The following is a 115,343-nucleotide window of genomic DNA, read 5'->3' on the forward strand; positions in this document are numbered from 1 at the left end:
CATCATTTGCTTCATATCTGGTCGAACCAGGCACAAGTCGCGGCGTGAGCCTGCCCGTGATTGTCGGTGCACCCTCGTAGTCTAAATACACCAAGTTGAGGGGGTACGCCGTGCACGTTCCGTTCTGTTCGATAGTTCCGCCATACCTGCTGAGGCGCCTGGCCAAACAGGGTGCACCGGAGTTTTCTTCGGCGGCCAGGGCAGCCCGGGAAGCTTTAGGCCACGTTGAGTCTTTCCATTCGGCACGGTCCAAACCAGCACCGGAAGCTCCAGCCGGAATCCGCCAGGCTAAACCAGGACCAGCGAACCGGAGCATCTTCGATGCCGGCGGCGCCGAAATCCTTCCGGGCAAGCTGGTACGCAAGGAAGGCGACGCTGCTACGGGCGATCCCGCCGCTGATGAGGCGTACGAAGGACTTGGCCACACGCACAGCCTCTACGCCGACGTGTTTGGACGCAACTCCATTGACGGTGCTGGCTTGCCGCTGAACGCTACGGTGCACTTCGGCAAGCTCTACGACAACGCGTTTTGGGACGGAAAGCAGATGGTCTTCGGGGACGGGGACGGCGAGGTGTTCCAGCGGTTCACCAAGTCCCTCAGCGTCATTGGCCACGAACTCGCGCATGGCGTCACCCAGTATTCTGCTGCCCTGGCATACCGTAACCAGGCCGGAGCGCTCAACGAATCAATGTCCGATGTTTTTGGCGCTCTCGTTGAGCAATATGTCAGGAATCAGTCCGCCGCTGACGCGAGCTGGCTGATCGGCGAAGGACTCTTCACCCCCGAGGTGCAGGGCAGCGCCTTGCGCTCCATGAAGGCACCCGGAACGGCATACGACGACGACGTGCTGGGTAAGGATCCCCAGCCGGACTCGATGGATACGTACGTGAAGACCAGCGCTGACAATGGTGGGGTCCACATCAACTCAGGCATCCCGAACCGCGCCTTTTACCTGGTTGCGGAATCCCTGGGCGGCAACGCCTGGGACTCTCCCGGGCGTATTTGGTATGAGACCCTCACGGGCGGCTCGTTGCCGGCCGCAGCCACCTTCCGTGTTTTCGCGCGCGCCACGGCTGCCTCCGCCGTGGAGCTCTTCGGTTCCGGGTCGCTGGAGCATGACGCAGTCCTGCAGGCGTGGGAAACTGTGAAGGTCAAGCTCTAACGGACGCCCTGCCGCCTGCTCCGTGCGGCCGGGCGGTGGAGGAAGCCCAAGGACCAGGCCATGAAGATCAGTGTTGAGCGGACCGGGGGAATCGCCGGGTTGTCGCGGGTGTGGACGGTAGAGGCCCGGACAGAAAGCGCCCTTGACCGGTGGCAGCCGATTATTGAAGCATGCCCGTGGGACTCCGTACCGAGGACACCCCGTGCAGCCGCACAGGAATTTAGGGGAAGCCAGCCAGACCGATTCATTTATTCCATTCGCGCAGGCGAGCACCGCGCCGCACTGCCGGAACAGGCAGTCACCGGGCCGTGGCGGGTTCTGGTCGACAGCACCCGGGCAGCCGCGGAGAAAAGACCGCCCGGCGGCTCCTAGCCCCAACCACAGGACGGCCGGACCGACGGACCTCCGGATCAGAACTAAACCGCTTCAGCCAGATGCCCGCGGAAGGCCCGCCGGTATGACTGGGGGCTGGTGTCCAGCACTTTGGCAAAGTGGTGCCTCAGGAGCACAGGGTGTCCAAAACCGGACTCCCTCGCGATCTCTTCGATGTTCAGGTCGGTAGATTCAAGGAGTTCCTGGGCACGTAGTACCCGCTGCGAGTTGAGCCAGGCGGCGGGGGTTGCACCTGTTTCTGACCTGAACCTTCTCGCAAAGGTCCTGGGCGACATGTGCACCCGAGCCGCCAGTTCGTTGACCGAGTGCTCACGGTCCAGGTTCTTGACCATCCAGCGCAGCAGTTCCTCCATGGGCGCGGAACCACAGGTGGGCATGGGCCGGTCAATGAACTGTGCCTGGCCGCCGTCCCGGTGGGGCGGAACCACCATGTCCCTGGCGATTGCGGCAGCAACATGCGCCCCCAGCTCCACCCGCACCAAGTGGAGGCATGCGTCGATGCCTGCCGCGGTGCCGGCCGAAGAGATGATGTTGCCGTCCTGCACGTAGAGGACGTTCTCATCCACCTGCACACCCGGGTACTCGGCAGCCAGCTGCCCCGAATAGTGCCAATGCGTGGTGCAGCGCCGGCCATCCAGCAAACCGGCACGGGCCAAAGCAAAAACACCGGAACAGATGGACATCACCCAGGCGCCCCTGGCATCGGCGGCGTGCAGAGCCTCAAGGACGGACTCCGGCAACCCGTCATCATGGCCGTACGGCGCCATGATCACCAGGTCCGCATCCAGAGTTGCTTCAAGCCCCAGGCTGACGTGCATCGACAGGCCCGACTTCAGCCGGACGTTTCCGGGTGAAGGCGTGCAGACGCGGAAGTCAAAGGCCGGGACACCGCTCCCCCGGCCGGACCTGTCGATGCCGAACACCTCGCACGCAGTACCGAACTCGAAGATCGAGAAGTTGGGAACCACGATCACAGCCACTGATTTCAGCATGATTCCATTGTGGCAGGAATTTTCGCTTTTTGGGCATTTCTGCCACTTTTTCTTGTCCCACAGCAGGAGAAGCATGGAGGCATGGAAATCCTCACAACCATCCTCATCGTCCTGCTCCTCCTTGTTGTCGCGGCCACCGTTTCTGCGCTCCTGCGCGACGGCCGCGGGCACACCCCTCCCATCGAGTCACACGAGGCCTGGTCCGCCCTGGACCTCCCCAGCACCAACTACACGCTCCGTATCTTCTAACCCGGCAAACAGAGGAGAGTGAACAGCTGCAGACAGTCGAAGCGGGAAGCCCGGGCTCCCGCAGTAGACTGTCAGCAGACATGACACTTCACATCTCCTATCCCGCCGAGCTGCCGGTATCCGAGCGCCGCGAAGACCTGATGGCAGCCATTGCGGCGAACCAGGTCACCATCATCGCCGGCGAGACCGGCTCCGGTAAGACCACCCAGATCCCCAAGATGTGCCTCGAGCTGGGCTTGGGCGAAGACGGCCTGATCGGGCACACACAGCCGCGAAGGCTTGCGGCACGCACGGTCGCAGAGCGCATCGCCGAGGAACTGGGCGTGGACATCGGCCAGGAAGTCGGCTTCCAGGTCCGGTTCACGGGCGAGGTCAGTAAATCCACCAAGGTGAAGCTGATGACGGACGGCATCCTGCTGGCCGAAATCCAGCGCGACAAGCTGCTGCGCAGGTACAACGCCATCATCATCGACGAGGCCCACGAGCGCAGCCTCAACATCGACTTCATCCTCGGTTACCTGAAGCGGATCCTGCCCCAGCGCCCGGACCTGAAGGTCATCATCACCTCGGCAACCATCGATCCCGAGCGCTTCGCCAACCACTTCGGCACCCCGGAAAACCCTGCGCCCATTATTGAAGTTTCCGGCCGTACCTATCCGGTGGAAATCCGCTACCGCCCGCTGACTCAACCGCGCGAGGACGACGAAGTCCCCTCGGACGACGAGCTCGAGGAGGACCGTGACCCGCTGGACGCGGTGTGCGACGCCGTCGACGAACTGGCCAACGAGGCTCCCGGCGACATCCTGGTCTTCTTCTCCGGCGAGCGCGAGATCCGTGATGCAGCAGATGCGCTGCAGGCCCGCATCCAGGCCAACCGCAGGCTTGCCGGCACGGAAGTGCTCCCCCTGTTCGCGCGCCTAAGCCTCCAGGAACAGCACAAAGTCTTCCACCCGGGCAACAAGCGGCGGATCGTGCTCGCCACCAACGTGGCCGAAACGTCCCTCACGGTACCTGGCATCAAGTACGTCATCGACACCGGTACCGCCCGGATCTCACGGTATTCGCACCGTACCAAGGTCCAGCGCCTGCCCATCGAGCGGGTCTCCCAGGCATCCGCCAACCAGCGCTCCGGGCGCTGCGGCCGCGTGTCCGACGGTATCGCCATCCGCCTCTACTCCGAGGAGGACTTCGAGTCCCGGCCCCGGTTCACCGACCCGGAAATTCTGCGGACCAATCTCGCTGCGGTCATCCTGCAGATGACCGCGATGGGTGTTGCCCGCGGCCCCAAGGACGTGGAAGATTTCCCGTTCGTGGAGCCGCCGGAAACGCGCGCCATCAACGACGGCGTCACGCTGCTCCGCGAACTTGGCGCCCTGGCTGCCCCCAAGTCCCAGGACGGCGAAGGCAACCGGCGAAACGGCGGCGGGCTCACCGCCGTCGGACAAAAACTCGCCCAGCTCCCCGTGGACCCCCGCCTGGGCAGGATGATCGTAGAGGCCGGCAAGCGGGGCTGCGTCCGTGAGGTAATGATCCTCGCGGCGGCCCTCACCATCCAGGATCCCCGCGAACGCCCGACAGACAAGCAGCAACTTGCGGCCGAAAAGCACAACCGGTTCAAGGACGAAAACTCGGATTTCACCGGCTTCCTTAACCTGTGGAACTACCTGCAGGAAAAGCAGCAGGAACTCTCGTCGTCGGCCTTCCGCCGCTTGTGCCGCGCCGAATTCATCAACTACCTGCGGGTGCGCGAGTGGCAGGACCTTTTTGCGCAGCTGCGGCAACTGGCCAGGCCCTTGGGCATCAGCCTGGACAACAAGCGCCTTGCCGACCCCGTGGGCAACCACGACGGCATCCACATCAGCCTTTTGTCCGGGCTCCTGAGCCACATCGGCATCCTGGACGAACGTAAGCGCGAGTACGCAGGAGCCCGCGGCAGCCGTTTCGCGATCTTCCCCGGCTCAGCCCTGTTCAAGAAGTCGCCCACGTTCGTCATGGCCGCCGAACTTGTGGAAACCAGCAGGCTGTGGGCCAGGGTTGCGGCAAAGTTCGATCCAATCTGGGCCGAGCAGGTGGCGCCTCACCTCGTCAAGCACAGCTACAGCGAGCCGCACTGGTCCACCCGGCAGGGCGCCGTGATGGCGTACGAGAAGGTCACCCTCTACGGCGTGCCCATCATCGCGCAGCGCAGGATCAACTACGGCAGGGTAGACCCGGTGGTCGCCAGGGAACTCTTCATCCGGCATGCCCTGGTGGAAGGTGACTGGAAAACGCACCACAAGTTCTTCCACCGCAACCGCGCCCTCCTGAGCGAGGTGGAGGAACTGGAAGCCAGGATGCGCCGCCGCGATCTGCTGGTTGACGACGAGACGCTGTTCGAGTTCTACGACGCCCGGATTGGACCGGACGTTGTCAGCGAAAGGCACTTCGACAAGTGGTGGAAGGACGCCCGGCAGAAGAACCCGGACCTCCTGGACTACGACAAATCGCTCCTCCTCAACGACGACGCGGACGGCCTGGACGAATCCGCCTACCCCAAAACCTGGTCGCACAAGGGCTTCGAACTCCCGCTGACCTACGAGTTCCATCCGGTGGCGCCCGGTTCGCCACCCGATCCCTCCGACGGCGTAACGGCGGAAGTGCCGGTCCTGTTCCTTAATCAGCTGGATGACAAGGCCTTCCGCTGGCTAATTCCGGGCCAGCGCGTGGAACTGGTGACGGCGCTGATCAAGTCACTGCCCAAGCAGGTCCGAAAGAACTTCGTTCCCGCACCCGATGTTGCACGGCAGGCAGTAGCCGTGCTGGAAGCAGACTTTGACCCGGCAACCGACGAGCTGGAGGCGTCCCTCGAGCTGGCTCTCCGGCGCATCCGCGGGCACATCATTCCCCCCGGTTCCTGGAACTGGAACACTGTACCCCCGCACCTGCGGGTGAGTTTCAAGGTGGTGGACAGCAAGGGCAAGGTCCTGGGCGAAGGCAAGGACCTTGCCGCCCTCCAGGAGGAGCTGGCCCCGGCAACCCGGCGCGCCATCGCGGAGTCCCTGGGTGCCACGCCCGCTACCACCGCGCCGGCTTCCGGCAACGGCAAAAAGGCTTCCAAGGCGCGGGCGGGAACGGACGACGGCGGATCCTCCGCCGTCCGCCAGGCCGCCCATGTGCCAAACGCCGCAGCCATTGCCGGCTTCAGGGAGCAGGACGGGCTGACTGAGTGGAACTTCGGGACCCTTCCGCGGCAGGTCAGCAACATGGTCAAGGGCCACACTGTTACCGGTTATCCGGCGCTGGTGGATCAGGGTAAGTCGGTCTCCCTCCGGGTTTTCCAGACCCAGGCAGAACAGCTGGAAGCAATGCGGAGTGGTGTGATCCGCCTGCTGGCCCTGCGCGTGCCGGCCCCGGACCGCTACGTCCTGGAGCACCTGAGCAATACCGAGAAACTCACGTTCAGCCAGAACCCGCATGGCTCCGTATCCGCCTTGATTGCTGATTGCGCCCTGGCGGCCATCGACAAGCTCACGCCTGCGGAACTGCCTTGGGACCGGGAATCCTTTGACCGCCTGTACGAGGTAGTCCGGGCCGAACTCATCGATACCGTCTTCAGCGTGACGGCGGTGGTGGAGCGGATCCTGGCCAGCACGCGGCGGATCGAGAAGGAGCTCAAGGGGACCACAAGCCTCGCCCTCATCAGCGCCCTCAATGACATCAAAAGCCAGCTCGGGCAGCTGGTGTATCCGGGTTTTGTGGCCCGAACGGGCTACGCCCAGCTCATCCAGCTCCCCCGGTACTTGGCCGGGATCGAGAAACGGCTGGAGCGGCTGCCTGGCAACGTCCAGCGCGACGCCCTGAACATGGCCGTGGTGCAGCGGCTGGAGGACGACTATGACGACGCAGTGGCGACACTGCTGCCCGGCCGCACGGCAGGCCCTGAATTAACCCAGGTGCGCTGGATGCTGGAGGAGCTCCGGGTGAGCCTCTTCGCCGTCGAACTCGGCACGGCGTATTCGGTGTCCGAGAAGCGGATCAGGGCCGTGCTGAACAAGGCGCTGGCGCCGGCCTAGCGGTACGGGCGCCTGGCCGTCCCGGCCCTCGCCGGGACGGCCGCCGTCGTCAGCTTGCCGGAACGAACTGCCCGTACCCGGCGGCACGCAGGCCCTGGCGGAGCTTCTCCGCGTTGGCATCCAGGACCTTCGGGTCGGGGTTCTGGTCCGCGGAGGCGAAGTTGAAGTCCGCCATGCTCCTTGAGGGCCAGACGTGCACGTGGAGGTGGTTGATTTCATAGCCGGCCACAATCAGCCCGGCGCGTGGCGCGTCATAGATGTCCACCTGCACGGCGCCAATCCGCCGCGCCACTTCCATGACCTTTGCCAGCGTTTCCGGCGAAGCGTCGGTCCAGCGGTCCACTTCCTCGGTGGGAACCACCAGGGTGTGGCCATCGGCCAGCGGACCGGTGGTGAGGAACGCGGAGACGTCCGGTTCGCGCCACACAAAGCGGCCGGGAATCTCGCCGTTCAGGATCCTGGTGAAGAGCGTACTCATGCGTCTGCCTCCTTGGCGGGTGCCTGCAGGGTGCTGGTATCCAGCACGAACCGGTATTTCACATCCCCTGCGACCATGCGGTCGTAGGCATCATTGAGCTGGTGTGCGGCCACCCTTTCGACGTCCGCAGTGACGCCCTGCTCCGCGCAAAAGTCCAGCATCTCCTGGGTTTCGGCAATGCCGCCAATGAGCGAGCCCAAGTAGGCGATCCGGCGCCTGATAAGGGCACCGGGATTCACCGGCGGCATGTCCTCCGAGGGAAGGCCCAGCTGGAAGAGTGCGCCATCAACACGCAAGGTCCGGAACAGCGGGTTGAGGTCGTGAGGGGCGGCAACGGTGTCGATGATGAGGTCAATGGTCCGGTTCGCCGCTGCCATCGCCTCTTCATCCGTGGACAGGATTACCTCGTCAGCACCCAGTTCCAGGGCTGCCGCTACTTTGGGCGCGGACGTGGTAAAAACCACCACTGCAGCCCCCATTGCCTTGGCCAGCTTGACCGCCATATGTCCCAGTCCACCGAGTCCCACGACGCCCACCACGTCGCCTTCGCCGGCCCCGAAGTGGCGCAGCGGCGAGTACGTGGTGACGCCTGCGCAGAGCAGCGGCGCGACTGCGGCCGGGTCCAGGGCGTCCGGCACGCGAAGAACGTAGCGGCGGTCCACCACGACCGAGGACGAGTAGCCGCCCTGCGTGATGACGTCACCGTTCCGGCGGTCCTTCGCGCCGTAAGTTCCGGTCATGCCTTTTTCGCAGTACTGCTCCAGGCCGTCCTGGCAGCTCTCGCATTCCCGGCACGAGTCCACGATGCAGCCTACGCCCACCCGGTCCCCCACGCTGAAGTCCGTCACTGCGGAGCCGAGGCGGCTGACGGTCCCCACGATTTCGTGGCCGGGCACCAGGGGCCAGGCCCGGCCGCCCCACTCGCCGCGGCTGGCGCGCACGTCCGAATGGCACAGTCCGCAGAATTCTATGGAAATTTCGACGTCGTCAGCCTGGGGAGTGCGCCGGGCAAGGGTCAGCGGCACCAGCCCGCTCGCAGGTGAGGTGGCGCCGTAGGCGGCAGCAAGGACGCCGCCGGAAGCGGAAGATCCGGCAGGAAGCCGTTCAGCGGCAGTTGCTTCAGCTGCAGACCCTGCCGGGGCGACCGATCGGGCAAGGGGCGGGGGTACGGGGCGTCCTGGCGTCATAGTGCGACGCTACCCTCGCCCGCAGCACTGTTTCCACCCGGCAGGCCGCCTGGCCGGCCTGGTTCTTCACCCGTGGCAACGGGCAGCTCCCGGTTGTTGGACCACTCCGAAAACGAGCCCGGATACAGTGCAGCCCGGAAACCGGCAAGCTCAAGTGCTGCCACCTCATGCGCCGCTGTTACGCCGGACCCGCAGTAGACGGCCACCGGCACTCCCTCCCGAACGCCCAGCGACCCGAAGCGCCGGCGCAGCATGTCCGGCTGCAGGAACAGCCCGCTGCCGTCCAGGTTGTCCGGCGTCGGCGCACTCACTGCACCAGGAATGTGCCCGGCCCGCGGGTCCACAGGCTCAACCTCACCCCGGTACCTCTCCCCCGCCCGCGCGTCCAGCAGGAGGCCCTGCTCCGGCAAGGCGGCGGCAGCTGCGGCGTCGATCACGGGCATGTTGCCCTCCGCAAGGCTCACGTTCCCTTCTTCCGGGACAACCGATCCGGACTCGACAGGAAGGCCTGCCGCACGCCAGGCGCCCAGGCCGCCGTCGAGCAGATAAACCTCCTCCACACCGGCATTCCGCAGCATCCACCACGCACGGGCTGCTGCCATGTTGCCGCTGTCGTCGTAGGCAACCACGGTGTCGCCGTCGTTGATGCCCCAGCGCCGTGCGCTCTCCTGGAAGTCGCCAGGTGCCGGAAGGGGATGCCGGCCCCGGGCCGGCACGGCCGGAGCGGCAAGCTCCGTGGCGAGGTCCACGAAAACGGCTCCAGGCAAATGCCCCTGCAGGTAGTGCCGGTAGCCGTGCGGGTCGCCCAGGGCCCAGCGAACATCCAGCAGTACAGTGCGGCGGTCTTCCGCCAGGCGGGCGTGCAGCGCGGCCACGTCCACGAGGGGATTCATAGCACTCCTTCAGCGGTGGTACGGCCAACGGCTCCACTCTAACCGCAGCCCTTCCTGCCGCGGGTAGGCTGGTGCGGTGAAGATCGAGCGCAGCGCAGGCCGGTTCAACGGGAACCGGGACTGGGCGGACCAGGCAATCCGCAGGATCAGGGCAGAAAACAACCGCTCCGCCGACACCCACCTCTATTCCGTCCCCCTTCCTGAACACTGGGGCGTGCACCTCTACCTCAAGGACGAGTCAACCCACCGTTCGGGCAGCCTGAAGCACCGGCTGGCCCGCTCCCTGTTCCTCTTCGGGCTGGTGAACGGCTGGATTCGGGAGGACACCACCATTGTTGAGGCCTCCAGCGGGAGTACCGCCGTTTCCGAGGCGTACTTCGCGCAACTCCTTGGCCTGCCGTTCATTGCAGTGATGGCCCGAACTACCAGCCCGGAGAAGATCGCCCTGATCGAACAGTTCGGCGGGTCCTGCCTGCTCGTGGAGCACGCGTCGGAGGTGTATGCCACGGCCCAGGAGGTGGCCGCCACCTGCAAGGGCCATTACATGGACCAATTCACGTACGCCGAGCGCGCAACGGACTGGCGCGGAAACAACAACATTGCCGAATCCATCTTTGGCCAGCTGGAACTGGAGGAGTACTGTGTCCCGGACTGGATCGTGGTGGGTGCAGGCACCGGCGGAACCAGCGCAACTATTGGCCGGTATCTCCGCTACCACAGCCATCCGACCCAGCTGCTGGTGGTGGATCCGGAAAATTCGGCGTTCTACCCCGGCTGGCTTGCAGGCTCCGAAGCTCCGACGGGCCTTCCCTCCCGCATCGAGGGCATCGGCAGGCCTCGGATGGAGCCCAGCTTCGTGCCTTCCGTGATCGACCGCATGCTCCAGATCCCCGACGCCGCGTCCGTGGCCGCAATGCGGCACCTTCACAGCCTGGCCGGGCTCCACGCCGGGCCTTCCACCGGCACCAACCTATGGGGTGTATGGCAGCTGGTTGCGGAGATGGTTGCCAGCGGCCGCAAGGGCAGTGTGGTTTCCCTGATGTGCGACGGCGGTGAGCGCTATCCGGGCAGCTACTACAACCAGGAGTGGCTTGCTGCGCAGGGGCTGGCACCGGAGCCATACGAAGCGGTCATCGCGGCGTTCTTCGACACGGGCCGATGGGAAACCGGCACCGTTTAGACTTCTACGGACTCCCGGGGAGACAGGTGGGTGTACTGCGTGCCGTACCTGGCCCCGATTCTCTGGACATGGCCCTCCACAATCTTCAGGCCATTGTCGTTAAGCAGCCCGTCATGAATCTGGAACGCCCGCGGAGCCCGGACGCCGATCACGAAGTCCACCACTTCCGCAGACTTGCTCCATGGTGCGTGCAGGGGAACCAGCAGGGTGCCCACGTTGATGCCGTCCGGTATCACGAACGAGTCCCCCGGGTGGTAGACGTTGTCGTCGATAAGGTAGCCGATGTTCGCCACCACCGGAATCTGCGGATGGATCAGGGCGTGCTGGCCGCCGAAGCTGCGGACAGTGAAGCCTGCAGCCTCGAAGTTTGAGCCTGGGCTCACTGCGTGGATCCTCGCCCCGGCCCCGTCAGCCATTTCCTGCAGCTGGGCGGCCACCCCTGCCGGCGCATAAACCGCCAGATCCGTGTTTTCCTGCAGCGCTTTGACCACCGCCGGGACGTCGATGTGGTCGGCGTGCTCATGCGTGACCAGTACGCTTTCAGCACCGCGCAGGGCCTCCTCCGATTCGGAGAAGTTCCCAGGATCAAGAACCAGGACCCGGCCCTCCTTTTCAAGGCGGATGCAGGCGTGGGTGTATTTGGTCAGTTTCATGGCGCCAGCCTAGGGTCCGCCTCCGGACCATGTCCACGAAGCCCCGACTGGTAATCTGTATCTTTGCCACCATCTGAGGAAGCGAGTCCATCCATGCCCTTCGGCGCCAAGGCTGATTCCACCACCCCGTCGCCGGTAACCGGCGGCGGCAGGGAACAGCGCGTCACGAAGCAGCGCCGGGCAGTCAGCGCAGCCCTTGATGACCTCGACGACTTTGTCAGCACCCAGGAGCTGTACCGGATCCTGCAGAACCAGGGCGCCCCGGTGTCCCTTGCCACGGCCTACCGGATCCTCCAGTCACTCGCCGACGAAGGGCTGGTGGATGTGCTGCGCAACGGCGACGGCGAGGCTGTCTACCGCCGTTGCGCCGTCACGGGGCACCACCACCACCTCTTGTGCCGGAACTGCGGAAAAGCAGTGGAGGTTGAAGCGCCTGCCGTTGAAACCTGGGCGGCGCGCACAGCTGCGGAACACGGCTACACCGAGGTGGCCCATACCGTGGAAATTTTCGGACTATGCCCGGACTGCACAGCACGAAAGGCTGCCGGCGGCGTTTAGGCCGTTCCTGGCGCCACCCGCCCGTTGATGCCGCGGCCCTTCCGGACCGAGCCTATGGCCCTGCACACCACATAGATCAGGAATGACAGGGTTGTGACGTAGGGGCTGATGGGAATGCGGCCTCCCAGGGCCAGCAGGATGCCGCCCACCGTGGCCGTGAGCGCGAACGCCACACTCAGCGCCACCACTGCGGCCGGGGATGATGTCACGCGCAGTGCTGCTGCCGCCGGGGTGATCAGCAGGGCGAGCACCAGGAGGGCTCCCACCACCTGGATGGAAAGTGCCACGCTGACCCCGAGCAGGACCATGAACACGATGGCCAGCGTCCGCACGGGAACACCCCGGGCCTCAGCCAACTCCGGATCAACGCTGGCGAAATTCAGCGGACGCCAGATGGCGATCAGGGCAACCATCACCACCACGGCTGTCCCGGCGAGAGCCTGCAGCTGGACAGTATCCACGGAAACAATCTGCCCGGTCAGCAGGCCGAATTTGTTCGCCGCACGTCCCTCGTAAAGGGACAGGAACAAAATGCCCAGCCCCAGGCCAAAGGGCATGATCACGCCAATAATGGAGTTCTTGTCCCTGGCCCGCACACCCATCACGCCAAGAAGCAGTGCGGCGGCAACGGATCCGATCAGCGAGCCGAAAACGATGTCCGCGCCAATCAGCAGTGCGAAGGCAGCACCGGCAAAAGAGAGTTCGGAAATGCCGTGGACCGCGAAGGCCAGGTCCCGCTTCATGACAAAGGTCCCCACCAGACCGCCTAGGAGGCCCAGCACGGCGCCCGCCCAGATGGAGTTCTGGACCAGGACCAGCAGCTCTCCATAATTCTCGAAGCTGAAGATGGCCTCGAGGATACTGTCCGCGTCCATCAGGCAGCCTCTCCCGCCAGTGCATGCGTTTCTGCATGGTGGTGGGTGGTGGCATCGGGCAGGCCCACCACCACGATCCGGCCGTTGGCATGGATGACTTCCACATGACTGCCGTAGAGGTCTGAAAGTACCTCCGTGGTCATGACTTCTTCGGGAGTGCCGACCTTGAAGCGTCCTCCGGCAAGGTAAAGCACGCGGTCCACATAGTCGATGATGGGGTTGATCTCGTGCGTCACAAACACCACGGCGCTGTTCTTCCCGTGGCACTGCTCGTTAATGAGCGCGCTCACAGCCTGCTGGTGATGCAGGTCAAGTGACAGCAGCGGTTCGTCGCAGAGGAGGACCTGGGGATCCGTGGCCAGGGCCTGGGCAACCCGAAGCCGCTGCTGTTCGCCGCCGGAGAGCTGGCCCACCGGAACTTTGGCGTACTCAGTGGCGCCCACGAGGTCCAGGAGTTCATCGATCCGGCGGTTTGCCTTGGCGGAGGACAGGCGCAGGCCCCACCGGTGGCCGTCCACGCCCAGGCCTACCAGGTCCCTCGCACGCATGGGGGTGTCCGGAGCGAAAGACTTCTGCTGAGGAATGTAGCCAATCAGGCTGCTGCCGCGCTCCACGGGGCGGCCGCCCAGGGTGGCCTTGCCCCGGTGCAGTTCCTGAAGCCCCAGCAGCACCTTCAGGAAGCTGGTCTTGCCACTTCCGTTGGGACCCAGCACGGCGAAAAACTCGCCTGGCTTGATGTCCAGGTCAAGGTCCTCCCACAGCGCCCGCTTGCCGAACTTCAGGGACGCTCCACTGAGGCTGACCACAGGTTTCAACTATTTGTCTCCAGAACTTTGCTGATGTTGTCCACATTGTCCTTCATCCACTCCAGGTAGGTCTTGCCCTCCGGCAGTGTCTCGTTGAAGTCAACCACGGGAACCCCTGCAGTTTCGGCGGCGGCCTTCAGCGACTCCGTCTGCGGACCTTCGGTCTGGCTGTTGTAGGCGAGCAGGCGCACCGACTTTGAAGCCACAAGATCGGTGGCCGCCTTGAGGACTGCAGGCGGCACGTCCGAGCCTTCTTCAATCGCAGCAGTGTAGTCCTCGGGGGTGGCGTTCACCAGCCCGGCATCCTCGAGGAGGTAGAGCGGAACGGGTTCCGTCACGGCCACCTGGGCGCCCGCCGAAGTTTGTTTCAGGGCTTCCAGCTTCCCGTGCAGTTCTTCGAGGCTGGACTTGAACGTGGAGGCGTTCGAATCGAAAGTCGAAGCCGAGGCAGGGTCCAACTCCCCCAGCCTGGCAGCAATGTCATCGGCCAGCCGCTCCATGGCGGGCAGGCTATACCAGACGTGCTCGTTCAGGTCGCCATGGTCGTGCGCTTCCCCGCCGGCGGATTCGCTGGCTGTGGCTTCGGCGCCCGTGGCTTCGGCGGTGTGCTCTTCCTCTTCCGGGTGCGCCAGGCCGGAAACTTCGACGGCGTTCAGCACCTTACCGTTTTCGAGGCCGCTGTCCTTTGCCAACGTGTGGATGAAGTCGTCGTAGCCGCCGCCGTTTTCCAGGACCAAGTCAGCCTTGGACACGGCCAGCCGGTCCTGGGCAGTCGCTTCGTAGGAGTGGGGATCCTGGCTGGTCTTGCTGATGATGGCGGTTACGCTGACTTCGTCCCCGCCGATTGTCCTGACGATGTCCCCATAGACATTCGTGGAGGCGACCACGTTGATCCCCTCGGCGGCGGCTTCCGGCGGCGCTTCCGCCTGCGGGGTGCAGGCGGAGAGCAGGAGGCCCAACCCGGCAAGGGCGGCAACTGAAGATCGGGCAGCGGTGGAACGGCGCACGGAAACCTCGTTCTTAAAGGAGGGGAAAGACAACGCCACCACTTTATACCTAAATGGGAATGATTCCTATTTAGAACTCGAAAGCGTTGTGCCCTTCCCGTCCCCGGGAAGGGCACAAGCCGCTTATCCCCCGTTCGGCTGCCCGAGCCGGCGGATGCCGGTAGCCTGCGTGGCGTCCCGGATCTCACCCACCAACTGCTCGATGACGTCTTCGAGGAACAGGACACCCTGGGTCCTGCCATCCGGGCCGATCACCCGCGCCAGGTGGGAACCCGTGCGCTGCATGACGAACATCGCCTTTTCAATCTCGTCGCCCAGCGCCAAATTGGCGAGGGACCGGATGCGGCTTTCGGCGATGGGCCGTTCGTAGGCCTGCTCGGGGATCGAAAGCACGTCCTTGACGTGGAGGTAGCCGTACAGCATGTCCTCGTCGTCAAGCATGGGGAACCGGGAAAATCCTGTCCGGCTCACCGCCTTCTCGAACTCCACCGGGGTGGTGGCCGATTTCAGCATGACCAGCTTGTCGAGCGGAACCATGATGTCCGCCGCCGTGTATTCGGAGAACTCCAGCGCGCCGGTAATGAGCCCGGCGTCGTCATCCACCAGGCCGTGGCGCGTGGATTCCTGGACGATGGACTGGACCTCCTCCAGGGTGAAGGAGGAGTTCACCTCGTCCTTGGGCTCAATGCGCAGGAGCTTGAGGATGTGGTTGGCAGACCAGTTCAGGACCGAAATGACAGGATGAACCAGCCGGGCAACGAACATCAGCGGCGGCGCCAGCAGGAGGGCCGCCTTGTCCGCCACGGACACCGAAATGTTTTTCGGCACCATCTCGCCAAAGGTCACGTGGAGGAAGGTCACCAGCATCAGGGCCACGGCGAAGGCCGCCACATCGGCGATCTCCATCGGCAGGCCCAGCGTCTCCAGGGGGACCGCTAGCAGGTGGTGGATTGCCGGCTCGGCCACCAGCAGGATCAGCAGCGAACAGACAGTAATGCCGAGCTGCGCACACGCCAGCATCAGCGACACGTTCTCCATGGCACGGAGGGTGGTCTGCGCCCGTTTGGAGCCCGCCTCGGCCAACGGCTCGACCTGGCTGCGCCGGGCCGACATGACGGCGAATTCAGCCCCGACAAAAAAGGCGTTGCCCAGCAGCAGGACGGCAAGCCAGAAGATTCCTGCCCAGTCGCTCATCGTCTTGTCCTGTCATCGCGTTCCATGGCGGCCTCGACGTCCTCATGCCCTGAATCGGACTCCGGGCGGAAACAGATCCGGTCGATGCGGCGGCCGTCCATCCTGGTGACGCTCAGACTGCCGCCGCCCACGGGGACGGTGTCCCCTACGGCGGCGATGCGCCCCAGCTTGCTCATGACGTATCCGCCCACTGTTTCGTACGCGGCCTCGTCGGGGACGGTCAGCCGCGGGATCTGCTCGGACAGCTCGTCAGGGCGGAGCAGGCCGGGGAAGTACCAGTCGCCGGAAGCGCTTTGCAGCAATCCCGGACGGACCTTGTCGTGCTCATCCGATACCTCCCCCACGATCTCCTCCACCAGGTCCTCGAGGGTGGCTATGCCCGCAGTTCCGCCGTACTCGTCAAGCACGACGGCCAGTTGGAGATTTCCCTCCCGGAGTTCCGCCAGCAGGGCATCGAGGTGGATGGTCTCAGGGACCCTCAGCACTTCGGTCATGATCGCACCGGCTTCCAGGTTCTGCCGGCGGTCCCAAGGCACGGCCACAGCCTTCTTCACGTGGACCAGGCCACGGATGTCGTCGGGGGAATCACCGATCACAGGGAACCGCGAATAGCCTGTCCTGCGGGCGGCGTCGAGCACGTCGGAGACAGGCTGGTCGGCGTCGATCGTTTCCACCCGGATGCGTGGCGTCATGACATCCGCTGCCGTCCTGGTGGAAAAGTTCAGGGTGCGGGCAACGAAGTTTGCCGTACCGGCGTCGAGCGTTCCCATCGCCGCAGAGCGGCGCACCAGTGAGGCAAGCTCGGCAGGCGTGCGCGCCCCGGAGATTTCCTCTTTGGCTTCCAACCCGAAAACGTGCAGGACCTTGTTGGAGAAACCGTTGAGCAGGATGATGGCCGGCTTGAAGACCGCGGTGAACATCAGCTGGGGCCGCGCCAGGGCACGGCCTACCGGGAAGGACAGGGCAATGGCCATGTTCTTGGGCACGAGTTCGCCCAGGAGCATCGACAGGAGGGTAGCGATCACCATGGCCAGGACCAGTGAGATGGAGGCCACGGCAACGTCAGGAAGTCCGACGGCGGCCAGCGGGGCTTCCAGGAGCCGGCCCACCGAGGGTTCCATGACATAACCGGTCAGGAGGGTGGTCAGTGTGATGCCCAGCTGGCAGCTGGAGAGCTGTGTCGACAGCGATTTCAGGCACTTCAGCAAGGGAACGGCGCCGGTGTCGCCGTCGTCGATGGCCCGCTGAACCGTTGGCTGGTCCAGGGCGATGAGGGAGAACTCGACGGCAACGAAGAAGCCGGTGCCGGCGATGAGCAGCAGGCCTGCTGCGAGGAGAAGCCATTCCATTCAGCATCCCGCCTGCACGGCGGACGCCGGAACAACGGCGCGGAGGAAAATGGCGGTGGGACTGAAAGATCTTCCCGGCGGAGGATGGTCGGCAGATGCCGACGCTCTTTCCTTGGGGGCTACGGCCGGCTGTGCTGCCAGCGGGTGATGGGCTCGTGGTCGGGGTTTGCCGGCTCTTCGGGTGGACTGCGCGGAACTGCTCTTCATGCCCCGCTGACAGCCCCCAGGCCGGCACCTAGATTTACTGTCCATAAGAGTTTCAGTCTACAGGAGCAGATGTTCCCGGCCGCGAACTGCGCCGCGGCGCCTAAATGGCAACCAAAGCAGGCAAACCGGGCAGCAAAAACGCGGATTTTCGATGTGTCCGGCCGCCATATTTCGCACCTTCCGCTTCACTTCATGATTTGGGTCACCCTTATTGGCAGTTAACACGAGATGCTCACTAGACTTGCAAAGGTCTGGGTTCAGAGGACGCAGAGATCGGTTCGAACCGAGTGCTGAAGCACCGTGGGGCCGGAGAGAAATCAAACTCATGGAAGAGGCGTATTTCAAGTGCCAGAGCAGCCTAGCCACCGTCTACCAGAGGAATTTGGCGGAAACGAGTGGCTCGTTGACGAACTGTACGAGCAGTACCAGCAGGACAAGAACGCCGTGGATGCCAAATGGTGGCCGCTGTTTGAATCGTTCGAGTCGGGCAACAGTTCTTCTTCCAATGGAAATGCGGCCCGTGCCGCAGCCCACCCTCCCACCAGGGAGATGCCCATCGTGAATGCAGCTCCCGCCGCACCGGCACCGTCGCCGGCCCGGGCTCCTGCTGCTCCCCCGGCACCGCCCGCCACCCCGGCCGCGGCCCCGGCGCCCGCGCCGGCAAAGAAGGCTCCCGCCACCGTGGCCCGCGACGGGGGAAAGAAGACCGGAGCGGAGACGGGATCCCAGCCCATCCCGGCACAGCTGCCCAAGAACGTCAAGGCACCCACTGCTCCTGAAGAGGATGTTGTCTCCGTCCTCCGCGGACCCGCCAAGGCGATTGCCACCAACATGGTCACCAGCCTCGAGGTGCCCACCGCCACCAGCGTCCGCGCCATCCCGGCCAAGCTGCTGATCGACAACCGCGTGGTCATCAACTCGAACCTGGCCCGCGCCCGCGGCGGCAAGGTCTCCTTCACGCACCTCATCGGCTACGCCGTCATCCGGGCCCTTTCGCAGTTCCCGTCGATGAACGTGTACTACGACGAAGTGGACGGCAAGCCCGTTGCAGTCCAGCCCGCGCACGTCAACTTCGGCATCGCCATCGACATGCCCAAGCCGGACGGCACCCGCCTGCTGATGGTGCCGAACATCAAGAAGGCCGAAACCCTCAACTTCTCCGAGTTCTGGCACACCTACGAGGACCTCATCAAGCGCGCCCGCAACGGCAAGCTGACGGCCGAGGACCACCAGGGCACCACCGTGTCCCTGACGAACCCCGGCGGCATCGGCACCGTGCACTCAGTGCCGCGCCTGTCCAAGGGCCAGGCTGCCATCATCGGCGTGGGCGCGCTTGACTACCCGGCGGAATTCCAGGGTGCCAGCGAGAAGATCATCGCCCAGAACGCGATCAGCAAGGTCCTCACCCTGACCTCCACTTACGACCACCGTGTGATCCAGGGCGCCGGCAGCGGTGAGTTCCTGAAGCTCGTGCACTCGCTGCTGCTGGGTGCGCAAAACTTCTACGACGAGATCTTCGAAGCACTGCGGATCCCCTATGAGCCTGTCCGCTGGAGCGCGGACAAGCAGGTGGACCCGGCTGATGAGATCAACAAGGTGGCCCGGATCCAGCAGCTGATCCACTCCTACCGTGTCCGTGGACACCTGATGGCGGACACCGATCCGCTGGAGTACGTGCAGCGCAAGCACCCGGACCTGGACGTCCTCACCTATGGCCTGACCCTGTGGGACCTGGACCGCGAATGGCCCACGGGTGGCTTCGGCGGCAAGCCCATGTTAAAGTTCCGCGACATCCTGGGAGTCCTTCGCGACGCCTACTGCCGCACCACCGGCATTGAGTACATGCACATCCAGGAGCCGGCCGAGCGCAAGTGGTTCCAGGACCAGCTGGAACACCCGTACTCGAAGCCCAGCCGTGAAGAGCAGCTGCGTATCGTCTCCAAGCTGAACGCCGCCGAGGCATTCGAAACGTTCCTGCAGACCAAGTTCGTGGGCCAGAAGCGCTTCTCACTGGAGGGCGGCGAATCCCTGATTCCGCTGCTCGATGCCATCATGTCCGACGCCGCCGACGACGGCCTGGACGAGGTTGCCATCGGCATGGCACACCGCGGCCGCCTCAACGTACTCACCAACATCGCCGGCAAGACCTACGCCCAGGTCTTCCGCGAGTTCGAAGGAACCCAGGACCCCCGCTCCGTGCAGGGTTCCGGTGACGTGAAGTACCACCTGGGAACCGAGGGAACCTTCACCTCGGACACCGGCAAGGAAACCAAGGTCTACCTCGCCGCCAACCCCTCCCACCTCGAGGCCGTGGACCCTGTGCTTGAGGGCATCGTCCGGGCCAAGCAGGACCGGCTGGACCAGGGCGAATCCTTCCCGGTCCTGCCCATCGTGGTCCACGGTGACGCAGCTTTCGCCGGCCAGGGCGTCGTTGCCGAAACCCTCAACCTGTCCCAGCTGCGCGGCTACCGTACGGGCGGCACCATCCATATCGTGGTCAACAACCAGGTTGGCTTCACCACTGCTCCCTCATCCTCCCGCTCGTCCACCTACTCGACGGACGTTGCCAAAATGATCCAGGCACCGGTGTTCCACGTGAACGGCGACGATCCCGAGGCTGTGGTCCGCATTGGCCAGCTCGCCTACGAGTTCCGCCAGCGGTTCCACAAGGACGTTGTCATCGATATGGTCTGCTACCGCCGCCGCGGGCACAACGAGGGCGACGACCCCTCGATGACCCAGCCGCTGATGTACAACCTCATCGAGGCCAAGCGCTCGGTCCGCAAGCTGTACACCGAGTCACTGATCGGCCGCGGCGACATCACCGAGGAAGAAGCCGAGCAGCTGCTCCGCGACTACCAGGAGCGCCTGGAGCGGGTCTTCGCCGAAACCCATGCTGCCCAGACCTCCCCGATTCCGATCGTTACGGCTGACACCGCCGCCGTGTCGGACATCGAACGGCCCATGGCGCAGCAGTCGGACTCCGGCAACAGCGCTCCCGTTTCCACCGCCATCTCCGCAGAGACCCTGGCCCGAATCGGCAAGGCCCACGTGGAGATTCCTGAGGGCTTCACCGTGCACGCCAAGCTCAAGCAGCTGCTTGAGAAGCGTGAACATATGTCCCGTGAAGGCGGCATCGACTGGGGCTTTGGCGAGATCGCAGCTTTCGGTTCCCTCATCATGGAGGGCGTACCCGTACGTCTCGCCGGGCAGGACTCCCGCCGCGGCACCTTCGTACAGCGCCACGCCGTGTTCCACGACCGCGCCAACGGGCAGGAGTGGCTGCCGCTGGGCAACCTCTCCGATGACCAGGCGAAGCTGTGGATCTACGACTCCCTGCTCTCCGAATACGCGGCCATGGGCTTCGAGTACGGCTACTCCGTGGAGCGGCCGGACGCACTGGTGCTGTGGGAAGCCCAGTTCGGCGACTTCGTCAACGGTGCGCAGACGATCATCGATGAGTTCATTTCCTCCGCAGAGCAGAAGTGGGGCCAGCGTTCCTCGCTGGTTCTGATGCTGCCCCACGGCTATGAAGGCCAGGGCCCGGACCACTCCTCCGCAAGGATCGAGCGGTTCCTGCAGCTGTGTGCCGAAGAGAACATGATCGTGGCCAACCCGACCACGGCGGCTTCGCACTTCCACCTGCTGCGCCGCCAGGCGTACAGCCGGCCGCGGAAGCCGCTCATCATCTTCACGCCGAAGCAGCTGCTCCGCCTGAAGGCCGCAGCATCGTCGGTAGAGGACTTCACCAGCGGCTCGTTCCGCCCCGTGATCGGCGAGCACGAGCAGCTGGACGCCAACGCCGTCGAACGCGTGCTGCTGGTCTCCGGCCGCCTGTACTACGACCTCCTGTCCACGCGGCAGAAAACGGGTGACAAGACCACGGCAATCATCCGCGTGGAGCAGCTCTACCCGCTGCCGCACGAGGAGATCGCAAGGGAACTGGCAAAGTACCCGAACGCCGAGGTTGTCTGGGCACAGGACGAGCCCGCGAACCAGGGTCCGTGGCCGTTCATTGGTCTGAACCTGCCGGATGCCCTGGACCGCCGGATCCGGCTGGTCTCCCGCCCTGCTTCGGCTTCCACCGCTGCCGGGTCCATGAAGCGGCATGCTGCTGAGCAGGATGTTCTCCTGAAGCAGGCGTTTGCCCGCAAGTAAGTGCTGAGGCTGCCCGGCCGGATGTCGAAATCCCAGACTCCGGCCGGGCAGTTCTGTTTAATGGAATGCACAGCCCGGATTGGCCGGCACCGCCCGCCGGAAACGGTCCGGAGATGTCAGCCGGCAGCGTTGACAGGACAGATCACAGCGAACGCACAGCGCCGCTGCGTGGCGAGCACATGCAACCACGGGGCGGCGACAAGGCATCGACGTAAAGAGGAACGTGTGGAAGACAGGAAACTGCGGATTGCAGCCGTAGGAGATGAACTGCTGGCCGGACTGGGCGATCCCCGGGCCCTCGGCTGGCTGGGACGCGTCCTGGCCCGCACCCCCAGAGACAGCATGTCCCTGGAAAGCTATGCCCTTCCCTGCCCGCAGGAAGGCACGGAGGGCCTGGCCGCGCGATGGCTGGACGAGGCCGGCCGGCGCTTCAGCGACCAGGCCGAAAACCGGCTGGTCATTGGGCTCTCGGGACGGGACGTGGAGTTTGGACTCTCCACCGCCCGCAGCCGGCTGAACCTGGCCAATATCCTGGACTCTGCCTCACAGAACCGCATTGAAGTCTTCGTCGTGGGTCCGCCGCCCACGCTCGACCCCGCCCAAAACCGGCGCCTCGATGAACTCAACACGGCATTCGCCGATGTCACCACCCGCCGCAAGCACCTTTACGTGGACACCTTCTCCCCGTTGCTGCACCACGAACAGTGGCGCCAGGACCTGGCAGCCAACGGTGGCACGCCGGGGCAGGCCGGCTACGGCCTCATGGCATGGCTGGTGCTCCACCGCGGCTGGTTCCAGTGGTTGGGCATGGACGTACCCGAATAACCGCTATCGCGATATATCTTGACCGCTCATGAGAGCGCAGGTAGCTTGGGAGAACCAACACGATATATCGCTTTTGGAGGATTCCATGCCCGACCAGGAGTGGGCCGTCAGCAGCCCCCAGACCATCGATGTCGACGGCGTGACGCACCTAAAGCTGGGCATGGTGCAGGGCCGGTTCGACGTCGTAACGCATCAGGAGCCTGTTGTCCGGATAGAAATATCGGATGTCCACGGGGACCCCGTGGCCGTGTCCCTGAGTGGCGGAAGGCTGGAGATCCGCCATCAGTTGCACGGGCCGCAGGGCTGGTTCAAGAACCTCATGGGTACGGTCAACCACAACAGTGAAAACACGGCGGTTATCAGGCTCGCCGTTCCGGCCTCCATGGATGTGGAGGCGGGAACGGTCAATGGAGATGGACTCGTTTCCGGCGTCACCGGCGACATCCATCTGAACACCGTCTCCGGCTCGGTCAGGGCGGACAGCACGGCGGGTGAACTCCACATCAACACGGTCAGCGGGGAAGTCTCGGCCCGGAACCATACCGGCCTCCTGACAGCCAAGAGCGTTTCGGGCGAAGTCACGGCATCCGGCCGGCTGAGCAATATCAGGGCCAACACGGTCAGCGGGGATATGAGCTTCGACCTCCTGGGTTTCACCCGGGATTTCGGCGCGAATTCCATCTCAGGCGACCTCACCATTCGGCTGCCCCATGACGTCGGCGTTGACATCGTTGCTAAATCCGCCAGTGGTGCTGTTGTCATCGGGGATCAGCGGTACGCCTTGGCCAACGGGAAAGTGGAAACCATTGCGGGCCCTGACGGGCAGCTTATGCTCGTCCGGACCAACTCGGTTTCCGGCAAGACCTCCATCTTCCACAGGGCGGTGGCAGGAAACGCAGAAGCAGGATCCTGATGGCACCGGTTTTCGCCCACGGAGCGCTTCGCCTGTACCTGCTGGCGCTGCTGGAGTCGGGGCCGAAACACGGCTACGAACTTATCAAGGCGCTCAAGGAGCGGTTCGGCGGTACATACTCCCCCAGCGCAGGAACCATTTACCCCCGGCTCGGAAAACTTGAGGAGGAAGGGCTGGTGGCCACGCAGTCCGCCGGCCGCCGCACCAACTACTACATCACTGCATCAGGTCTTGCAGAGCTGAACCGCCGCCGTGATGAACTGGCGGGCGTCGAGAGCGAGATTTCGGCTTCCGTCCGGCGCCTGGCGGACACCGTGAGGGAGGATATCCGCAGCAATATGAGGGGGCTGCGGGCAAACCTTGCAGCCACTGCAGAAGCGGCGAGGGCTACAGCCCGGTCCACGGACCTGACAGTTTCCGGCCAAATGCCGGCACAAAACCAGCGCTCCCTTAAGGAAGCCGAAATGATGCTCCAGTCTTTCCGGGACGGTCTAAGGGCTGAACTAAGGCGGCACGCCGGCAAGGAGCCGCTCAGCCCCCTGGCTTTGGAGACAGTCCGGACGGTGCTGGAACAGGCTGGTATTTCCATCCGCAATTCCCTCAAATCCTAGGGCCGCGCTTGCCCCTTCCGGGTCCAGGCGCAGGTCATGCAGCTGTTCCTGGTTCGCGGGCCGCCAGTTGATGTGGGAGACTTGAGGGCAGCTCTTTTGAGTACCAACAGTAAGGAGGCCAGCTATGAGCAAGCGTGCACGCAAGCGTCGTGACCGTAAGCGTGGCGGCGCGAACCACGGGAAGCGCCCCAACACCTAGGCAAATGCCAGGGACTACGGTTCAAAGGAAGGACCCCGGAAGCCACACGGCTTCCGGGGTCCTTCCTTATTGTCATACTCAGCTGCGGCCGGCTGGTGCTGCCTTGCCTACGCCTCAACGGGGCGGATCGAATGGATCCGGTCAAGAATGGCGTTCTTCAGGTTCTCCGGAGCCGCCTCCGTGCAGGAGCGCTTAACCAGGTTGCGGATCACGCACTCAAGGTCGTACTGCTCCGTGCATTCCGGGCAGTCATCAAGGTGGTTCTTGATTTCCGTGATGTCCTCGCGGGTCAAGGCGCCGTCGAGGTACTCGTAGATGCGTTGCATCCGGGTGTCATCGCAATCGCCCAATCCCTGGCAGTCGCTCATTTCCTGCTCTCCTGTTGTGTGCTTCCTGCCGCCTCCGGTGAATCGACGGCCGTTTTGAAACCGCGTTCCGCGGCGTATTCCCCCAGCATGTCCCGCAACAATCTCCGGCCGCGGTGGAGCCGGGACATCACTGTGCCGATGGGCGTGTTCATGATGTCTGAGATTTCCTTGTAGGCGAATCCCTCAACATCCGCGAAGTACACCGCAAGGCGGAATTCCTCGGGTATGTCCTGGAGTGCCCTTTTGACGTCGGAGTCCGGAAGGTGGTCCAACGCCTCCGCCTCAGCGGAGCGGAGTCCGCTGGACGTGTGTGACTCGGCCCTGGCCAACTGCCAGTCCTCAATGGTGTCCGAGTTGGACTGCAGCGGCTCGCGCTGACGCTTTCGGTACAGGTTGATGTATGTATTAGTCAGGATGCGGTACAGCCACGCCTTGAGGTTGGTCCCGGGCTTGTACTGATGGAACGCAGAGAAAGCCTTGGTGTAGGCCTCCTGGACGAGGTCCTCGGCATCCGAGGGGTTCCTGGCCATCCGCATCGCCGCCGAGTACAGCTGGTCAACATACTGCATGGCATCCCGTTCGAACCTCAGGCGGCGCTCTTCCACCGATTCAGTGGAAACGTCCACCAATTCCCCGCCGACTTCTTCAGCAGGGGCGGATGCCGGCGCAGCGGCCGAATCCGCGGCCTCCCGACCGGAGACGGCGGTACTGTCCGCTGCTTCGGCACTGTCAGTTGCTTCATCGCGGGAAGCCTCATACATGGCCGACACGGCCGGATCCAAGGTGCTCATTGCCTTCAAGTCTACTGTGAGGCCCCGCGCGGGCGGCGTGTCATAACCCGGAGGTACCGGCCCCAATGAATCCAGTGCCACCGGGCCTGCTGCTTCAAGTCCGTCCAATACCCGCGCCAAAGGCCCACTCCGCTCTGTATGTCTGCTGACGTGTCCGCGCTTCTGCTGTTGTAGTCGCGGTTCGACCCGCAATTTCCCTGCGTCCGGCCATTCCGGTATCCGACATCCATAACTGGATGCCTTCGGCAAATATTCCCCAAAAGTGCAAGACTAGAACGGACTCCGCCGCATCAGACGCGGTTCGTCCACCCAGGAGGAAATTCATGTCCTTGATCCGCACCCTCGCCCGCCCCATGCTGGCCTCGAGTTTTGTTCTCGCCGGCATGGACAAGCTCAAGAACGCTGACGACACCGCCCAGCAGCTCTCGCCGCTGCTGCGCAAGGCGGCCGCATCGCTGCCGTTCAAGTCAGACGAGAAAACCCTGGCCCGTGTGATCGGCGGAACCCAGGTGGGCGCCGGTGTGCTTTTCGGACTGGGCAAGTTCTCAAGGCTGTCAGCCACGCTGCTCACCGTCATTTCCCTGCTCAATACCTTTGTCGAATGGCGCAGCGCAGACATCAGCAGCAAGGAGGGCCGGGTAAACCGGCGGAACCAGCTCCTTAAGAACCTGTCCCTGAGCGGCGGCGCACTGCTGGCCTCGGTGGACACTGCCGGCAAGCCCGGGATGGCATGGCGTGCGGAACACCTGGCAGCCGATGCGCGCAGGGGCGCCACCCACCTCGCCGCCGACGTCAGGAAGACCACCAACAAAAAGCTCCACAAGGCGGACAAGGCCGTACGCCGTGCGGTGGAGCAGGCCACGGGGGCCTAGCAGCGAATGACCGCACCAGCCCACCTCCAGGACGAATCCGGAAGCACCGCCCACTGGCCTGCGCCGTTCGCGTCCCGGCCCGTCAACGCCACGGTTACGGTGCCGGGTTCGAAGTCGCTGACCAACCGCTACCTGGCCCTTGCCGCCCTGGCTGACGGCCCATCCCGGCTGCGCGCACCCTTGCACTCCCGGGACTCGGTGCTGATGATCCAGGCGCTGCGGGAGCTGGGGGCCACCATTACGGAGGTACCCGGGGACGGTGCTTTCGGGCCCGATCTGGAGGTTATTCCGCTGGCCGCGGATACTGCCGCGTCCAGCACCGCGATCGACTGCGGACTCGCCGGGACAGTGATGCGGTTCGTTCCGCCGCTGGCGGCGCTGCGCAGGGGTGCCAGCGTGTTTGACGGCGATCCCCACGCCCGGAAGCGGCCGATGGGGACCATCATCGAGGCCCTGAAGGCGCTGGGAGTCTCCGTTGCGGCCGAAGATGGCAGCGCGCCGTCGTCGTTGCCGTTCATCGTGGAAGGTACCGGCGAAGTGCGCGGCGGGCACCTGGTGATCGACGCCAGTGCATCGTCCCAGTTCGTGTCTGCACTACTGCTGGTAGGGGCGAGGTTCACGGAGGGGCTGCATCTGGAACACGTCGGCAAAACGGTACCCAGCCTCGACCACATCAACATGACCGTGGCAGTCCTGCGCGGCGCCGGAGTGGCTGTTGATGATTCCGTTCCCAACCACTGGGTGGTAAGCCCCGGCCCGATACGCGCGTTTGACCAGCGGATCGAGCAGGACCTTTCGAACGCCGGACCGTTCCTCGCGGCGGCACTGGCGTCCGGCGGAACAGTGCGCATTCCCAACTGGCCCGAGGAAACCCAGCAGGTGGGCGACCTGTGGCGCAGCATCCTTGCCAGGATGGGAGCTGAAGTCACACTGCGCGACGGCGTCCTGACGGTTACCGGCGGCCCTGCCATTCACGGCGGAGACTTCGCCGACACCAGCGAGCTTGCTCCCACGGTTGCCGCGTTATGTGCACTGGCCACAGGTCCCTCGCGGCTGAGCGGTATCGCCCACCTGCGCGGACACGAGACGGACCGGCTTGCTGCCCTGGTCACGGAGATTAACCGCCTTGGTGGCGACGCCGAAGAAACGGCCGACGGCCTGGTAATCCGCCCTGCCAGGCTGCACGGCGGCGTCGTCCACAGTTACGCCGACCACCGCATGGCCACCGCCGGCGCGATCCTCGGCCTGGCCGTCGAAGGCGTCCAGGTGGAGGACATTGCCACCACGGCGAAGACCATGCCCGACTTTCCCCGTTTGTGGGAGGAGATGCTCAGCCAAAACGGCCTGGCGGGGGCGGAAGGTTCCGGCAGTGCCTCGCAGGACTGACTCCTGGGACGAATCGGATGTCCGGGTACGCCCCAACAAGAAGGGCTCGCGGCCCCGCACCAAGGACCGTCCCAGCCACGATGACGCCGTGACGGGGCGCATCATCACCGTGGACCGGGGCCGGTACACCGCTGTGGTCGGAGAGGATTCGGGAAACGAGCGGCTGGTCGTCGCCGCCAGGGCACGGGAACTCCGGCGAAACCCGGTGGTTGCCGGGGATTTCGTCTCGCTCGTGGGAGACGTTTCAGGGGATCCGCACACCCTGGCGCGCCTCGTGAAGATTCAGGACCGCAAGACGCTCCTGCGCCGCAGCGCTGACGACACAGATCCGGTTGAACGGGCCGTGGTGGCCAACGCCGACCAACTGGTCATTGTGGTTGCCGCAGCCAACCCTGAACCGCGCACGGGCTTCATTGACCGGGCGCTGGTGGCCGCCTACGACGCTGGAATCGACCCCATCCTGCTGGTCACCAAGGCAGACGTCAAGGATCCCGCGGAGCTGCTCTCCAACTACACGCACCTGGACTTCCCGGTGATCATCAGCCGCACCGCGGATACCCAGGCGTCCGGCATCGACGCCCGCTCCGACGACGGCCTGTCCGCACGCCTGGACAGCACAGCGGTCGGAGAACTGCGGACCCACCTCGACGGGAAAGTCACCGTCATGCTGGGCCATTCCGGCGTCGGCAAGTCAACCATGGTGAATGCGCTGACTGGAGCTGAACGCGCCACCGGCGGGGTGAACGCCGTGACCGGCCGGGGGCGGCATACCTCCTCGTCTGCGCTCGCGCTGCGCCTCGCGGGCGCACCTCCCGGCAGCTGGATCATCGACACCCCTGGCATCCGCTCCTTCGGACTGGCCCACGTCGATCCCGACAGGATCCTTCGGTCCTTCCCCGATCTCTCTCCCGGCACCGACGACTGCGAGCGCGGCTGCAAGCACACCGCCACTGCCGTGGACTGCGGACTGGACGCGTGGGTTGCCGCAGGCCACGCGGGCCCCACCGGTGAAGCACGGCTGGCCTCGCTGCGGCGCCTCCTCGGCACGGATCCGAGGATGGAAGCCCAGGAGGCGAAGGAACTGGGCAGCATCAACTGACGGCCGGGTTCCCGGCAGAAACGCATGCAGACGGTAGTTTGGAAGCATGATCCAACCCGCTTCGAGCTATAACGATGACCTGCGCCTGGCCCACGTCCTGGCCGATTCCGTGGATGACCAGACCATGAGCCGCTTCAAGGCCCTGGACCTCCATGTTGAAACCAAGCCGGACCTGACGCCTGTCACCGATGCGGACAAGGCTGCGGAAGAAGCCATCCGCGGCCAGCTCTCCCGTTCCCGTCCCCGTGACGCCGTCCTCGGCGAGGAGTTCGGCAGCACGGGCCACGGATCGCGCCGGTGGATCATCGACCCCATTGACGGCACCAAGAACTTTGTCCGGGGGGTGCCCGTCTGGGCAACCCTGATCGCACTTGTGGACGAGGGCGAGCCCGTGGTGGGCGTGGTCAGCGCTCCCGCACTCGGCAAGCGCTGGTGGGCAGCTAAAGGCATGGGCGCCTACATGGGACGCTCCCTTGCGGCCGCCACACGTCTCCGGGTATCCAATGTGTCCCGCCTGTCCGACGCTTCCCTTTCCTACTCCAGCCTGGGCGGCTGGAAGGAGCGCGGAAACCTTGATGAGTTCCTGGGCCTCACCGAGGATGTGTGGCGTACCCGTGCCTTCGGTGATTTCTGGTCCTACTGCATGGTGGCCGAGGGTTCGGTGGACATCGCCTGCGAGCCGGAACTGAACCTGTACGACATGGCTGCCCTGGTGCCTATCGTTGTTGAAGCGGGTGGCCGCTTCACCTCCCTCGAAGGCGAGGACGGCCCGTTCGGCGGCAACGCCCTGGCCACGAATTCCATCCTGCATTCAGAGGTGCTGCGCCGCCTTAACCCGGACCTGGATGACCTGCTCTGAACCCTCCCTTTTTCGAAGATGCGACGGCGGGCACCTCCCCAAGGAGGCGCCCGCCGTAGTCTTCTTCGGTGAAAGCCTGTTTTTTCAACCCGGCGTAACAAAGCCCTTAACATTGCCGCCGGCTTTTAGCCGTCCCGGTCCATGTCCTACGCTCTTAACCAGGTCACGAGTGCCAGCGCTAAACCCCGGTTTGCTGGCCGGCAACCCTCCATTCGCGGTGGGGTGCCCCGGGTGACGACCAGGCCGGTCCGGAACGGATGCGGCAAGCGCGGATTCCCGGAGCGGAGTCCTATTTCGAAGTGAGGTCTCTGTGACAACTGCCACCGTCTCCCCCAACGCCGCCGACGTTATTTTCGATCAGCGCAACGCTGCCGCCGCCCAGCCCTTGGCAGCAGTCACCGGCGCTGAAATCCAGGCTCCGCTGATCCATGGCGGCCAGGTCCGCTACGCCAACCTCGACTATGGAGCGTCCGCCCCGGCACTCTCTGTAGTGTCCGCATACCTCAACGAGATCCTGCCTTACTACGCCAGCGTCCACCGCGGTGCAGGCTATGCCTCCCAGATCAGCACGTCGGTATACGAGAATGCCCGCGCCATCGTTCGGGATTTCGTGGGCGGCCGCCCGGACGACTCGGTCATCTTCACCAGGAACACCACGGACTCGCTGAACCTCCTGGCCGGCTGCCTGCCCGCCACGGACGGACGGCCGGCCGGCGACGTCCTGTACCTCGACATTGAACACCACGCCAACCTGCTGCCGTGGCAGGGCGTCCCGCACCGCAGCATCGTGGCAGCGGACACGATCGCAGGAACCATAGCCGCGGTAAGGGCAGAGCTCGAACAGGGCGGCGTGAGCCTCGTCGCCGTCACGGGCGCCTCCAATGTCACCGGCGAGATCCTTCCCATCAGGGCCCTCGCCTCGCTTGCCCACGAACACGGCGCACGGATAGTGGTGGATGCCGCTCAGCTGGCGCCGCACCGTCGTGTGGACATCACTGCGGATGACGTTGACTACCTCGCTTTTTCCGGGCACAAGCTCTACGCACCATTCGGTGCCGGCGTGCTGGTGGGACGTACGGACTGGCTGGACGCGGGCACACCCCATCTGGCAGGCGGCGGCGCCGTCAAAGAAGCAAGGCTCGACGGCGTCAGCTGGGCAAGCGGCCCGGCTCGCCACGAGGGCGGATCACCCAACGTCCTGGGGGCAGCTACGCTGGCCCGCGCCACACAGGTCCTGGCCGGACTGGACCAGGACCGGTGGCACGCCCACGAAGCAGCCATCCGTTCTTTCCTGGTGGATGGGCTGCAGGACATCGACGGCGTCACTGTCCACCAGATTTTCAAGGACACCGACCAGGACACGGACACCATCGGCGTGGTGAACTTTTCCGTCGAGGGATACGACGCCGGCCTGGTGGCAGCCTACCTCTCCGCTGAGCACGGGGTGGGCCTGCGTGACGGCCGCTTCTGCGCGCACCCGCTGCTGAAACGGCTGGGGCTTCCCTCCGGTTCCCTGCGGGCCAGCTTCGGCGTCGGATCCAGGCTGGAAGACGCCCAGCGGCTGCTGACGGGTATCCGCGTACTGCGCAGCAAGGGGCTGGGCTGGGACTATGTAGTGGATTCAGGCCGCTGGGTGCCCGCCAACGATAACCGCACCTACCCGCACTGGGCACCCAATACCCCGGGAACTGCCGGCGCCGCCCCCTGCATCGACGACTGAGCCCCGGCCTTCCCGCCACAAGCGGCCGCGCCTGATGCGGTAGATTCGGAGCACACCAAAGACACCGGATGAAGGAGGCCGCGCGTGGTACGTGGTGGCCCCAAACTGGATCACGGGCGGCGGCAGGAGCTCGGCCGGAGCTTCCAGGACGGCGGCGAACACTATCAGCGGGTGCGGCCGGGCTATCCCGCCGAATCCGCGCAGTGGCTGGTACCTCCGGGAGCACGTGACGCACTTGATGTTGGCGCCGGTACCGGCAAATTCACGGAGCTGCTGCTGGGACAGGGGCTCTCCGTCACGGCCATCGATCCTTCAGCCGACATGCTCGGACAGTTGGAGGCGCACTGTCCTGCTGCCACGGCTGTCATGGGAACCGCAGAGGAAACAGGCCTCCCGGAGGCAGCATTCGACGTCGCCACCGTTGCCCAGGCATGGCACTGGTGCGATGCCCTCAGGGCAAGCACCGAGCTGGCCCGGGTCCTGCGCCCGCAGGGAGCGCTGGGCCTGGTCTGGAACCAGCTGGACACCTCCGTCCCCTGGGTGCACCGGCTCTCCCGGATCATGCACGCCGGGGACGTCTACAAACCCGGCTTCCGGCCACTCGTGGGACCTGAGTTCGAAGGGCTGGAAAGCCATGTGATGCACTGGCAGGACACTGTCACCAGCCATGACCTGATGGAACTGACCAAGTCCCGGAGCTACTACCTGCGCGCAAGTGAAACCACCCGCGCCAAGGTGCTGGCAAACCTTAACTGGTACCTGCATGAGCACCTGGGCCACGCACCGGGCGAGAAACTGCAGCTGCCGTACCTGACGCTGGCCTGGCGGGCGGTGAAGGCTTGAATGCCGGCGCCCCGTGACTGGACGCGGACAGCCGGTAGGCTTGATCCTGTGAAGACCAGCGCGCCCTCCTCCTCGATTGAGGACTACGTCAAGGTCATCTACTCTTTCACCGAATGGCAGGACAAGCCCATCACGTCCTCCCAGCTCGCCCAGCGCCTGGGCGTAGCCAATTCCTCGGTGTCCGAAATGGTCCGCAAGCTCAAGGACCAGGGCCTGGTCGACCATAAGCCGTACAGCGCCATCAGGCTCACGGACGCAGGCCTCCGGCTCGCACTGGCCATGGTGCGGCGCCACCGCCTGATCGAAACCTACCTCGTGCAGCAGCTGGGCTACAGCTGGGACGAGGTCCACGACGAAGCGGAACTGCTGGAGCACGCGGTCTCGGATACTTTCATTGAGCGGGTGGCGGCCAAGCTGGGAAACCCGCGGCGGGACCCGCACGGCGATCCGATCCCCACAGCGGACGGCAAGGTGCTAATGCCCCGTGCGCACCTCATGGGTGAACTCGATGAAGGCCATACGGGCCGGATCACCCGGATCAGTGACGACAATCCGGATCTGCTCCGCTACCTCGCCGCCGAGGAGATAGACCTTGACGCCGAGGTTGAGGTGATGGGCCGCAGGCCCTTCGGTGGCGCACTGGTAGTGCGGGTCAGGAATGCGGGGCGGACCCGGGACTATGACTTGGCTGAGGAAGTTACGTCAGCCCTGTGGGTGCACAGCGACCATCCCCACCCCGGCTGCGTCCTGGCGGACGCCGGCCTGCCCAAGGCGGGAGCGGGCTGAGCGCTCCGGGTACGCCGAAAGCCCGCGCCTGGCTGGCTGTTGCCGCGGGCGGCCTGGTTGGCACTGAACTGCGGTACGGCCTGGGGCTTGCCTTTCCGGAGCTCCCTGAATCGTTTCCCTGGACCACGCTCTGGATCAACGTGGCGGGCAGTTTTGTCCTGGCCGCCCTGACCACCGCCTGGCTGGCCCGGCCGAAAACTGCGTTCTGGCTGCGGGCGGGGCTGGGTCCCGGACTGCTGGGCTCCTTCACCACGTTCTCTGCTGTGATTTACTCCCTGGACCAGTTTTCCCGGGCCGGGCAGCATGGGGTGTGGATTGGCTACCTGGCGCTGTCGCTGGTCCTTGGCCTGGGGGCGGCCGGACTGGGATGGCGGCTGGGGAAACTTGTGGGGCAGCCTTCCCGGAGCGGGCAATGATCGGCGCCGTCCTGGTGGGGATCTTTGGCGTAGCCGGCGCGCTTCTTCGTTTCGGCATCGACACCTGGTTTGCCCACCACAGCTCCCGCCGCACGCCTCATGCGGCCGTTCCCGGCACTCCCCCCAGGCTGCACTGGCCTTGGGCAACGCTGCTGGTCAACGTGGCTGGCTGCTTCATCATCGGGCTGGCTTACGGACTCGCTGCCGGGTCCGGGCCGGGCGACGAATGGCAGGCGGCGCTGGCGACAGGCCTGGCGGGCGGCCTCACCACCTTCAGCTCGTGGACCACTGCCACCGTTCGTCTTCTCAGCGAGGCGCGCTTTGGGGCAGCCGCATTGAACCTTTCCGGCAACCTGGTTCTTGGTTTTGCTGCTGCGGCCGCCGGGATCGCCCTGGCGGCGTGACTATCGGCGGGCTGCCGTATCGTGGGTGGTGATGATTAGCAGACGTGACGCCGCCATTGCCCTTGACGTCCCCCTGGAGATGGCGCAGCGCCACGGTCTTCCAAAGTGGATGACCGAAGCGGAACTGGGTGAAATCCTGGACAACCCGCCGCCTTGGCTTGTACAGTCCCGTGCCAACCGCACCGGCAAGCGGCCTGTTTGGGTCCATCTTGAGTGCGCCGTCTGCGGGTACGAGGAAGCGGCGAGGCCCAAGAAGTGGTGGCCGGACTTCACCTACGTGGTTTGCAGCCACCATTCACCACGGGAGGTCCCGACCGCGCGCCCCGGTTTCATTCGCAGCGAGTTCGACGGCGTGGGCACGCGTTTCGTGGGAATCGCGGACGTTACAGCGCCTGACACACAGGAGTAGGTTCGGCGTGTGGCGACCCATGGACTCACGGGCCATTGGTCGTCATCTCGTCGGGAACTGCCACCAGGTGAATCTCCGCACCCTCCCGCAGTACCGCGAGCTCGAGCGGCTGGCCGATCGCATCGGCAAACAAGAGCCGTTGCAGGCTCTCTGCGTTGCTGACGGGCCGCCCACCGGCCTTCAGGAGCACATCGCCCGCTGACAGTCCGGCCCGGTCTGCCGGAGAACCCGACAGCACCTCCACGATGCGCAGGCCTTCCTTCTGCCCGGTCCGGATGACGGCACTCGGGCTGAGCCTGGCGGGGGTGCTGACCAGTCCCAGGTAGGCGCGTTTGACGCGCCCGTCCGCGAGCAGCGCAGAGATGATCCTCCGGGTTGTCGCGTTGATGGGGATGGCAAGGCCGAGTCCTGCGCCGGCCACCGCAGTGTTGATGCCGACGATCCGGCTGTGCGTGTCCGCCAGCGCTCCCCCGGAATTGCCGGGGTTGAGTGCGGCGTCCGTCTGGATCACGTCCTCGATCACCCTCCGGTTTCCTCCGGACCAGACGGGAATGGCGCGCCCCAGGCCGCTGACCACTCCCGCGGTGACTGATCCCGCCAGGCCCAGGGGATTTCCCACCGCCACCACCAGCTGTCCCACTTTCAGTGATTCGGCGGCGCCGAACTCTGCAGGGGCAACCCTGGGCCTCCTGCCATGGACCACGGCAAGGTCTGACAGGGGGTCAGCTCCCACCAGCTCGAGCTCCATGCGGCTGCCGTCGGCGAAGACAGCGTGACCCCGGCTGGTCCCCGCGACCACATGTGAGTTGGTCAAAAGGTAGCCGTCTTCGGTGAACAGCACGGCGGATCCCGCCCCCATACGGAACCGCCCGTTGCTGCGTTTTGCTGTCATTTCGATGGCTGCAACATGCGGGGTTACAGCGGCCGCCACCCGCATGACTGTCCTTGAATACGCATCCAGGGCATCGACGTCGTCATCCTGGAAAGCCGGCTCCGGCGCCTGTTCCATGGCGCACCTCCTGGTAGTGCCTGTCCTGGCGCCATCTCGCAAGCATGCCAGGTCCTACCGAAGTAAACGACGATGGGATGCGGTCCAGTCCCGCAATCGGTACGCCTTGGGTGAACGGAGACCCGCCCATGCGGGGATGGCATCCTTCAGGGCATCCCGAGCAAACAAAAACACCCCGGTCGAAGACCAGGGTGTTTTTTGGTGGAGATGGGGGGAATTGAACCCCCGTCCGATGTCGTGTTGTCAGGGCTTCTCCGGGCGCAGTTTGCGTCGGATTTTCTCGGCCCCAGCCATGCTGCAAACAGCTGGCTGATCCGGGCCCAGTCATCTAAGAGTCCCGTTCACCCCGATGACGAGGGTAAACAGCAGTGGCTATCTAAATGACGCCAGGAACCGGGGCGATAGCATCCCCGGGCTGACGGACTGAACTACTGCTTAAGCAGCGAGTTCGAAGTCAGTGCGCTTAGATTCGGCACTTATTGGTTTGCAGAAAGCGTTAACGAGATAATTCTGCATCCTCGGCCCGCTTCACCTGTCGCGACTAACATCGTCGAAACCGATCATCCCCGTATTTTGTTACCAAACCGGTGGGTCTCCCCTCCGGACTACCTATACTAGCGCACGTCCCGCCGGTTTCATTCCAACCTACCGGCGGCGGTTGCGTTCCCGCATTTCCCGCTGCGCCTCGCGGTTGTCCTGCTGCTCCCGCAGGGTCTGCCGCTTATCGTACTCCCGCTTACCCCGGGCGACGGCAATCTCCACCTTGGCTTTGCCGTCCACGAAGTACAGCTGGAGGGGAACGATCGTGTAGCCGGCTTCCTGGACCTTGCGGGAGATCTTGATGAGTTCTTCGCGGTGCAGGAGGAGCTTGCGGCGGCGGCGCGCGGCGTGGTTGGTCCAGCTCCCCTGGTTGTACTCGGGGATGTGGATAGCCTCCATCCACAACTCGTCGTTATAGAAGGTACAGAAACCGTCCACCATGGAGGCGTGACCCTCCCGCAGGGACTTCACTTCGGTGCCCATGAGCGCGATTCCCGCCTCGTAGGTATCCAGCACATGATAGTCGTGCCGGGCCTTGCGGTTTGTGGCCACCACTTTACGGCCACTTTCTTTAGGCAAGGGAAAGCTCCTCATTTCTCAGGTGCGATGTCCTCCTGCCGGTGTGGCACGGAGTCATCCCAGTCTACGGCAGGGCGCCGCCCGGGCCGGAAGCCCGGCCGGCTACAGGAGTCCCATCGGGTCGACGGCGGTGCCGTTCAGCCAGGTTTCAAAGTGTGAGTGGCAGCCGGTGGAGTTGCCGGTGTTGCCTGAATAGGCGATCAGCTGGCCCTGCGACACCCGCTGGCCGTTCGACACCACGATGCTGGCGTTGTGGTAGTAGATCGTGTTGAGCGTGTTGCCCTCGACCAGGCCATGCGAGATCTTGACCCGCCAGCCGCCCCCGTCTGCGGAGCTCCAGCCGGAGCCAAAGACTTCTCCTGCTGCTGCGGCGTAAACAGGAGTACCGCAGGCTGCTCCAAAGTCCAGGCCGGTATGCATGTACCCGCCCTGCCCGTAAAAGTCGATGGTCCCCGGCGGGGTGGCGCGCCAGCCAAAGCCGGAGGTGATCGGGACACCGCCATTGAACGGGTGCCGGAGGCCAAAGGCCGACGGCGATCCCACGGGCGGCATGAATGACTGCACCGGCGGCGGCGGTGGTGCAGGCTGATTCCTTGCAGCGGCTGCGGCTGCCGCGGCTGCTGCAGCTGCTGCAGCCGCCGCTTCCGCCTTCCTGCGCTGCTCCGCTTCCCAGGCCTCGCGGAGCCTCCGGTCGCGTTCCTGGATCTCAGCCGCCACCGCGTTCTGGCTGGCCTGGACGCCCGCCAGCTGCGACTGGATGCCAGGCTTGGCAGCCTGCAGCTCAGCATCGAGGCGGGTGGTGTCGGCAATCAGCCGGTCCACTTCTTCCTTCTTTGCCGCGGCCTCGTCACGGGCCGCTTTCTCCCGCTCCAGCGCTGCGTCAGCCTTGGCCTTGAGGTCCTTGATCTCAGCCTCCACTGCCTGCAGGCGGGCTTCGGAGTTCACGTTGGTGGCGCTCTGCTGCTGCAGCTTGTCCATGGCTGCGTTCTGGCTCCGCATTGCCTGGTCCGCCAGGTCCATGGTTTCAGTCAGGCTGCCGCCGTTGTTGGAGCCGAAGAACAGCGAAAGGTTGGAAGGAACCCCACCGGATTTATAGGCCTGGGTGGCTATCTGGCCGATCAGCTTCTTGGTGTCGGCGATCTTCTGCTTGTCTGTTTCAAGCTGCTGCGTGATCTTCGCCTTGTTCTGCTGGGCCATGTCCACACGGGCGGACAGCGCCTCAACTTCCTTGACGGCACCGGCCACACGGCCTTGCGCTTCGAGCAGCGCCTGCTGGGCCCCGGGCAGCTGGCCCTGGTAGATCACCAGGTCGCTGGCCGCCTTGGCGATGCGGGAATCGACGAACTCCAGGGACTGCTGGACGCGCGCAGCCTCTGCCTCGAGTGCTTTCTGCTTGTCTTCAAGCTCGTCAGCGAAAGCCGCCGGGGTAGAGGATGCGAGCCCCGCAGCGAGGACGACTGCGAGCACACCGCTGATGATGCCGGTGCGCTGTGGCGCCTTACGGCCACTGTTGGGCCGACGGGGGGAGGTTTGTTCCGTTACGTTCATAAGCATTCCTTGTTTGGTTTGCATACCTAGACGCGAAGGTATCTGCGCAAGGTCAAGAGAGACGAAATTCCGGCCAAGGATCCGCCAAGGATTATCAAAGCGGGGACAAGGATCAGCGTCTGCCCGGAGGAAATGAAGGCGGTGTCCGGGTACTGCTGCGACATGTACTCACCGAGGAAGAAATGCGCCACCGCCCACAGCGTGGCGGAAGCCAGGGCAGCACCAATGACAGCCGCGATCACGCCCTCGAGGATGAAGGGCAGCTGGATCACGGTCTTCGAAGCGCCTACCAGCCGCATGATGCCCGTTTCCCGGCGGCGGCTGAAGGCAGACAGCCGGATGGTGGTGGCGATCAGAAGGATGGCGCAGACGATCATGACGCCAGCGATACCAACCGCTACCAGGGACGCACCGTTCATCACTGAGAAGAGGCGCTCAAGCAGCTGGCGCTGGTCAATCACTGTTTCCACGCCAGGCTGGGAGGAGAACGTCTCGCTGATGATCTGGTACTTTTCCGGGTCCTTCATGTTGATCCTGAAGGATGCCGGCAGCTGGTCAGGGGTTACCGAGTCCACAATGGGCGAATTCGAGAACTGGTCCTTGAAGTGCTTGTAGGCCTCTTCCTTGGACTCAAACTGGAAGTCGTTGATGTACTGGGCCACTGCCGGGGATTCCAGCAGTGCGTTCAGGCTCTCCTGCTGCTCGGGGGTGACAGGCCCGCCCGCGCAGCCGGCCGCCGTCGACCCTTCACTGCAGAGGAAGATAGCCACCTGGACTTTGTCGTACCAGTACCCCTTCATCTGGTTGATCTGCATCTGCAGCATTCCTGCTGCGCCGACGAAGGTCAACGAGACGAAGGTGACCAGAATGACCGAGATCACCATGGAGAGGTTGCGGCGGAGCCCGCTGCCAATCTCACTGAGGATGAATGCGAGCCTCATCGCTGCGCCTCGCCCTCGCCTGGCAGCCTGTTTTCCGTGTCGTCCCGGCCGCTGGCGTCCTTGAGTCTTCGCGACTGTCCGACGACGGGAATCATGGAAGTGTAGAGGGCCTTGGCCTCATCGCGGATGACGACGCCGTTCTTGAGCTCAACTACCCGCTTGCGCATTTCGTTCACGATGTCGTCATCGTGCGTCGCCATCACCACCGTGGTGCCGTTCTGGTTGATTTTGTCCAGGACCCCCATGATGCCCATCGAGGTGGTGGGGTCCAGGTTTCCGGTGGGCTCGTCGGCTAGGAGGATGCCGGGCCGGTTGACCACTGCCCGGGCGATGGCGACGCGCTGCTGCTCGCCGCCGGAAAGCTCGTGCGGCATGCGGTGCTCTTTACCCTCCAGCCCTACGGTCTTCAGCACCTCGGGAACCGTGTCCCTGATGACGCTGCGGCTCTTGCCGATGACCTGCATGGCGAAGGCGACGTTTGCGAACACATTTTTCTGGGGCAGGAGCCGGAAGTCCTGGAAGACGACACCGATGCCCCGCCTCAGGCGGGGCACGCGCCAGCTGGAGATTTTGGCGACGTTCTGGCCGGCAACATAAACAGCGCCGGACGTTGCCCGGTCCTCCTTGAGAACCAGGCGCAGGAATGTGGATTTGCCGGAGCCGGATGCACCCACCAGGAAGGCAAATTCGCCGCGGTCAATCTCAAGGTTGACCGAGTCCAGCGCAGGCCGCGCTTTCTGGTCGTACACCTTGGTGACATTTTCGAATCGGATCATGGCCCTCAGTACCCTGCAGGGCATGGCTGATCCGTCTGATGCAGCCCAGTTCTGCAGCCGGTGCACGGGTTTCTGTTGGGGAAAGTAGGGCCCCGGCCCTCTGACTATACGCAGAATTTCCGCTGATGCGGCGGGGATTCACAGGTGTGTCGCCTGAACCGGGATCCCCCGGACCCGATTCCGTTACTTTTCGGCGTTGCGGTTGTCGGTGCGCCACCGGATGCCGGCGTCGATAAAGTCGTCTATCTCTCCGTCGAATACAGCAGATGTGTTGCCCACTTCGTGCTCGGTGCGGAGGTCCTTGACCATTTGATATGGGTTCAGGACATAGGACCGCATCTGGTCGCCCCAGGATGCCTTGACATCGCCGGCGAGCGCCTTCTTTTCTGCGTCCTCCTGCTCCTTTTTCAGCAGCAGGAGACGGGACTGCAGCACGCGCATGGCCGCGGCGCGGTTCTGCAGCTGCGATTTCTCGTTCTGCATGGACACCACGGTGCCCGTGGGGAGGTGGGTCAGCCGGACTGCGGAGTCCGTGGTGTTAACGGACTGGCCGCCGGGGCCGGATGAGCGGAAGACATCTACCCTGATCTCGTTGTCCGGGATGTCGATCGAATCGGTCTGTTCGATCAGTGGGATGACCTCCACTGCAGCGAACGAGGTCTGGCGCCGCCCTTGGTTGTCGAAGGGGCTGATCCTCACGAGCCGATGGGTTCCGGCCTCAACGCTGAGGGTTCCATAGGCATAGGGTGCCTTTACTTCGAAAGTTGCCGACTTCAGTCCGGCTTCCTCCGCATAGGAGGTGTCCATAACAGTGGTGGGGTAACCGTGCCGTTCTGCCCAGCGGAGGTACATGCGCAGCAGCATCTCGGCGAAGTCGGCGGCATCCACGCCGCCCGCTCCCGCACGGATGGAGACGACGGCCTCGCGCTCGTCGTACTCCCCGGACAGCAGCGTGACGACTTCGAGTTCCTTCAAAGCCTTCTTAATCGACTCCAGTTCCGCTGCCGCCTCCCCCATGGAATCGGCGTCTTCCTCATCCTGTCCAAGCTCTACCAGGACTTCGAGGTCGTCGATCCTAGCGGCGAGCCTGTTGAGGCGCTCCAGTTCCGACTGGCGGTGCGAAAGCCTGGAGGTGATTTTTTGCGCCGCAGCGGGGTCGTCCCACAGGTCCGGCTCGCCCGCCCGCTCGCTCAGTTCGGCGATGTCTTCCTTCAGTGCCTCTACGTCGGAGACTCTCTCGATGGACTCGTAGGTGGCGCGAAGGGCGCGGATTTCAGCGGAAAAATCAATATTGGCCATGGTTGTTTAACCCTACGCTATCCGGCAGACGGCCCGACGCTTGTTCGCTGGCTGCCGCCCTGGTGAGTCAGCGCGTCAGGCGGGACCGCGCCGTCGACGTTGCCTCGATCCTGATGCCGTCGGGTACCAGGAAATTCACCACGGGAGGATGAACGGCTGCCGACAGCACGACGACGGCCGTTGCGCCGTCCGGACTGCCTGTTGCCCCCGTGACAGCAAGTCCATCGAAGCGCCGGGAGGCAGGACTCCTCGCAACGAAGTCTGCTGCAGCATTCCTGACGCGAACAGGGTTGAGGGTTGCCGAAGGGATGCCGCCCTGCATTGCCACCTCGCCAAGGGTGTAGCTGTCAGTTGCTGCCAGGGAGGCGCCGTCGGCAAGGGAAAGCAGTCGCTTGTGCTCGAGGTAGACGGAAGAAATGCCAATGACCACGGTTGCCACCAGCAGCGCCAACAGGACGTAGCCGACGATCATCACCAGCATTTGGCCTTCTTCCTTGCAGTTCCTGGAAGTCACCGGAACCGGCCCACCAGTTGGGTCGACGATGCCTCTACCTCGCTGGCGGCCAGCCTGAAATTATCGCTGAATGGCGCGAACGGCAGCTGGATGGACAGGCGCACGGTCACGGTGACGGCGGTGCCGGGAGCCTGGCAGTCAGCTGGGCTGCAGGTTGTTGAAACTCCTGCTAACTGCGGCTCGTGCCCGAAATCGGCAAGGGCAATGGACACTGCCTGTTCTGCGGCCGCCTGGGCTGTCGCTTCGTCCGGTTGGGCTACATAGACCTTCGCAGCCTGGTCAGCGGCTCCCACCACGGCAAACGAGCCTCCCTGAATTTTCGCGATGGTAATGACGAAGTAGACCAGCGGCACCATAAGCAGGAGGGCGAGGAACGTGAACTCGATCACGGCACTCCCCTGTTCGTTCCTCCTTTCCTGCTTCACTTCCAGCGGTTGCCAGCACAAGACTTCCGCCAGCCTGGCCTTCAGGAACACCGACCAGCGCTTAGGGCTGTACGGCAGCATGCCCCTTCACCTCCAGCATCTCCCGGAGACCGATCAGCCCGATGACGGGCATCGGTGCCCTGACCGTCACCTCCAGCGTCCGGAATCCCTTATGGGTTACCTCATTGGTGCTGACATTTTCGGCAAAACCCGCATTGAGCGCTGCGCCGATGAGGCTGCGGGTCCTCTCCTCAGCGTCGGCAGAGCTCCGGTCTGCCAGCGTCCCGTAGCGGGCACCGGATGCCGCCGCGTCAATCAACGTGTTGCGAACATGAAGGACCAAGGTCAACTGGATGATGGCCAGGAAGAACATGGTGAGGAGCCCGCCGACCAGGACAAAGTCCACCACTGCCGAACCCTGCTCCCGCGAAGCGTCCAGGCAGTTTTGGCTGCCTGGACGGCAGAGGGGCCTCGTCACTGGCTAGCTTCCGACCGTGTCCATCGCCTGGTTGAACATTGCTTCCAGCGCCGGCCCGGCAAGGGCAAGCAGCGCCGCCACCAGGACAGCGGACATCAAGGTGATCATCACCCAGCCAGGTACATCCCCCCGCTCATGATGGTCCTCCGCGCGCCGCGTGCCCGCGCTTAGCGCTGTGCCGAGCATCATCAGCAGCGATCCGTACCGGTTCCCAAAAACTTTCATGTGGCGTCCTTTTCCTGGTTGGATTTTTGTACTGCCTTGTCTTTTTATAAATGGACTCACGATGTTGCCCGTCTAGAAGCCCAGGTTGATGGCAGCAACTCCGGGAAAAACCGCAAACACCACGGTCAGCGGGAGTACGCCAAAAACAAGCGGCACCATCATCGCAATCTCTTTCTTGCCCGCGGCTTCCATCAGATCGCGTTTAGCTGTGTCCCGTACGTCCTGGGCTTGAGCACGGAGTACATCGGCCAGCGGTGTGCCGCGCTCTACTGCAACCACAATGCCGTCCACGAACCTGACCAGTGGGGCAAGATCGGTTCGCGCCGAAAACTCCTGCAGGGCCGGGACCAGTGGTTTGCCGGCCCTGGTTTCGGCAAGGATGGTCGAAAACTCCCTGGTCAATTCGCCCTTGGCACTGCGGCAAACCCGGTCAAGCGCTCCGGTGGCGCTTTCCCCTGCGCTGACCGCGAGCGCCATGAGCTCAGCAAGGCTGGGGAACTCGGCCATCATCCGCGATTCACGCCGCCGGACCTGCACGCCGAGCCAGTAGTCGCGCAGTATGAACCCGCCAACCGCACTGCCCAGGATTGCCACTGCAGCGAGCAGCGGATTGAACCTGCCGGCAGCCGCAGCAAGGAGGGTGAAGCAGAGGGCGAGTGCAAAGCCGCCAGCTGCCCACAAGAGCTGCTCTGCGCGAAAGTCGATGGAGGATTTGTTAATTCCTGCCTGTGCCAGCCGCCGCGTAGTGGCGCCCGGCGAGGGGTTGAGGCGCCCAAGCGCCGCCATGCCGTCCCTGAAGACCGGACGGAATATCCGCGCCAGGGGGCCGAATGGCGTCAGATGCTGTTCTCCGGAGTACAGCAGCCTTGACTCAAGGTTCTGGGACTTCAGCTGCGGCTCGATGCGCTGCGTGAACGTGGTTGCCCTCAGGAACGGGGACCGGAAGACGACGAGCCACAGCCCTATGCCCAGGAGCAGCCCGCAGACAACTGCGGCAGGCGATACTGCGTTCACCTGAGCACCCTCTCGTCCTGGGGAAGAGCTCCGATCCTCAGCATGATGGAGTAGCAGAACAGGGACACCACCAGGCCGCCGAGAAGGACCACGGCGCCTGCCGGGGTGTTGTATGCCTGTACCGCTTCCGGTCTTGTGGCCAGCAGGATCATGACAATCCAGGGTGCAGCGACCGCAAGGCGCGCAGCGTTGACTGTCCAGGACTGCCTGGCTTCCAGTTCGCTGCGGGTACGCGAGCTCTCGCGCAGGAACTCAGCCAAGGTGCCGAGGAGCTTCCCCAGGTCAGATCCTCCCACTTCCCTGGTGAGGCGCAGTGCTTCGACTATGCGGTCTGAGACGGGATCGGCGAGCCGTTGCTTGAGCTTGTTGAGCGAAGCGTCAAACTGTCCCCCGGCGCGGTAGTCGGCCCCAAACTCCCGGAAAGCATGCCGCAACTCTTCGGGGCCCTTCTCCCCCAACTGGATGAGGGCCTCCGGCAGCGGCAGGCCTGCCCGAATGGCGGACCGGAGGTGATCGACGACGTCAGGCCACAGTTGCCGCAGCAGGGCGGTTCTTTTCTTTGCACGCCAGCGCAGGATGCTGATCGGCAGCCATGCCGCGAACAATGAAAAACAGCTGGCGATCGGCCAGGACCGGCTGAGGGTGTAGAAGACGAGTGCAATGAAAAGCCCTAGTCCTACACAGGTGCTCAGTAACCCGGCCGGCGACACTTTTTCAATGCCGGCGGCAGCCAGCAGATCGCCAAGCCGGCTGACCCGGCGTTCCCTCGGCCCTTGTTCGGGTGACTCCCAGCAGGACCACCACATCAGGAACAGGCCTGTCCCCGCCGTGACCCCCAGCAACGCCGACATCATTGCAGATCCAGTAATGCCGCGACGTCGTACCCTGCGCGGCTGAACTTCTCTGCGGCAGGCATCGAGTTCGCCCGGGGCTGCAGGACACCGTCCACCATCGCGAACACGGGGGACGATTCGATAATGCCGTTTTCCACCCTGCGGCCCAGTGAGAGGATTTCAGTTACTTCCCTGCGTCCGCTCGACCGTCGGCTGCAATGAACCACCAGATCGATGCACGATGCGACCGTGGGGACAACGAAGGCGCTTGATATGTTTTCGCCGGCCAGCAAGGGAAGCGTGCAGATCTTGGTCACAGCGTCGTGGGCTGAGTTGGCATGTACGGTACACATCCCAGGAAGGCCGCTATTCAGGGCGATGAGCATATCCAGGCTCTCCGCTTCACGGACCTCTCCCACCACCAGACGGTCGGGCCTCATCCGGAGCGCCTCCTTAACAAGCCGGCGCAGGGGAATCTCCCCCTCACCCTCGAGGTTCGGCTGGCGGCATTGAAGGCCCACCACATCCCGCAACGGAAACTGGAGCTCGAAGATCTCCTCGACGGTGATCACACGTTCCCGGCTTCCGATGCTGGCTGCCAGGCAGTTGAGCATTGTGGTCTTGCCAGCTTGAGTAGCCCCGGAGACCAGGATGTTCAGGCCACTTGAGACGGCGGCCCCAAGGAACCGGGCCGACTGCGGGGTCAGTGTCCCGAGCTCAACGAGGTGCTCCAGCCGAGTGGCCTTCACTACGAACTTCCTGATGTTGACTGCCCAGTGCTTCCGGGTCACGTCCGGGATGACCACATGGAGCCTTGAGCCGTCAGGGAGGGCGGCATCCACAAAAGGGGAGGACATGTCCAGTCTGCGGCCGGAGCTCTTGAGCATCCGCTCGACCAGGTCCCGGACCTGCTGTCCGGTCAGGCTGTGGGATGTGAGTTCCGATTCACCGTTGCGTGCCACGAAGATCTCGTTGGGGGCGTTTAGCCAGATCTCCTCGATGGATGGATCGTCAAGCAGTGGTTGGAGCACCCCGAAGCCGGCAACAGCGTCAAAGAGGAACCTTCGCGCTGCGTCCAACGGGCCTATTGGAGGAAGCGGCCCCAGGAGAGCCCTTTCGTCGTAGTCCGTCACGGCTGCCTCGACAAGCCGGCGCACTTCTCCCGCCTCGTGCAGCGGATCGAGCCCCCGACGACGGATCAGCTCGCGGACCTCGTCCTCGACAATTTCCAGCGCGTCCATAAGTGCTTCCCCCAGATGACTGCCGCCCCGGCGGAGGCAGTGCAATTGGGTACAGCCTAAAGAACGTGAAGGTCAGTGTGAACCCCCAATGAGGCCCTGTGGACAAGGCCTGCTTCCTTGCCTCCCAGTACCCGAGTCCAGAACGCCGCCGCACCTACTGTGGTTGCTCTTCTTGCTGTTCGACGAGGACTGAACGCAATATCGGCCCGAGCTTTTTCGAATAAGCACCAGTGAGGTGACCACCGTCGGCGAACATGATGGTGTTGTTGACGAAAGAAGGACACCTGTTATCGTCGCCACAGAACCAAGACGAGGTATCTATCACCGATACGTTTGGTAAGTCGTCCGGTACAGCGGCGAAGACGGCAGCCTGCGTCTTGTCGTATTCAATTGACCTGGTGGTTATACAGTCTTTGGGTGTGCTGAGGGCAGTAGCGCACAGCTGGAGGTTCGTTCCGCCTGGTGGAGGTCCAAGTAGAACTACCTTCTTTGCTACTGAGGCGTACTGGGTAATCGTTCTTGCGGTGGCACTCGCCCAGTCGTTAATGGCATCATCACCAGTGGCTTGATTGGCAAGCCGTTGGGTTGTTTCCTGAACGCTGCTCATTATGAGCACATCAGGGTTTGCTTTGCTGACGTAGTCCTTGACCCAGGCATGGTGCCGCTCGCACTCTATATACTCGCCGCCGCCGCTGCTTCGGTCCTTGAGAACGGGCACGTCTACGGCCGGGCACTGCTGAAGTGTAAGTGACGTGATTTTCCACCCGTCACCTTCAAGAGCTGCTCGAATACCGGGCATGTAGCTTATGGCGATTGAGTCTCCCACAAGCACCGCAGTTTTTGAAGCTTCGGGATCACCGTAACTGCAGCGCGCTACGTCCTCTTCCCAAACATCATGGCATCTATCCAATACCCATTCCGGGACCCAAGCATCCGGGCCTAGATTGTCCACAGCAGGAGCCAGGGTTGGCCATTCCTCGTAGCCCAGACTGCTCTTGATTTGGCTTGCCCGGGCGGCCGGATCGACGTCCAGGGGAGCAGTTTGTATATCCGCTTCCAAGCGCGCAGATACGCCGGCGACCACTGTCGAAACAACCAGCGCTACCACCGCTGGGCCTACACCCACCAGGACGATCTTGGGCCATCCCAGGGAACGTGACTTCGGGGCTGCCCCGCCGACGGTTTTCCGGGGAGATCCGTCTTCAAGCCACCGGGATTTTCTGATTGGGTCTTCCACCAGATGGAAAGACGCCACGGAAAGCGTCACCATGACAACCAACTGAACCAAGACGACCAGCGTGCGTTGTGGCTGAGGAAAAATGGATTGAGAAATAATAATTGTTGGAAAGTGCCAGAGGTACAGTGAATAGGAGATTTTCCCAACGTATTGCATCGGCCACGCGGAAAGCAGCTGCGGAGTGTGACTACCGGAGCCCCCCGTACCTGCGGCGATCACTAGCGCGGTGGCGACCACCGGCAGTGCTCCCCAGGGAGCGGGAAATACCGATTGCGGATTGAGTGCGAAAAGGGCCACTGCTACGCCAGCCACGCCAAGCCATGCCAATCCTGCTCGTACAGCTTCTGGAATCTCCGATAAGCGGACGGCAAACACAGCCAAAAGGGCGCCGACCCCTAGCTCCCATGCGCGGGAGAATGTCGAAAAGTAGGCCCACGTGGGCTCCGCCGATGATTGCCAGCAGGCATAAATGAAGGAGGCCACCGTAAGTCCGACCATGCTGGCGCGCAGGACCTGCATGCCGCGTCGTTTGTGCCATCCAAAGCGTTTCACTGCCACGCCTAGGACAAGCACCACGAGCACTGGCCAGAGGATATAGAACTGTTCTTCTACCGCAAGGGACCAATAATGCTGCACGGGTGACACTGGACCGTGCGCCTGCATATAGTCGGTGCCGGCAGCAGCGAAGTGCCAGTTGGCGGCGAACAGTAGCGAATACGTAGAATCCACAAGTATCGCTTTGGCGCGACCAATACCCTGAATCAGGGAAACGGCTGCCGTAGCTGCAACGAGAACCAACACTGCGACTGGCATGATCCTGCGCAGGCGGCGCCGGTAGAAATCTACAAATGACAGCCGGCCGGTACGCTCGTGTTCACGAATAAGGATTCCGGTGATCAGAAACCCCGAAATGACGAAGAAAATGTCTACGCCAATGTAACCACCTGATGGCCACTTCAGTAGATGGTCAAGAACCACAACGCCGACGGCAATCGCCCGGAGTCCTTGAATGTCCTTCCGCATTCCGGCTTTCTTGTGCACCCTGAGGGGCGCCATATGTCTGGCCGGAGCCACAAGCGTCTTGTTTTGACCATTCATTTCGTCCCCCGAGACTCATGCCGACACGTTTGAACACCGTCGACTTACATGAGTGTGATGTGGCCTGGCCGTGACAAGATTGCTCAGGAGCCCTCTGCAGACATTATCGAAGGCGGCTTGCTACCTGGGGGTACAATTTCCCGCCTCCGGGCAACCGGCTTTGCTAACTATAGCGAAGGGTTTCAAGGCAGCGAAATCGGGCAGGCCAGCGGCTGCTGCTATCAGTTGTGAGAGACGCCGGACCGGCCGGGCCCACCATACGTACGTAAGTCACTCGTGGATGAACTTCGTCACCGTTGTTGATGGCCCCCTATGACTTTCTCGCGGGGAATAGCCCAGTTCCTGCAGAGCCACAGACAATTTCGACTCATTCGTTTTTTCAATAAGTATTACTACAGGATACTTCCGTATTCGTTCCGCCGAGGACGCAACGTCAAAACGCTGGTTGAAAATGCGCTTCCACTGTACTGCGGTAATCCCAAGAGTGGGATCGGCCAGGTTTGAAAAGGAGGCAGGATAGGCCTGGAACATGAGGTCGTTGGAATAATCAATGACGAAGGAGTCCCCGGGCCTGCCAAGCTCTTCCACTGCGCGGGCAACAAAACGGAAGTCGTCCTGCGGATCGCGCCCGAACTGGGTTCGCTGACCCAGATAAGAGGGCATGCAAACTAGGAACACTGCTGCCACTGCGACGCAGATGAGCGGCCGGCGATAGGGTGCCCGGAGGTTTGAAGGGCCTGAAAGTGCCAACACTGGCGCCGCCGCGAGAAGCGCCATAGATGGCAGCACAAACGTTAGATACCTCGGCAGATAGTAATCGCCACCGGTTAATAGAGATCCCCCTATCACCACCGCGGGAGGCAAAAGCAGCCATGGGATGGCAAGACGCAGAAGAAAGTGTCGGCGGATGGCAATTGCACTGACGAAAGCGGCTATCCAAAGCACTACCGCGAGTGCCGTCATAGACCAATTTTCACCCGGTGTGGGCGTGGGGATAATATCACCGCCCAGAATGAAATAGCCATCGGCAAAAAACTGTAAGAAAAAAAATTCATAAGGGAACGCTGGCCCGACTTCGCGGATCCAGGAAATTTGGAACTGCTGCTGACTGGCGATACCACCAATGAAGAGCGCGGGCGCGACCCAACCTGCAGAACTTGCAAGCAAGCGTCGCCATTCCTGCCGAAGTCGTGAATCTAGAACAACTGTGAGTGCGTGCGCAAAAACGAGCAGCACGCAATAGAACGACAGACTGACTGTAAAAAATCCAACGAGGGCGTATCCGCACCATTTCGCGGCAGCGGGGCGTTCCCGGATCGACACCAGCAAATATGTTGCAGCGACGGCACCAAGAAGAGTCAGCGCATAGGAGCGCGCATCTGTGGCAACGTATTGCGTGCGCGGCAGGAGGATCAGCAATGCCGTTGCCACGAGGCCGTACGATGTCCCAACGACTTTCCTGCCAAGTTCGAAAAACAGCACTGCAGCACAACTGACTGCTATGAGGCTAGGAAGGCGCAGGGAAACTTCCGAGAAACCAAACAATCCGGTCCAGCCAAGCATCAGTGTGTAGTAGGCACCGTGGACTGCATCAATGTTCGCAAGCAGAGCATACAGGTCAGTGATTGTCCGTCGGACTGCACTGATGGTCGCCGCTTCATCTGTCCAAAAACTAGGGCGCCACATGGCCATGCCGGAGTAGAACAAAGTCGTCAGGCCAACGGCCCATGACCACTTTGAGAATCCGGTACGCCCTGCATCTCGCGCCGCGGTTACGCTGGAACTGCCTGGGCGTGACGTGCTCAGAACGCAACCACCCTGTATAAGCTCCAATGACCCGGACGGGAAGCCAGGAAGTCGCGAATGTTCCACACCAGCATCCTGCTCGCCCTTCCAGAGTGTCCGACGTGTCGTTTTGTCACGAAGTTCTGTATCACTCAAACTCCTTCACCACGCGCCCAGACCGTGACGGCAGCAAGCGCAATTCAGCAACTGCTGGGATTGGCTGACAGGCGCACTTGTTGCCGGCGGACCGGCGGGGTGCAGCTAACCAAATTAAGCAGGCCATACTTACGCCCGTAAGACCCCGGATGGCAGCTTCGTGTTAAACATTAAGTACTAGCGCCGCTTGCCGATTCTATCTGATTGCCGCGCCATTCTTGGCTGCAGGGCGGTGCAGCCTTCTCACATAGATGCCTCCCCCTGCAAGTCCCAGGACGCAGGTTGCAAGAGCGCTGCCGATACCCCAGCCGATAGAGTCAGGCATCATCAGCATCAGAACTGTAACGGCGACAGCAGCAGCCATACCTTTCAGCATCAGCTTCATATTCACCAGTTTCGGGTCATAGCGGCGGACTACGAAAACGTAGGCAACGCCGAGAAGAAGATATGAAGTTACCTTGATCACGCCCAGGAGCAACAAATTCCCGCTGCCGGCTGGAAAAAAAGCAAGCCCCAGACCGACAGCGGCGACGCAAGGTGTTACCACAGCCATGAGCCGCGTTTTCCCGATAGCAAACAATTGCGAGGTCGAAATCAGGAAGACGACGTACCCGTAACCAAGAAGCGGAAGGGTTCGGGCGAGAAGGAGCAGGACGGGTTCGGGATCATTGACCAGCACATGGGTGGCCAACACCGCTACTCCACTGCCACCCAGAGTGAGCATAAAGCCGATGAAGACCGCTTCCCGCTGAACTTTTGCAACTTGACCGGTGTTATCGACGCCCCGGTGAGAAAAGATGGTTGTCTGCCACACGTTGGACAGAGCCATGATGACGGCAAGGGGTCCCAGGGCCAATGGCATAACAGCGTTGTACCGTCCGACGAGTTCCTCTCCGCGCAGCATCGTTATCAGGACCGATTCACCTTGTAGCATCAGCACGAGAGCGATGCTGTGCGGCAGGACAGGCAGGGAGGCCCGCACAGCATTCCGAAGCGATTCCCGGTACTTCATCGGGGCACCGGGCCTGCTTGTGAGCACCCCTGCCAAGGAAGCCGCCACGACGCATAGGGCAAAGCTGCCCATGTATATGGTGGCAGTTGGAGCTATGTAGATGATCGCTAATAGGCCGGCCACGTGTCCGAGAACGGTGGCGATCACGGTGATAACAACAAATGCCAGTGCCTTGTGCTGCGAGCGCAAGTAGGCGAGAGACATTTGAGTGATTCCGTGGAAACCGATTATGCCGACTGAAATCAGGTAGGGTACGACGCTATCGATTGTGCCGTTGAAAATCGTCACGAGAGCGAAAATGGAGGCTGCCAGGCCAGCGCCAACAATGCTGAGGCCCACGCCGAAACCGTTGAGGGAGCGCGCTTTATCCGGCCCACGGTCAGGGTCGAAATACATCGTACTCAAAACCATGGGGAGCCCGGCCGAAATAGCTATCAAACCGATTGAGATAAAGGAAAGGGAAAAACTTACCTGCCCCCACTGCTGGGGGTCAAGCAGCCGGATCGCGAACGGCTGGACCACGACTGCGCCAATGCCCTGCGCCACGGCGGCAATGAGATACAGGAGTCGGTGGTGCGTTGGTATTGCCGTTGGGTGTGTCTCTCCCGCCAACTGCGACTCGGCTGCCATTTATTTGCCCATGTCGAAGGTCCGGCGGACGTGCCACATGTAGAGCTTGGCGTAAAGAACCGGAAAAACCTTTATGAGCATGGCGGATAGTCCCAAGTGGGGCGCCGCAAGAGTTGCGTCGGCCACATCACGAATGGAAAGATCCTCACGGACGTACCGGATGATCCTGTCCACGCTGTCCTTGGGACTGCCCGCAAATAGCCCGCCCGAGACAGTAAGCACCCCAAGGAATGTACGCAGCGTGTTCCATGATCGAGTCTTCACCTGGCTGATCAACGCGGGGTTCAGACCACAACGCACTGAGTTCAGCGGTCCGTTTACGAATTCCATCGTCGGCTCCTGACTCCACGTTAGCGACTGGGCTTGGACGTGATAGACGTACACCGGCGTTGACACAATGCGTACACGGCGGCTGTACGAGTAGGCTATGGCGTTCACAACAAGGTCCTCGTAGCGGACGAGGTGATCAGGAAACGAGAAGTTTTCGAAGAGGGAGCGCCGATAAGTCTTGGCGTGAAGAAAGTTCCATAGCTTGCCTTGCAGGGCAAAATCCACTGTTTCCAGCCCGGTCAACAGACCCTGGGCGGAATCCGGCCGCGGATACCGGCGGCCTGCCGGGGTTTGTGCCACATGGGCTGCCACTACGACGTCCACATCCTCTGCCATGTGCTCTTCCATAGTGGCGAGATAATTGGGTAGCAGTTCGTCATCGCAGTCCAGAAAAGCAAGGAACTCACCCCTGGCCGCTGCGACACCTGCGTTGCGGGCTGCGCTGGGCCCACCATTCCGTTCCTGACGGATAAGGCGAATCCTGCCGTGCCGTTCTCCCACCGCAAGGCTTTCCACAATTTCGGGGCTATTGTCGCTGGAGCAGTCATCGACGACCAGAAGTTCCCAGTCGTCCCGGGTCTGGGCCAGCACGCTTCTAACGGCCCGTTCGACCGTGGATCGGCCATTGTAGACAGGCATCACGAGGCTGGTCCTGATGGTCATGGAAGTCCTTACGTTGTGCTCACGGATCGCTACCTGCGAAGGGTAGACGGTCCTGCCAGGTGCCTGCGGCAGCAGGTCTACTCTACCGGTCGCAGGCGGACTCCCCAGGCCAGCAACCACATCTGCAACCCTAGTAACAGCAGCACCAAGAGTGCTATCTTAGATCAGCTTCAAGGGGGGCGTTGACGATGTCAACGTAACCGCCACTGCCCTGTCCTTTTCCTGACGGCAACCCAGGTCTCATACGGTTGCCGGCAGGAGCTCGTTCCGGAGTTATATATGAATAAGCCCAAGCGCAAAAATAAAAGCTTGCAGCCGGAAAGGGGCCAACGCGCACGGGTGATGCCAGTGCTAATGGCCGCATGCACCGCAGCCGTTGTTGGAGTCCTGGGAAGCCTGCTAGCCGTCCCGTCCGCGACGGGCTCTGTGTTGCCATCGCCCGCCGCCACCGCGTCACCTGAAACCTCCCGAACAGTTCCCCATCATGGGACCAGTGAGGGTTCCGCGCTCCCAACGGAAGCCGTTCCTACAGGAGCAGCGGAAGTGGAAGCTTCGGCAACTGCTCCAGCCACGCCTGCACCGGAAAGCCCCGAGGCCAATCCCAATCCCGCCCGTTGGGGCGTCATGCCGCTGTCTTCCGCTGACGCCGCCGCGCTCGCAGTTGAGATGGGCCAAGGCGGGGCCTACATGGGAGCCGGACTTAGGGCGGTCTCAAGCGATGCTGAAGACGCCTCGGTAGCTGATCGCAGGACGATTTCGGCCGAGGCCTACAACACCTGGAAGCCACCCGGCATTCAAGGAGTGGACGTCAGCAGCTGGCAGCCCGGAATTGATTGGGACGGACAGTTCAACCAAGGCGCGCGTTTCGCCTATGTGAAAGCTACTGAGGGAACGACATACACCAACCCCGAGTATCACAACCAGTACAACGGATCACGTAGCGCGGGCATGATTCGCGGCGCATACCACTTTGCAACGCCAAGCACCTCGTCCGGAGCCGACCAAGCACGCTACTTCGTTTCGCGCGGCGGAGGCTGGTCAGCCGACGGGATTACCCTTCCGCCGCTTCTCGACATCGAGTACAACCCTTACCAGGCCTTGGGTAATACTTGTTACAACATGTCTGCAACGCAGATGGTCACTTGGATCAGGGACTTCTCAAACACCATGGTGGCACTTACCGGGCGTAAGCCGGCCATTTACACCACCACCGACTGGTGGAAGACCTGTACTGCAAACAACGGGGGGTTTTCAGACCATCCGCTGCACTTGGCAAGCTATGCGACTTCGCCTGGCACTCTTCCAAACGGCTGGAGCGCGTACAGCATCTGGCAGTATTCACCGGAGGGCCCGTACGTGGGCGACTCAAATGTCTGGAACGGCACGTACAGTCAGCTGAAGGCTTTCGCTTACGGGCGCCCGCTAAGCGCAGGAGAACATGCCGTATCAACTTTGGCAGAAGCTATGCCGCTGGGTGCCCCCCTCTACAGTACTGTCTGCGGAATCAGAGACAACGGGTGCTACCAAGGCTTCCGCAACGGGGAAATACTATGGTCTCCAGCAACCGGTGCCCATACGTCACGAGCCGGAGCCATCCGTTCCCTGTACCGTCAAATGGGAGCCGAGAACAGTCTGCTGGGATACCCAACGAGCGGGGAACAATGCGGGCTTAGGGACGGGGGCTGTTACCAGATGTTCCAGGGCGGCGCCATCCTGTGGTCGTTCAAGACAGGCGCGCAACTATCACGCCATGGCGCCATCAGGGAGGCCTGGGCAGCAGGCAATTTCGAAAATGGTGCGCTTGGCTACCCCACCGGGAATGAGATATGCGGGCTGCGCGACAATGGCTGCTACCAGTCCTACCAACATGGACAAATACACTGGTCACCCAAAACGGGCGCCCATCCCACGCGGAACGGAGCAATACGCAGCACTTGGGCTGCAGGCGGATACGAATCCGGCGTTCTCGGATATCCTACCGGTTCAGAATCGTGTGGGCTCAAAGACGGTGGATGCAGTCAGGCCTTCCAAAACGGCCAGGTCCACTGGAGCAACGCAACAGGAGCATACGCGACACGCGGCGGCGCTATCCGTAGCCTCTGGCTGGCTCTTAAGTCTGAAAATGGCGTGCTGGGGTATCCGCTCAGCTCCGAAATCTGCGGTTTGAAGGACAGCGGCTGCTACCAGTCCTTCCAACACGGGCAAATTCATTGGTCCGCGGGAACCGGTGCCCAGCCGACCCGAAACGGCGCGATCCGCAACGAGTGGGCAGGGAGCGGGTATGAGAACGGCGTACTGGGATTCCCCACCGGGCCGGAAACCTGCGGGCTTAGGGATAACGGTTGCTACCAATCCTTCCAGGGCGGCCAGATACATTGGTCGCCTGCAACAGGAGCCCAGCCGACCAAGGGTGCAATTTCAGCGCACTGGGCACAAAGCGGTTGGGAGAATGGGCCGCTGGGTTATCCGACGGGCCGGGAAACCTGCAGTGCTGGCAACGAATGTACCCAGACTTTCCAACGGGGAACGCTCACGTGGACTCCCACCACTGGCGTAACGCGGCGCTGAACCGGCGAAGGCTTCACGGCATTTGAAGGACGGGGGCTTTCGCCGGCTGTAGCGGCGAAAGCCTCCGTCCTTTGATGCCCTTAAAACAAACAGTGGTCGTTCCAACCCTGATGGAGCCTGGCTGGAACGACCACTGGGGACAGGACGTGTCCCGATGGAAGATTGAGGGAGTAACGCTAGGGACGAACAGCGTGCATGACCAGCTTGCCAAGCCCGGGCCACATGCGCTTGCTGACAACCTTGGGCGTCAGTGTCACGGCGTTGAGGCGCGAAGTGAGGTGCAGGCGTGCGGCGCGGGCCGCTTTCGTCCATCCAAGCGCCGCGAAGTCACGGGCACACTCATCAAAAAACGCGCGTTCTTCGGCAAAGCGGCGCCCGTCCAAGGCCCGGACCGAGGAATCCGATTCGCGGTGCCGGCGGTACTGAAAGCAAATTGTGTCCGTGACAAGCATCTTGCCACCGTCCATAATTATGTCCATCGCCAGCGCGATATCTTGTACCACATTGTACTGTTCCCGAAAATCGTGTTTCAGGATTGCGTCGGACCGCCATGCTACCGACGGGAAGTACAGCCAATCACCGGTAATTAGGCTCTCGGCGATTGGTTCGCCAGCGATGACAGCTTCGGAAGAGCCCCCAACGGCCAGCCGTCGAAGGCCCGCCTTCACTTTGTCACCCAGCGGCAGGTAAACATTGCCGTCCTCATCAATGACCTCAACACCAGGCTGAACAATCTTGATGTCCGGGTTCTGGAAAGCCTTCCGGACGGTGCCGACGTAGTTAGGCAGCATAATGTCGTCTGCCCCCATCACCACGACGACGTCGTGCTGCACTAGGCTCAGGCATTTCTTGTAATTGCCGTTAGCGCCGAGGTTGGTCTCATTCCGAAAGTAGCGAACACGCTCATCGGAATCCACCAGTTGCTGAAAGTATGCCGGGAGATCAGCGTCCGGGTAGCCATCGTCCACGATCGTCAGGACAAAGTCCTTGTCCTCTTGGTTAAGGACCGAATCTACAGCAGCCTTCATCATTGCTACGTCGCCGTAGTAGGGCAGCATTACATCAATAGTCAATTTCGCTCTTCTCTTGAATTGCTCGTCTGGTCAACAGTCTCAGTGGCGACGTGCCCGTGGTCCCGCGCTGATTCGCCCAAGCTCAGTCGGGCGACGGACGAGCGCAGGATGGCAACTTCCTCTGCCAGGATGCGGGTCTCATCCTCCAAGATGGTGAGTTCGCGGGAGACGTGGAGCCCCACACCCACCAACAGCACGATCGACAGCGCAAACAGGAGGTTGGAAGGAACTCGAACGCCAACGGCGGAGGCAGCGAAATCAAGCAGGTTCGGAAAGATTCCCAAAACGATGGTCAGTCCGCCTACCACCAGCCAAAGCACAGCGTATTTTTCGCGGAGCTTGCCAACGCGGAGCATCAGCAGGACGGCCAAGACCATTCCGATGGACGTGACCAGGGAAAAGGCAACACTCACGCGGGTACACTTCCTTCTCCGGCTATGTCGCCCGGCCGGGGTGTAGCTTTGTCAATCTGAACGCGCGGCCGCCGTCTCGCCAATGCAAAGCACAGGACGAGGCCGGAGCGTGCGAGATAAATCATGGCCTTGTAGGGGCTATGGCTCGGAGTGCCGGCCTGCCGGACTTTCATCTCGACAGGCACCTGCACCACTTTGCAGCCCGACTTAATTGCAACTACAAGGGAATCTATGGTGTCGCCCAAGTACTCCACCGGAAAGTGATCGATGTACTGGTGAAGGGCCCGCTCATTCGCAGCCCGGAAACCGGACGTCACGTCGGTCAGCTGGGTGCGCGCCACCTTCGAGATCACCTTGGCCAGCACAGTCATCGCCCAGCGGCGCGGTCCTTTGGCGTCATATTGGCCTCGGCCGGCAAAGCGGGCGCCTATTGATATGTCCGCGGTCCGAAGCCCTGCCAATACCCTGTCGATGTCGTGCGGATCATGCTGCCCATCGGAGTCGACCTGGATAGCAGAGGTGTAACCATGCCTTATCGCGTACTTGAAGCCAGTCCGCATAGCTCCACCGACACCGAGGTTAAAGGGCAGGCGAAGAACTGCTGCCCCTGCCTCCTCCGCGATGGCTGCAGTATCGTCATGAGAGCCATCATCAACAACCAGGATGTCGTGCTGCGGGACGACGCGGCGAACCTCCCGCACAGTATTGCCGATGGCTTCGGCCTCGTTCCAGGCAGGCATGATGATGAGCGTGCCGGACCGCGTCTTGTTACTCATGATTTGTAACTATAGCAAGGGAGAAATGCCCATCAGGCGCGCTTCGGAACCTGCGCCCGCCACAGGGCCTGCATAATTGGAAGGTTGACGTTTACTTTTGAGGAGCCGTAGCGCATGACATGGTGGCAGACTATTCCGACGTTCGCGTCGGCGGCATTGATCTACTTCTTGCCGGGACTGTCCATCCTTGCAGCGGCCGGGGTACGACGACTGAACCTGGTGGCCCTGGCGGTCCCGGTGTCCACCTCTGTAGCAGCATGTGCCGCCGTCGTAGTCCCTTTCCTGCACCTTCCCTATACGCCATTGGTGTACTTCAGCATCAGCGGCGTCTTGGCCCTTCTGACATTCGCGGCCGCACGTCTATGGCGGAAAAAGGGAAAGCATATTGGGCACCTGGCCTCCAACGGGCCGCTTCCTGCGGATCCAGGGCCTTGGACAGCCAAACTTGCGGTACCTCTCGGCGCTGTCCTGGCAGCCGTGCTGATCGGGGCACGCTTCATCACCGGTTTCGGCGGTCCCGACAACTTTTCACAAACATTCGATAATGTGTACCACCTCAATGCCGTCCACCATATTGCGCAGACGCACAACGGCTCATCGCTGACGCTGGGAAATCTCACCGCCGAATCCAGCTACTTCTACCCGGCGGGCATGCACGACATGATGGCCCTGCTGCAAATGCTGACAGGCAGCTCTGTCCCCACTGCCGTCAACGTGGGCACAATCGTCATAGGAGCAGTTGTATGGCCTCTGGGTGCCATGTTCCTGGTCAGCAGGCTTGCAGGGAACAGGCCGGTGGCGTTACTGGCGGCCGCGGCACTTTCGGCGGGCTTCAGCGCCTTCCCCTATCTGCTCGTCGGGTACGGCGTCCTGTACCCCAACAACGCTGCCATTGCGCTGCTTCCGGTAGCCTTGGGGCTGGCTGTGGAAGCCCTGCGCATGTCCAAGGGGGCGCCGTCGTCGTTTGTACCGCCCGTCCTGGCCTTTTGCGCTGTGCTGCCAGGCATGGTCCTGACGCACCCCAGCGCGATGGTGGCTCTCCTCGGTTTCCTGGTTCCGGTATTCCTGGGCCGCCTCCTTGAAGTTTTCCTTGCCTGGCGTGCTGGCGGGTCGGCTGCACGGCCTGTCGTCTGGTGGGCAGCCATTTGCGCACTTTATGGAGCGGGCGTGGTTGCGGCCTGGCTGGTTCTACGGCCGGGGCTCGGCGCAGCTCCCTGGCTCCCGTTCCAGTCCAATGCCCGAGCCATCGGCGAGATCCTGGGCAGTGCACCCATGGGCACCACCACGGCATGGATGATGGCCATCCTCACTGTCATCGGGCTGTATGTTATTGCCCGGACGCTGGCCCGCACATGGTGGATGCTGGGCATGTTCCTTGTTGCGGCGCTGCTGTACATGGTCGTATCCAGCTGGCCTCCGGGAACTTTCCGGACTTTGCTTACCGGGGTTTGGTACAACGACAGTTTCCGTCTTGCGGCTCTTCTTCCTGTCGTCACCCTTCCTATCGCCGTATTCGGCGCCGAATGGGCAATTTGGCGCATTAGAGCTCTGCTGGAGCGCGTGGCGAAGTTCACCAAGGCCCGCAGAAAGAGCTCAGAGGGGGCCACCTTATGGAGTAGGTCACTCGCAGTGGATCCCGCGGGAATGATGGGCGCCGTGGTCTGGGTAAGTATTCTCCTGCTGGCCCTCCTAGCGCAGGGTGGAACGCTGGCCCAGATTCAGGGCAGGATCTCCTCCATTTTCAGCATCACCGAGAGCTCCGACCTCGTGGATGAGGACGAGATGAAGATACTTAAGCAGGCAAAAACCCTGGTTCCGGAAGATGGCGTTGTGCTCGCAAACCCTTTGACGGGAGGCTCGCTTGTATACGCACTGGCGGACCGCCAGCCGGTTGCCCCGCACATATTCGGGGAGCGCAGCGACAATGAGCAACTGTTGCTTGATCACTGGGACGAGGCGGTCTACAACAAAGACGTTTGTCCTGTCATCAGGGAAATGAACGCCTACTGGGCCTTGGACTTTGGCAGCAAAACAGTGATCCCTACCGAAGATCCCTTTCCCGGCCTTGCCGATGTGATAGCCGGTACAGCGCACGGCACAGAAGTTCTAGCGGAGTCAGGAAATGCACGGCTCGTCCGCATGACCGCCTGCGGCTGACCCGCCCTGCCATGGTGATCCCCCGCGGCCTGCGGGGGGACTCACCATGGCAGCACACAAGGAAGTGGCTCGTACCCCAGGGTGGTGAAGCTAACTGCCGCTGCGCGACTCATAAGCTGCCCGCGCCAGCTCTGGCAGAACCGTCAGTGTAGCCCACTTCACGCTCAGGGGAGACGCTTCCACCAGAGCCAGGCCATCGTCCGTCGCGGACAGAAGGACGGGCTGTATCCGGTCTGCGCCAGGAAGTCCGTTCAGAATGCCGTCCTTCTTGACCAGCTCCTTTGAAAAACCTATGGCTGCAACATGGATGTCCGCCTCAAGCTCCCCGGCCCGGCGGGCTTCCCACAGCACCGGTTCCGTGCCTGTGCCCACCCGTTTCGGCCGGCCCTCCTGCATCACCTTAGTAATGGCCGGTGACGGGACGGCACCAAAATCCTGCAGGATGGCGCAGGGGTTGGAGTCCTCCCCGTAAATTTCGAAGTCCGCTCCGGGGGCAAGGCTGACTCCCATATAGATGAATGTCGCACCGTTCAGCTCGTCATAGCTGGACCGGGCCTTGTTGATTCCCTCTTCTACCTCTTCAATCAGCTGTTGTGCGGCCAAGGGCTTGCCCAGGGCTTCGCCGACCATGGTGGTCGTCTTACGCCAAGGCGTAGCGAAAGGAGCACTTGGGTAAGCGACCACAGGGGCAATCTCCCGCAGCTTGTTGTACTGCCCGCGTGTGATGCCGGAATTAACGGCAAGAATAAGGTCCGGCTCCAAGCCTTCCAGCAGCTCATAGGGCGGTTCTTCCCCCTCACGGTACTGGGTCGGCATGACCGCGTTCATGGCCATTACGGCCTTGTTGAACCACAGGCTGACGCCAAAGCCCCGCTGCTCGTACTGCGGCACCCCTACGGGAACTACTCCAAGTGCAATGCATACGTCCTGGCTGGCGTAACCGAGTGTAGCGATTCGCTTTGGCGGTCCGTCGACAGTGGTGGAGCCAAACGCGTGCTTGACGGTAACAGGAAAAACAGCCGATTCCACCGGACCAGCGGTGGAATCCTGTGGGCCCAGACAGCCAGTGAGCAATAGCGGCGAAGCCAGGGTTGCCCAGAGGAAGGAACGGCGCCGCAATAGACTCTTGCCACTGCCGCTCTCGTTGTCCTGCATGTTCATGTTCTCCGTTCCTGCTCCCACTTGAGCAGCAGTGATTCTCCGCTGGTCCTGGTTATGTTCTTGTACCTGCACAGGCTGCAGACGGCGGCTCACAGAACGTTCGAGCGCTTCCGCAGTTCTGCCACGACCTCGTGAACGTCACCATCCATGACCACGTGTCCGTGCTGAAGGAGCACCCCGCGCTCACATATCGTCGAAACCAGGTCAAGGTCGTGGCTGACGACAAAAAGTGTCTTGCCCCTCGCGGCCAGCTCCTTGATCTTGGCGATGCATTTGCGCTGGAACGGCTCGTCTCCAACGGCAAGGATTTCGTCGATCAGGAAAACTTCCGGATCAGTGTGCACCGCAATGGAGAAGGCAAGCCGCAGGTACATGCCCGATGAATAGAACTTCACCTCGGTATCAATGAACTCGCCAATTTCAGAGAAATTTACGATCGATTCAAACTTGTCGTCGATCTCTGCTTCGGTCATACCGAGGATGGCGCCATTCAGATAGACATTGTCGCGCCCGCTGAGGTCGTGGTGAAAGCCGGCACCAACTTCTATGAGGCCGGCCACCCGTCCCCGCGTGAGGACTGTACCGCTGTCGGGTTGGAGTACCCCCGAAATAAGTTTCAGGAGAGTTGACTTACCCGACCCGTTCAAGCCCAGCAGGGCGACAGTTTCACCATGCTGAACATCTAGGGAGACGTCTTTGAGGGCGTCAAACTTCTTGGATAGGTCACCTTTTCGGCCACGGATCAGCCAAACCAGCGCTTCCTTCATCGAGCGGGTATGCCTCAGGACAAATTGCTTACGGACTCCGACGCAACTGATTGCCCTGTCATCAATGGCGACCAATTAGAGCTCCTGAGCAAAGTGGATGGCGAGCTTACGAAACACAAGTTGACCAACGAAGAGGACAACAAGTGAGATAGAGAATGCAAGGGGCAACCAAAGCTTAACCAGATCGGGTGGCAGTGCTACCAGCGGCAACTGATCAGGATCAAGAGTTGGATACCAGAAGGCCCAGTGGAATATCTCGACACCAACTGTCAAAGGGTTCAGCTGGTAGACCCAATACCAAGGCCCCATCACGCGCTCTACCATTGTCCAGACGTAAAGGACTGGCGATGCCCACGTGACGATCATGAGGATCATGTCAACGAGATTTTCTGAGTCCCGGAAGTAGACATTGGCAGCACCGAACAACAGGCCCAGCCCCGTCGCCAAAATCGACACCATAACAAAGGCCGCCAGAACAGCTAAGAGCTGCAAGACCGAGGGCACCCACCCCGCGACCAGGCAGGCGCCGACAAGGACTGCAGCCTGAGGAAGGAAGTGGGCAGCCGAAACCCACACTGTTGCAACGGGGAAAAGTTCCCGTGGAAGGTAAATCTTACGAATAAGGTCCCTGTTGTCGACTATAGAGCGGGTAGCGTTACCAAGGGCCTCCGTGAAGAAGTTGACGAAGACTATTCCGGAGAAAAGGTAAATGGCGTAGTTGGGGGTGCCATGTTGAAGATTCAGGAAGATTCCTAGGGCAACAAAGTAGATAAGAAACTGCATGAGCGGCTTCACATAGGACCACAACAGTCCCAAGGCGGAGCCACGATAGCGGATCTTGATTTCCTTGCGCACAAGCAGCTTGAGTAAGAACCGGTTCGCATAAACGTCCAGCAGGCCCCGCCCACTGCCCGGCTTAATCAGCTCCCCATATTGAGCCATTAATTGTGTTCCTTCGGGGAAGCCTTAACAGGAGAACTGAACGTCGACCGCCAGGTCTCTATGGAGGTTATGTCGGGCAGCGCCCTGCGGTACTCCGCCGACAGACTTTCCCATTGCCGGAACAACTGGGCCTGTAATTGCGACGCTTCCATCATCTTGTTTTTCAAAAGGTCAGGATTTCGCCTATGCCACGAAATTCCGGTGCCTTCAGCATTTGAAACCAGAACACTGTCGTACCGGGAAAGGGTCCACCACTTATTCTCCCGATGCGCAAGGTGGGCCTGCGGACGTTCCAGGGACTGCGGATCCGGCCTTCTGAATACTTGGCGAAGGACCGTCTTTGCTGCCCACTTCGCCAGGTCCTTCTTGGCCGGCATGCCCGGCGCCGCGCCGCCCCGGCCACCACGCGTAAGGCCGACCGCAGGGAAGTCGTCCACATCAGTACGGATCTGGGCCTCGGGGTGCTGCGCGCGAAGTTTGTTGACCTCCCCGAGCTTCAACCGCAATTCATTGTGGAGTTCGTCCGGTCCGCGCAGCACATCGCGAAGCGCCATGATCCGTGCTTCCTGCGCAAAATACTGCATGGAGATCAGGTGTTTGACGTTGTTCTGGAATGATTCACGCAGCACGCGCCCGCCCTTGGGAAACGGGCTATGAATCAACGCGGCAATCAGCCGGTTACGCTCGTGGAAATACGCCTGCCATCCCAGTGAGTCATCCTTGTCGATCCAGGACACGTGCCAAAGAGCGGCGCCCGGCAATGACACAGTAGCAAAGCCTGCTTCCTTGGCCCGCAGTGAGTACTCGGCATCGTCCCATTTGATGAAGACCGGAAGGGACAGTCCGATTTCACGGATGATCGCTGTCGGAATAAGGCACATCCACCAGCCATTGAAATCGACGTCCACCCGCCTGTGCATCCAGGGCGTCTGCCGAAGATTGCGCTGCCGGAAGTCGTGCCGGTATTCGACATCCGTATCCGGGCTGACCCAGGCCAACCTGTAGGGGTCCACAACTTCACCAAAGGTGTGGAGCGTAGTGCGGCTGTACAGGTCAAACATATGGCCCCCGACTATTGTCGGTTTCCGACTGAACCGGGCGAAAGAGATGATCCTCTCGATGCTGTCCGGCTCGACCACAACGTCGTCATCGAGCAGCAGTACGAATTCGCTGCCGTTGTTGACTCCCTCGGCCATGCCCCGGGAAAAACCACCGGAGCCGCCCAGGTTGTCCTGCTCCACAACCCGGAGCCTGTCCCCGAGAAGCGCCCGCACCTCCTCAAAATCAGGGTGCTCCTGGACCCGGTTGGTTCCCTGGTCCACAATCAGGATTTCCTTGACGCTTGCGAGGGCGTAGGGGTTCGCCGCCAGGATCTTGGCGTTGGCAATGCAGAAATCCGGCTTGTTCATCGTGGTGATCTGGATGGTCGCCACCTCACCCGGTGCAGTCACGGCGGAGTCCCGAGTATGCCAGGATGCGCCCAGCAGATGCAGCTCCGACTGGCCTGCAACCATCTCAAACCAGTACCATCCCCCGTCGCCGAACATGTCCAGCGGCAGTTCCAGCTCTATGTCCTGCCGACCGTCCACCCGGATGGACTCCAGGCGCTGCGGCACGCCGCGGGCGTTGGACCGGAAAACGATGAGGCTGCCTGTGCCTTCTGCCATGACCTTCAGCTGGACCGAACTGACGGTTGTCCACCGGCGCCAATAGCTGGCGGGAAACGCGTTGAAGTAGGTTGCGAACGAAACGTGCTGTCCCGGCCGCACCATCATCGACGTGCGCGAAAGGAAGTCCTCATGGTGGGCTTCGACAGGGCTGGAACCCACCATGTGCATCTTGTTTTCGGGCAGTTTAGGGTTCCGGTAGAGACTGTCATCTTCGACTAGATGCAGCCCCAAGGCGCTTCCAGCATCCACGTAGAGTTCCATGGCGTCGAACTCGCCCTGCGGAGGGAATATGACCCTCTGCAGTTCGCAGCCGGCGGAGGCACTCATGCGTCTACGCCTCCACTTACCAGCACTTCGCCACTTTCGAAGTGCGGACGGATCTTGTTGTCGAACATGCTCAGTGCAGAACCGATGGCCATGTGCATGTCCAGGTACTTGTACGTCCCGAGACGCCCACCGAAGAGGACGTCCTTCTCCGCGGCTGCGAGGTCACGGTACTTGAGGAGCCGCTCCCGGTCCGCCAAAGTGTTGATCGGGTAGTAGGGCTCGTCACCCTTCTCGGCAAAGCGCGAGAACTCACGCATGATGACGGTCTTCTCCGTCTGGTAGTCCCGCTCCGGGTGGAAGTGGCGCGGTTCGATAACGCGGGTGTAGGGGACGTCGTCGTCGTTGTAGTTCACAACGGACGTGCCCTGGAAGTCGCCAACGTCCAGGACCTCCTCCTCGAAGTCAATGGTGCGCCACGAGAGGTCGCCCTCGGCGTAGTCGAAGTAACGGTCAACCGGCCCCGTGTAGATCACGGGGATGTTTCCGACAACCTTGTTCCTGCTGTACTCATGCGACTCGTCAAAGAAGTCCGTGTTTAGGCGCACTTCGATGTTCGGGTGCTCAGCCATCTTTTCGATCCAGGCCGTGTACCCGTTGGTTGGCAGGCCCTCGTACTTGTCGTTGAAGTACCGGTTGTCATAGTTGTACCGGACCGGGAGCCGGGAGATGATGCCGGCCGGCAGGTCCTTGGGATCCGTCTGCCACTGCTTGCCGGTGTAGTGCTTGATGAACGCCTCGTACAGGGGGCGGCCGATGAGCTGGATGCCCTTGTCATTAAGGTTTTGCGGATCGGTGCCCGCCAACTCTCCGGCCTGCTCCTGGATGAGCTCGCGCGCCTGTCCGGGCGTCATGTTGGCACGGAAGAACTGGTTGATCGTTGCCAGGTTGATCGGCAAGGAGTAGACCTCGCCCTTGTGTACGCCGTACACCTTGTGGACGTAGTTGGTGAAGGTGGTAAACCGGTTTACGTACTCCCACACACGCTCATTGGACGTGTGGAACAGGTGGGCGCCGTAGCGGTGCACCTCGATCCCGGTCTGCTCTTCCTTCTCGCTGTAGGCGTTCCCGCCGATATGGTGGCGGCGGTCGAGGACGACGACCTTCAGGCCGAGCTCAGTGGCAGCCTGTTCTGCGATTGTCAGGCCAAAAAAGCCGGACCCTACGATGACGAGGTCAGCGGTCACAAAATCTCCTGGTTTGAATGCGGGCAGCCCAATGATGCGCATTGTCTGCTGTTCTAGCCTACCCGAGGCACTGCAGGGCCCGTCGAATCCGGCTTTGTCCACATATGGGACACGGGCCTGACCGGAGCGGAACATCTCTGGCTAGCGTGGGGTGAAAGGCACCAAAGGAAAACACCCCATGACGCTCCACTGCACCCTTGTCCGCGGCCCGCAGTCTCCATTGGCGGAGCCGCCCGTTGAATTGTCCATTACCGCGCCGTCCGGCACTTCCGGCGCACAAATCCATGCGGAACTGGTGCGGAAATTTCGCACGGGTGAGGTATTCGTCAACGGATCTGACCTGTGCTCGATGGCCCTGGGGACAACACCGCTGGTGAATGGGGCCGTTCTTATCGATGGCGGTGCACAGCGTGCCATTCGAAAGCTCCAGCGACGACCATCCCCCGAGTCTGTTGCGCCCGTGGCTTTGGCCGTCCACAGCGGGGCCGGCGCGGGCACCCTTGTCCCCCTCCGGCGGGGTACCTACACGATCGGCAGGAACAACACCCGCATCGTGATCCCCGACCCTGAACTCTCCCGTGAGCATGCCCGCCTGGTGGTTACCGACAAAGACATAATGATCGTCGACCTGGACAGCGCCAACGGCACCTACGTCGACGGCGGCCGGGTCCGCCATGCGCTCATCACGACAGCCTCCGCCATCCGTTGCGGAAATTCATCAATGTCGCTGGTCTTCCTGGGCTCGCCGTCCGAGGCACTTTCCGACGCCGGCACTTCCGTCCACGAGCCGCTCGCCGTTGCGGGCCCCACAGCACACAGCAATCGTGGCGTTCTCCTGCTCACCGCAGTCCTTCCCCTCGTTATCGGCATAGGACTCGCCGTAATCACAGGCATGTGGATGTTCCTTGCCTTCGCAGCCGTCTCAGCCGTATCGGTGCTCATCCCCCTGGCGGCCGGTCGGCGCGCCCACCGCGAGTTCAGGACCAGGATCAGCACAGCGGTGGCGGAGGATGCAGCGAGGCGGCGAACGGCGGGTCCTTCACTTGCGGTACTTGCGCTGGCAGCAGCGCATGGACCAGCCGCCGCTCCCGCGGCTCCTGCTGAGGGTCGGGTGTGGCTTCGGCTGGGACAGGCATCGCAGCCAGCCAATGTGAAGGTCGACGGCGGGAGTGGACCACCGGCCCTGCCGTCGGCCCGGGAAATGCCCGTACTGCTCGACCCCGCCCATCCCCACACCGTTATCCGCGGTCCGCGGGCGGCGACAGAAGGCATGGCCAGGGCCTTTGTCATGCAGTTCGCTGCCTATCCCCGCGGACGCAGCACGCGGGTCGTTATTTGTGGCAGCCCGGAAAGTCTCCCCCTCCCTGCCCGTTTCCTCCCCGGCGTGACTCTGGCAGCGACCCGGGACGCCTGCCTTGGTGCGCTCCGGGAAGGTTTGGGGCACGGCTGCCGGCATCGCGTGGTTCTGCTCACGGCTTCCCCAGCCTTGGACAGGTACGAGCTGCTCGAGGCAGCAGCGCAGCTGGGGTGGCACGTTGTCCAGTTTGACGTACCTGCGCACCTTCCTGGAGCAGTGGATGTTGAACTGGCTGAGCAGCAGTCAGTGCTGCGAGAACCTGGCCGTGAGATTGCCTTCGTGCCGGACCTGGCCCCCTTCGACGTGTTCACCAGTTTCTGTCGGCAGCTGGCCGCCTGCCCGCCCCTGCACGACCGGGCGGAACCCACCATCCCCGCTCTTTGCCGGCTGGACGACGTGCTGCCGCTGTCCCAGGCCGGCACTGCTGCCCGCTGGACATCCAGTGCCAGCACTGAAGACCTGTCGGTTCCGCTGGGGCATGGGGCAACAGGTCCCCAGATGTTGGATCTTCAGAGCGATGGTCCGCACTTGCTCATTGCGGGTACCACAGGCTCTGGCAAGTCCGAACTCCTGCGGAGCCTGACGCTGGCGCTGGCAGTCAGCTACCCGCCGGACCGGGTCAACTTCCTCTTTGTCGACTTCAAGGGCGGCTCAGGACTCGGCCCACTGGCGGGACTGGTGCACTGCGTCGGCGTCCTTACCGATTTGTCTGCCCACGAACTTGAACGAACCCTGGCCTCCCTACGGGCTGAAATCCGGTACAGGGAGGAAACCCTCGCTGCGGCCGGCGTCCCGGATCTCACAACGTACCGGTCATCACCAGCATCCCGTGACGTCGCGCTCCCCCATCTGGTCATTGTCATCGACGAGTTCCGGATGCTCGTGGACAATGCTCCCGAAGCTCTTCGCGAACTGATGCGCATCGCGTCCATCGGCCGGTCACTTGGCCTTCACCTGGTGATGGCTACCCAGCGGCCGCAGGGCGCGCTAACGGCAGATATCCGTGCGAATGTCACCACCAGCATCGCCCTCCGGGTCCAATCCGACATCGAGTCCCAGGACATCATCCACACCCCTGCAGCCGCCGGGATCAGCCTGGACCTTCCGGGCCGCGCCTTCATGGCCCGTGGCATGGAGCCGCCGCAGGAATTTCAGACAGTGTCCGCAGGGAAATCGCTTGCGGTATCCGTTCCGGAAGGCGTTGAAGCGAAGCTCACCACGGATTACCTGGCAGCTGGGGGCACCGACTGCCCTGCACGTGCCGGCTCCCGCGACCAAACGCCCGCACAGGCAGCAGCACCTCTTGTTGAGATGGTGCGCCAGCTGTGGGCCCTGCAGAACGGAGCCATGCCCCGGCTGCCTGTAGCCCCTCCCCTGCCCCAACAACCGGTCCGGCGCGGGGCCACCAAACTTCCGGCGGAGGCACGATCGGTTGGAAGCAGGGACTGGACTGTTGAACTGGGACTGATGGATGTACCTGAGCGGCAGCAGGTTGAACCCTTGGTGTGGGACCCTGCAAAGGACAGCCATCTGGCGCTGATCGGAAGTCCAGCATCGGGCGCCACGGAAGCACTCGAACTTGCAGCGCAGGCGTTGGCAGCCCACACGGCTGAATGCCACTTTTATCTCCTTGATGCAGCCGGCAGCGTTCCGGCGGTCTCAGTGCACTCCCGCACAGGAGCCCACGTTGGGCTGCAGGAACTGCGGCGGGCCGTACGCGTGCTGGAGCGGTTGAACCAGGAACTGGTGAGCCGCCTCGGCCGACCCGGGCGCGCCGGCGTTCCCCTGGTCTTGGTCATCTCCGGCTGGGGATCCTGGGTGTCCGCCTTTCGGTCCGGCCCGCTTGCCTGGGCCGAAGACCTGGTGCAGGATCTCATCCGGGACGGGAGCCGGGCCGGAATAACCGTCCTCCTGTCCGGCGAGCGCGAGGTGGTCACTGCCAGGTTCAGCGGGTCGCTTCCCAACCGGATATTTTTCCCCACTGGCTCGAATGAGGACAGCAGGATCGCGTGGCCGAAGATGCCCTCCACCGCAGCCCTCAGGGGCCGGGGCGTAGCATTCGGTTCCATCGCCGGTGGTACAGCAGCCGTTTGCCAGGTGTATGAGGCGGGCCAGGAGAGTTTGGCAAGCAACGGCATACCCCCGTGCGGCGGGGAACCCTGCAGGACTCCCCCTTTCCGTGTGGAACCTCTGCCGGCACTGGTATCCGTTCCCGACCTGTTGATTGGCCCGGAGGACAGGGACCCGCGCGGTACCGAGGCGGACAAGGAGAACATGCTTATCGGCCTAGGTGGCGACGAACTTGACACCGTATCGGTGCGGGTGCTGGCCGGGGGCGTCTTCGCCGTCCTGGGCGGAGCTTCTTCCGGGAAAACCAACGTCCTCCACGCCCTGCGGCTCCTAAACCCCGGCGCGGACCGCTGGGTTTGGCCGGAAGACGGAATCAACCCAGAGGATTTCTGGAAGCAGACGCTTACGCGTGCGAAGGCGGGGGGACTGCCAAAGTCGGCGGTGTTGTTGGCCGACGACGCAGACCTTTTGCCGGCCGGAGCCCTGCGGGACCTGGCCGAAGTTCACGCGATGGGCCATGCCGTCGTCGTCACCGCTAACTACAGCCCCTTGCTGCTTCAGCGCGTTCCGCTGGTCATGGAAGCCCGGGTTTCAGGGACGGGAATGCTGCTTTGCCCGCGATCCGCTATGGAAGGGGATTTGTTCGGCGTCCGCTTCGATGTGGAGCCTAATCCGCCGGCTGGCAGGGGTGTCCTGTTAGCCCGCGGACGTTCCTTGCCGATCCAGGTGGCTTGGGCCGGAAGAAGTAGATTGGCCCTTCCCGATGGGAAGGGTCAAAGCGCGGGCGTCGTACCTCCGGTGCGCGAGGCATAGCTGATGACCGAACTGTGAAAGAGGAGAACGATGGCTGTGATTGCCGGGAGCAGCATTGCGAGCCCGGCCACCACCAAGCCGCCGCTCAGCGTGGGAAATCCGATGGTCAGAACGAACAGCTGCGCCACAAGTGCCGCGGCCCTGGTCCACCGGTAACCCCGATAGAGGTAGACGGCCACGGCGTACAGCCAGGCCGCGAAGGCGAGCAGGAGTACGAGGGTGAAAACGGCTCCCCAAAAAGACAGGACAGGACTCCCACTGGCCAGCTGGTAGCCGTACCAGCCAGCCGCGGCCAGGAGGGCTGTGGCCTCGGCCGCAACCACCAGGGCCACAATAACCAGCGCCCCCGGCCGCACCGGAGGGGCGGTTTCATCGGGGCGTTTCGGGCCGTCTTCGGGGTCACCTGAGCGGGGCGTTTTGTCTGCGGGGTTTACCGGGGGTCTTGACACACTGGCACCCTACCGGACATAGTCGGACAGTGGTGAGGGCCAGCAGCGCCAGTGTGATGTATCGCTCAGCTTTCCGGGGATATCAAGCGTTATTACCCCTTGTTTACACAGCGTTAACATGACAGGCTTGATTCAGATGACCAAGGGGGCCCTGCCGGGCCCTTTTCCTTTGTAGCTACTAGTGAATAATTTCACAAGGAGCTCTTCCCAGAAATGGAGCAACTGATCAGCATGGATTGGCGTAACCGCGCAGCGTGCCTCGACAAGGACCCGGAACTCTTTTTTCCCGTGGGCAACACCGGGCCCGCCCTCCTGCAGATCGAGGAAGCGAAAAGCGTCTGCCGCCGGTGCCCCGTAGTGGATACCTGCCTGCAGTGGGCCCTTGAGTCCGGCCAGGACGCCGGTGTCTGGGGCGGTATGAGCGAAGACGAGCGCCGGGCGCTGAAGCGCCGCGCCGCCCGAGCCCGCCGCGCTTCCTGACCTCAGCGAAAAGCAATAACAGCAACGGCCCCGGCCGCAACCTCCACGGTTGCCGCCGGGGCCGTTGCTGTTAACGGTCACCCCACGTAGGTAGCGGATGCCTGGGCGGCGCAAGGACAAGGTAACCAAGCCGTTAGGCTCGGCGCCTGCCTGCCGGCCAGGGTAAGCACGCCCTACTTGCCCGCTAGGCTGAGCCGGACCTGCACGGCAGTGCCGCCGCCCTCACGGGGCTGCCATTGGATCGTTCCGCCCAGTTCGCTGGTCACCAAAGTCCGCACAATCTGAAGCCCCAGCCCCTCAACGTGGGGTGTATCGGGAAGTCCCACGCCGTCGTCGGCTATAATGACGGTCAGTTCCTCACCGTCCTCGCCCTCAGACCGGTCAGCAATGAGCCACACCGTTCCAGCCCTTCCTTCGAGCCCGTGCTCGACGGCGTTGGTCACCAGTTCGTTGATGACCAGGGCCAGCGGGGTGGCAAGGTCGCTGGGCAACTCACCAAAAGTTCCCGAGCGTTCCGTCCGGACCTGCTGCGACGGCGAAGCAACTTCCGCTGACAGCCGGAACTGGCGTCCGATCAGCTCATCGAAATCCACGCTCTGGGTCAGCCCCTGGGAAAGGGTCTCGTGCACCAGGGCAATGGTCGCCACCCGGCGCATGGCCTGTTCCAGCCCCTGCTTCGCTTCGTCGCTGACCATGCGGCGGGACTGCATGCGCAGCAGCGCTGCAACAGTCTGCAGATTGTTCTTGACCCGGTGGTGGATTTCCCGGATGGTCGCGTCCTTGGTGACCAGCTCCATCTCGCGCCGGCGCAGCTCGGACACATCGCGGCACAGGACCAGTGCACCGAAGCGCTGCTGTTCATCCCGGAGCGGAATGGCGCGAAGCGAGAGGCTCACTCCCCGCGACTCAATCTCACTTCGCCAGGGCATGCGGCCCGTAACCACCAGGGGCAGGGTTTCGTCCACCATGCGGCGATCCTTCAGCAGGCTGGCCGTCACCTCCGCCAGCGAGCGGCCTTCGAGCGCCTCCCCGTCGCCCAACCGCCGGAAGGCGGATACGCCGTTGGGGCTGGCGTACTGCACCATACCCTCCGCATCGAGCCTGATCAGCCCGTCCCCGACACGCGGCGCCCCACGGCGTGAACCTGTGGGTGACGCGAAATCGGGCCACAAGCCCAAGGTGCCCATGCGCAGCAGGTCATACGCGCACTGTCGGTAAGTCAACTCAAGGCGCGACGGCATGCGTGAGCTCGAGAGATCCATGTGCGTGGTGACGACGGCCAGGGTCCGCCCGTTGCGCACCATGGGAACGGCTTCCACCCTCAGGGCCATGTCGCTGCTCCAGTTGGTTTCACTGGAGCGCTCAATGGAGCGGCTGTTCCATGCCTTGTCCACCAAAGGCTGCAGGTCGGACCTAATGCCCTCCCCCACGAAGTCGCCGTGGAACACGGTGTGCGTGGTGGAGGGCCGGACGTGTGCCAAGGCTATATAGCCAAGGTCGGGGTGGGGGAACCACAGGGCAAGGTCGGCGAACGCCAGGTCCGCAACCATCTGCCAGTCCCCCACCAGGAGGTGCAGCCATTCGGCATCGCCCGGCCCGAAATCAGCATGTTCCCTGATGGGGTCCGTAAAGATTGCCACTGCACCTCCATTTGCGACGCCTGCTTGCCTAGCGTCGGACGATTGACCTCAAGAGCCTCAATGCTACCGACAGTGACGCCATATCGTCGGCCTCGAGCGAATTGACCTCGTCGAACATGCTCTTCGCCCTGCTGAGCTGCTCGGCGTTCTGCGCCTCCCAGTCCTTCAGGCGGGACTCGGGCGAGTCAGCGGCCGAGGTGGCATCCAGCACCGCCGTCGTGATGTCAGAGACCGTGGAGTAAAGGTCATCCCTCAGGGCCGCACGGGCGAGCGCCTGCCACCTGTCCTGCCGGGGGAGGCTGCTGATGCGCTCGAGCAGGGAGTCAGCGTGGAACCGGTTGAAGACTGTGTAGTAGACAGCAGCAATTTCCTCCACCGGGTCATGGCGGACGTGGGAGATCTTGGCGATATCGAGCAGCACAAAGCTTTCGAAGAGCTCCGCCCACCGCAGCGCCAGCCCCTCCGGAAGCTCCCATTCCCGTGCCGTCTCCAGCCAGCCCGCAACCCTTTCCCGGTCGTCCCCGCGCAGGTAGTCGAGCAACCGGCCGCGCATCGGATCCATGACGGGTTTGAACTCCGCGACCACCTCTTGAATTGTCCGCGACATCGTGCCCTGGCCCAGGAGCCAACGCACCGCGCGGTCAAGCAGCCGCCTGATGTCGAGGTGGACGGTGCTCCAGTGTTCCGTGGGGAAGGAAGCCGGCAGGTTGTTGAGCTCCGCGACCATGACGTCCAGCTCGTAGACCTCCCTCAGCGCCACGAAGGCTTTGGCCACCGCCACTTCGGAAGCCGAGGTTTCCTCCATCACCCGGAAGGCGAAGGTAATGCCGCCGAGGTTGATCATGTCGTTGGCCACCACCGTGGCGATGATCTCGCGGCGCAGCGGGTGGGTGTCCAGCTCAGCGTCGAAGCGCTCACGCAGCTGCGTCGGGAAGTAGGCACGCAGGGTTCTCCTGAACCAGGGGTCGTCGGCAAGGTCACTTTCCCGCAGCGCGGTTGCCAGTTCGATCTTTGCGTAGGCGGCGAGTACCGACAGTTCCGGCGACGTCAGCCCCTGCCCCTGCTGCAACCGCTCACGGAGCCCTTCAGTGGTGGGAAGAGCCTCGAGGTCACGCTTCAGGTCGGCTTTCTTTTCGAGCCAGTCCATGAGGCGTTCGTAGCTCGGGCTCCACTCGGCCACCTTGGTGCGGTCGTTCAGCAGCAGGATGTTCTGGTCGATGTTGTCTTCAAGCACCAGACGGGCGACTTCATCAGTCATGGATGCCAGGAAGCCGGCACGTTCCTCCGCCGACAGCTTTCCGGCGGCCACCATCCGGTCCACGAAGATCTTGATGTTGACCTCGTGGTCGGAGCAGTCCACGCCGGCAGAGTTGTCGATGGCGTCCGTGTTGAGGATGACGCCCTGGAGCGCCGCTTCAATACGGCCGCGCTGCGTCATTCCAAGGTTTCCGCCTTCGCCCACCACCTTGACCCGCAGGTCCCGGCCGTCGACGCGGATGGCATCGTTGGCTTTGTCGCCTACGGAGGCGTTGGTCTCCGTGCTCGCCTTAACATAGGTGCCGATGCCCCCGTTGTAGAGGAGGTCGGCGGGAGCCAGGAGGATGGCGCGGAGGAGCTCCGGGGGGCTGAGTTCGGTGGTTTCGACAGGAAGGCCAAGGGCCGAGCGGACCTGTGGTGACAAGGGAATTGACTTTGCCTGCCGCGGGAAGACCCCCCCGCCTTCGCTGATCAGCGACTTGTTGTAGTCGTCCCAGGAGGACCTTGGCAGTTCGAACAGGCGCCGCCGTTCCGCGAAGGAGACTTCCTCGTCCGGGTTCGGGTCCAGGAAGATGTGGCGGTGGTCGAAGGCCGCGAGGAGACGGATGTGGCGGGACAGCAGCATGCCGTTTCCGAACACGTCGCCCGACATATCCCCCACACCCACCACGGTGAACGGCTGGGTCTGGGTGTCAAGGTCAAGTTCGCTGAAGTGCCGCTTGACCGACTCCCAGGCACCGCGCGCGGTGATGCCCATGGCCTTGTGGTCGTAGCCGACGGACCCGCCGGAGGCGAACGCGTCTCCGAGCCAGAATCCGTACTCAGCGGCCAGCCCGTTGGCGATGTCCGAAAATGTTGCGGTTCCTTTGTCTGCTGCCACCACGAGGTAGGAATCGTCGTCGTCGTGCCTTACAACGTCCGACGGCGGCACAAGCCTTTCGCTGTCACCTTCCGTCAGCAGGTTGTCGGTGATGTCCAGCAGGCCCCTGATGAAGGTCTTGTAGCTTTCGACGCCCTCCGCCATCCAGGCGGCCCGGTCGACCGTGGGGTCCGGAAGCTGCTTTGCGTAGAAGCCGCCCTTCGCTCCGGTAGGCACGATGACCGCGTTCTTGACGGTCTGCGCTTTCACCAGCCCGAGGATCTCGGTGCGGAAATCCTCGCGCCGGTCCGACCATCGCAGTCCTCCCCGCGCCACCTTACCGAAACGAAGGTGGACGCCCTCAACACGCGGTGCATAGACCCAGATCTCGAACATGGGGCGGGGGAAAGGAAGGCCGTCGATCTGCGACGGATTAAGCTTAAAGCTCAGGTGCGGCTTGTTCTGGTAATAGTTGGTCCGGAGCGTCGCCTCGATAAGTTTAACGAAGGTGCGCAGGATCCTGTCGGCGTCGAGCGTTTCCACCTTCTCAATGGCGGCCTCCAGCTCCCGGCGGACTGAAGCCTGCGCCTCGGCCCGCTCTTCGTCGCTGAGGGCAGGATCAAACCGGGCAGCGAAGAGTGCGCTGAGCCCCTTGGTCACTTTCGGGTTGGTCAGCAGGGTATCCGCCATAAACCCGAAGGAGTTGGTGTTTCCCATCTGGCGCATGTACCGCGCGTAAGCCCGCAGTATGGTGATCTGCCGCCACTGCAGGCCTTCCCGCAGGACCAGCCGGTCGAAGCTGTCGGATTCAACGGCTCCCGTGACAGCTGCACCAAAGGAATCGGCGAGCAGCTGTCCAGTGGACAGCGGATCAACCTTCGCCGGGTACTTCAGGCCAAGATCGTAGAGGAAGAAATCGCGGCGGTCCGCCGTTTCGATTTCGAACGGCCGCTCGTCCAGGACCTCCAGCCCAAGGTTATGGAAGTAGGGCAGGATCTGGCTCAGGCTCTTGGGCTCCAGCATGTAGAGCTTCACCCGGGCGTCTTCTTCGAGAGTCGCACCCGCCCCTTCCGGAAGATAAACATGGACGCCTGGCCGTTCCTGCGCCGTGCCCTCAGCCCGTTCGGCGGCCGCGCCGTACTTCTCGAAGCGCGCAATGTCTTCAAGGGCGTCCTCGACTTCATAGTCCACCCGGTAGCTGGCGGGGAACGCTTCGGACCAGATGGCGGCCAGTTCCTTGGCCTCGGCTACGTCCCGTCCCTCGCGCAGGACCTCTGCGATGCCTTCGCTCCAGGAGCGGGCGGCCCGGACGAGGCGTTTTTCAAGTTCGCCCACATTGACGTGGGAGAAGTCTGCGTTCTTAGGCAGCCGGATACGGAAGAACAGACGGGCAAGCGCGGATTCCGTCATGCGGGCTTCGTAGTCGATGGAAACGGCTTGGAACGTCTCGCGGAGCTCCTGCTCGATACGGAGCCGGACGTTGGTGGTGTACCTGTCTCTGGGGAGGTAGACAACGGCCGACATGAACCGGCCATAGATGTCGGGCCGCAGGAAGAGGCGCGTGCGCCGCCGTTCCTGCAGCTTCAGGATACCGAGCGCCGTGGCTGCAAGGTCCGGAACCTCGATCTGGAACAGTTCATCCCTCGGGTAGGTTTCCAGGATTCCCAGCAGGTCCTTGCCGGAGTGCGAATCCGGCGGGAAGCCGGCACTGCGCAGCACTGCGTCGACCTTGTCCCGTACGATCGGGATGTCCCGGACAGAACCGGTGTAGGCGCTGGTGGCAAAAAGGCCTATGAAGCGGCGCTCGCCGTTGACGTTGCCCGCGGCGTCGAAGCTCTTGACTCCGATGTAGTCGAGGTACGCCGAGCGGTGGACGGTGGAACGCGAATTTGCCTTGGTAATGACCAGGGCGCGCTTTTCCCGGGCTTTCTTCCGGCCGGTGTCCGTCAGGTGCTGGATGTGCGGAGAGTCTGCGGAGGCCCGCAGCAGTCCCAGGCCGCTGTCTTCACGCAGTTCCAGGACATCTTCCCCATCAACGTTGACCAGATCGTATTCCCTGTAGCCAAGGAAGGTGAAGTTTCCGTCATCGAGCCACCGCAGGAGGTCCTGCGCCTGCCGCAGTTCCGCAATCTGCGCCGGGTTCGCCGTCTGGCCCAGGCTGTCCGCAATCTGCCGTGCACGCTGGCGCATCTTCGGCCAGTCCTCGACGGCGGCGCGTACGTCCTTGAGGACGCGGTCGAGGCCCTCAAGGAGGGCGGCCTTGGCTTCCTCCGTGACGCGGTTGATCTCGACGGCGATCCACGACTCCATGTGCGAGGCGTTCTCGCCCTGGGCGATCAGGTGGGACAGGTTTGGCATGGCGGCCGTGTCACCGCTGGAAATTCCAAGGTGCGCCGGGACCCTGTTGACCTTGGCCAGTTCCCCGCTTTCGCGGTTTCGGGTGGCTACGAAAAGGGGATGGATCACCAGCTTGATCGCGGCATGCTGCCGGACCAGCTCGGCGTTGACGGAGTCGACCAGGAAAGGCATGTCATCCGTGACGACGAAGACGACACTGCTGTCTTCCTCGTCGACGATGTCAATCTTTGCCTGGCCCCGCTGCCGGACGAAGGCGACCTCGCGATGGCGGTCAGCCCGCGCTACCAGCACGTCCCGGGGATATGCCCGCGCGTCCTCTTCAGCGAGGTGCTGGTAGTAGTCCCCAATAAACCCCTCGGCTCCTTCAATGGAAAGGGGCTGATCCTCCACGCTGGATCCAGACGACATCAACAAACGCCTCCATCACAAGATATTTGCTGCACCATTGCAGCTCTTATGGCGAGCCTAGTCCTTCGCCGGGCGCCCTGCTGTGGAAGAAAAGACAGAGGATTTCCGTTTTTGCTGTGCGGGTGCACATACAAGCTGACGGATGGCATGCCGGAGGGATGATTCGGGCGCCGCTTCCAGCAACAGCGAGCCTCCCAGCAGGGCAGCATCGGCCGCGGCCAGGTCAAAAGGCAAAAAGGCTTCGAGCCCGGATGCGGGACCGTACCGGTCCCATGCGTCCCTCAACTGGCGTTCCGGGCCCCTGCCGACGGAAGAAGCGCGCACCTTGTTCATCACCACGATTGGCGCAGCCTGCGGGACTGCTGCTTCCAGTTCGGCAAGACCCCGCACCAGCCTTGGCACTCCAACCGGATCGGCCGCTCCAACCGCGAACACCGTGTCCGCCAGCTCCAGGGACCGCAGGGTCGCCGCATTCCGCCGCGGGGCCATGGTGTCAAAGCTCAGCTCCTCGTCCGCCTCCAGGCAAAAGCCCGCATCAACCACCACGACTTCCGCGATCTGCCGGGCGCGCTCGAGGACCAGCGCGAGGGCCGACGCCCGGAGCTCGGTCCAGCGGCCAGCCCGGGTGATACCCGTGAGCACCCTGAAGGTGCCGGACCTCGTCGCCACCGGCACCGCAACCTTTTCCAGGGCTTCCCTATCCAGCAGGCCCTGGTCGGCGAGCCTGCAGGCCTGCGCCAAGCCTGCTGACTCATCCAAAAGCCCAAGGACGGCGGCTATGCTGGCGCCGTAACTGTCGGCGTCGACAAGGAGAACTTCCTTTCCTTCCGCCGCCAACTCGCCGGTCAGGTTGACGGCAACTGTTGTCCGTCCGGGAGCCCCGGCCGGCCCCCACACCGCAATAATCCTGCCCGGCCCGGGTTCCTCCGGCCCAGCCGGCGGTTCAGCCTCAGCAGGCCTCAGCGCAGCACCGGGATCGGCCGGACCACTTCTGTACCCAGTATTGGCCCCCGTAAGCTGGGCGACGGCTTCTGCAATCCTTTCCGACAGCGCGGCCGATTCGACTCCTGTCGGTGCGGAAGCCACCCCTATGGCCCTGAGCCTGGCGGCTTCATCAGGGTTGTCAGTCAGGGCGATGGTTGCCACTCCCACCGCAGAAAGCCTGTCCACCAGCGAGGACGTCAGTCCCTCGGAGCCTTCCGCGACTACTGCGGCCCGCGCCAGTCCGCTTTGGCACGCCGCAAGAAGTTCGGGGAGTTCCGCACACCTCCTGACGACTGTGACGGGTCCATGCAGGCGTTCGAGCCCGCCGACCACGTCCTCCCTGCTCTGGCCGACCGTAATGACCGGGATACTCATCTGCCGCCGCCGGGGTTCCATACCACCGAGATTTTTGCCTCATTGGCCTGGGCTCCCAACAAGCCGGGCATCTGGCTGTTCTCCACCAGCACCATCAGGACCGTGGTCTTTGACGATCCCAAGGTTGTGGATCCTTCGCTTACCTCGGCGATCTCAGCTCCGGGCAGAAGCAGCTTGGGTTCGCTGAAGCCGTTGCGTTCGTCTGGCTGGGCAACCCAGACGTCCACCCTGGCGCCGGCCACCGCCTGTTCAGGGAGTACTTCGTCAACCGCCAGCGCCACAGGTTTGCGGTCAAGCTCATCCACGGAGCCAAGGCTGGTTCGGGGTACCAGCTGGTCCTTGCCGATGCGCTGCACTGCGACGACACCTTCCGGCAGCCCTGACTCGGCCGTTATGTACTGGCTCTCGCTGTCCCCCAGGCGCACTTTGGCACGCACCACATTGTCCTGCGTGAGCTTCTCCCCCACGCCGATGCCGTCCCGGGCCGCAAAGACTTCAGTGGTCCGGTCAGCACTGTCGACAAGGAGAACCACACCCGCGACGGAGACCAGGACCAGGAGGATACCGGCCAGCAGCCGGGGATCTTTCCATGATGGGCGCTTAAGCCGTGCCGCAGTGGCAGATGAATCAGGAACCATGAGACCTACTCCCCCTAGCTGCGCCGCCCTGCTTGCCGCGCCCGGACACCCTCATTGTTGCCGCCGTGACGCCGGAACAAAAGTCATGGAGTGCAAACAGGACCAATCTGTGGATAACAGCAGCAGGCTGCCCCATTCAATGGCAAAATGGATGCATGCCCAGGTTCCTTACACTCGCGGACGTTGCCGAGCAGCTTCAGATCAACTCGCCGGCCGCATATGCGCTGGTGCGCAGCGGGGAATTGAAGGCTATCCAGGTCGGCGGCCGGGGCCAGTGGCGGGTCGAAGAAAAGATGCTGGAGCAGTACATCCAGGAGCGCTACGCCGAGGCCAGCAGGATGATCCAGGAATCAAAATCGAAGTCGGTATGACCGTCGAAATCGCTCTGACTCCAACCTACGATGTGTGGCCCGGTCAGTAACCAGCCCTAAAATTCTCCGGCTCGACGCGACCTGACGGCCGCTATGGCAGTAAAGGGGATGGCAGACACCTGGCTGACCTGGTGGTTGCGGCGCACCTCCCCGGGCGTAAAGACCGCCAAATCCAGGTAATCCTTGCCCACCCTGTCGATAACCCCCACCAGCCGGGCCGCCGGCGCACTGTGCCCCACCGTCACCGTCAATTCAGCCCGGTCCCGTGCCAAACCGCGCAATGCATGTGCAAGTCCGAGTCCCCTGCGCACCGGTGATGCTTCCGCAACTGACAGCCTGCCCAAGCCTGCGTACTGTACTGCTGAAGCATACGGAACCAGCACTTGATGCTGCTCCTCATTTATAAGCAATGCGTCGGCACCGGCATGGCTGAGCGCCCCGCGAACGACGTCGCCACATGCGAGATGCACCGAGAGACGGCAGCCCAAGGCGCCGCGGAGCCGGTCGGCGATCCCGGATCCCACCATCTCCGCCCTGGCTCTTTCGTTGACCTCGGCATCGAAGGCAAGCCGGTGGGATTCGGCGAGTTGGCTTTCCATGTCGTTGAAGAGTGCATCCCAGCGCATTGCGTCAGCGTAGGCCTACACGCTCGGGCGGTCAACATACCAAGGAATAGCTTCCAACGTATGGACAAAGGCCATCGAAGACGCGCAAACTATGTCAATGCATAGCAAACTGCATCAAACTTCAATAGACGGTTACAAAGTGTCTAGGGTTCCGTCGACTACGATAATCGCGGACTCGGCGACGGCGCTTTTTGTGCTGTTGTCGGGTCTTTTGCTCTTCTGCATAGGGCAGGGGCTGCTGCAACAGTGGAAGGACGCGTCCGCCCGGCAGCAGGAGTTTGGGGCCGAGCAGCTTCTGGCCGCTGCGGCAGCCATAGGAGGAGCGTTCATCGTGGTGTGGTGGACGGCGTCCTTCGTGTTTGCTGCCGCTGCCGCCCTGCTGGGCCTGCGAGGCAGAACTCGGGCAGCAGCAGTTACCCGAAAGCTTGCGCCGGGGTTCATGCACCGGTTGATGCTGGGTGCATTGTCCGTTCAGCTCCTCTCCGCTCCAGTCGCCAGTGCAACAGCGGCAACGGCACCGGGTCCGGAATGGGCACCGACGCAGCAGCAGTCTCCCTCCGCTCCCCAGAGTCCTGGCTTCGGAGGGAGATCCGTCTTCGAAACCCCACGAGGGGCAACGGCCGCTGCTGGAATTGGGAGGGCAGGAAGCGGTAGTCCTGCCCGGCCACAGGCGACGGAAACAGTCCCGCACCAGGTCCCCGTTCAGGTCCCGCAGTCACCGGAAAGCACGAAGCCCGCGGATGAGGCGCCGCTTGGGGAAGGAACGCCGTCCGGGGAAACGACGCCGTCCGCGGAAAGGGCGCGAGCCACCGCCCCGGAAGCCGGGGCCGGCCTCGAAGCAACGCGCCCGCCGACAAGCAACCCGGGATGGCGGCCCGCCACCCTTCCCGTAAGCCCTGGATTGCTGGCGCCTCCTGCCGCCAGGCCCTCTGCGGATGCACCCGAAGCTGGCGGTGTGACTGCCGGCGGCGCCACTGCTGAAGGCATCGCTGTCCACGCCGGGGACACTTTGTGGGACATAGCGGCCCGTTATTTGGGAGAGGGCGCTTCAGATGTGGACATAGCACTTGAGTGGCCCCGATGGTTCGAAGCCAACCGCGCGCTCATAGGGCCGAATCCCAATGTGCTGCGCCCAGGACAGATTCTTCAAGCACCATTGTCCGGCAAGAAATAGAGCCGGGCCGACCCATCCGCCCGTCAGTCAGGGGAAGCTCATGACAGCAGTAACGCCCATACCCGCCGCACGCATCCAGAATGCCGTTCAGCAAACAACCGTCCAGCAGGCCGCCGGTCAGCAAAAAGTGCTGCAGAAAAACGCCGTTCCCGAAAGTGTTGTGCAGAGGCCGGGTCAGGGACCGGGCAGTCAAGGACATCCGCCGCAGCCACAGGCTCCGCCCGTGGTTCCTTCTCACAACAAACCTCCTGCAGTTTTGCACCCCGTGGACGATCTGGCGGAAGTTCGAGCAATCGCCCGCAGTACCGTGCAGGCAGCAATGGAAGTACTGGCAGGAATCCGGCCGGTCCATCAGCTCGCGCGCCGGCTGGATCCCCGCTGTCTCGCAGCACTTCAGCACCGTGCCGCCCTTATCAGGAGGGAGCTCAACAGAACCGGCAACCCTGCCCTTGCCCGGCTCCATCGAAACTCCACGGTCCGCTCGGTCCGTGTGTGCCAGGTCTCCGACGGCGTCTACGAAGCCAGTGCGGTCGTGCTGGACGACATACGCGCCCGCGCCGTCGCCATCCGGCTTGAGCGGAGCAAACAGGTTTGGCGGATTACTGAACTCGTTATCGGCTGACGACATGCACCGAAAGTGGTAGCCGCGGTACAAACGATGGCTTACGGGCAAGGGCCGGGAACACCGTCCCCGGCCCTGCCATTCCACGTCGTTACTGACGCAAATCCCCTACACGCGTCAGCGGCGCTTCTTTTTTGCGGGACGCTTGGCAGCATCCTGCGCAGTCGCCTTCGCGGGGTTCCCGGAACGGCCGGAAGAGCGGGTCTCCACCCGGGTTTGCGTTCCGCCGCCCTCGCTGGGCGCGGTGTACTGCAGCTGTGCGGGCTTTTCCGGAGCTTCGAGCCCCGCAGCCCGGACCTGCGGTTCAACATGTTCGGTATGTCCGCCCTGTGCGTCCGCCACCACCACGTCCTGGGCGGGAGTGACTTCCACTTCAAGGTTGAACAGGAATCCGACGCTTTCCTCGCGGATGGCTTCCATCATGCTCTGGAACAGGAGGAATCCTTCACGCTGGTACTCGACCAGCGGGTCACGCTGCGCCATGGCCCGCAGGCCGATGCCTTCCTTGAGGTAGTCCATCTCATAGAGATGTTCCTGCCACTTGCGGCCGATGACGGAAAGGACTACCCGGCGTTCGAGCTCCCGCATGCTTTCGGATCCAATGGCCTCTTCGCGCGCCTGGTAAACCAGCCGGGCGTCGGACAGCAGTTCCTCCTTGAGGAATTCAACGGTGAGCCGCGACTTTCCGCCGGCTTCCTCGATAATCTCTTCCGGGGTGACGCTTACCGGGTAGAGCGTCTTGAGGTTGGTCCAAAGCTGGTTGAAGTCCCAGTCGTCGCCGTTGCCTTCCGCCGTGGCGGCATCAATCATGGCAGTGACGGTGTCTTCGACGAAGAACTGTACTTTCTCGTGCAGATCGTCGCCTTCGAGGATCCGGCGCCGGTCGCTGTAGATCGCTTCACGCTGGCGGTTGAGGACGTCATCGTATTTCAGGACGTTCTTTCGCTGTTCAGCATTGCGGCCTTCGACCTGTCCCTGTGCAGAAGCAATGGCCCGGGAGACGAGCTTGGATTCCAGCGCGACGTCGTCGGGCACGGAGCTGTTCATGAGCCGTTCCGCCGCACCGGAGTTGAAGAGGCGCATAAGGTCGTCGGTCAGCGAGAGGTAGAAGCGGGACTCACCCGGATCGCCCTGACGGCCGGAACGGCCGCGGAGCTGGTTGTCGATCCGGCGCGATTCGTGCCGTTCGGTGCCCAGGACGTACAGCCCGCCGAGGTTCAGGACTTCTTCATGCTCGTCCTTGACGGACTGCTTCGCGGCCTCGAGCGCGGCCGGCCACTCAGACTCGTATTCCTCGGCGTTCTCCTCCGGATCCAACCCCCGCTTGGACAGTTCGGCCACCGCGGTGAACTCAGCGTTACCGCCGAGCATGATGTCGGTGCCACGGCCGGCCATGTTGGTGGCCACCGTAACAGCGCCCTTCCGGCCGGCCTGGGCTACGATGGCGGCTTCGCGCGCATGGTTCTTTGCGTTCAGGACCTCGTGGCGGATGCCTTCCTTCGCGAGAAGTTTGGAAAGGTATTCGCTCTTTTCAACGCTGGTGGTGCCCACCAGGACGGGCTGGCCCTTTTCGTGCCGTTCGGCGATATCCCGCACGACGGCGTCGAATTTGACCATCTCGTTCTTGAAGACCAGGTCCGGCTGGTCGATGCGCTGCATGTCACGGTTTGTGGGGATAGCCACGACACCGAGCTTGTAGGTGCTCATGAACTCGGCCGCCTCGGTTTCGGCGGTACCGGTCATGCCGGAAAGTTTCTGGTACATGCGGAAGTAGTTCTGCAGCGTAACGGTGGCCAGGGTCTGGTTCTCGGCCTTGATCTCGACGCCTTCCTTGGCCTCGATCGCCTGGTGCATGCCCTCGTTGTACCGGCGTCCGGCAAGGATGCGGCCGGTGTGCTCGTCGACAATCAGGACTTCCCCGTCGAGGATCACGTAGTCCTTATCCCGCTTGAAAAGTTCCTTGGCCTTGATGGCGTTGTTGAGGAACCCGATGAGGGGCGTGTTGGCGGACTCGTAGAGGTTCTGGATACCGAGGTAATCCTCCACTTTTTCGATGCCGCTTTCGAGAACGCCGACGGTACGCTTCTTTTCGTCGACTTCGTAATCCTTCTCCGGCTGGAGCCGCAGGACCACCTTGGCGAATTCGCTGTACCAGCGGTTGGTGTCGCCCTGCGCCGGGCCGGAAATGATCAGGGGTGTACGGGCCTCGTCAATGAGGATGGAGTCCACTTCGTCAACGATGGCAAAGTGGTGCCCGCGCTGTACCAACTCGTTTTTGTCCCACGCCATGTTGTCGCGGAGGTAGTCAAAGCCAAACTCATTGTTGGTGCCGTAGGTGATGTCAGCGGCGTACTGCCGGCGACGGACAGCAGGATCCTGGTTGGCCAGGATGCAGCCGCTGGTAAGGCCGAGGAAGCGGTAAACGCGTCCCATTAGGTCTGACTGGTATTCGGCGAGGTAGTCATTCACGGTGATGACGTGGACACCCTTGCCGGCCAGGGCGTTCAGGTAGGCGGGAGCGGTCGCCACCAGGGTCTTGCCTTCACCGGTCTTCATTTCTGCGATGTTGCCCAAATGCAGGGCTGCCCCGCCCATCAACTGGACGTCGAAGTGGCGCATCCCAAGCGTGCGGGAAGAAGCTTCGCGTACTGCGGCGAAGGCCTCCGGAAGCAGATTGTCCAGCTGTTCGCCGTCCTGGTGGCGTTCGCGCAGCCGGTCGGTTTCCTCACGGAGTTCGGCATCCGTGAAGGTCTTGAAGGAGTCTTCCAGGGCATTGATGGAATCGGCATAGTTCCGCAGTTGCCGAAGGGTTTTTTTGTCACCCGTGCGGAGAAGTTTTTCGATAAGTGATGCCACGTGAAGATGCTCCCAGTCTCATGCCGCCGAATTCTGGCGTTTTTAGTCTACGGGAGAGACACCGTCCGGGGACCCGTTTGTTCCCTCAGAGCGGATAGTCCCTTCAACCCCGGACAGCTTGCGAGAGGCTGCCGGCCAAGTCGCCCACGGGAAAGACTTCCAGGGAGGGCAGCCCCAGCCACTCGGCCATGAGCCGGAGTTCCGCGGCGAGTTCGACGGCGGTGTCAGGGGGCGCTCCGGGTTCGGCGTAGGCAGATCTGGCCAGGAGTCTTCCTCCCTGGCGGTCCGCCTTCAGGTCTACCCGCGCCACGATCCTGTCGCGGAGAAGGAATGGGAGGACGTAGTACCCGTAGCGCCTTTTGTGCTCCGGCGTATAGATCTCGATACGGTAGTGGAAGCCGAACAATTCCTCGAGCCGCCGGCGTTCGAAGACCAGGGAATCGAAGGGGCTCAGCAGGGCACGGCCGGTCGCACGGCGGGGCAGCCTTGCCTCCACGTGTCGGAACACATCACGGTTCCAGCCCCGGACAGTCACCCGTTCCAGCTTGCCCAGCTGCAGGAGATGTTCGACGGCGGCCGCAGCGGCTTTGGCAGGTGTGCGGAAGTAGTCAGCGAAACACCGTACGGTCCCTATGCCATGCGCGCGGGCAGCAGCTTCGATGAGGCGGTGCATCGCTTCTGCAGGGTCGGCGGCGGCAGTTCCCGGTGGAGGAATGTCTGGCAGCACTTTGGCTGTCAGCGTGTACCTGCGCTCGAACTGCTCGGTGCGCGACGCCGCTGAGACCATGCCCTCCTCGAAAAGGTGTTCCAGGACCCTCTTCACGGCGTTCCAGTTCCAGCCCCAGTTCACCGTCTTTTTCTCCTCGACGTGGCCCATCCTGGCGGTCAGTTCGGCTGCGGTCAGGGGCCTGGAGTGTGCAAGGGTATCGAGGATTTGCCTGGCGATGGCAGCACGAAGGCCGGGGTCCATCCGGGACGCGCCCACCCACGACCTTTTCTGCCACAGAAGGAGGTCCGGATAATGTTCCGGCCTGATGTAGCTCGCCTCATGGGCCCAGTACTCCACCATGCGCCGCGGATGGACTGCGGTCATCCGCTGGAGGATGGTCCGGTCGTAGTTCCCCAGCCGCGAGTAGAAGGGAAGGAGGTGGCTTCGGGAGACGACGTTGACGGAATCGATCTGGACGAGCTGGATTTGGGCAAAGGTTCGGCCCACCGTCCGTGATGTCACGGGGCCGGCGGGCCGTCCTTTGTCGAGTCCCTGCGCTGCCAAAGCGATCCGCCGTGCCTGGTCCAGGCTCAGCGTCGCTGACACATCAGTCCTCTCTGTGGAAGGTGCTTACCACCTTAAGCGTTTGCCGCTGCGTCATCCGAACGGTATGCGATGACCTTTTCCTCCACCACGGTGTCACCTGGTTCGCACTCGTGGTCCAGGGTGATGACTCCATAGGTCCAGCCACGGCGACGGTACACGACCGATGGCGTGTTGGTGGCTTTGTCAACGAAGAGGTAGAAGTCGTGGCCGACGAGTTCCATGTTGTCCACGGCGTCGTCAAGGGAAATGGAAGCGGCGGGAAAGACCTTGCGCCGGATCAGGACCGGCGAATTACCGGCGGGGATGTCATTTTCGACATCGTAGGGAGACTTTTCTTCCGGGGCGGCCACGGCCTCGTTCCGGTGGCTTGCCTCCATGTAAAGCGGTTCATGTGCACTTGCGGGTTCGAGGGCGGCGGTCGCTTCGCGGACGGCCTTAGGTGTGTGCCGTCCGTGATGGACCTTCTTGCGGTCTTTGGCACGCCGGAGACGTTCAAGCAGTTTGTTGTAGGCGAGGTCGAATGCGGCGAACTTGTCAGCGGCACTTGCTTCGGCGCGGATCACGGGTCCCCGGCCCAGTACTGTCACCTCAACGGTCAGCTGATCGCCGGTCTGCCGGGCATTGGTCTCCTTGGAGACTTTCGCATCGACCCGCTGGACCTTGTCTCCAAGCGACTCGATCTTAGAAATTTTTTCCCCGGCGTATTCGCGGAACCGGTCTGAAACTGTCAGATTTCGTCCGCTGATCATAAACTCCATGGTGCCCTCCAAATGACTTCGGTGACACGACGGCGGCGCTTCCCTGGGCCGATCTGCCTGACAGTCGAGCCCCTCTCCGAGCCGCCATCGAAAGGTACATTCTGTTCTTGGTACCCACCACCGACGTTAGTTCATAGGCACCGGTTATTCATCCTTTCCCGGTTTATTTTTTTCTAAGTCATGGTGCCTGCCGCGGGCCTGCGCGGATGCGGCTGCTCCACCCTCGGGATCGGGCGGGCGTGTCGCCGCCAGGACCACAGCGCCCTCCACACGGGCCCCTGCCCTGTCCAGTACGCGGGCTGCCTCGGCAAGAGTGGCGCCGGTGGTCAGGACGTCGTCGACGATGATGCAGCGGCGTCCGGCGACCTTGCCCTGGCTTCGCCGGCGCATCCGCATGGACCCGCGCACACGCTTCGCCCGCGCGCCCCGGCCAAGGCCTTTTTGGCCTCCCGGCAACTGCAGGGCGGAACCGCCGGCCTTGGCAAGGACATCCTCCACGGCCAGTCCCGGCAGATGACGGCGTGCGCCGGCCAAGAGCAAATGAACAGGACTGAAGCCGCGGGTCAGGTAGGCCTTCGTACTGGTGGGGACGGGGACAATGCACATCCCGTCGAAGTCCTCCGTGGCCGCCCGGACCGCCCCGGCAAGCGCCCGGCCCAGGCTTCTCTTCAGCTGATGCTGGCCGTGTCTCTTGAAGGAAAGCAGCGCCTGGGCGAGCTCTTCCCGGTAGACACCGGCGGCCACCGCCGGAAGAAGCACCCTTCCCTCCACACCCATCAGTGCAGGGGCTCCGCTCTCTGCCCTGAACGGTGCAGCCGTGAGGCGCCGCATAAGGCGGGCGCAGGTGATGCAGAGTGCCCGGTCTTCTGCGCCGCAGCACACGCAGTCAACCGGGACGGCGAGGCAAAGGAGGTCGGCCGCCGCTGCCTCAAGCTGGTCGAAGAAGCGGAGGAACGCACTGCCGTGTTCCGAGCGGTGCCTTCCGGACCAATGGCGGGGCGGGTCAAGGTCAGGGTCGTCCATGGGGTGGAGCTTGCCGCCGGGTGCAGTCCTGCTGGTCACGCCTTTAATCGTCTGCTGCCCGCGGCTGCTGCACAGCGGGCAGTTGCCCTATGTGCACAGCAGCGGGAGTCCCGCCAGGACTGAAGTCACCCATGGGAATTCCTGCCGTCCCCAAGGGACCGTCCTTAGCCGGGAAACGAAGGATCGACCGGCCCCTTGATCTGGGGTGACCACCCGTTGCCCAGGCGCTGAAAAACGCCCTCTGCGGATTGGGCGTAAATCTCTTCAGCTCCGTTGCCCGCGCTCAGCGCCACCAGACCGGGCCATGGCGCCAGTTGCTGAGGTTGCGCGGAGGTAAGTGACAGCAACTCAGGGGTGACATTCGATGCCGGTGCCCCCTTCATCACTGCGATGGTTGTGTCATTGACCCATGCGCCCTGGTCGGGGTTGCCGTCGGTTGCAAGGGTGATGGGTGGCGTCAGCTCGCGCGGTGTTCCATCACCAGCCCTGATAATCCCGGTCACCTGGACCCGCGTGCTGCCGTTCTGCTCCGATATGACCAGGGCACGGACCCCCTCCCTGGAAATCCTGAACTCCTTGACCGTCCGTCCAGCCAGCCAGGCAGGCGAGAGGGTTACCGCGGGCACGGAGGCGCCTTCGGCAATCCCGGCCGGACGGAAGGCCACCACTTCGGTGCCGCCCGCGGCTCCCCGTCCGGCAGACCATACCCATTCGTTGAGCCCGAAGGAGGGCCTGCTCAGGACACTCCGCGTGGTGAGCGCCCTGGCCGGCTGCCCTGGACTGATGCTGTAGAGCGTGGTACGGCTGTCATTGAGGAAGGCGGCAGTCTGCGAAACCGGGGATTCTGCCGGGAGCCTCGGGGTGAGGGAGGACACGGGCTGCATGTCCGGCAGCGGGGAAACCCTGTTGTTCTCATACCGCACCAGCTCGTTGCCGCTGACGGCAATCTGGCGGGACGGCACGCTCTTGTCCTGCACCGGCGGCAGCACGGACCCGTTGTCCTCCACCCGCACCAGGTCCTGGTCGGCACGGAGTTCGACATTGACGACGTCGGGCTGGCTGCGGAACGTCAGCGTCAACTGCATCTGCATCCGCAGGCGGTCTTCCGGGGACGTTTCCATCAACTCTCTGGCCGTCAGGTCCACCTGGGCCGCCCCCGACACGACGGGAACGGACTCCCGCGCCAGCCTGATGCCGGAGGGGAAGGCACTGGCCACCGCGCCCCGAAGGTAGGGTGCGGGTCCGGCCAGCAGCGCGCTGGTCATTGCTTTGACCGTTTTGTTCCTGATGAACCAGCGGACGTCCGGGACAGCGAACGTGAAGGTGGGATCGTAGAAGTAGATCGGGTAGGCCCCGTAGATCACCTTGAACGTTTCCTCGGCGATGGCGGTGCCGTTGGGAACGGCGGAAATGCGCCATTCCCCATCCACCTGGGTGACGGTCACCGGTATGTTCTCGATGGTTCCCTTGGGCGATTGGGTGGCAATGCCATCGGCGTCCACCGTATACGCGACGTCGAGCTCATAGTTGTAGACGTTTTCGGTTTCTGTGGCCACCACCCGCGCCTCCCGGTACACAAGGGCACGCTGGTCGGGTTTCCACGCCACTGAAGTGGCCTGCGTCAGGTACTGGCGCGCAACAGCGTAGTCGTCCTCGTAGCCGCTGCCGGCACGGTAGAAGTAGTCGATGATGGTTTCCGGTGAGGCGCCGGGCTGGGGCGCTGCCGGCAGGAACACGGGTGCGCTCAGGTTTCCCGCACTGCCCTCGCTGCTCTTGCCCACCGGGCCGGAGGTTGGAATGCGCGCACAGCCGGCCATCAGGACAAGCACAAGGACCAACAATGAAGCAGTGAGCCTGGCCTTTTTCCGTTGCTGGCGCAGGCGGCCGGCATGGCCCATTACGTTCCTTCCCTTGGCGCAGGCACCGGCGCGGGGGCAGGCAGCGGACTGCCAGCTCCGGGACCGGTTCCCAAAACCAGCATGTTCCTGTTGCCAGGCTCGCCCGGAAGGACAATGTCCTCCGGCTCCAGCTGCACCGGTGATTTGTCGATCTCTTCGCCTTGCCGAAGCGGCAACGTCAGCCGGAAGTTCGCGCCGCTGCCCTTCTTGCCCCAGGCCTGCAGCCATCCGTTGTGCAGCTTCGTGTCTTCCATGGCGATGGACAAACCAAGGCCGCTTCCGCCGGTGGTGCGGGCGCGTGCAGGATCTGCCCGCCAGAATCTGTCAAAGACGCGTGCCGCTTCAGCCGGCGCCATGCCAATGCCATGGTCCCTGACGGCCACCCCGACGGCGGTCCGGCTCGCTGCCACGGTGATATTCACGGGTTTCCCTTCTCCATGTTCCACTGCATTCAGGATCAGATTGCGCAGGATCCTGTCGATGCGGCGGGCATCCATGTCCACAATGATGGGGCCCTTCGGCGCGGTCAGGACGATTATTGAACCATATTGCTCCGCCACGGGTGCCGCGCCCTCCAAGACATGGACGATGACCTGGAGGATGTCCTCCGGCTCGGCGTCCAGCACCGCCACGCCTGCGTCGAAGCGTGAGATTTCGAGCAGGTCTGACAGCAGTGACTGGAAGCGTTCCACCTGGTGGTAGAGCAGCTCGGCTGACCGCTTGTTGATGGGGTCAAAGTCCTCGCGTGCTTCATAGAGGACCTCTGCTGCCATCCGGACGGTAGTCAGGGGCGTCCGCAGTTCATGCGAGACGTCGGAGACAAACCGTTGCTGCATCTGAGAGAGGGTAGCCAGCTGGGTGATCTGTTCCTGCAGGCTCGCAGCCATGTGGTTGAAGGAAGCCCCCAGGCGTGCCACCTCGTCTTCTCCCCGGACCACCATCCGCTCCTGCAGCTGGCCCGCAGCGAGTTTCTCCGAAACCATCGCGGCGTGGCTCACCGGACTGACCACGTTCCGGGTGACGTACCACGCGACGGCGCCGATCAGCAGCACCAGCACCGCTCCGCCGGCCCAGAGCACGCTTTGGATTTCATCCAGCGTCTGCTGCGCGGTATTGAGGTCGTAGATCAGGTACAGCTCATATACGGTGCCGTTGAAGGTCACTTTGTTGCCTACCGCAATGCCCGGGCGGTCCTCGGTCCCTACTGGAATGACCGTGGACGCCCAGTACTGATCCTTTCCGGACTCCTGTACGGCCTTGCGGAGTTCAGGCGGGATGACGCTGACAGTGAGCTGGTCCGATGCCCGGGACTCCACCCACCGGTTCCGCGGCTTGGTCTGTTCCGGCATGGCCTCGAAGACATACCGGCGCTGGATTACCGAGCCGCGTCCCTCCACGGCGTTGAGGGTGTCGTAGACCAGGGTGATCACACTGGACTGATCGGTGACCTGGGCACCGTCGAACGTGTCCTGGACCTGCTTGACGTTGTAGCGGGTCTCCGATTCCGCCTGGGTCAGCCGCTCCTGGAAAAGGTTGTTGGCGATCTGGTTCGACAGGTAGGCGCCCACCACGGCGAACGAGGTGACGGCGAGGAGGAGCGTGGTGAGGACAGTGCGGAACTGCAGGGACCGGCGCCACCGCTGGTGAACGGACCGCTCGATGTAGCGGAGGGCAGGAAGGAAACGGCGGAAGCCGGTGGCCACCAGCCGTGCAACGCGGAGGCTGACGATCAAAGCCCGGCGCTGCCAGAGATGGGCGCGGAACGCGACGCGCCTCAGCCCTGGGCTGATGGCGTCAGTATGTTCCGGAGCAGGGGGCGGACCGCCGTGCGGGCCGGCAGCATCCCCGGCAGCCGGGTGGCTCGCGGGACTGGGTGCGCCCGGGCCGGGTGCACCGTCTTTCGCCGCGGGATCAGGCCCCTGCTTTGTAGCCGACACCACGCACCGTCAATACGACTTCCGGAGCTTCCGGATCCTGCTCGATCTTGGAACGAAGGCGCTGGACATGGACGTTGACAAGGCGGGTGTCAGCGGCATGGCGGTAGCCCCAGACCTGCTCGAGCAACAGCTCACGCGTGAACACCTGCCATGGCTTGCGTGCCAGGGCAACCAGGAGGTCAAACTCCAGTGGCGTCAGGGAAATGCGCTCGTTACCCCGGCTTACCGTGTGCCCCGCGACATCAATGGTGATGTCACCGATGCGCAGCGTCTCGGGAGCCTTCTGTTCGCCGGGCCGGAGCCGGGCACGCACCCGGGCCACCAGCTCTGCCGGCTTGAAGGGCTTGGGCACGTAGTCGTCGGCGCCGGATTCAAGCCCGCGAACGACGTCGGACGTGTCCGCCTTGGCGGTAAGCATGACGATCGGCACATCCGACTCCCCGCGGATCTGGCGGCAGACCTCGATGCCGTCCACGCCCGGAAGCATGAGGTCAAGCAGCACAAGGTCCGGCCGCGATGACCGGAATACGTCAAGCGCCTGGGCGCCGTCAGCGCAAAACACCGGCTCGAAGCCGTCATTGCGGAGAACAATTCCAATCATTTCGGCCAGCGCTTCGTCATCATCTACCACCAGAATGCGTGCCTTCATAGTTATATATTCCCTTATCAGGATGGCTTTGTCCTGTTCAGCGCCCTCCGGCACGGCGGGGCGCTAGGATGCCCGACGCCGGAACTATAGGCTGGAGCAACGCCGCACGTTCCCGGCGCCCCACCGCAGCGTGCGGCACGGGCGCCGCGTCCGGGGGCGGACTGCTACGGGGGAAGGAACAGGGTGTCAGAACAGGATTCGGACGGCCACGCGGCAAAGGATCGGCGCCAGGCGGGCGGGGAGCAAGTGCCGCTGTCACATCACCCCCACGCGCAGCAACCGCCCTTGGAGCAGCCCCCGTGGCAGCAGCCGGAACCGCAGCAGCCCCAAGGCCAGCAGCCGTGGGGTCCGCCGGCATGGGGTCCGCCGTCCTGGCAGCAGCAGTCCTGGGGCCAGCCAGGAAGCCAAAACCCGGACACGCAACATACCCCGCACACGGGTGCACACGTTCCCGGCTCCCAGTCTCCCGGGACTTCGTATGCCAACGCACCGCACTTCGGCCACCAGCGGCCCGGCTACCCCTACGCATATCCGAACCAGGGCTCCCCCTACGGCCAGCAGCGCTATGCAGCACCCCCGAAGCCCGGCATTGTTCCCCTGCGCCCCCTGATGTTCGGGGAGATCATGGACGGTTCCTTCCAAACGATCCGCCGGAACGCCAAGGCCATGCTCGGTGCCTCCCTGTTGGCCCAGTCCTTGGCCGCAATTCTCACCGCTGTCCTGACTGCCGTTGCCGCAACCTCCATGGTTTCCATCGAGGCCTGGGCGGACAGCGCCAGCGCCGCTGACCTCTCCGCGCTCGGCCTCGGGTTCGTGGCGGCCATCCTGCTTGTCACAGTGTTGACCGTCTTCCTTGCGTCGGTGCTGCAGGGCGCCATGGTGGTGCCGGTGGCGCGTTCCATCCTGAACCGGCCGACGGGTTTCCGGCAGATGTGGGCCCTGGCGCGTCCGCGGGCCGGGGCACTGATCCGGCTGGCTGCCCTGCTGATGGCCGCAGTCCTGCTCGCAGCCGCCGTTCCTGCAGCTTTGGCCGTCGCGCTGATCGCCGGCACGGAAGGGGCAGGCATCCTGCTGCTCATCCCACTGTTCCTGGGATGCGTTGCCTTATACATCTGGATCTACATCAAACTGCTCGTGGCCCCTGCGGCAGTCGTCGTCGAGGAACTTGGAGCCCTGCACGCACTGCGCCGGTCTTGGGAACTGACCCAGACCAACTGGTGGCGGATCTTCGGGATTACCGTGGTGGTGGGCATCATGGTGGGCATCGTCAGCCAGGTGGTCATGATTCCCGTCAGCATGCTGCCTCCGCTGCTGGCCGACGTGGTTTCCCCTCACGGCGGCAGTGAGCAGGCAGTCGGCGTCGCTGTTGCGGTAGCCATCATCACCGCACTTCTCGGGGCACTTGCAGGCGCGCTGGGCTACGCCTTCCAGACTTCCGTTATGGCGCTGATCTACATGGACCTGCGGATGCGGAAGGACGGGCTGGACATTTCGCTGCTCCGCCTGATGGAATCGGGCGCGGATCCGGAGGGCATTCCGGGGCGCGGCCGGGTGATGCACAGGCCGGGATGGGATCCCGGTACCGGACCCGCGGCAGGGGCCTGGCCGGGTGGCCGCTGAACCTCCGGTGCTGCCCGGCGCAGAGGAAGCCCGGCGCTGGGCAGCGGAGGAACTTGCGAAACCGGAGTACCGCGAAGCAGCCCCAAGCTGGCTTCAGTCGCTCTGGGAAGACTTCGCGGACTGGCTCCAGTCCCTGGAAGGCCCGGCGGAGGCCGGAAGCACACTGCCGAGCCCTGTCATCGGCATCGTGATCGCCGTGGTGATTGCGGCAGCAGTGATCATCGCCAAACCGCGGTTGAATCCGAAGGCGCGGCAGCCACAAGAGGTATTCGACCCCGACAGCGCCCTGACTCCCGGCGACTACAGGCGGCGCGCCGAAGGTTCCGCCGTGGCCGGCAAGTGGGGGGATGCCGTCGTCGACCGTTTCCGTGCCCTGGTCCGCTCCGCGGAAGACCGCACCATCCTGGATGCGCAACCGGGCCGGACGGCGGATGAGGTGGCGCGCGATCTTGCAATCCCGTTCAGCGGCGAAGGACAGCGGCTGCACAGGGCCGCCGCGACTTTTGACGCCGTCCGTTATGGCAACTGGTCCGCAGGCCCCGGCGACTACGACATGATGGCAACCCTGGACGCCGCCCTTGAGGCCCTCAAGCCGGTTCACAGCAGCGGCCAGCAGGAACTGGGGCAGGAGGAAGAGGGACACCAGGGAAAGGTCCCCTTCAATCCGGCGGCGCAGCCATGACGAGCGTCGCTGCGGCCGCCGCAACCCGGCCTGGCCCCCATCCGGACCAGGAACCCCGCCACGGAAAGAACCCGTTGGAGTGGCTCAGGCGGCACCGCGTCCATGCTGCCCTCTGTGCCGTCGTGGCCGCTGCCCTGGCGCTGGCCCTGTGGACGCAGTTCGCCCCGAAGGGTGACACCGTGCCGTTGTCCGTCAACAACGCAGGCCCCGAGGGTGCCCGGGCGGTCACGCAGGTCCTCGGCAGGCAAGGCGTGACTGTGCACGATGTCGGGGACTTTGAGGCGGCCATGGAGGCATTGCAGTCGGCACCCTCACCCACCCTCCTGCTGTATGACCGGAACGGTTTCCTCGATGAGCCCCGGCTCCTGTCGCTGATGGCTGCGGCGGAGCGGGTGGTGCTGGTGTCGCCCAGGCTGCAGACACTGGCCCCGCTGCTCACCGATATCCGGCAGGCTGGGGTGGTGCCGGACGCCTCCCCCGTCCTGGATCCCGGATGTTCCCTTCCGGACGCCGAAGCCGCCGGGCCCGTTTCCGGAGACTCCGGTTTCCTGTATGAGGGCGGGACGGCCTGCTACCGGCCTGGCAGTTCAGCCGCCGGCCTTCTGGCCGTCAGTGATAACGGCCTCCTGACCGTCCTGGGAAGCACTTCCGTCCTCGCCAATGGCCGGCTCGACGACCTCGGACATGCTGCGCTGGCCATCCGGACCCTCGGCTCCTCCCCGGACCTGGTCTGGTACCTCCCCACCCTGAAGGACCTGGACACTGCAGGTTCCCCCGGGACCCTTGATGACCTGGCCCCGGACTGGGTGCGCTTCCTCGGACCGTGGCTCATGCTCGTTGCCGTGGCTGCCGTGGTGTGGCGGGGCAGGAGGCTTGGGCCGCTGGTGTTTGAGCCTTTGCCGGTGGTGGTGAGGGCAGTGGAGACCGCAGAGGGGCGGGCCCGGCTCTATCACGATTCCCGGGCGCTGGACCAGGCCCGGGACAACCTCCGGGCCGGCGCCCTGGTCCGGCTCTCGGGGCACCTGCGGCTGGGGCCAGGTGCCACTGCTGACCAGGTGATCGACGCCGTTGCCAGGTTCCTGGATCAGCCCGCCGGGAGGATACGGGAACTTGTCGATGAACAACCCGGCACCGAGGCGAGGCTTGTGGCCTGGTCTCGTGAGCTGGACAACCTAGAGAAAGAAGTCAGAAGCCGATGAGCGAGCAAGGCAGCGGGCCCAGGGTGCTGGACCAGATGGATCATGATGCCGCCCGGCAGGCCCTTCTGGACGTGCGGCATGAGGTGGCGAAGGCCGTGGTGGGGCAGGACGCCACCGTTACCGGGCTCCTGATTGCGCTGCTGTCCCAGGGGCACGTGCTCCTGGAGGGCGTGCCGGGCGTTGCCAAGACGCTGCTGGTGCGGGCAATGTCGGCAGCGCTAAGCCTGGATACGAAGCGAGTCCAGTTCACCCCCGACCTGATGCCCGGTGACGTCACGGGTTCGCTGGTCTACGACTCGCATACCTCGGAGTTCACCTTCCGTGAGGGGCCGGTCTTCACCAATATCCTGCTGGCGGACGAGATTAACCGGACGCCGCCGAAAACCCAGGCGTCCCTGCTGGAGGCCATGGAGGAACGGCAGGTATCAGTGGACGGAGAGCCCCGGCCGCTGCCCGCGCCGTTCCTCGTTGCTGCCACGCAGAACCCGGTGGAGTATGAAGGCACCTATCCCCTGCCGGAGGCGCAGCTGGACCGGTTTCTGCTCAAGCTCACCATGCCGCTGCCGGGGCGCCAGGACGAGATGGAGGTGATCCGGCGGCATGCTGCCGGCTTTGATCCACGCGACCTCGAAGCTGCCGGTGTCCAGGCCGTGGCAGGCGCTGCAGAGCTGGCACGGGCGCGGCAGGCGGTAGCGTCGGTGGCTGTGGAGCCAGAGATCATCGCCTACATCGTTGACCTGGTGCGCGCTACCCGTTCTGCGCCCTCCTTCCTGCTGGGCGTTTCCCCCCGCGGTGCCACGGCCCTGCTAAATACGTCCAGGTCCTGGGCCTGGCTGTCCGGCCGCGGTTTTGTCACTCCAGATGACGTCAAAGCCCTGGCGCTCCCCTGCCTCCGGCACCGGGTGGCACTGCAGCCCGAGGCGCAGATGGATGGTGTACGGGTGGATGACGTACTGCGCAGTATCCTGGCCTCCGTGCCCGTTCCACGCTGATGGCCATCTCGGGCCGTTACGTGCTGCTGGTACTGCTGGGCGTGATGCCGGTCCTGCTGTTGCCCGGCTGGGGTACGGTGCTGCTGGTGGCCGCAGTACTCGCGGGACTGGCGGCGCTTGACCTGCTGCTGGCAGCCTCGCTGCGCCAGATCCACCTCACGCGCTCCGAACCCGGAAACGTCACCCTGCACTCGCCGGCCAATGCCGTGCTCACCGTTGTGAACGACGGCAGCCGCCGGCTCCGGGGTATTCTCCGCGATGCCTGGCAGCCCTCGGCCGGCGCGCAGAATTCGGTCCAGGAGATCGACGTCCCGCCAGCAGAAAGCCGCCGGGTGACAGTGCGGCTGCGGCCTGCGCGGCGGGGCGACCTCAGGGCCCCGCACGTCACCCTTCGGTCCTTTGGCCCCCTGCTGCTCGCAGCACGCCAGCGGACACTGGCGTGCCCCGGCTCGCTGCGTGTCCTCCCGCCGTTTCATTCCCGCCGGCACCTGCCCTCAAAGTTGCGGAAGCTGCGCGAGCTCGACGGCAAGGCTGCCGTCCAGATCCGTGGTGCCGGCACAGAATTCGACTCCCTGCGCGACTACGTCCGCGGTGACGACGTCCGGTCCATCGACTGGCGGGCGACGGCGCGGCGCTCGGCAGTAGTGGTGCGGACGTGGCGGCCTGAGCGCGACCGGCGGGTGGTCATGGTGCTGGACACCTCACGGACCTCGGCAGCAAGGATCGACGACGAAACCCGGCTCGATACCGGGATGGAAGCGGCGCTCCTGCTGGGCGTCCTTGCAGAGCGGGGCGGCGACCGGGTGGACTTCCTCGCCTTTGACCGGCGCACCCGTGCGAGGGCGGGATCTGCCGGGAAGGGGAACCTCCTGGGCCAACTGGTCCAGGCCATGGCCCCGCTCGAGGCCGAACTCATCGAGATGGACTGGCCGGCGGTCCCGGCTCAGGTCCGGGCCCTGTCCGCGCACCGCTCCCTGGTGGTGCTGCTGACATCGCTCGACGGCGGAGCGCCGGAGGAAGGCCTTCTTCCCGTCGCGGCGCAGCTGGCCCGTGAGCACGTGGTGGTGGTGGCCGCCGTCCGGGACCCGCAGCTGGGGACCATGCTGCAGGAACGGGACACCGCAGCGGGTGTGTTCCGTGCCGCGGCAGCGGAACGTGCACTCTTGCAGCGGGCCGCGATCAGCACGGAGCTGAGGCAGCACGGAGTGGAAGTGGTGGATGCCGAACCCCACCAGCTGCCCCCTCGGCTGGCCGACACGTACATCAGGCTCAAGGCTGCCGGTACATTGTGAGGTCAGAGCATCTGTTTCCGTTAATTTCCAGGAGGAGGCTTCCTTGAACCTTCCCATCTATCAGCAGGCCCTAGGCGCTGACTTCTCCCGGCTGCAGCCGGAACTGCAGGACTACTTTTCCCTGGTGCCGGGTTCCGGCCGTTACGGAGTGGGCGAAGGGACGTTTGACGTCGTCGGCTGCCGGCAGGAGTGGCTGCGCCCTTTGCTGCGGCTCACCAGCGGGGAGGAGGCGTTTTTTCCCGAGTACGGCGAAATTATTCCTTTCCGTATCGAGAACCACGCCCACCAGGACCCGCTTGGCCGGTCAAGCCTCACTGCCAGGCGGGAGATCCGCTTCCCCGGGCGCACCCGAATTTTCCAGGACACCACGAGTGTGACCCGCCGGAACGGAGGGCCCCAGCTGGTGGACTACGTGGGCAGGTACCGGCGGCTGGTCACGGACCTGAACCTCGGCGTCACTGCGGAGGGACGGCTCCGCGGCGTTTCGGAAGCCTCACGGCTGTTCCTTGGCCCGCTGCGCATTCCCTTGCCCGCCGCCCTGGACGCCAAAGCCTACGCCGAACAGTGGTGGGACCCTGCCGAAGGCACCGGGGGAAGGCACCGCATTCAGGTGAAGGTTATCCAGCCTCAGGTCGGCCTGGTGCTGGTATACGCCGGCAGCTTCGACTACAAGCTGCGACCCTACACGGGCGGAAGCTCCGCCCGGAGCTTCCTGCCGCGCTACGCCCAGCCGGAACGTTGGGAAAACCGGGTCTGACTCCGGTCACCCGGGACCCGGGTAAGGCCAACCCGCTTACCCCAGCGCCAGCTGGTTCAGCCCGTCCGCTACCTGGGTGAGCCGGCCCAGGACTGCCTTGGCCTCAGCCGGAGTGCGCCCGGCGAGTCCCCGGGACGGCGTAACCCGGACGGCACTGAGTGCTGTCCCGGAAAGACCCAGCTGCCGCCACGGACGCCATACCGCTTCAATGCAGTCGGCCACCTTGGGCAGCGTATCGCCTCCTGCATCCAGCGCGCCGATCCACAGTCGCTTGTCCGCTTCCACCGCACCGGCCAGCTGCTCCCACTGCCGGGTGGTCAGGGCCTGCAGGGGAACGGCAATGCCATCGGCGCCCGCGGCCAGGATCTGCTCGAAGGGTGCCTCGATTTCGGGCACGGCGATGACTACTTCCGCGGCGCCTGCGGATCGCAGGGCGTCCAGGACCACGCGCCATGCTTCGCGCGCTTCGGCAGCGGGCACGGCCCGCAGTGTGCGGTAACCACTGGACGTGGGGATGGTGCCGGCGAGCACCGAGGCGATGTCCGGCTCGTCGATCTGTACTGCCAGGCGGGCGCCTGGCACGGCGGCGGCAACGCGGGTGAGGTAATGCCCTACGCCAGCAGCCAGCGACTCGGCCAGGTCTCTGCGCGCCCCATAGTCGATGAGGGCCCGTTCCCCGCTGTGCAGGTGCAGGCCAGCGGCGAGGCTGAGCGGCCCCATGAGCTGCACCTTGACGTCAGCTGCCGGTTTTTCTTCGGCTCCGGCTACGTCCGCCAGGACATTGATGTCCGTGGCAAGGGCCGAGGCTGCGCGGCGGAAATCCTTTCCGGGCCGGTCAACCAGCCGCCAGCCGTACGGCTGGACGTCCACCGCCAGCTCCTCGAGGAGGCAGGCGGTCCGGCCCAGCGCGTCCGAGCCAACGCCCCGGTCCGGCAGTTCTGCCAGGAATGGCAGGTGGGGGCTGCCCAGTTCCCCCCGGATAATTTTCGCCGCTTCCAGCGGGTCTTCGCCCGGCCAGGGACCCAGCGCTGTTGCCGTTACTTCATGCGGCGGAGCCGGCTGCGGGGCGGAGGCGCCGCGATTCGTTTCGTGCTGCCTGGCCATGCTCACGCGAGGGCTGAGGCCTGCGGGTGCGGGCCCGGACCCGCCTGGTGGTCATCTGCGATGGCCTCATGATGCCTGATGACCTCACCGATGATAAAGTTGAGGAATTTTTCCGCAAAGGCAGGATCGAGGTGGGCATCCTCGGCGAGTCGCCGGAGCCTGGCGATCTGGGCGGCTTCGCGGCCGGGGTCGCCTGCGGGCAGTCGATGCGCGGCCTTGAGGAAGCCCACCTTCTGTGTGGCCTTGAAACGCTCGGCCAGGAGGTAGACCAGGGTGGCGTCGATGTTGTCGATGCTGGAGCGGATGGACAGCAGTTCAGCCATCACCGACTTGTCCACCTGGCCCGCCAGGGAGCTGGCGGAGGGGTCGTAGTCGTCGGAGCCGGGAGTGTGAGGGTTGTGCTGCGTCATGGTTCAAGTCTATGGGCAGGCACTGTGATGGATTTGTTGTTAAGCGCCGGTGCCGGCATCCGGCACCGGCGCTTACTGTCCTGCCAGTCAGATGCCCAGCAGCGCCCGGTGTTCCTCGCGCCGCCTCGACTGTTCCTGCGGGTCGGGTACAGGCAGTGATGCGATCAGGCGCCGGGTGTAGTCGTGCCGCGGGCTTCCCATCACCTGGTTGCCGATGCCCTGCTCCACCAGCCTGCCCTTGTACAGCACCCCTACCCAGGAGGAGAGCGTGTCCACCACGGCGAGGTCATGGCTGATGAAGAGGCAGCCGAAGCCGAACTCCTGCTGGATGTCCCGGAACAGGTCGAGGACCTTGGCCTGCACCGAAACGTCCAGTGCCGACGTCGGCTCATCCGCTATCAGCAGCCGCGGATTGAGGCTGAGGGCGCGTGCCAGGGAGGCGCGCTGGCGCTGGCCCCCGGACAGCTCGTGCGGGTACCGTCCCGCGTACGACGACGGCAGCTGGACTGATTCGAGCAGCTCACCAACGCGTTTGCGCGCTTGCGCCGGGCTTGGCTTTGTGTGGATGACCATGGGTTCGGCGATGCAGTCCCCGATGGTCAGCTGTGGGTTGAAGGATGCTGCCGGATCCTGGAACACGAAGCCGACGTCCTTCCTCAGCGGCTTGAACGTGCGTTCGCGCAGATTGAGCATTTCGTATCCCAGCACTTTGAGGCTGCCGCCCGTGGTCCGGTTAAGGCCGGCGATGGCGCGTCCGATGGTGGTTTTGCCGGAACCGGATTCGCCCACCAGCCCGAACACTTCACCCCTGGACAGGGTGAAGCTGACGCGGTCCACCGCCTTGAAGGCAGGCGTTCCCAACCTGCCGGGATACTCGATGGTCAGGTTGTTGGCCTCCACCAGGACCTCTTCATCCTGGTGGGCCCGGCTGGTCAGTCCCTCGGAGGCCGAGTGGTGGCCCAGGTGCGGAACCGCGGCGAGCAGCTTGCGGGTGTAATCCTGCCGGGGTTCGGCAAAAAGGGTGCGGGCCGGTGCCTCCTCCACCACGTCCCCCTGGTACATGACCACCACGCGGTCCGCCAGGTCTGCCACCACGCCCATATTGTGCGTGATCAGCACGATCGAGGTCCCGTACTTGTTGCGCAGGTTCCGCAGGAGTTCGAGGATTTCCGCCTGGACTGTGACATCCAGCGCAGTGGTGGGTTCATCCGCAACGATCAGGCCCGGATTCAGAGCCAGGGCTGCGGCGATGACCACCCGCTGCTTCTGTCCGCCCGAGAACTGGTGGGGGTAGTAATTGACCCGGCGTTCCGGATCGGGAATGCCTACCTTGCGAAGGGCTTCGACGGCCTGGGACTTCGCTTCCCTGGCGCTAATACGCTTCCCGCCGCTGCCGGCATGGGCGCGGATGCCTTCGGCGATCTGCCAGCCTACGGTGAACACCGGGTTCAGGGCGGTGGACGGCTCCTGGAAGACCATGGCGACGTCGCGGCCGCGGATGTGGCGCAGCCGCGCGGCGCTGACGCTTATGACGTCGGTCCCGTTGATTACCACTGCACCGGAACTGCTGGCCGTTTCCGGCAGCAGGCCCAGGATGGTCTTGGCGGTGACCGTCTTGCCGGAGCCGGACTCTCCCACGATCGCCAGCACTTCCCCCTTCCGGACCTGGAGGCTGACGTCCTTGACGGCTTGCACCGGGCCGCCGTCGGTGGCGAAATTGACCTGCAGGTGGTCGATGTCGAGGACCGGACTTCCGCCGTCGGACTCGTGGCGCGGCCCCGGGACGGCTCCGGACAAAGGATTTATGTTGACGGTCATGGATTCCTCACTTCTGCGGCGGTGGCCGCTGTCTCCACCGGTGCCGGGTTCTTGCCGCCGGTCCGCCTGCGGCCGCGGAGGCGCGGATCGTTCAGGTCGTTGATGCTCTCGCCCACCAGGGTCAGGCCCACCACGGTCAGCACGATGGCGAGGCCGGGGAACAGCCCCGTCCACCAGATGCCGGAAGTGGTGTCGGCGAGCGCCTTGTTCAGGTCAAAGCCCCATTCCGCGGCCGAGCTTGGCTCGATGCCGAACCCGAGGAAACCCAGCCCGGCCAGGGTCAGGATCGCCTCCGAAGCATTGAGCGTGAAGATCAGCGGCAGGGTTCGGGTGGCATTGCGGTAGATGTGGCGGGTCATGATCCGGATGTTGGAGGCTCCCACCACCTTGGCGGACTCGACGAACGGCTCGGCCTTAAGCCGGACTGTCTCCGCCCGGATTACCCGGAAGTACTGCGGAATGAAGACCAGAGTGATGGCTGTCCCCGCAGCGAAGATGCCGCCCACCAGGCTGGACTGGCCGCCGCTGATGACGATGGCCATGACAATGGCCACCAGCAGCGATGGAAAGGCGTAGACGGCATCGGCGATGACCACCAGGATCCGGTCGAGCCACCCGCCGATGTAGCCGCTGACCAGGCCCAGCACCACGCCGGCAACGATGGACATGGCCACGGCGACGACGATCACCAGGATGGCGGTCTGGGCACCCCAGATGACCCGGGACAGGACGTCGTAACCGCCAACGGTCGTCCCCAGCAGGTGCTTGCCGCCCGGGGCCTGCTGGGTGGGGAAGCTCCCGTCGGCGTCGGACAGCTGGGCGAAGCCGAAAGGTGCCAGCAGCGGGGCGAAAAGCGCCGTCAGGACAAAGGCGCCGGTAAGGACCAGGCCCGCCACCAGCATGCCGCGCTGGAGGCCCACGCTCTTGGTGAAATGTGAGATGACCGGCAGGCGCCGGTACAGCGGTTCCCGCGGATTTGCCACGGGGATGGGAACGTCGGTGGTGCTCATGGTCAGTACCTCACGCGGGGATCGATCAGCGCGGCGACGATGTCCACGATGAAGTTGGTCACGGCCACGATGATGGCGAGCAGCACCACGATGCCTTGGACAGCGACGAAGTCACGGGCGGTCAGGTAGTTGGCCAACTGGAATCCGAGGCCTTTCCATTCGAACGTCTTCTCGGTCAGTACGGCGCCGCCCAGCATCACCGCTATCTGCAGGCCCATCACCGTGATGATGGGAATGAGTGCGGGCTTGTAGGCGTGCTTGGTGACAAGCCGGTATTCACTCACACCCCTGGAACGGCCCGCTTCGATGTAGTCCCGGCCCAGCGTGCCAATCACGTTGGTCCGGACCAGGCGGAGGAAGATCCCGGCAGTCAGCAGGCCCAGGGCCACCGCGGGCAGGACGGCGTGCGCCAGGACGTCGCCGAGCGCGGCCATGTTGCCGCTCCGCAGTGCGTCCAGCCAGTAGATGCCCGTGGGCGCCTCGAGGGATGTCAGGGCAAGCTCACTGGAGGTCCTGGCCCTTCCCGCCACCGGCAGCCAGCCCAGCCAGACCGAGAAGGTCAGCTTCAGCAGCATGCCGGCAAAGAATACCGGGGTGGCGTAGCAGAGGATGGCGAACACCCGGAGGACGGCGTCAGGAGCCTTGTCCCGGCAGTGTGCGGCGACCATGCCCAGGGGTATGCCCACCAGGAGGGCAACCAGCAGTGCGTTGATGCTTAGTTCGAGCGTGGCCGAACCGTAGGTGCTGAGCATTTCGACGACGGCACGGTTGTCCGTGAGCGTGCGGCCGAAGTTTCCGGTTGCCAGCTGGCCGAGGTATTCGAAGTATTGCACCAGGAGCGGCCGGTCGTAGCCTGCGGCCTGGATCCGCTCCTGGAGCTGGTCCTCAGGCAGGCGACCGCCCATTGCCGCTGTGATGGGGTCTCCCGTGATCCTCATGAGGAAGAAGACCATGGTCACCAGGATGAAGATGGTGGGAAAGATCAGGAGGAATCGGATCAGGATGTACTGTCCCAGTCCGCCGCCGGTGGATTTTTTGGCGGCCGGAAGCAGGCCGTCCGCGTCGGTCGGTGGCGCGTCGATCAATGTAGTCATGGCTACCTCAGGTTGTCTTCACGGCACAGCTGCAAGCCTGCGCCGCGTCCCGGCCAGCACGTGGGGCGGGACGTGCGCACCAGGCTGCAGTGCACGCTGTCCCGCCCCACTTATGGCCGGAGCCGGATGGTCGGGCGACCTACTTGGACATCACTCCAAGGCGGGTCTTGAACGATGGGTCCAGGGTCTTTTCCACGCCCTGGACATCAGTTCCCGCCACCATCACCTGAGCGCCCTGCAGGAGCGGCAGTGTGGAGAGATCCTTGGCAACCGCTTCCTGTGCCTGGCCCAGCAGTTGGCTCCGCTCCGCCTTGTCCGTGGTCACCAGCTGCTTCTTCACGATGTCCGTCACGGCCGGGTTCTCGTAGTGGTTTCCAAGGAAGTTGCCCGGAATGAAGAACGGCGTCAGGTAGTTGTCCGCGTCGGAGTAGTCCGGGAACCAGCCGAGCTGGTACACCGGGTATGCGTCGGCCCTGCGCTCCTTGGTGTAGGTGGTCCATTCCGTGGACTTGAGGTCTACCGTGAAGAGGCCCGACTTCTCCAGCTGTTCCTTCACCAGGGCGTACTCATCCGCCGCGGATGTGCCGTACCGGTCCGTGTACTGCAGCTTAAGGTCAACCACAGAGTTGATAGCCGCGTCTGAGAGCACCTTCTTGGCCTTGTCCAGGCTGGGCTTGCCGCTGCCGTCACCATAGAGGCTTTTCAGGGGCTCCGCGGCCCCTTCAAACTCCTTCGGGACGTAGGAGTAGACCGGAGTGTAGGTGTTCTTGAAGACCTGGGAAGCGATGGCTTCGCGGTCCACCAGGTGCGCCACGGCCTGCCGGACGGCAAGCGCCTTGGCAGGGTCGGCCTCAGGAGTCTTGGCACCGAACGGCATGGTGTCGAAGTTGAACACCATGTAGCGCAGTTCCCCGCCCGGGCCCTTGTGGACCTTCACTTTGTCGTCGTTCTCGAGGTCGGCAACGTCGGTGGCCGTCAGGATGCGGCCGGCGACGTCAATGTTGCCCTGCTGCACGTCGAGCTTCAGGTTGTTGGCATCAGCGTAGTGCTTGAGGGTGGCACCGTCGTTCGAGGCTGCGCCCAGCATGCCCTGGTAGTCGGGGTTGGGCTTGAAGCTGACCAGTTCGTTCTTCTTGTAGCTCTCGATGGTGTACTGGCCGGCGAACGGTTTCGCGGCGACGATGGCGTCGTCGTCCATAATTTTGTCCGCCGGGAAGACTTCCTCGTCCACGATGGGCCCGGGGTTGGAGGCGAGGACGCCGGGAAACACCTGGTCGTTCGCGGCGACAAGGGTGAACACCACGGTGTTGGGGTCCGTTGCCTCGATTTTCTCCATGTTCGAGAGCAGGGATGCGGGGCCGTTGGGGTCGTCGATTGCCTTGACGCGGTTGAAGGAGAAGACGACGTCGGAGGAGTCCAGGGTGTTGCCGTTGGCGAATTTCAGGCCCGGTTTCAGTTTCACGGTGTATTCGGTGGGGCTGGTGAAGGACGCGGACTCGGCGATGTCCGGGGTGGCGTCGGCAGTCCCGGGCTTGTAGTTAAGCAGGAACGGGTAGATCTGGTTCATCACCATGAAGGACCCGCCGTCGTAGGATCCGGCGGGGTCGAGGGTGACCACTTTGTCCGTGGTGCCGTAGGTTATGGCACCGCCCCCCGCCTCCCCGGTGGTGGTTCCGCCGCCGCCTGCGGGGCCCGTGCAGGCAGTCAGTGCGAGGGCGGAGATGCCTGCCAGCGCGATAGCGCCGTGCAGGGCTTTGTTGCTCTTCGTCATCTGTGAACTTTCTGTTCGATGAGGGCGCGCCCCCCGACCGCTGATGGGTGCGTATGCTCAGGCGGGAAGCGCGCGGTGCTGATGCCTAGATTCAATCAGAGAGTCAACACTCAAAGCGGGCCATTTTGTGAGTTGAGACACAAAATTTACTTCGGTGCCGAGCAGCCCCCTTATGGATTGACGGCAAGGAACCTCGTACAACAGCGGCATCAATAAAAAGCACCGCCCCGGCGGAACCGGGGCGGTGCTTGCAAAGTCTTTCCTGGGGCCGGATCAGAGCTCGGCGCGCTGGAGCGAGCGGGCGGCGTCGATGGTCGCCTGGCCCAGCACACGGCTGCCCTGGTACAGGACAACCGTCTGTCCCGGAGCTACTCCCCGCAACGGGGTGGCGAGCCGGACCACCAGCTGGCTGCCGCCGTTGTCTGCGGCCGGTTCCATGCGGGCCGTAGCGGGGACAGGATCACCGTGGGCCCTGACCTGGGCGTGGCATTCGAACTCCTCGCCGGTAACCACCTCGGCTATGGGAAGGCCTGCCCATGACACCTTGATGCCCCGGATTTCGTCGATTGCCAGCAACGCCTCAGGGCCCACCACCACTTTGTTCTCCTTCGGCCGGATCTCCAGCACGAACCGGGGCTTGCCGTCAGCCGCTGGCGTGCCAAGCTTCAGCCCGCGGCGCTGGCCAACGGTGAAAGCGTTGGCACCGGGATGCTCACCCACCTTCCTGCCGGTTTCATCCACGATGTCCCCGGTGGCCATGTCGATCTTTTCAGCCAGCCAGCCGGCAGTGTCGCCGTCCGGAATGAAACAGATGTCATGGCTGTCGGGCTTGTTGGCCACCGAAAGGCCGCGCCGTTCTGCCTCAGCGCGCACTTCCGCCTTTGAGGGCGTGTCAGCCAGCGGGAACATGCTGTGCTTGAGCTGTTCGTGGGTAAGGACACCCAGGACGTAGCTCTGGTCCTTGGCCCAGTCGGCGGCCCGGTGGAGTTCGCGGTTGCCGTCGGCGTCCTCGATCACCTTTGCGTAGTGGCCGGTGCACACTGCGTCAAAGCCCAAAGCGATGGCCTTTTCCAGCAGTGCCGCGAACTTGATCCGCTCGTTGCACCTCATGCAGGGGTTGGGCGTGCGGCCGGCTGCGTACTCATCAATGAAGTCCTGGACGACGTCTTCCTTGAACCGCTCGGAGAAATCCCAGACGTAGTAGGGAATGCCCAGGACGTCGCAGGCACGCCAGGCGTCACGGGAGTCTTCGATGGTGCAGCAGCCCCGGCTTCCGGTGCGGAGCGTGCCGGGCATGCGTGACAGGGCCAGGTGGACGCCGACGACGTCATGTCCCGCCTCCACGGCGCGGGCGGCGGCAACGGCGGAGTCGACTCCGCCGCTCATGGCTGCTAGAACTCGCATGGTTGCTTTCTGTTGGGAGAGCTTCGGCCCAGTGGCCGGGAAAGTAGTACGGACCGCCCGGTTGGTTCTCCCGGAAACGATCCTCGCCTATCTATTCTACGGCCTCATGTAAAGCCGCCCGCAGCAGCCCGGCGGTCAGCTGCCGGCCTGGGCGTGCCGGGCGATGGTGCCTGCAGTCTGGATCGAAGACTCGCGCCCGGCCATGCCTGCCTGCCGCGCCCGTGCATAGGCGTCCGGCAGCGCAGCCAGCAACGCATCGACGTCGGCCTCCACTGAGGCGTGCCCCAACGTGAACCGCTGCGCTCCGCGTGCGGTGTCCTCGTCCAGGCCCATGGCCAGCAGCACGTGGGAAGGCCGCGGCACGCCCGCGGTGCAGGCCGATCCGGTGGACGATTCCACGCCTGCGAGGTCGAGGAGGAACAACAGTGAGTCCCCTTCGCAGCCAGGAAAGGTGAAGTGTGCGTTGCCGGGGAGCCTGCCGTTCCCGGGGGCACCGCGGAGGACAGCTTCCGGGATCAGTTCATGGACGCCGGCGATCAGGCGGTCGCGAAGCGCGGCAATTCGTGCAGACTCCGTTCCCAGGGTGGCCGTGACTTTTTCGGCTGCCGCCGCGAAGGCAGCAATGGAGGCCGTGTCAAGCGTGCCGGAGCGGACGTCCCGCTCCTGGCCTCCGCCGTGCTGGACGGGAGTCAGTTTCACCGCCCGCCCCAGCAGGAGGGCACCAACCCCTACCGGTCCGCCGATCTTGTGGCCGGAGATGGACATGGCGTCCAGCCCGGAGGCCTTGAAATCCACCGGGAGGGAACCGAATGCCTGGACAGCATCCGAGTGCACGGGGACGCCTGCAGCGTGGGCCAGCTCCACGATCCTGCCGATGGGCTGGATGGTGCCGACTTCGTTGTTGGCCCACATCACGGTGACCAGGGCGATTGTATCCGGCTCGCGGGACAGTTCCGCTTGGAGGGCGGCAAGGTCCAGCACGCCGTCGGCATCGACGGAAAGCCAGGTAACCTCCGCGCCCTCGTGGCGCTCCAGCCACTCCACGGTGTCCAGCACGGCATGGTGTTCGACGGCGGAGCAGAGGATGCGGCGCCGGGCGGGGTTCTCCCCCACCCGGGACCAATACAGTCCCTTGACGGCCAGGTTGTCCGATTCGGTGCCGCCCGAGGTGAAAATGACCTCGGAGGGATGGGCACCTGCCGCGGCTGCGACGGTCTCCCGCGCATCTTCCACGCTGCGACGGGCCCGGCGGCCGGATCCGTGCAGGGATGAGGGGTTGCCGGTCCGGGCAAGTTCACGCGTCAGCGCGGCCAGGGCTTCCGCTGAAAGCGGGGTGGTGGCTGCATGATCGAGGTAAACGGGCACCCCCCAATTCTAGCTGTCCAGCCTCCACGAAGGGGCCGGCCGCTAGTTCGACGGCGGGAGCACAGGGAGGAAACGGGCCACGTCGGCGCGGGCCGCAGCCAGGGCGTCGGGGCCCGGGCATGAGACGGAAACATAGATGGAGGAACCGGCCGCGGCGAAAAGCCGGGCCAGCACGGCGGTTGCCCTGCCTGCCGGCGGGGCTGCCTGTTCCGCTGCCTGCTCCAGGGCCAGCACCTCCACTTTGCGCCCCGGGCCTTCCGAATCCCCGCCGGCTTGCCCGCCCCTCCCCCAGCGCAGCGTCTCCGTCTTCAGGTAGGCGGGCAGGATGGATGGATCGAGGTACTGGAAAAGCGCGACGGTCGATTCGCGGTCATCACCCCGGATGAGGGCATCCTGGTTGGTGCTCCCCCTGGCTGCCACCACGCACCCGTCCGCCTTCGCATACCGGCTTTCCCCGGCCACGTCGCGGCTGAGGATTTTCCACCCGGGAGCCTCCTCCAGCCCGCCCGAAAGGCCTACGGGCACACCTGGAGCAAGGGTGCCGCCGGCAGCGAAGGGAAGGTCCTGCGCCGCCACTGCCTCTGCGTCATGCCCCGGGGTTATGGTGGGCGTGGCCAGGCCGGCAGGGGTGGTGGCTGCAGGTTCCGGAGCCGTGGGGTCCGGTACGCCAATGCTGCAGCCGCCCACCAGCAGAGAGCCCAGTGCGGCCGCCGCCACCTGCAGGGTCCGCCGCCTGTCCCTAAAGGCCGTTCCCGCCGTCGTGCGCATTCTGCTTCCTCCCGCGCCGCATCTGCTGCAGCCGGTGCGGCCGCGCAGGCACGAGTCTAGAGGTTTGGCACACGGCGACGATGCACAGAGCCGGGCCGTTTTGCCCGTGGAAGGCACGGCTATCCGCCGGGGAACCGGGAGGGGCCGGAGCATCGTTGTCAGGACAGGCCGTTAAACTGTGCAGGCCGGGCTACCTGTGAAGACCGGCCGAACCAGGAAAAGGATGGGTCTTGACCGAGAGCAGCAGCTCCTACTATCAGGTGCTTCGGGTGGCAGTCACCGCCACTGAGAAGGAAATCAAGGTGGCCTACCGCCGGGCTGCCCGCACCGCCCACCCCGATCACGGCGGCGATGCAGCAGCGTTTCGGCGCGTGACCCGGGCTTATGAGACGCTTATCGATCCCGTGCGCAGGAAGGCGTATGACCGCTCCTATGCCGCCGGCACCTTCCGCAACGGGGAGACGGACACCGAACCGCATTTCGACGCACCGCCGGCCGGAAGCCGTGCGTCGGCCACCGTGCACAGGACCGGCAACGCCCGCAACACCGCCGGGGACCCCCCGGTCTACCTCCCGGCATACGACACTGCCTCCGACGCTGAGGTTCCGCTGATCCCACTGGCACTCGCCAGCCAGCAGGTCCACGGCATGCCGCGCAAGCGGGGGATTTTCGGGGCAGAGGCACGCATCCAGCGGGAAATGCGCACCGTGCAGCTCCTGACCCGGCAGGTCCTGCCCGCAATTCCGGCCGCCAGGCTTATCAACGGCCTCCAGTCCCCGGCGGACAACAGTCACATCGACCACGCCGTCCTGTCCGGTTACCGGCTGGCGCTGATCGGCTCGATGCTGCTGCCCAAGGGTGCCTATGCGTGGGACGGCAGGACGCTCAACCACGGCGGCCGCGCCGTTGCGCCGCCGCAGCTTGCCCACCTGGTGAGGGCCATGCAGGACATTTTCCCCGAGCTGAACGTGACGGGCTGGACCGTGGTGCTCAGCCCTGGCGGCAACCTGCACGAGCCGGTCATTGATAACTACCGCCGGTCAGCAGGCGCGCTGGAGGCCGTTCAGATCGTCAACGCTGCCGGGATGGTGCGGGGCCTCAAGGAATTCCTTGCATCCGGCCCCGCGCCCAACACCGTGAACGTGCCCGTGCTGGCCAGGTTGCTGCGCGGGATGCACTGACAGCCCTTTGCCCGCAGGGTAGCTAGGATGGGAACGTGTTCCGCATCCTTTTCCACGAACCCGAAATTCCAGGCAATACCGGCAATGCCATCCGGCTGGCAGCCATCACCGGGGCAGAGCTGCACCTGGTGGAACCGCTCGGGTTCGACTTCTCAGACGCTAAGCTCCGCCGCGCGGGCCTTGACTACCATGACCTCGCCGTCGTCACCGTGCACCGGAACATTGAAGATGCCTGGCAGCACCTGCAGCCGGAAAGGGTGTACGCGTTTACCTCGGACGGGACGGCCAGCTACACGGACATCTCCTACCAGCCGGGTGATGTCCTGATGTTCGGCAGGGAATCCGTGGGCCTGCCCGCGGTTTTGAAGGCGGATGCGCATGTGACAGCCACGGTCCGGCTGCCCATGCTGCCCGCGCTGCGCTCACTGAACCTGGCGAACGCAGCCTCCATTGCCGTCTACGAGGCTTGGCGCCAGCAGGGGTTCGCCGGCGCCAGAACCTAGGCTCCGGAGCCTGAAGGGACAAACCGCGGAGGTACCCTGCCCGCAGCGCCGGGCGCAGAACACCCGGGGTCCAATCTTTTTTGGCACCAGGGCAATCCACGCCGGCGGCAGCACCGAATCACTCCTGACAACATTCCACCTTGTTTGAGGAGCTGCAGGTGACATTACTGGAGTCAGGTTCCAGGACCTCCCGCAGCAGACCTGGCGGCACTGCTGAGGATTCCCGGTCCGGCGACTTATGCTTGGTAGTGATGGATACCCCCAACGCTCCACGTTCCAAGGCCCCGGCTGCGGTGACAGACCCGCCGGCAGAGCTCAGCCAGCGGCTTTCGGTCCTGCTGGAAGGCATAGGCAGGGGCGACCAGGCAGCCTTTGCGGAGTTCTACCAGCTGACATCCCGCCGGGTTTTCGGCATGGCCCGGCGCGTCCTGATCGACCCCGAGTTGAGTGAAGACACCACGCAGGAGGTCTTCCTGCAGGTGTGGCAGAACGCAGCGAAGTTCGATCCGTCGGCGGGCAGTCCGCTCTCCTGGCTGATGACCATTTCCCACCGCAGGGCTGTGGACAGGGTGCGGTCAACGCAGTCCGCCACTGACCGCGAAGCCAAGTACGGCGCCAGCAGCCAGGATATCGACCACGATGCCGTGGCCGACGAAGTGGGAAGCAGGCTCGAAGCCGAGGCCGTGGTCAGGTGCCTGGCAACCCTGACCGAAACGCAGCAGGAATCGGTGCGACTGGCCTACTACGGCGGCCTCACGTACCGGGAAGTTGCAGAACGCCTGAATGCAGCAGTGCCCACCATAAAATCCCGTATCCGCGACGGCTTGATCCGCCTTAAAACCTGTCTGGGGGTGAGTTGAAATGACAGAAAACAACCACGGCCGCAATGGCCGCTCGTTCGGGGACACGGTCGCCATGGACCTGGCTTCCGGCCGGGCTGTCGACCTGGCCGAACTCTACGCCCTGGACGCAGTGACGGAAGAGGAACGCCAGGCGATCGAGGACTATATCTCAGCCGCGCAGGCAGCGGAACGGAGCGCCTTCTTCGAACGGGTACGCCAGGCAAGGGAGACGCTTGCCCGGACCTTCCGGGTGGAGGAGGAGCCGCCGGCCGACCTCTTTGGCCGCATCGTCGCGCAACTTCCGGACCAGGAACACCGGCCGGACCCTGCTGCTTCCCCGCCAGCCGCAGTCACTGCACCCGGCTATGCAGCACCGGAGCAGGGCGAACCGGCCCAGCCGGCGGGCATGGATGAGCTGGCACAGGCACGCCGGCGCCGGGAGGAACGGCGCGGGCCCGGGAGTACCCGCCGCTGGCTCGCCGGACTTGCCGCTGCGGCGGCCATCGCCCTGGGCGGAGTGGGCGTGGGCTCTTTCCTTGCCGACCAGAACGATCCGCTCAACCAGGTGGTCCGGGCGGACGACGTACGGGAAGCCTCGGTGGATGTGGCCGGTGGCGGAACCGCCACGCTGCTGGTCTCCCGGTCGGAGGATGCCGCCGTCGTCAAAATGAATGGTGTTCCCGCGCCCCCTGCCGGCAAGGTTTACCAGATGTGGCTGATCCCCAAGGACGGTTCGGCACCGGTGTCCCAAGGCCTGATGGATGCGGAAGCGTTGTCAAAGCCTGCAGTGGTGCAGGGGATTTCCTCCGCAGCAGCCCTGGGCATAACAGTGGAGCCGGCGGGCGGGTCCCAGTCCCCAACACTGCCCACGGTCGCGGCCGCTCCCTTGGGTGCATAGCCGGCAGCAACAGGAATACAACAGCGCCCGCCCCGGTTACGAACCGGGGCGGGCGCTGTGGCTTGAACGAAGAGGCTAGAACCCTGCGATCGTTCCCGGCCCGTTGACGGCGACGACGTGGAAGGCTTCGGCACTGCTGCCCTCGGGGTAGCCAGCCCTGGCGGCGTTGATCCGCATGCTTTGGCGTACCGTTTTCTCCATTGCTTCCACGTCCGGGTGCTGGCTGACGTGGACATGGATGGCGCGCAGCTTGGCGTCCACGTGCGCGGAGACATCCACGAAGTGGTTTTCCCGTTCCTCCGGCCCGGCAAAGAGCCACAGCCAGGGCAGTTTGTAGGCGTCCAGCCCGGCAGCGGCAAGTTCCGGGTAGGCGAAGGGGTTTTCCAGGGCGGGATATACGGCGCGCGTGACGGCCTCCCCCACCGCCAGATGGTCCGGGTGGCTCTTCTGGATCCGCTTCCAGTTCCGTTCCGGGTGCATGGAAAGCACGACGTCGGGCCGGATTTCGCGGATCAGCTTAACGACCCCCTGCATCACCTCGTGCGAAGGTTCCAGGTACCCGTCGCGCTGGTGGAGGTAGTGGATATCGGTGACCCCGACGAGTTCGGCTGCGCGGCGCTGCTCGGCGTCCCGCATGGCGATGATGTTGGCCCGGTGGGCCGGGTCGAACCCTCCGGCATCGCCGTCGGTCATGATGCAGTAGCTGACGTCGACACCGGCGGCTGTCCAGGCAGCGATGGTGCCCGCTGCACCAAAGTCGATGTCATCGGGGTGGGCCGCAAAACAGAGCACCCGCCCAACCCGGTGTACGTCCGGGTTGAACGGGCTCCGTGCCTGCTCAGGAAAGGCAGTCAAAAATCAGCCTTTCCGCTTCTTGATCTCCGCTGTGGCCTGCGGGAGCACATCGAAAAGGTCGCCCACAATGCCAAAGTCGGCGATCTCGAATACGGGTGATTCAGCGTCCTTGTTCACTGCAACAATTACCTTTGCCGTCTGCATGCCGGCCTTTTGCTGGATGGCGCCGGAGATGCCTGCGGAAATGTAAAGCTGCGGCGACACGGTCTTTCCGGTCTGTCCCACCTGGGCATCATGGCTGATCCACCCCGCGTCCGTGGCTGCACGGGAAGCACCCACTGCCGCTCCCAGTGCGTCGGCAAGTTCCTCCACGGGGGTGAAGTCGCCGTCAAGTCCGCGTCCGCCGGCCACCACAATGCGGGCGTCGGTGAGGTCCGGCCGTCCGCTGGCGACCTTCTGCTCCCGGGCGGTGATGCGGGCGGCAGCAACCGTGCTGCCGGCGGGAACCTCGACCGTCACCGTTTCCGGCGAAGTGGGCGCTGCAGCCGGTTCAGGGGTCACGTTGTTTGCCTTCAACGTCAGCACACTGACGGGGGTAGTGGCCTTGCAGGACGTGTTGTAGGAGCCGGCCAGAACCGACTTGTGCGCTGTGCCGTCCGCGTCCACTGCCACGACGTCGGTGATAACGCCGGCACTCAGGCGGATTCCCACGCGGGCGGCGATTTCTTTGCCCTCGGGGGAATTGTCCAGCAGGAGGATGCCGGCCCCGACCTGCTCAGCTGCGGCAGCAACATAGGCAGCCTTGGGGGCGACGAGGAAGTCGTCGAGGTCCTCCGCCGAGGGGAGCAGCACGGTGCCGACGCCGTACTCCGCGAAGGCGGCCGCAACGTCGTCGTGCAGCTTGCCGTTCAGGGCCACCGCAGTCTCACCGAGGGAGCGGCCCAGGGTGAGCAGCTCAAGGCTGCTCTTTTTGAGCGCATCGCCGGGGTTGTCGATGAAAACAAGTACTTTTGCCATGTCTGTGGTCCCTCTCAGAGCAGCTTCTGGGCGGCCAGGAAGTCGACAAGCTTGATGCCGGCGTCGCCTTCGTCGGTGATGATGGTGCCGGCGGTGCGCGGCGGACGTTCCTCTGCAGCCAGGATGCTGGTCCAGGAGCCCGGAAAACCCACCTGGGCAGGCTGCACGCCGATGTCGGCAAGCGAGAGCGTCGTGATGCTCTTGCGCTTGGCGGCAATAATGCCTTTGAAGTTGGGGTACCTGGGCTCGTTGATCTGGTCGGTCACGGAGACGACAGCCGGCAGCGGCGCCTCGACTGTCTCCGAGGACAGGTCCGCGTCCCGGCGTGCGGTGAGCAGGCCTCCCTCCACCTGCAGCGACGAGGCGAAGGTAACCTGGGGCAGGCCGAGCCGTTCCGCCAGCTGCGCCGGAACCAGCGACGTTTCACCGTCTGTTGACGCCATGCCGGTGATGACCAGGTCCACGGGAGCGTCGCTGCCCAGGTGCCTGATGGCCGCTGCCAGCGCCAGGGAGGTGGCGGCGGCATCCGAGCCGGCCAGGGCGTCGTCGGTCAGGTGAACGCCCTCAGTGGCACCAATCTGAAGCGCCTTCTTGATGGCGTTCACGGCGCCCGAGGGACCCATGCTCAATGCGATGAC

The 115,343-nt window shown here is 63.6% G+C and carries 100 protein-coding genes, 1 other RNA gene and 1 riboswitch (1 of these 102 running past the window's edge); of the genes, 38 read left to right on the forward strand and 63 right to left on the reverse strand.

Annotated features, from left to right (window positions below; translation table 11 throughout):
- Window positions 1–110 precede the first annotated feature (110 nt).
- Window positions 111–1,163 carry a M4 family metallopeptidase gene (locus FDW84_RS06660; RefSeq protein ID WP_138607807.1) on the forward strand — a complete coding sequence of 351 codons (1,053 nt, stop codon included), beginning with the start codon at window positions 111–113 and terminating at the stop codon, window positions 1,161–1,163.
- A gap of 60 nt (window positions 1,164–1,223) precedes the next feature.
- Window positions 1,224–1,535, forward strand: coding sequence for a protealysin inhibitor emfourin (locus FDW84_RS19675; RefSeq protein ID WP_138607809.1), 312 nt, complete (start codon window positions 1,224–1,226; stop codon window positions 1,533–1,535).
- A gap of 44 nt (window positions 1,536–1,579) precedes the next feature.
- Here FDW84_RS19675 and FDW84_RS06670 read toward each other — a convergent pair whose 3' ends face one another.
- On the reverse strand, window positions 1,580–2,548 hold the full coding sequence (locus tag FDW84_RS06670) for a GlxA family transcriptional regulator (protein ID WP_138607812.1): 969 nt from the start codon (window positions 2,546–2,548) through the stop codon (window positions 1,580–1,582).
- A gap of 81 nt (window positions 2,549–2,629) precedes the next feature.
- Between FDW84_RS06670 and FDW84_RS19270 the strand changes: the two genes are divergently transcribed.
- Together FDW84_RS19270 and hrpA are read left to right on the forward strand one after the other, a co-directional pair.
- Window positions 2,630–2,797 (forward strand): hypothetical protein, encoded by a 168-nt coding sequence (locus FDW84_RS19270; protein ID WP_171046693.1) that lies wholly within the window; start codon window positions 2,630–2,632, stop codon window positions 2,795–2,797.
- 80 nt (window positions 2,798–2,877) lie between these two features.
- Window positions 2,878–6,849, forward strand: a complete 3,972-nt coding sequence (gene hrpA, locus FDW84_RS06675) for an ATP-dependent RNA helicase HrpA (RefSeq protein WP_138607814.1) — start codon at window positions 2,878–2,880, stop codon at window positions 6,847–6,849.
- A 49-nt stretch (window positions 6,850–6,898) separates the two neighbouring features.
- On the opposite strand, the gene FDW84_RS06680 is transcribed toward hrpA, so the two are convergent.
- Genes FDW84_RS06680 through FDW84_RS06690 form a run of 3 tightly spaced genes read right to left on the reverse strand, consistent with a single transcriptional unit; the run spans window position 6,899 to window position 9,407 of the window.
- Window positions 6,899–7,327: an HIT family protein gene (locus FDW84_RS06680; RefSeq protein ID WP_138607816.1), complete on the reverse strand. Its 429-nt coding sequence runs from the start codon at window positions 7,325–7,327 to the stop codon at window positions 6,899–6,901.
- Window positions 7,324–8,514 (reverse strand): NAD(P)-dependent alcohol dehydrogenase, encoded by a 1,191-nt coding sequence (locus FDW84_RS06685; RefSeq protein ID WP_138607818.1) that lies wholly within the window; start codon window positions 8,512–8,514, stop codon window positions 7,324–7,326. The genes FDW84_RS06680 and FDW84_RS06685 overlap by 4 nt, the downstream gene beginning before the upstream one ends.
- Window positions 8,511–9,407, reverse strand: a complete 897-nt coding sequence (locus tag FDW84_RS06690; protein ID WP_138607820.1) for a sulfurtransferase — start codon at window positions 9,405–9,407, stop codon at window positions 8,511–8,513. Before FDW84_RS06690 ends, FDW84_RS06685 begins: the two co-directional genes overlap by 4 nt.
- Window positions 9,408–9,483: 76 nt before the next feature.
- On the opposite strand from FDW84_RS06690, the gene FDW84_RS06695 reads away from it, so the two are divergent.
- Window positions 9,484–10,587 carry a PLP-dependent cysteine synthase family protein gene (locus FDW84_RS06695; RefSeq protein WP_138607822.1) on the forward strand — a complete coding sequence of 368 codons (1,104 nt, stop codon included), beginning with the start codon at window positions 9,484–9,486 and terminating at the stop codon, window positions 10,585–10,587.
- On the opposite strand, the gene FDW84_RS06700 is transcribed toward FDW84_RS06695, so the two are convergent.
- Window positions 10,584–11,240: an MBL fold metallo-hydrolase gene (locus FDW84_RS06700; RefSeq protein ID WP_138607824.1), complete on the reverse strand. Its 657-nt coding sequence runs from the start codon at window positions 11,238–11,240 to the stop codon at window positions 10,584–10,586. The two genes, FDW84_RS06695 and FDW84_RS06700, sit on opposite strands and share 4 nt — an antisense overlap.
- Before the next feature lie 93 nt (window positions 11,241–11,333).
- Here FDW84_RS06700 and FDW84_RS06705 point away from each other — a divergent pair, with 93 nt between their 5' ends.
- Window positions 11,334–11,798, forward strand: coding sequence for a Fur family transcriptional regulator (locus FDW84_RS06705; RefSeq protein ID WP_138607827.1), 465 nt, complete (start codon window positions 11,334–11,336; stop codon window positions 11,796–11,798).
- On the opposite strand, the gene FDW84_RS06710 is transcribed toward FDW84_RS06705, so the two are convergent.
- The 5 genes from FDW84_RS06710 to FDW84_RS06730 all read right to left on the reverse strand — a co-directional run bounded on the left by FDW84_RS06710 (window position 11,795) and on the right by FDW84_RS06730 (window position 17,029).
- Window positions 11,795–12,673 carry a metal ABC transporter permease gene (locus FDW84_RS06710; RefSeq protein ID WP_138607829.1) on the reverse strand — a complete coding sequence of 293 codons (879 nt, stop codon included), beginning with the start codon at window positions 12,671–12,673 and terminating at the stop codon, window positions 11,795–11,797. The genes FDW84_RS06705 and FDW84_RS06710 overlap by 4 nt on opposite strands.
- On the reverse strand, window positions 12,673–13,488 hold the full coding sequence (locus FDW84_RS06715; protein WP_138607831.1) for a metal ABC transporter ATP-binding protein: 816 nt from the start codon (window positions 13,486–13,488) through the stop codon (window positions 12,673–12,675). The genes FDW84_RS06710 and FDW84_RS06715 overlap by 1 nt, the downstream gene beginning before the upstream one ends.
- A complete protein-coding gene (locus tag FDW84_RS06720) occupies window positions 13,485–14,486 on the reverse strand; it encodes a metal ABC transporter solute-binding protein, Zn/Mn family (RefSeq protein ID WP_138608207.1) in 1,002 nt (333 codons plus the stop codon). Before FDW84_RS06720 ends, FDW84_RS06715 begins: the two co-directional genes overlap by 4 nt.
- Window positions 14,487–14,609: 123 nt before the next feature.
- Entirely contained in the window at window positions 14,610–15,680 is a 1,071-nt protein-coding gene (locus FDW84_RS06725; RefSeq protein ID WP_138607833.1) for a hemolysin family protein, read from the reverse strand.
- Window positions 15,677–17,029, reverse strand: coding sequence for a hemolysin family protein (locus tag FDW84_RS06730; protein WP_138607835.1), 1,353 nt, complete (start codon window positions 17,027–17,029; stop codon window positions 15,677–15,679). Before FDW84_RS06730 ends, FDW84_RS06725 begins: the two co-directional genes overlap by 4 nt.
- 552 nt (window positions 17,030–17,581) lie before the next feature.
- Here FDW84_RS06730 and FDW84_RS06735 point away from each other — a divergent pair.
- From FDW84_RS06735 to FDW84_RS20000, 5 genes are all read left to right on the forward strand, one after another.
- Entirely contained in the window at window positions 17,582–21,394 is a 3,813-nt protein-coding gene (locus tag FDW84_RS06735) for a multifunctional oxoglutarate decarboxylase/oxoglutarate dehydrogenase thiamine pyrophosphate-binding subunit/dihydrolipoyllysine-residue succinyltransferase subunit (RefSeq protein ID WP_138607837.1), read from the forward strand.
- Between the two features lie 225 nt (window positions 21,395–21,619).
- On the forward strand, window positions 21,620–22,219 hold the full coding sequence (locus FDW84_RS06740) for a GDSL-type esterase/lipase family protein (protein WP_138607839.1): 600 nt from the start codon (window positions 21,620–21,622) through the stop codon (window positions 22,217–22,219).
- 85 nt (window positions 22,220–22,304) lie between these two features.
- Window positions 22,305–23,132 carry a DUF4097 family beta strand repeat-containing protein gene (locus FDW84_RS06745; protein ID WP_138607841.1) on the forward strand — a complete coding sequence of 276 codons (828 nt, stop codon included), beginning with the start codon at window positions 22,305–22,307 and terminating at the stop codon, window positions 23,130–23,132.
- Window positions 23,132–23,743, forward strand: coding sequence for a PadR family transcriptional regulator (locus FDW84_RS06750; RefSeq protein ID WP_138607843.1), 612 nt, complete (start codon window positions 23,132–23,134; stop codon window positions 23,741–23,743). The genes FDW84_RS06745 and FDW84_RS06750 overlap by 1 nt, the downstream gene beginning before the upstream one ends.
- Window positions 23,744–23,867: 124 nt before the next feature.
- Window positions 23,868–23,942, forward strand: coding sequence for a 50S ribosomal protein bL37 (locus FDW84_RS20000; RefSeq protein ID WP_369299106.1), 75 nt, complete (start codon window positions 23,868–23,870; stop codon window positions 23,940–23,942).
- A gap of 107 nt (window positions 23,943–24,049) precedes the next feature.
- On the opposite strand, the gene rsrA is transcribed toward FDW84_RS20000, so the two are convergent.
- Both rsrA and FDW84_RS06760 read right to left on the reverse strand, forming a co-directional pair.
- Window positions 24,050–24,310: a mycothiol system anti-sigma-R factor gene (gene rsrA, locus FDW84_RS06755; RefSeq protein WP_138132269.1), complete on the reverse strand. Its 261-nt coding sequence runs from the start codon at window positions 24,308–24,310 to the stop codon at window positions 24,050–24,052.
- Window positions 24,307–25,182 (reverse strand): sigma-70 family RNA polymerase sigma factor, encoded by an 876-nt coding sequence (locus FDW84_RS06760; RefSeq protein ID WP_305775690.1) that lies wholly within the window; start codon window positions 25,180–25,182, stop codon window positions 24,307–24,309. The genes rsrA and FDW84_RS06760 overlap by 4 nt, the downstream gene beginning before the upstream one ends.
- 242 nt (window positions 25,183–25,424) lie before the next feature.
- On the opposite strand from FDW84_RS06760, the gene FDW84_RS06765 reads away from it, so the two are divergent.
- The 10 genes from FDW84_RS06765 to FDW84_RS06810 all read left to right on the forward strand — a co-directional run bounded on the left by FDW84_RS06765 (window position 25,425) and on the right by FDW84_RS06810 (window position 33,895).
- Window positions 25,425–25,973, forward strand: a complete 549-nt coding sequence (locus FDW84_RS06765; RefSeq protein ID WP_138607847.1) for a DoxX family protein — start codon at window positions 25,425–25,427, stop codon at window positions 25,971–25,973.
- A 6-nt stretch (window positions 25,974–25,979) separates the two neighbouring features.
- Window positions 25,980–27,359: a 3-phosphoshikimate 1-carboxyvinyltransferase gene (gene aroA / locus FDW84_RS06770; RefSeq protein WP_138607849.1), complete on the forward strand. Its 1,380-nt coding sequence runs from the start codon at window positions 25,980–25,982 to the stop codon at window positions 27,357–27,359.
- Window positions 27,343–28,458, forward strand: coding sequence for a ribosome small subunit-dependent GTPase A (gene rsgA, locus FDW84_RS06775; protein ID WP_138607851.1), 1,116 nt, complete (start codon window positions 27,343–27,345; stop codon window positions 28,456–28,458). The genes aroA and rsgA overlap by 17 nt, the downstream gene beginning before the upstream one ends.
- A gap of 46 nt (window positions 28,459–28,504) precedes the next feature.
- On the forward strand, window positions 28,505–29,317 hold the full coding sequence (hisN, locus tag FDW84_RS06780; RefSeq protein WP_138132259.1) for a histidinol-phosphatase: 813 nt from the start codon (window positions 28,505–28,507) through the stop codon (window positions 29,315–29,317).
- 161 nt (window positions 29,318–29,478) lie between these two features.
- A riboswitch (SAM riboswitch) is annotated at window positions 29,479–29,592 on the forward strand.
- Between the two features lie 35 nt (window positions 29,593–29,627).
- Complete coding sequence (locus tag FDW84_RS06785) at window positions 29,628–31,037, forward strand: aminotransferase class V-fold PLP-dependent enzyme (protein WP_138607854.1); 1,410 nt, start codon at window positions 29,628–29,630, stop codon at window positions 31,035–31,037.
- Window positions 31,038–31,121: 84 nt separating this feature from the next.
- Window positions 31,122–31,880 carry a class I SAM-dependent methyltransferase gene (locus tag FDW84_RS06790; RefSeq protein WP_138607856.1) on the forward strand — a complete coding sequence of 253 codons (759 nt, stop codon included), beginning with the start codon at window positions 31,122–31,124 and terminating at the stop codon, window positions 31,878–31,880.
- Between the two features lie 48 nt (window positions 31,881–31,928).
- Window positions 31,929–32,666: a metal-dependent transcriptional regulator gene (locus FDW84_RS06795; protein ID WP_138607858.1), complete on the forward strand. Its 738-nt coding sequence runs from the start codon at window positions 31,929–31,931 to the stop codon at window positions 32,664–32,666.
- Window positions 32,663–33,082 (forward strand): fluoride efflux transporter FluC, encoded by a 420-nt coding sequence (locus tag FDW84_RS06800; RefSeq protein ID WP_138608209.1) that lies wholly within the window; start codon window positions 32,663–32,665, stop codon window positions 33,080–33,082. Before FDW84_RS06795 ends, FDW84_RS06800 begins: the two co-directional genes overlap by 4 nt.
- The gene (locus FDW84_RS06805) at window positions 33,079–33,486 is read left to right on the forward strand and encodes a fluoride efflux transporter FluC (RefSeq protein ID WP_138607860.1); all 408 of its coding nucleotides are present in this window, start codon (window positions 33,079–33,081) and stop codon (window positions 33,484–33,486) included. The genes FDW84_RS06800 and FDW84_RS06805 overlap by 4 nt, the downstream gene beginning before the upstream one ends.
- A gap of 31 nt (window positions 33,487–33,517) precedes the next feature.
- Window positions 33,518–33,895, forward strand: a complete 378-nt coding sequence (locus FDW84_RS06810) for a hypothetical protein (protein ID WP_138607862.1) — start codon at window positions 33,518–33,520, stop codon at window positions 33,893–33,895.
- 25 nt (window positions 33,896–33,920) lie between these two features.
- Here the strand turns inward: FDW84_RS06810 and FDW84_RS06815 are convergent, their stop codons facing one another.
- The 18 genes from FDW84_RS06815 to FDW84_RS06900 form a co-directional block, all read right to left on the reverse strand.
- A complete protein-coding gene (locus tag FDW84_RS06815) occupies window positions 33,921–34,904 on the reverse strand; it encodes a S1C family serine protease (protein WP_138607864.1) in 984 nt (327 codons plus the stop codon).
- A 199-nt stretch (window positions 34,905–35,103) separates the two neighbouring features.
- Window positions 35,104–35,472: a transfer-messenger RNA gene (gene ssrA / locus FDW84_RS06820) on the reverse strand.
- Window positions 35,473–35,549: 77 nt separating this feature from the next.
- Window positions 35,550–36,023 (reverse strand): SsrA-binding protein SmpB, encoded by a 474-nt coding sequence (gene smpB / locus FDW84_RS06825; protein WP_138132248.1) that lies wholly within the window; start codon window positions 36,021–36,023, stop codon window positions 35,550–35,552.
- A 102-nt stretch (window positions 36,024–36,125) separates the two neighbouring features.
- Complete coding sequence (locus tag FDW84_RS06830; protein ID WP_138607866.1) at window positions 36,126–37,571, reverse strand: M23 family metallopeptidase; 1,446 nt, start codon at window positions 37,569–37,571, stop codon at window positions 36,126–36,128.
- A 26-nt stretch (window positions 37,572–37,597) separates the two neighbouring features.
- On the reverse strand, window positions 37,598–38,512 hold the full coding sequence (ftsX, locus tag FDW84_RS06835; RefSeq protein WP_138607868.1) for a permease-like cell division protein FtsX: 915 nt from the start codon (window positions 38,510–38,512) through the stop codon (window positions 37,598–37,600).
- Window positions 38,509–39,288, reverse strand: coding sequence for a cell division ATP-binding protein FtsE (gene ftsE / locus FDW84_RS06840; protein WP_138607870.1), 780 nt, complete (start codon window positions 39,286–39,288; stop codon window positions 38,509–38,511). Before ftsE ends, ftsX begins: the two co-directional genes overlap by 4 nt.
- Before the next feature lie 183 nt (window positions 39,289–39,471).
- Window positions 39,472–40,587, reverse strand: a complete 1,116-nt coding sequence (gene prfB / locus FDW84_RS06845) for a peptide chain release factor 2 (protein ID WP_138607872.1) — start codon at window positions 40,585–40,587, stop codon at window positions 39,472–39,474.
- Window positions 40,588–40,654: 67 nt separating this feature from the next.
- On the reverse strand, window positions 40,655–41,068 hold the full coding sequence (locus FDW84_RS06850) for a pilus assembly protein TadG-related protein (protein ID WP_138607874.1): 414 nt from the start codon (window positions 41,066–41,068) through the stop codon (window positions 40,655–40,657).
- 29 nt (window positions 41,069–41,097) lie between these two features.
- Window positions 41,098–41,607 carry a hypothetical protein gene (locus FDW84_RS06855; protein WP_240721416.1) on the reverse strand — a complete coding sequence of 170 codons (510 nt, stop codon included), beginning with the start codon at window positions 41,605–41,607 and terminating at the stop codon, window positions 41,098–41,100.
- Complete coding sequence (locus FDW84_RS06860; protein WP_256371716.1) at window positions 41,588–42,004, reverse strand: TadE/TadG family type IV pilus assembly protein; 417 nt, start codon at window positions 42,002–42,004, stop codon at window positions 41,588–41,590. Before FDW84_RS06860 ends, FDW84_RS06855 begins: the two co-directional genes overlap by 20 nt.
- A gap of 3 nt (window positions 42,005–42,007) precedes the next feature.
- Window positions 42,008–42,229 (reverse strand): hypothetical protein, encoded by a 222-nt coding sequence (locus tag FDW84_RS06865; RefSeq protein ID WP_138607876.1) that lies wholly within the window; start codon window positions 42,227–42,229, stop codon window positions 42,008–42,010.
- A gap of 72 nt (window positions 42,230–42,301) precedes the next feature.
- Entirely contained in the window at window positions 42,302–43,243 is a 942-nt protein-coding gene (locus tag FDW84_RS06870; protein ID WP_138607878.1) for a type II secretion system F family protein, read from the reverse strand.
- Complete coding sequence (locus FDW84_RS06875; RefSeq protein ID WP_371419141.1) at window positions 43,240–44,097, reverse strand: type II secretion system F family protein; 858 nt, start codon at window positions 44,095–44,097, stop codon at window positions 43,240–43,242. The genes FDW84_RS06870 and FDW84_RS06875 overlap by 4 nt, the downstream gene beginning before the upstream one ends.
- Entirely contained in the window at window positions 44,094–45,317 is a 1,224-nt protein-coding gene (locus FDW84_RS06880; RefSeq protein ID WP_138607880.1) for a TadA family conjugal transfer-associated ATPase, read from the reverse strand. The genes FDW84_RS06875 and FDW84_RS06880 overlap by 4 nt, the downstream gene beginning before the upstream one ends.
- Window positions 45,318–45,471: 154 nt before the next feature.
- A complete protein-coding gene (locus FDW84_RS06885) occupies window positions 45,472–47,577 on the reverse strand; it encodes an acyltransferase family protein (protein ID WP_171046694.1) in 2,106 nt (701 codons plus the stop codon).
- Between the two features lie 345 nt (window positions 47,578–47,922).
- A complete protein-coding gene (locus FDW84_RS06890) occupies window positions 47,923–49,593 on the reverse strand; it encodes a glycosyltransferase family 39 protein (protein WP_205754734.1) in 1,671 nt (556 codons plus the stop codon).
- Window positions 49,594–49,789: 196 nt separating this feature from the next.
- A complete protein-coding gene (locus tag FDW84_RS06895; protein WP_205754735.1) occupies window positions 49,790–51,151 on the reverse strand; it encodes an oligosaccharide flippase family protein in 1,362 nt (453 codons plus the stop codon).
- A gap of 84 nt (window positions 51,152–51,235) precedes the next feature.
- Window positions 51,236–52,228: a glycosyltransferase family 2 protein gene (locus FDW84_RS06900; RefSeq protein WP_138607888.1), complete on the reverse strand. Its 993-nt coding sequence runs from the start codon at window positions 52,226–52,228 to the stop codon at window positions 51,236–51,238.
- Window positions 52,229–52,771: 543 nt separating this feature from the next.
- Between FDW84_RS06900 and FDW84_RS06905 the strand changes: the two genes are divergently transcribed.
- Window positions 52,772–54,796 carry a GH25 family lysozyme gene (locus FDW84_RS06905; protein ID WP_171046696.1) on the forward strand — a complete coding sequence of 675 codons (2,025 nt, stop codon included), beginning with the start codon at window positions 52,772–52,774 and terminating at the stop codon, window positions 54,794–54,796.
- A 176-nt stretch (window positions 54,797–54,972) separates the two neighbouring features.
- Here the strand turns inward: FDW84_RS06905 and FDW84_RS06910 are convergent, their stop codons facing one another.
- The 3 genes from FDW84_RS06910 to FDW84_RS06920 are packed head-to-tail and all read right to left on the reverse strand — an operon-like array spanning window position 54,973 to window position 57,058.
- A complete protein-coding gene (locus FDW84_RS06910; RefSeq protein ID WP_138607892.1) occupies window positions 54,973–55,869 on the reverse strand; it encodes a glycosyltransferase family 2 protein in 897 nt (298 codons plus the stop codon).
- Window positions 55,866–56,282, reverse strand: a complete 417-nt coding sequence (locus FDW84_RS06915; RefSeq protein WP_138607894.1) for a DUF2304 domain-containing protein — start codon at window positions 56,280–56,282, stop codon at window positions 55,866–55,868. Before FDW84_RS06915 ends, FDW84_RS06910 begins: the two co-directional genes overlap by 4 nt.
- Window positions 56,279–57,058: a glycosyltransferase family 2 protein gene (locus FDW84_RS06920; RefSeq protein ID WP_240721417.1), complete on the reverse strand. Its 780-nt coding sequence runs from the start codon at window positions 57,056–57,058 to the stop codon at window positions 56,279–56,281. The genes FDW84_RS06915 and FDW84_RS06920 overlap by 4 nt, the downstream gene beginning before the upstream one ends.
- A gap of 114 nt (window positions 57,059–57,172) precedes the next feature.
- Between FDW84_RS06920 and FDW84_RS06925 the strand changes: the two genes are divergently transcribed.
- On the forward strand, window positions 57,173–59,215 hold the full coding sequence (locus FDW84_RS06925; protein WP_138607896.1) for a DUF6541 family protein: 2,043 nt from the start codon (window positions 57,173–57,175) through the stop codon (window positions 59,213–59,215).
- 90 nt (window positions 59,216–59,305) lie between these two features.
- Here the strand turns inward: FDW84_RS06925 and FDW84_RS06930 are convergent, their stop codons facing one another.
- The 5 genes from FDW84_RS06930 to glf all read right to left on the reverse strand — a co-directional run bounded on the left by FDW84_RS06930 (window position 59,306) and on the right by glf (window position 65,266).
- Window positions 59,306–60,376, reverse strand: a complete 1,071-nt coding sequence (locus FDW84_RS06930; protein ID WP_138607898.1) for an ABC transporter substrate-binding protein — start codon at window positions 60,374–60,376, stop codon at window positions 59,306–59,308.
- A gap of 89 nt (window positions 60,377–60,465) precedes the next feature.
- On the reverse strand, window positions 60,466–61,143 hold the full coding sequence (locus FDW84_RS06935; protein ID WP_138608219.1) for an ABC transporter ATP-binding protein: 678 nt from the start codon (window positions 61,141–61,143) through the stop codon (window positions 60,466–60,468).
- A gap of 75 nt (window positions 61,144–61,218) precedes the next feature.
- Window positions 61,219–62,085 (reverse strand): ABC transporter permease, encoded by an 867-nt coding sequence (locus FDW84_RS06940; RefSeq protein WP_138607900.1) that lies wholly within the window; start codon window positions 62,083–62,085, stop codon window positions 61,219–61,221.
- Window positions 62,085–64,082 (reverse strand): glycosyltransferase, encoded by a 1,998-nt coding sequence (locus FDW84_RS06945; RefSeq protein ID WP_138607902.1) that lies wholly within the window; start codon window positions 64,080–64,082, stop codon window positions 62,085–62,087. The genes FDW84_RS06940 and FDW84_RS06945 overlap by 1 nt, the downstream gene beginning before the upstream one ends.
- A complete protein-coding gene (glf, locus tag FDW84_RS06950) occupies window positions 64,079–65,266 on the reverse strand; it encodes a UDP-galactopyranose mutase (RefSeq protein WP_138607904.1) in 1,188 nt (395 codons plus the stop codon). Before glf ends, FDW84_RS06945 begins: the two co-directional genes overlap by 4 nt.
- 178 nt (window positions 65,267–65,444) lie before the next feature.
- On the opposite strand from glf, the gene FDW84_RS06955 reads away from it, so the two are divergent.
- Window positions 65,445–69,506 (forward strand): FtsK/SpoIIIE domain-containing protein, encoded by a 4,062-nt coding sequence (locus FDW84_RS06955; protein ID WP_138607906.1) that lies wholly within the window; start codon window positions 65,445–65,447, stop codon window positions 69,504–69,506.
- Here FDW84_RS06955 and FDW84_RS06960 read toward each other — a convergent pair.
- The gene (locus tag FDW84_RS06960; RefSeq protein WP_371419142.1) at window positions 69,467–69,955 is read right to left on the reverse strand and encodes a hypothetical protein; all 489 of its coding nucleotides are present in this window, start codon (window positions 69,953–69,955) and stop codon (window positions 69,467–69,469) included. The genes FDW84_RS06955 and FDW84_RS06960 overlap by 40 nt on opposite strands.
- 231 nt (window positions 69,956–70,186) lie before the next feature.
- Between FDW84_RS06960 and FDW84_RS06965 the strand changes: the two genes are divergently transcribed.
- Window positions 70,187–70,435, forward strand: coding sequence for a WhiB family transcriptional regulator (locus FDW84_RS06965; protein ID WP_003804966.1), 249 nt, complete (start codon window positions 70,187–70,189; stop codon window positions 70,433–70,435).
- Window positions 70,436–70,608: 173 nt separating this feature from the next.
- Here FDW84_RS06965 and FDW84_RS06970 read toward each other — a convergent pair whose 3' ends face one another.
- The 4 genes from FDW84_RS06970 to FDW84_RS06985 are packed head-to-tail and all read right to left on the reverse strand — an operon-like array spanning window position 70,609 to window position 78,954.
- A complete protein-coding gene (locus FDW84_RS06970; RefSeq protein WP_138607908.1) occupies window positions 70,609–72,075 on the reverse strand; it encodes a sensor histidine kinase in 1,467 nt (488 codons plus the stop codon).
- Between the two features lie 28 nt (window positions 72,076–72,103).
- Entirely contained in the window at window positions 72,104–76,957 is a 4,854-nt protein-coding gene (locus FDW84_RS06975) for an NAD-glutamate dehydrogenase (protein WP_138607910.1), read from the reverse strand.
- A 57-nt stretch (window positions 76,958–77,014) separates the two neighbouring features.
- The gene (locus FDW84_RS06980; RefSeq protein WP_138607912.1) at window positions 77,015–78,316 is read right to left on the reverse strand and encodes a CpaE/TadZ family protein; all 1,302 of its coding nucleotides are present in this window, start codon (window positions 78,314–78,316) and stop codon (window positions 77,015–77,017) included.
- Complete coding sequence (locus FDW84_RS06985) at window positions 78,313–78,954, reverse strand: hypothetical protein (protein ID WP_138607914.1); 642 nt, start codon at window positions 78,952–78,954, stop codon at window positions 78,313–78,315. The genes FDW84_RS06980 and FDW84_RS06985 overlap by 4 nt, the downstream gene beginning before the upstream one ends.
- Before the next feature lie 155 nt (window positions 78,955–79,109).
- On the opposite strand from FDW84_RS06985, the gene FDW84_RS06990 reads away from it, so the two are divergent.
- Window positions 79,110–79,325, forward strand: a complete 216-nt coding sequence (locus tag FDW84_RS06990; RefSeq protein ID WP_138132165.1) for a helix-turn-helix domain-containing protein — start codon at window positions 79,110–79,112, stop codon at window positions 79,323–79,325.
- Window positions 79,326–79,381: 56 nt separating this feature from the next.
- Here FDW84_RS06990 and FDW84_RS06995 read toward each other — a convergent pair whose 3' ends face one another.
- Window positions 79,382–79,951 carry a hypothetical protein gene (locus FDW84_RS06995; RefSeq protein ID WP_138607916.1) on the reverse strand — a complete coding sequence of 190 codons (570 nt, stop codon included), beginning with the start codon at window positions 79,949–79,951 and terminating at the stop codon, window positions 79,382–79,384.
- Window positions 79,952–80,402: 451 nt separating this feature from the next.
- Here FDW84_RS06995 and FDW84_RS20005 point away from each other — a divergent pair, with 451 nt between their 5' ends.
- The gene (locus FDW84_RS20005; RefSeq protein ID WP_371419145.1) at window positions 80,403–81,125 is read left to right on the forward strand and encodes a LysM peptidoglycan-binding domain-containing protein; all 723 of its coding nucleotides are present in this window, start codon (window positions 80,403–80,405) and stop codon (window positions 81,123–81,125) included.
- 265 nt (window positions 81,126–81,390) lie between these two features.
- The gene (locus FDW84_RS07005) at window positions 81,391–81,747 is read left to right on the forward strand and encodes an Rv3235 family protein (protein WP_240721418.1); all 357 of its coding nucleotides are present in this window, start codon (window positions 81,391–81,393) and stop codon (window positions 81,745–81,747) included.
- A 117-nt stretch (window positions 81,748–81,864) separates the two neighbouring features.
- On the opposite strand, the gene secA is transcribed toward FDW84_RS07005, so the two are convergent.
- The 7 genes from secA to mtrA form a co-directional block, all read right to left on the reverse strand.
- Window positions 81,865–84,603: a preprotein translocase subunit SecA gene (gene secA, locus FDW84_RS07010; protein WP_138607921.1), complete on the reverse strand. Its 2,739-nt coding sequence runs from the start codon at window positions 84,601–84,603 to the stop codon at window positions 81,865–81,867.
- A 103-nt stretch (window positions 84,604–84,706) separates the two neighbouring features.
- A complete protein-coding gene (locus tag FDW84_RS07015) occupies window positions 84,707–85,918 on the reverse strand; it encodes a winged helix-turn-helix domain-containing protein (protein ID WP_138607923.1) in 1,212 nt (403 codons plus the stop codon).
- Window positions 85,919–85,950: 32 nt separating this feature from the next.
- On the reverse strand, window positions 85,951–86,676 hold the full coding sequence (gene hpf / locus FDW84_RS07020; RefSeq protein WP_138132153.1) for a ribosome hibernation-promoting factor, HPF/YfiA family: 726 nt from the start codon (window positions 86,674–86,676) through the stop codon (window positions 85,951–85,953).
- A 144-nt stretch (window positions 86,677–86,820) separates the two neighbouring features.
- Window positions 86,821–87,747, reverse strand: coding sequence for a ComF family protein (locus FDW84_RS07025; protein WP_371419146.1), 927 nt, complete (start codon window positions 87,745–87,747; stop codon window positions 86,821–86,823).
- 116 nt (window positions 87,748–87,863) lie between these two features.
- Window positions 87,864–89,597 (reverse strand): LpqB family beta-propeller domain-containing protein, encoded by a 1,734-nt coding sequence (locus tag FDW84_RS07030; RefSeq protein ID WP_138607925.1) that lies wholly within the window; start codon window positions 89,595–89,597, stop codon window positions 87,864–87,866.
- On the reverse strand, window positions 89,597–91,537 hold the full coding sequence (mtrB, locus tag FDW84_RS07035; protein ID WP_240721419.1) for an MtrAB system histidine kinase MtrB: 1,941 nt from the start codon (window positions 91,535–91,537) through the stop codon (window positions 89,597–89,599). Before mtrB ends, FDW84_RS07030 begins: the two co-directional genes overlap by 1 nt.
- Window positions 91,509–92,183 carry an MtrAB system response regulator MtrA gene (gene mtrA / locus FDW84_RS07040; protein ID WP_138132144.1) on the reverse strand — a complete coding sequence of 225 codons (675 nt, stop codon included), beginning with the start codon at window positions 92,181–92,183 and terminating at the stop codon, window positions 91,509–91,511. The genes mtrB and mtrA overlap by 29 nt, the downstream gene beginning before the upstream one ends.
- A 183-nt stretch (window positions 92,184–92,366) precedes the next feature.
- Here mtrA and FDW84_RS07045 point away from each other — a divergent pair, with 183 nt between their 5' ends.
- Genes FDW84_RS07045 through FDW84_RS07070 form a run of 6 tightly spaced genes read left to right on the forward strand, consistent with a single transcriptional unit; the run spans window position 92,367 to window position 98,725 of the window.
- A complete protein-coding gene (locus tag FDW84_RS07045) occupies window positions 92,367–93,803 on the forward strand; it encodes a DUF7847 domain-containing protein (protein ID WP_240721420.1) in 1,437 nt (478 codons plus the stop codon).
- Window positions 93,793–94,485 (forward strand): DUF4129 domain-containing protein, encoded by a 693-nt coding sequence (locus tag FDW84_RS07050; RefSeq protein ID WP_138607927.1) that lies wholly within the window; start codon window positions 93,793–93,795, stop codon window positions 94,483–94,485. Before FDW84_RS07045 ends, FDW84_RS07050 begins: the two co-directional genes overlap by 11 nt.
- A complete protein-coding gene (locus FDW84_RS07055) occupies window positions 94,482–95,684 on the forward strand; it encodes a DUF4350 domain-containing protein (RefSeq protein ID WP_240721421.1) in 1,203 nt (400 codons plus the stop codon). Before FDW84_RS07050 ends, FDW84_RS07055 begins: the two co-directional genes overlap by 4 nt.
- Window positions 95,681–96,676, forward strand: a complete 996-nt coding sequence (locus tag FDW84_RS07060; RefSeq protein WP_138607929.1) for an AAA family ATPase — start codon at window positions 95,681–95,683, stop codon at window positions 96,674–96,676. The genes FDW84_RS07055 and FDW84_RS07060 overlap by 4 nt, the downstream gene beginning before the upstream one ends.
- On the forward strand, window positions 96,676–97,968 hold the full coding sequence (locus FDW84_RS07065) for a DUF58 domain-containing protein (protein WP_138607931.1): 1,293 nt from the start codon (window positions 96,676–96,678) through the stop codon (window positions 97,966–97,968). The genes FDW84_RS07060 and FDW84_RS07065 overlap by 1 nt, the downstream gene beginning before the upstream one ends.
- Before the next feature lie 43 nt (window positions 97,969–98,011).
- Complete coding sequence (locus FDW84_RS07070) at window positions 98,012–98,725, forward strand: DUF4166 domain-containing protein (protein WP_138607933.1); 714 nt, start codon at window positions 98,012–98,014, stop codon at window positions 98,723–98,725.
- A 36-nt stretch (window positions 98,726–98,761) separates the two neighbouring features.
- On the opposite strand, the gene FDW84_RS07075 is transcribed toward FDW84_RS07070, so the two are convergent.
- The 9 genes from FDW84_RS07075 to FDW84_RS07115 form a co-directional block, all read right to left on the reverse strand.
- Window positions 98,762–99,829, reverse strand: a complete 1,068-nt coding sequence (locus tag FDW84_RS07075; protein ID WP_171046706.1) for a uroporphyrinogen decarboxylase/cobalamine-independent methonine synthase family protein — start codon at window positions 99,827–99,829, stop codon at window positions 98,762–98,764.
- A 2-nt stretch (window positions 99,830–99,831) separates the two neighbouring features.
- Entirely contained in the window at window positions 99,832–100,239 is a 408-nt protein-coding gene (locus FDW84_RS07080; RefSeq protein WP_138607935.1) for a chorismate mutase, read from the reverse strand.
- Between the two features lie 87 nt (window positions 100,240–100,326).
- Complete coding sequence (locus tag FDW84_RS07085) at window positions 100,327–102,057, reverse strand: ABC transporter ATP-binding protein (RefSeq protein ID WP_240721422.1); 1,731 nt, start codon at window positions 102,055–102,057, stop codon at window positions 100,327–100,329.
- Window positions 102,054–103,067 carry an ABC transporter permease gene (locus FDW84_RS07090; protein ID WP_138607937.1) on the reverse strand — a complete coding sequence of 338 codons (1,014 nt, stop codon included), beginning with the start codon at window positions 103,065–103,067 and terminating at the stop codon, window positions 102,054–102,056. The genes FDW84_RS07085 and FDW84_RS07090 overlap by 4 nt, the downstream gene beginning before the upstream one ends.
- Window positions 103,068–103,069: 2 nt before the next feature.
- A complete protein-coding gene (locus tag FDW84_RS07095; protein WP_138607939.1) occupies window positions 103,070–104,161 on the reverse strand; it encodes an ABC transporter permease in 1,092 nt (363 codons plus the stop codon).
- A 139-nt stretch (window positions 104,162–104,300) separates the two neighbouring features.
- Window positions 104,301–105,932, reverse strand: coding sequence for an ABC transporter substrate-binding protein (locus FDW84_RS07100; RefSeq protein ID WP_138607941.1), 1,632 nt, complete (start codon window positions 105,930–105,932; stop codon window positions 104,301–104,303).
- 273 nt (window positions 105,933–106,205) lie between these two features.
- Complete coding sequence (mnmA, locus tag FDW84_RS07105) at window positions 106,206–107,336, reverse strand: tRNA 2-thiouridine(34) synthase MnmA (RefSeq protein WP_138607943.1); 1,131 nt, start codon at window positions 107,334–107,336, stop codon at window positions 106,206–106,208.
- Between the two features lie 135 nt (window positions 107,337–107,471).
- Window positions 107,472–108,701: a cysteine desulfurase family protein gene (locus FDW84_RS07110; protein ID WP_138607945.1), complete on the reverse strand. Its 1,230-nt coding sequence runs from the start codon at window positions 108,699–108,701 to the stop codon at window positions 107,472–107,474.
- Between the two features lie 42 nt (window positions 108,702–108,743).
- The gene (locus FDW84_RS07115; protein ID WP_138607947.1) at window positions 108,744–109,469 is read right to left on the reverse strand and encodes a hypothetical protein; all 726 of its coding nucleotides are present in this window, start codon (window positions 109,467–109,469) and stop codon (window positions 108,744–108,746) included.
- A 230-nt stretch (window positions 109,470–109,699) separates the two neighbouring features.
- Here FDW84_RS07115 and FDW84_RS07120 point away from each other — a divergent pair, with 230 nt between their 5' ends.
- The 4 genes from FDW84_RS07120 to FDW84_RS07135 all read left to right on the forward strand — a co-directional run bounded on the left by FDW84_RS07120 (window position 109,700) and on the right by FDW84_RS07135 (window position 112,893).
- Complete coding sequence (locus tag FDW84_RS07120; protein ID WP_138607949.1) at window positions 109,700–110,650, forward strand: J domain-containing protein; 951 nt, start codon at window positions 109,700–109,702, stop codon at window positions 110,648–110,650.
- A 35-nt stretch (window positions 110,651–110,685) separates the two neighbouring features.
- Window positions 110,686–111,153, forward strand: a complete 468-nt coding sequence (locus tag FDW84_RS07125) for a tRNA (cytidine(34)-2'-O)-methyltransferase (RefSeq protein ID WP_138607951.1) — start codon at window positions 110,686–110,688, stop codon at window positions 111,151–111,153.
- A gap of 251 nt (window positions 111,154–111,404) precedes the next feature.
- The gene (locus FDW84_RS07130) at window positions 111,405–112,013 is read left to right on the forward strand and encodes a sigma-70 family RNA polymerase sigma factor (protein WP_138607953.1); all 609 of its coding nucleotides are present in this window, start codon (window positions 111,405–111,407) and stop codon (window positions 112,011–112,013) included.
- A 1-nt stretch (window position 112,014) separates the two neighbouring features.
- Window positions 112,015–112,893 carry an anti-sigma factor gene (locus FDW84_RS07135; RefSeq protein WP_138607955.1) on the forward strand — a complete coding sequence of 293 codons (879 nt, stop codon included), beginning with the start codon at window positions 112,015–112,017 and terminating at the stop codon, window positions 112,891–112,893.
- Window positions 112,894–112,968: 75 nt separating this feature from the next.
- Here FDW84_RS07135 and FDW84_RS07140 read toward each other — a convergent pair whose 3' ends face one another.
- The 3 genes in view from FDW84_RS07140 to FDW84_RS07150 are tightly spaced (at most 14 nt apart) and all read right to left on the reverse strand, a layout consistent with a single transcriptional unit that may run on beyond the window.
- Window positions 112,969–113,748, reverse strand: coding sequence for a PIG-L deacetylase family protein (locus FDW84_RS07140; RefSeq protein ID WP_138607957.1), 780 nt, complete (start codon window positions 113,746–113,748; stop codon window positions 112,969–112,971).
- Window positions 113,749–113,751: 3 nt separating this feature from the next.
- Window positions 113,752–114,705 (reverse strand): electron transfer flavoprotein subunit alpha/FixB family protein, encoded by a 954-nt coding sequence (locus FDW84_RS07145; protein ID WP_138607959.1) that lies wholly within the window; start codon window positions 114,703–114,705, stop codon window positions 113,752–113,754.
- Between the two features lie 14 nt (window positions 114,706–114,719).
- Window positions 114,720–115,343 carry the 3' portion of an electron transfer flavoprotein subunit beta/FixA family protein gene (locus FDW84_RS07150; RefSeq protein ID WP_138608240.1) on the reverse strand. 177 nt of this gene lie beyond the right edge of the window, so the window shows 624 of its 801 coding nt (coding positions 178–801); its start codon lies off the right edge, out of view; it ends in the stop codon at window positions 114,720–114,722.

Origin of the sequence: Pseudarthrobacter sp. NamE5, assembly GCF_005796225.1 — a bacterium.
Taxonomy (GTDB): domain Bacteria; phylum Actinomycetota; class Actinomycetes; order Actinomycetales; family Micrococcaceae; genus Arthrobacter.

Excerpts from the sequence above, each read along its gene's own strand:
- FDW84_RS06945 (WP_138607902.1), bottom strand. The coding sequence starts at position 64,082 with ATGAGTGCCTCCGCCGGCTGCGAACTGCAGAGGGTCATATTCCCTCCG.
- FDW84_RS06750 (WP_138607843.1), top strand. The coding sequence starts at position 23,132 with ATGGCACCGGTTTTCGCCCACGGAGCGCTTCGCCTGTACCTGCTGGCG.
- FDW84_RS06680 (WP_138607816.1), bottom strand. The coding sequence starts at position 7,327 with ATGAGTACGCTCTTCACCAGGATCCTGAACGGCGAGATTCCCGGCCGC.
- FDW84_RS06850 (WP_138607874.1), bottom strand. The coding sequence starts at position 41,068 with ATGCTGGTGATGATCGTCGGCTACGTCCTGTTGGCGCTGCTGGTGGCA.
- FDW84_RS06745 (WP_138607841.1), top strand. The coding sequence starts at position 22,305 with ATGCCCGACCAGGAGTGGGCCGTCAGCAGCCCCCAGACCATCGATGTC.
- hpf (WP_138132153.1), bottom strand. The coding sequence starts at position 86,676 with ATGGAGTTTATGATCAGCGGACGAAATCTGACAGTTTCAGACCGGTTC.
- hrpA (WP_138607814.1), top strand. The coding sequence starts at position 2,878 with ATGACACTTCACATCTCCTATCCCGCCGAGCTGCCGGTATCCGAGCGC.
- FDW84_RS06940 (WP_138607900.1), bottom strand. The coding sequence starts at position 62,085 with ATGGCTCAATATGGGGAGCTGATTAAGCCGGGCAGTGGGCGGGGCCTG.
- FDW84_RS07115 (WP_138607947.1), bottom strand. The coding sequence starts at position 109,469 with ATGCGCACGACGGCGGGAACGGCCTTTAGGGACAGGCGGCGGACCCTG.
- FDW84_RS06700 (WP_138607824.1), bottom strand. The coding sequence starts at position 11,240 with ATGAAACTGACCAAATACACCCACGCCTGCATCCGCCTTGAAAAGGAG.
- FDW84_RS06900 (WP_138607888.1), bottom strand. The coding sequence starts at position 52,228 with ATGACCATCAGGACCAGCCTCGTGATGCCTGTCTACAATGGCCGATCC.
- FDW84_RS06765 (WP_138607847.1), top strand. The coding sequence starts at position 25,425 with ATGTCCTTGATCCGCACCCTCGCCCGCCCCATGCTGGCCTCGAGTTTT.
- FDW84_RS20005 (WP_371419145.1), top strand. The coding sequence starts at position 80,403 with ATGCTGGGTGCATTGTCCGTTCAGCTCCTCTCCGCTCCAGTCGCCAGT.
- FDW84_RS07090 (WP_138607937.1), bottom strand. The coding sequence starts at position 103,067 with ATGAGCACCACCGACGTTCCCATCCCCGTGGCAAATCCGCGGGAACCG.
- FDW84_RS19270 (WP_171046693.1), top strand. The coding sequence starts at position 2,630 with ATGGAAATCCTCACAACCATCCTCATCGTCCTGCTCCTCCTTGTTGTC.
- FDW84_RS06995 (WP_138607916.1), bottom strand. The coding sequence starts at position 79,951 with ATGCGCTGGGATGCACTCTTCAACGACATGGAAAGCCAACTCGCCGAA.
- FDW84_RS06930 (WP_138607898.1), bottom strand. The coding sequence starts at position 60,376 with ATGAACATGCAGGACAACGAGAGCGGCAGTGGCAAGAGTCTATTGCGG.
- FDW84_RS06935 (WP_138608219.1), bottom strand. The coding sequence starts at position 61,143 with ATGAAGGAAGCGCTGGTTTGGCTGATCCGTGGCCGAAAAGGTGACCTA.
- mtrA (WP_138132144.1), bottom strand. The coding sequence starts at position 92,183 with ATGAAGGCACGCATTCTGGTGGTAGATGATGACGAAGCGCTGGCCGAA.
- ftsE (WP_138607870.1), bottom strand. The coding sequence starts at position 39,288 with ATGATCCGATTCGAAAATGTCACCAAGGTGTACGACCAGAAAGCGCGG.
- hisN (WP_138132259.1), top strand. The coding sequence starts at position 28,505 with ATGATCCAACCCGCTTCGAGCTATAACGATGACCTGCGCCTGGCCCAC.
- FDW84_RS06710 (WP_138607829.1), bottom strand. The coding sequence starts at position 12,673 with ATGGACGCGGACAGTATCCTCGAGGCCATCTTCAGCTTCGAGAATTAT.
- FDW84_RS06865 (WP_138607876.1), bottom strand. The coding sequence starts at position 42,229 with ATGAAAGTTTTTGGGAACCGGTACGGATCGCTGCTGATGATGCTCGGC.
- prfB (WP_138607872.1), bottom strand. The coding sequence starts at position 40,587 with ATGGCCAATATTGATTTTTCCGCTGAAATCCGCGCCCTTCGCGCCACC.
- FDW84_RS07095 (WP_138607939.1), bottom strand. The coding sequence starts at position 104,161 with ATGACTACATTGATCGACGCGCCACCGACCGACGCGGACGGCCTGCTT.
- FDW84_RS07030 (WP_138607925.1), bottom strand. The coding sequence starts at position 89,597 with ATGGGCCATGCCGGCCGCCTGCGCCAGCAACGGAAAAAGGCCAGGCTC.
- FDW84_RS07085 (WP_240721422.1), bottom strand. The coding sequence starts at position 102,057 with ATGACCGTCAACATAAATCCTTTGTCCGGAGCCGTCCCGGGGCCGCGC.
- FDW84_RS07130 (WP_138607953.1), top strand. The coding sequence starts at position 111,405 with ATGGATACCCCCAACGCTCCACGTTCCAAGGCCCCGGCTGCGGTGACA.
- ftsX (WP_138607868.1), bottom strand. The coding sequence starts at position 38,512 with ATGAGGCTCGCATTCATCCTCAGTGAGATTGGCAGCGGGCTCCGCCGC.
- FDW84_RS06875 (WP_371419141.1), bottom strand. The coding sequence starts at position 44,097 with ATGATGTCGGCGTTGCTGGGGGTCACGGCGGGGACAGGCCTGTTCCTG.
- FDW84_RS07080 (WP_138607935.1), bottom strand. The coding sequence starts at position 100,239 with ATGACGCAGCACAACCCTCACACTCCCGGCTCCGACGACTACGACCCC.
- FDW84_RS07135 (WP_138607955.1), top strand. The coding sequence starts at position 112,015 with ATGACAGAAAACAACCACGGCCGCAATGGCCGCTCGTTCGGGGACACG.
- FDW84_RS06955 (WP_138607906.1), top strand. The coding sequence starts at position 65,445 with ATGACGCTCCACTGCACCCTTGTCCGCGGCCCGCAGTCTCCATTGGCG.
- mnmA (WP_138607943.1), bottom strand. The coding sequence starts at position 107,336 with ATGCGAGTTCTAGCAGCCATGAGCGGCGGAGTCGACTCCGCCGTTGCC.
- FDW84_RS19675 (WP_138607809.1), top strand. The coding sequence starts at position 1,224 with ATGAAGATCAGTGTTGAGCGGACCGGGGGAATCGCCGGGTTGTCGCGG.
- FDW84_RS06690 (WP_138607820.1), bottom strand. The coding sequence starts at position 9,407 with ATGAATCCCCTCGTGGACGTGGCCGCGCTGCACGCCCGCCTGGCGGAA.
- FDW84_RS06925 (WP_138607896.1), top strand. The coding sequence starts at position 57,173 with ATGACATGGTGGCAGACTATTCCGACGTTCGCGTCGGCGGCATTGATC.
- FDW84_RS06880 (WP_138607880.1), bottom strand. The coding sequence starts at position 45,317 with ATGGACGCGCTGGAAATTGTCGAGGACGAGGTCCGCGAGCTGATCCGT.
- FDW84_RS06965 (WP_003804966.1), top strand. The coding sequence starts at position 70,187 with ATGGATTGGCGTAACCGCGCAGCGTGCCTCGACAAGGACCCGGAACTC.
- FDW84_RS06725 (WP_138607833.1), bottom strand. The coding sequence starts at position 15,680 with ATGAGCGACTGGGCAGGAATCTTCTGGCTTGCCGTCCTGCTGCTGGGC.
- FDW84_RS07100 (WP_138607941.1), bottom strand. The coding sequence starts at position 105,932 with ATGACGAAGAGCAACAAAGCCCTGCACGGCGCTATCGCGCTGGCAGGC.
- FDW84_RS06855 (WP_240721416.1), bottom strand. The coding sequence starts at position 41,607 with ATGCTGCCGTACAGCCCTAAGCGCTGGTCGGTGTTCCTGAAGGCCAGG.
- FDW84_RS06985 (WP_138607914.1), bottom strand. The coding sequence starts at position 78,954 with ATGGTTCCTGATTCATCTGCCACTGCGGCACGGCTTAAGCGCCCATCA.
- FDW84_RS06805 (WP_138607860.1), top strand. The coding sequence starts at position 33,079 with ATGATCGGCGCCGTCCTGGTGGGGATCTTTGGCGTAGCCGGCGCGCTT.
- FDW84_RS06885 (WP_171046694.1), bottom strand. The coding sequence starts at position 47,577 with ATGCGGAAGGACATTCAAGGACTCCGGGCGATTGCCGTCGGCGTTGTG.
- FDW84_RS06810 (WP_138607862.1), top strand. The coding sequence starts at position 33,518 with ATGATTAGCAGACGTGACGCCGCCATTGCCCTTGACGTCCCCCTGGAG.
- FDW84_RS07065 (WP_138607931.1), top strand. The coding sequence starts at position 96,676 with ATGGCCATCTCGGGCCGTTACGTGCTGCTGGTACTGCTGGGCGTGATG.
- FDW84_RS06815 (WP_138607864.1), bottom strand. The coding sequence starts at position 34,904 with ATGGAACAGGCGCCGGAGCCGGCTTTCCAGGATGACGACGTCGATGCC.
- FDW84_RS06670 (WP_138607812.1), bottom strand. The coding sequence starts at position 2,548 with ATGCTGAAATCAGTGGCTGTGATCGTGGTTCCCAACTTCTCGATCTTC.
- FDW84_RS06685 (WP_138607818.1), bottom strand. The coding sequence starts at position 8,514 with ATGACGCCAGGACGCCCCGTACCCCCGCCCCTTGCCCGATCGGTCGCC.
- FDW84_RS06830 (WP_138607866.1), bottom strand. The coding sequence starts at position 37,571 with ATGAACGTAACGGAACAAACCTCCCCCCGTCGGCCCAACAGTGGCCGT.
- FDW84_RS07145 (WP_138607959.1), bottom strand. The coding sequence starts at position 114,705 with ATGGCAAAAGTACTTGTTTTCATCGACAACCCCGGCGATGCGCTCAAA.
- FDW84_RS06920 (WP_240721417.1), bottom strand. The coding sequence starts at position 57,058 with ATGAGTAACAAGACGCGGTCCGGCACGCTCATCATCATGCCTGCCTGG.
- FDW84_RS07060 (WP_138607929.1), top strand. The coding sequence starts at position 95,681 with ATGAGCGAGCAAGGCAGCGGGCCCAGGGTGCTGGACCAGATGGATCAT.
- FDW84_RS06990 (WP_138132165.1), top strand. The coding sequence starts at position 79,110 with ATGCCCAGGTTCCTTACACTCGCGGACGTTGCCGAGCAGCTTCAGATC.
- rsrA (WP_138132269.1), bottom strand. The coding sequence starts at position 24,310 with ATGAGCGACTGCCAGGGATTGGGCGATTGCGATGACACCCGGATGCAA.
- FDW84_RS07075 (WP_171046706.1), bottom strand. The coding sequence starts at position 99,829 with ATGGCCAGGCAGCACGAAACGAATCGCGGCGCCTCCGCCCCGCAGCCG.
- FDW84_RS06980 (WP_138607912.1), bottom strand. The coding sequence starts at position 78,316 with ATGAGTATCCCGGTCATTACGGTCGGCCAGAGCAGGGAGGACGTGGTC.
- FDW84_RS07055 (WP_240721421.1), top strand. The coding sequence starts at position 94,482 with ATGACGAGCGTCGCTGCGGCCGCCGCAACCCGGCCTGGCCCCCATCCG.
- FDW84_RS06730 (WP_138607835.1), bottom strand. The coding sequence starts at position 17,029 with ATGGAATGGCTTCTCCTCGCAGCAGGCCTGCTGCTCATCGCCGGCACC.
- aroA (WP_138607849.1), top strand. The coding sequence starts at position 25,980 with ATGACCGCACCAGCCCACCTCCAGGACGAATCCGGAAGCACCGCCCAC.
- FDW84_RS06975 (WP_138607910.1), bottom strand. The coding sequence starts at position 76,957 with ATGTCGTCTGGATCCAGCGTGGAGGATCAGCCCCTTTCCATTGAAGGA.
- FDW84_RS06705 (WP_138607827.1), top strand. The coding sequence starts at position 11,334 with ATGCCCTTCGGCGCCAAGGCTGATTCCACCACCCCGTCGCCGGTAACC.